Genomic DNA, 92,589 nt, shown 5'->3' on the forward strand with positions numbered 1-92,589 from the left:
TAAAGCTTCAAGTGCTTGCATATACCTTCTCACTGGTTCAGTTGTTTCATCTGAACCATGTGGGATATAAAGTCCTCAAAACACTGCATAACAGTTACCCCAATACTTTTGTTTCATCTGAACCATGTGGGATATAAAGTGAATATACTTCAATTCCACATCCACCTCCAAATCCAGTTTCATCTGAACCATGTGGGATATAAAGACCGGGAGTATGCTGCAGTATCTTTACTATTTCTTCCTGTTTCATCTGAACCATGTGGGATATAAAGTCTTGGAAAGATCTGAGGTTTAATTAAACCTCAGAGAGTTTCATCTGAACCATGTGGGATATAAAGTGAGAAAAAGATTAAAAAATCTTGATTAAAACTCTACGTTTCATCTGAACCATGTGGGATATAAAGTCTGATTTGATTATTTCTTTGTTAGGACATAACAATGTTGCATCTGAACCATGTGGGATATAAAGAAACGTTTGCTTAATTTGAGTGAATACATAATAAGAGTTTCATCTGAACCATGTGGGATATAAAGACAGCAGGTATACAATCATACCAATTAGTTCCATCTGGGTTTCATCTGAACCATGTGGGATATAAAGCTGTGTTAACTTTTTTGAATTCCACGTTCTTTAAATGTTTCATCTGAACCATGTGGGATATAAAGGGGGTGAGCAATTTTACAGTATTTGTAAACTCATTATAATTTCTTATCTGAGACATGTTAGAGCCTTCTTTGACTGCGATTTAGACGAAGAATCTCCTCCTCTGTTAGGGGACTCTTGCAAGTCAGTTTCATCAAGGAAAGCCCTCGGGGTGACCCTTGCAATTAAGATTCCTTGATATTATAAGCCTCCTTCGGAACAACAACTATCAATTGCGAACCATTTTGTTTTATTTAAAAATTTTCTTGAAAGTGTCTTTAAGTTCATTTACTGCCTTTTCAAAGACGTTTCCCTCTGTGTTTTCAGAACCCTGACCCTGAGTTTTCTGCTCATCTATTTTTTTCAAATTTTCGTTGTTAAAATTCGCCTCTATGGGTTTATTTTTCGGCTGTTTTTCTTCCATTTTCTGTAATGCTTCTTCTGCTTCTTTGAAATCTATCAGAGCAGGTGCAATTAATTCACGATTGTACTCAAGTTTTTTAGCATCATGGTCTGGATTTAATGATTGTGCTGACCTTCTTGCAGGATCTTTAACTTCCCATTCATCATATTCTCTCTTTGTTTTTATTTTCTGGGTTGCATCAAAGGCTGCCTTTGCCCATTTCGCTGCCTTTTGCTGTCTTGGTGTAAGTTTTAGGAAAACTTCTTTACTTGTGAGATGGTCTAACCACTTACCACCAAGATAGTTGTTTAAATCATAAAACAGTCCTTCGTAGTCTTCTTTCCCTAATTTACAAAGAATTCCCGTTATGTTTAAAAACTCATCGGCATACTTTCCATAAACAGGAAATCTCTTTATATAATCAAGCATTACAAACTGATCAGCATTTTGTGCCTCTAAGGCACAAACAAGGCTCACCATAAAATGCTCAGGCGTATCCTTTGAGACAACTGCAAGGGCATCTGATTGGACTAAACTTTCATCAATTCCTCCTAAATCTCTACCTTCTTCATCTGTTAAAACCAACTCACCCACTATTCTGTAATTGTGAATGCCATCACTCATCATTTTTACTGCAGGATAGGCATATTTGGTTATGTTGTAAACTGTCTCCTCACCTGAACTGTAAGACAACACTGTAAGAACATTGTTTCCACCTGAAGATGCCATTACAGGTGTTATTTTTGTTATTCCATTAAAGACCATATCTGCTGGTAAATCAGGCGTTTTATTTACCCATTGAGGTTTAAGTCTTACTCCAACGATTTGTCCATTCCAAACTTTACGTGAGGCACTGCTAAAGTAAAGCCCAAGATTTAACTTAGGAAAATACTTGCTTACCAAAGAAAGTGTAAAGGGGTGTCTGTCTCCGTATGCACCCTGCACTGCTTTAATTTTATCAAAGGCAAGACCTAAACCAACATTGACTGTTGCAATGTCTCTTTCCTCCCCTGTGCTTACTTTTATTTCATACTTCTTCGGTTGTGTAACTTTACCACCATTGTAATAAAAAAGTGCCTCTGCAATGCCTTTACTGTCTGATTTAGTCTCTATAGTAACCCCTTTTTTATCGCCTATAACTAAATAAGCGTCTTTAGGACTCTTAACTATGTGAAATGTTACAGGTGTATTTGGCTTTGTCTCTGCTATTATTTTTGCAGGAAGTTTGTTAGTTGCAGGTAGATAGGCAATGCTCCACAGGTCATCACCTGCAGCAGAAGGCATTGCGATTACTCTAACCTTTGGAGATTCCTGTTTTGGTTGTTCTTTTTGAGCTTCTTTTGGTTTTTCAACAGGCTGTTCAATAGGAACACTTTTGCCCATTAATTTGGCAACTGCTGATTCACCAAGTTTTTTTAGTGTATCAATATCATATGCAGTAATCTCTATAAAAACATTAGCATAACTCCAAAGACCTACATAAATATTGTAAAACTTTTGTCCACCAGCCATAGCACATTGTTTATATATGTAATAATTTGACTTAAAAGGAATGGGAGATATTTTATCTGGATTTGCATAAAAATCACATTTATTGTGTTCGTCTGGCAGATTAGATTCTACAAACAAATGAGGACAGTTACCACCTGAGCAAACATTTCTTATTTTTTTGTCAATAATTTTTAAATATGTATAGGTATTGGGATGAACTTTTTTCCCACCAAAATATTTCTGAGCATTCTCCCACGAAACTATATAATAATCAAGCGTTACTAATTTTCCTTTTATTTGCCATTCAAAGTGAAGTTTTTTGCCATACTCTTGTTCATCGCTCTTTCTTGATAGCCCCCCTTTAGTTGTAGCCTTTAATTCTGTGATAGCCCCTCCATAAAATTTAAAGGATACAGGTTTAAAATTAAGAAGTTCTCTTGGCACCATATCAGAAACAAGAGGAGGATTGTACTCATCAAGAGACTTTTCAAAATAAGGAGTTTGCGACTGAGCAGTAAGTAATTGAGGAATTAAAATTAAAAAGATTGAAAGAAAATAAAAATACGTTCGCATTTTTTCTCCTTCTTCGTCAATTTAAAACCATATTTTGTATTCAAATTCATAGCCATTCTGTTGCGATATCTGCTTTATCTTTTCCCTAATTACCTTAAAATCAAACTTGTAATTGTATTTCTGCCCAAAAAGATTTGACTGTTCCTCAATGGTCTCCTCTATTGGTGTGCCAAAGCCCTGTTTGGTTTTGTATTTCTTGAAAGTAAACCCTGAGCTCATCTCATCATCACCTGCGGAAGAGGAAACCCCAAACCCTGTTTCTTTAAGCATCTCGGAAAAAATAAACTTTCTATAGATATCATCAATTTTGAATTTGATTATATACATGAGTTTTTTCCTTGAAAGAAAAGATTTTCTTTCTGCTATAACTGTCTCAAATTTATATGTATCCTTCTTTTCTTCCAAACTGCCATCATAATTCTGTAATAATTTTTTTATTTCATCAATAAGCATTTTTCCTCCCCCTGAAGTTAAAGTATTTGGCTGTTTGATTTTGTAAAAAATAAGGAGACTCTTCGGCTAAAGCCTCATAATGAAAGAAAAGGGAAATGTCATTCTGAGCTATAGGCGAAGGGTTTGCGAAGAATCTCCTCCATGTTCATTATTTTTTTCCGCCCAGATCACATGAAGCAAAGGGTTTTTTAGGGTCTTTAACACAATTTTGCTGAATGGTTTTATTCTGATTCTGATTTTGTGTGTGTGTCATCTGTCTATTCTGGTTTTGCTGTGCTGGATTTCCTCCCATATCCTGAATCACCAGATTAGGAGCGATTTTTTCTGTCTGTTTTTGTTGCTGAGGCTGCTGTTGATTGCTGCTCTGAGGTACAGGTTTTTTCCCTGTGAGAATGTCTCTCATTTATTCTGGAGATACCATTTTAGGTTGATTTTGACTATTTGCCTTTTCTTCCTCAGAGCGAGGTTTTGAAACAAATATAGAATTCATCTTCTTTGGGTCTGTTTTTGTTTTGATAACATCTGGTTTGGTGGGAGTGTTTTGAATTGTAACGGATTTGTTTTCTGGAGTAGTTTGAGCTTGTGGATTAGTTTTTTGTTGAGGTAAATTCGGATTTTGACTGGAAGTAGTGTTCTTTTTGAGATTTGCAGGGCATTTGTCATATATACACTTAATCATATCACTTACGCTTGTAGAAGGTTTCTGAGAGGGAGATTTTGAAAAATCCTTCATCTGGAATGCCTGAGACTGTTGTTGATTCCCTTGAGCATGTGCATCAAACACGGCAACCCATAGAAAAATAAAAACCGTCAATGTGAGTGTTAATACTGAGAGTTGTTTTGTCATGGTTTTTCTCCTTTCTTTAAATTGATAATATATCAGCATTTTCTCAATAAAATTTTACAATATTTTACAATCTCTGTCACGATTATCACATACCCACCATAACCTATGCTCGAAGTTTACAGCCAAAGTATTACACATACTTTACTTTCTTTCCAGTAATGAAAATTTCCTCAATTACATCTGTTATCACAAACTTTTCCCAACTCTCTCCAGCAAACTCTGTAACTTCAGCACAGTAAGGGCAGATATATCTCTTTCCTTCCTTAACTGGCTCTGCTGCACAGAGTTTTTTAATAGCCTCTCCTTTGAAGTTAACTGCGTAAGCCTCAAAGGAGACTGAGATGAAGATAAAAATAAACATAATTATAATCAATCGTGTCTTCATATTCAAAGTATATAAAAACTTTTTTTATTCATCAAGGTAAAAATACCCTTCTTGTTCAGAAAAATCTATTTTCTATAATTCCGAGTCAGAGTACTCCCTGCGATTTAGGAGAAAAGCCTTCTCGTCTTTTCCTTTTTGAACAACAGGAGAGATTCCTCGCATTCCTTGCGAGTGCTTGGAACGATAAAAAGCATGTCATTCTGATGCTGAGCAACAAGGGAGAAAACTTTTCTTCCATTTATCTATTTTATTTAATTGGCGGAATATTCTATGATGCGTTGGATACCCATCTTCCTTATAATTTATACATAGTTACCTTCTATTTGCAAAGGAAAAGATAATAGGGTATAATCCAAAAACAGAGATATGAAGAACGGAAATGCCAGACCAAGTCTTAACTAATACAATTTATTTTATTCTTCTTCTCCCTTTTTCTATCATTGCCGCTGTTATGGTGTATCTTATTACCTATAACGAGTATATGCACCACTACACAACAAAAAAAGAGCCAAGAAAGATAGCCCTTGAAACGGCAATTTTTACTTTTGTTTTCTTTATTGTTGTGGGATTCTTTATCGTCTATGTATTGATAAATTGGATAGAAAAATAATGATTGCACTGCACCTCATTTTTGAGGATGCTTTTTAGCATTCCAATTTGTGCAGCCTTATGCAACATGTCTTAGCTGTTCCTTATTTTCATTCATGCCTCTCTTCTGCTTATGCAAAAAGTTTAACCTCTACTAATTGACTGTGTCCACTTTCTATGAGGTTTAGTATAGGGAGCAGATTTAAAGACAGTTCAAGAACTATAGGGGCACATAACCTTAGCAATGATTCTAAGATATTCTCACCATAAAAAAGCAGTAAAACTACTTGATAAAAAGTTTTATCACATTGGTTTATCACAGTAGATGGAGATACTCTGTAAACCCTTGAAAATATTGGCGGGGTGGACGGGACTTGAACCCGCGGCCTCTTGCGTGACAGGCAAGCGTTCTAACCGTGCTGAACTACCACCCCACTTAGTCACATGGGCGGAACAGGTTTCGAACCTGTGGCCTCAGCCTTGTAAGGGCTGCGCTCTCCCATCTGAGCTATCCGCCCGTATTCTTTAAACTACTATAATATTTAAGAATTTGTCAAGAAATTAAGGAAAATCATTGCATTATGAACTATCTGAGAGAAACTTTAAAAATTTTAACTGGAGTTTCCTTGCCTTTTACTAAAATAGTCCCCAGTTCTTCAACATATATTGAATCCAGATATTCGGAGTCAATTGTTTCTTTCATTCTTTCATAGGTAAACTCAGAAATCAATATTTCGGAATCAAACTGTTTATTTAATTTCTCAAGACGACATGCTAAGTTTACATGGTCACCAATTACTGTATAATCCATTTTTTTCCCTTCTGCTCCAATATTGCCAACAAGAACCTCCCCTGTGCTTATACCAATTCCTATTTTTAATAAAGGTTTATTTTCTGCCTTCCATTTACTGTGTAGATATCTAAGTTTGCTAATCATTTCAATAGCGCATTTTAATGCTTTCTCTGGATGATCATTCTGCGGAAGAGGAGCACCCCAGAAAACCATTATTGCATCACCCATAAATTTATCAAGAGTTCCCTCCCATTTAAAAATAATTTCTGCCATCGTACTGAAATACTCATTAAGAATTTCAACAACTTTTTCCGGAGGGAGTTTTTCAGACAGTGTTGTAAAGTCTCTAATGTCAGAGAATAATACTGTTACTTCTCTTCGTGCTCCTCCAAGTTTAGCCATTGAAGGATTTTTAATAAGTTCATTCACAATCTTTTCAGTAACATAACTTGAAAATATTTTTTTTATTTGTCTTGCCTCCTTTTCAGAGTAAGCATACTTTATTGTGATTGTTGTTAGAAATTGAGTGACTAAATTTCCTGAAATATAAACAATAGAAAGCCATATTCCGTTTTTAAAGAAAACAAATGAGATTGAAAAAACTATTACAAGCAGAGACATCAAAACAATCATGGAGTAACCTGCTTTTAATTTTTTGTAAAACAGAATGCTTATTATTCCTGATAAAAAGATTAATAGCGAAACTAAAAATGAAGAGGCTGGCAAAAGAGTTTTCCCATCAATGATTGCTGCGACAACATTAGCATGTTTTTCAACACCGGGAAGCACTGAGCTTAGTGGAGTAACCCTTAAATCATAAATTCCAACAGCAGTTGCACCAACTATTACAATTTTATTCTCAATATCTTCTTTTTTAACTTTATCTTCAAGGATATCAACAATTGAAATATGTTTAAATGTTTCATTTCCTCCATAATAGGGAATTAAAAATCTCCCCCATGGGTCAGTAGGTATATATCTTTTGCCAAGATAGACTCCTCTGTTAGCATCAATTGCCTGTTTTTCAGGAGGGATGCCAAGATACATAGAGACTGTTTTAAGTGAAAGTGAGGGAATCATATATCCATAATACTCAATGAATAAAACTTCCCATCTTATTGTTCCATCAGGATCAGGAAACATATTAATATGTCCAAATCCTGCTGCATTTTCAGCAAGAATTTTTTGACAGACAAGAACATTTTTGGAAGAAATAGGATGATACCTTTTAAAGTTTTGAGTATTTAAAACAGGAAAGGCTGAAGAAATTATTGTTAACTCTTCTGGGGCATTTTCATTAAAAAAGAAAACAACAGGCAAAATGACATTTCCTGCTTTTGATATGCTATCTGCCAAAACTCTATCATTTTGTTCATGTTCACTTAGTATGATATCAAAGGTAATAACTGCAGCTTCAAGCTCTGAGAGTTTATCAATAACTTTGGCTATTTTATCTCTGCTCCAGGGCCATCTTCCAAATTTTTCAAGAGAAGCCTCATCTATTGCGGCAATAACTACACTTTTTGGAGGAGTTTCCTGACCGCGAAGATGAAAAAATAAATCATATATTTTCATATCAACAAGTTCAAATGGATAGGGTTTTATATAAAAAAGCACCAAGAAAATAATCACAATAAAAACACTGACTATAGTTTCTTTATTTTTTTGTGCTCTGAGTAGTTGTATCAGCTTGTTAATATCCATCAAATTTTTATTGATTCTCTACCCTGAAGAATCTCTATTTTGTAATCCGAATATTTTTTCAATTCTCTTTCAATAGCTTTTTTGTAAAGAGGCTTTATATGAGTTATAAAAATTTTTTCAGGTTTCTGATTGAATAGCTTCAGGTCCTCGAAAAGAAGTCTTGGCGTTAAATGCCCAGTTTTAGTAGCAAGGTCTTTCATTTTATCAGGTAGAGAAACTTCTATAATTAAGGCATTCAATTTTTTATTTAAAAACTTTTTCCATGTATTGATTGCAGGTCCCGTATCTCCTGTATAAAAAAAACTCCTTCCTTCCTTCTCAACAAGAAAGCCAACTGCTGGAACAGTGTGATTCATTCTATAAGCAGTTATTTTATATCCATCTAATAAGATAGATTTTTCTTCATGAATGATTTTCAAATCTAAAATAGAGTTTTTAACATCTGGAATAACTGTAAAATCAGGCCATAGCCTGTAATTAAGTAAATGTTTTTTTATATCATCAATAACTTCCTTTATTGAATAGATATTTATCCTTTTAGATTTACCACTTAAAATTATATTATCAGCAAGAAAAGGAATGTCCCTTATATGGTCTAAATGAGCATGGGTTATGAATATGTGCTCTATTTTCTGTTGAGCAGTAAAACTTAGAGAACTTGTAACACCCCCTGCATCAAAAAGTATTTTATTGTTTAAAAGAAAAGAAGAAAGATGATGACCAGGGATATCAGAGCCTGAAGCTCCAAGAACTCTTATTTTCATAGCTTTTTCATTTTAGTGAATGCTTTCTGGAATGCATCAATAACATGAGGATCAAACTGTGTCCCTGCTTTATTCTGTAATTCCTTCATCGCTTCATTAACTGAAAGAGCTTTTCTGTAAGGTCTGTCGGTGGTCATTGCATCAAAGGTATCAGCTACTGCGATAATTCTTGCAATTAGAGGGATTTCATAGCCTTTTAGCTGGTCAGGATACCCTGAACCACTAAATTCTTCATGATGATGTTTCACACCGGGAATAATATCTTTAAGTTGTTTAACATAATTAAGAATTTCTGCACCATAAATTGTGTGATTTTGTATAATCTTAAACTCCTCATCAGAAAGTTCTTCTTTTTTTAGCAAAATTTCATCTCTTATCCCAATTTTGCCTATATCATGAAGGATAGCTGCGAGTCTTAATTTTTCAATTTCTTTTTTGCTGAGTTCCATCTCAATCCCTATTGCAACACTATAATCCATGACTCTTTTAGTATGACCTCCTGTATAAGGATCTCTTTTTTCAATTGTATCTGCAAGTGCAAAAACAATTGAATAAAAAGTCTCTTTAAGCTCTTCATAAAGTCTTGCATTTTCTATTGCTACAGCAACCTGACTTGCAAGTGCCCTGAGTAGCTCAAGATCATATTCATTAAAAAGTGAGTTTTTTTTATTTATAGCCTGAATTACACCAAGAACTTTATCTTTAATCATTACAGGTAAACAAATCATTGTTTTTGTTTTAAATCCTGATTTTTCATCTGCACCTTTGTAGAATCGGGGGTCCTTCTGGACATCATTTATTATGACTGCCTCTTTGTGTTTTGCAACCCATCCAGCAATACCCTGACCCTTTTTGAGTTTTATCATTTTCACTTTTTCAGCTTTTTCTCCAAGAGCAACATCAAAATAAAGCTCTTCTAATTCTTCATCAAAAAGAAGAAGACTTCCTGCCTCACAATTGACAAGTTTTACTGCTGCCAATGCTGCTTTTTTTCTTATTTCTTCAATTTCAAGGGAGGAATTAATTATTTTAGAGAATTCAAGGAGTTCTTTAAGATGTTCTAACAGAATTTCTTTTTCCATTAGTCTTTATATTTTTCTTTTATTTCAATAATTTTTTCAATATTACTAAGAAAAGTGTCAACAATTTGAGGATCAAAAGCTTTTTCTTTCATAATTTCCATATAATTTATAGCGGCATCAATGCTCCATGACTCTCTATTCCCTTTATCTGTTGTAAGTGTATCAAAGTTATCAACAACACTTACTATTCTTGCCCAGAGAGATATTTCTGTCTCTCTTTTTCCAAAAGGATATCCTTTACCATCCCATCTTTCATGATGTTCAAGAGCTATTATTGCAGCCATTTGAAGAAGTTCACTTTCTTCATCAAAAAGAAGTTCATATCCAATTATTGGATGTTTTTTCATAACTTCCCATTCATCAGGCTCAAGTCTGCCTGATTTTTGAAGAATACTGTCTGGAATTCCAATCTTGCCAATGTCATGCATTGTTGAAGCTAACATAAGCAGTTCACATTTTTCTTCATCTAATCCGAGTTTTTCTGCAAGCAGACTTGAAATAAGTCCGACTCTTAAAAAGTGATTAGGACTTTCTGGATCCTTGTATTCTGCAGCTTTTGAAAGTTTTATAAGTGCTTTTTTATGCACAGATTTGATTTTTTCATAAAGCATCTGGGTTTCAATTGCTGCTGCAGCAAATTCTGCAATAAGCTTCATTAATTTAATGTCCACACTGTTAAAATCATCCAATTTGTTTATTGCCTGATACACTCCAATTATTCTTCCTCTGGAATCAAAAATTGGTACCGCAAGAATGTTTCTTGTTGTGTAACCCGAAATTTTATCAACTTCGGGATTGAAAAATTTACTTTTATAAGCATCTGATGTGACATAGGTTTTCCCGGTTTTAACAACATATCCTGCTATCCCTGAAGTTATAGGAATTCTAATTTCCTTTACACCATGTGCAAATATTGTATATAGCTCCTTTTTTTGTTCATCTATAAGAAAAAGGCTACAACGGTCAACTTCAATTATATCCTTTGCAAGATTTGAAAGGATACTTATTAGATTATTTAAATTTTTCTCCCTTGATATCTTACCTGCGGCTTTAAGCAAAATTTCAAGCTTGTTCATCAGTCTTCCACCGTAACCCTTAAAACTTCTTCTATACTTGTTATTCCTGCCATTATTTTTCTAATTCCAGAATGTCTCAGTGTAAGCATTCCAAGTTTTATTGCTTCTTTTTTTATTTCATTTGTAGATGCACCTGTTAAAATAAGTTCTCTAATCTCATCCTTTATAGGCATAACTTCATAAAGAGCCACTCTTCCACGATATCCTGTTTGATTGCATTCAGCACATCCCTGGGCTTCATAAATTTTTAAACTATCAAACGATTCTTCAGGAAAACCGAGTTTAAGAAAGGTTTCTTTTGATATTTTTTGCTCTTTTTTACAGCTTTCACACAATTTTCTTACAAGCCTTTGGGCAACAATTAATATGACCGATGAGGCAATTAAAAAAGGTTCTATTCCCATATTTACCAGTCTTGTAATAGTACTTGGTGCATCATTTGTATGAAGCGTGCTCAGGACAAGATGTCCTGTGAGAGCTGCCTTTATTGCTATTTCTGCTGTTTCAAAATCTCTTATCTCTCCGACAAGAATTATATCTGGATCCTGTCTTAAAAATGACCTCAATACCTGAGCAAAGGTTCGTCCAATGTCTTCCTGGACCTGAACCTGTGTAATTCTTGGAAGGGTATACTCAACAGGGTCTTCAACAGTAACAATGTTTACCTCAGGTTTTCTAAGTTTCATGAGAGAAGAATACAGTGTGGTTGTTTTACCAGAGCCAGTTGGTCCTGTAACAAGTATCATTCCATAAGGTTTACTGAGAGCTTCAATAAAAAAATTCAGAGATTCTTCTTCAAAACCAAGCTTTGTAAGGTCAAGCTGGAGCGAGCCTTTTTCAAGAATTCTTAAAACAATTTTCTCACCAAATATTGATGGAAGTGTTGAAACTCTAAAATCAACCTCTTTTTTGCCTATTTTCATCTTTATTCTTCCATCCTGAGGAAGTCTTCTCTCTGAGATATCCATGTTTGCCATGATCTTAATTCTCGTGATAAGAGCACTCTTAAGTTTTGGTGGCAAAGTTAAAATATCATGCAACACTCCATCTATTCTATATCTGATATATATATTGTCTTCAAAAGGTTCTATATGAATATCACTTGCCCTTTTTGAAATTGCATTCACAATTATCTGATTGACGAGCCTTATTAAAGGAGCATCTACTTCAAGAATAGCTTGTTCTTCTTCGGGTTGTGTTATAGACGGTTCCTGAACAGCGCTTTCAACAAGTTCATGAACAGTTTCTTTGCTATAAATTTCGGCTCCTTCTTCTCCAAAAAATTTATTTATTAAATTTTTGAAATCTGAGTCCTTTCCTATGTAAAAAAGAATTTTAAAACCGCTTAAAAAAAACTTAAGTTGTTCTAAAGCTATTTCATTTGCTGGGTCTGTAATTAAAACCCTGATTATATTTCCTTCTCTTAAGAATGGCAATACTTTGTATTTTCTTATTACATCCTCTGGAAGAAGTTTAACTACCAATGGGTCAATTTTATAAGAGTCAATTTTAAATACAGGATAGCCATAAAGTTCGCTCATAGACTCTACCAATTCATCCTCTGTTATGTAGCCCAATTTTATAAGGGCGGCTCCAATTTTTATCCCTTCAATTTTTTGAACTGCTTGTGCATCAATAAGCTGTTTTTCAGAAATTTTACCTTTTTTTAAGAGAAATACTCCTATTGTTAGTCTTTCAGATGTTAATTTTGTTGACATTTTAAGTAATATAGCACAGTATAGAAGTTGTGTCAAAGCTAATTAAAGAGTCTGCTATGTTATACTATTTTTATTAACTACAATAAAGGAGGTTGTGTGGTAAGGGTTAGATTTGCACCAAGTCCTACAGGACATTTACATATTGGAGGAGCAAGAACAGCGCTTTTTAACTGGCTCTTTGCAAGGCATCACAACGGCAAATTTATTTTAAGAATTGAAGATACTGACAGGTCTCGTTCTACGGAAGAATACATTGAATCTATAATTGAGGCAATGAAATGGCTTGGGCTTGACTGGGATGAAGGTCCTTTCAGACAAACTGATAGAATGGAAACATACAAAGCCTATGCTTACAAGCTTCTTGAAGAAGGGAAAGCCTATCGTTGCTATTGCACTCCGGAAGAACTTGAGGAAAGAAGGCAACAGGCAATGAAAGAAGGGAAACCTCCAAGATATGACAGACGTTGTAGAGAGATAAAAGAAACTCTCAATAAGCCCTTTGCCATAAGATTTAAAATGCCCCTTGAGGGTGAAACAGTTGTTGATGACCTTGTAAAAGGTAAAGTTACTTTTAAAAACAGCGAAATTGAAGACCTTGTAATACTAAGAAGTGATGGCACACCAACATATAATTTCTGCGTAGTTGTTGATGACTTTGAAATGGGTATTACCCATGTAATAAGAGGTGAAGACCATCTAAATAATACTCCAAAGCAGATTCACATTTATCATGCTCTTGGCATGAATCCACCCGAGTTTGCCCATATTCCCATGATACTTGGCACTGACAGAGCTCGTTTAAGCAAGCGTCATGGTGCCACATCTGTTCTTTCTTATAGGGATGAGGGATATCTCTCAGAGGCTTTGGTAAACTTTCTTGCAAGGCTGGGCTGGTCTTACGGAGACAAAGAGATATTTACAAGGGAAGAGTTGATTAAATATTTCAATCTTGAACAGGTAGGAAAGGCAAATGCCATATTTAATGCTGAAAAGCTTCTGTGGCTTAACAGCGAATATATAAAATTAACCCCTGAAGAAAAGCTTCTTGAATTTGTGAAACCTTTTTTAATAAAAGAGGGATATTTAAAAGAAGGCGAAACACTGGATAAAGACTGGGCATGTAGAGCTATAAAATCACTCAAAGAAAGATGTAGAACCCTTAAAGAGCTTGCCCATGCCATGAGATACTATCTTCTTGATTATGTTGATATAGAGCCAAAGGCAAAGGAAAAATATATAAACGCTGAGACAATTCCTGTTCTCAGAGAGGTAACAGAAAAACTTGCAGCTCTTGAAGAATTCACTCAGGAAAGAATTGAAAAGATATTTATGGACATTGTAAATGAAAAGGGATTAAAGCTTGGACAAGTTGCACAGCCTGTAAGAGTTGTTATGACAGGTAGCACTGTGAGCCCTGGAATATATGAGGTTTTGGAGATTGTAGGCAAAGAAAAAACCTTAAAGAGATTAAGGAGGGTCATAGATGCCTCTTGATAAAGAGTTGCTTGAAATTATAGTTTGCCCAAAATGCAAGGGAGATTTGATTTACGAAGAAGAAAAAGAAAGGCTTGTTTGCAAAAACTGCTCTGTTTATTATCCAATAAGAGAGGATATACCCATTCTTCTCATTGAAGAGGCTAAATCTCTTGAAACTCAGTAATGATAACTCTTTCCATGAATAATTGTTATTGCCCTGTAGAGTTGCTCAAGAAGTAGGAGTCTTGATATTTCATGGGTAAAGGTTAGAGAGGAAAGGGAAAGTCTGAAAGAAGCAGCTTTAAAAACTGCTTCATTTACTCCATAGACGCCTCCAATTACGAACTGAGTAAGTGATTTATCTTTTATAAAATCGGCAAATTCGAGAGAGCTAAGGCTTTTACCGTCTCTGTGCAGAAGAATAAAATCACCTTTAAGTGAATTCAGAATTGTTTTTGATTCTTCCTCTATGACTTTCTCCTTATCTCCATGTCCTTCTTTAAGCTCAATCAACTCAACTTTTGCAAAGGGACTGAGAAGTTTAATGTAATGGTCTATCCCTTCTTTTATGAACTTTGCCTTTGTTTTACCGGGGTAGTATATTTTAAATCTATACAAGTTCACTCCAGCATTTTAAGAAATTCTTCGTATGAAAGGGTTTTTACTCCCAGAGCCTGAGCCTTTGCAAGCTTGCTTCCAGGGTCTTCACCAACTAAGAGATAGTCTGTGTTTTTTGAGACTGATGAAGAGACCTTGCCACCTGCCTTTTCTATGATTTCCTTGACTTCCTCTCTTGGTTTTGGAAGAGTTCCTGTTATTACAAAAGTTAATCCTTTAAGAGGAGAAGGCTTTTTTTCTTCCTCAAATTCAGGGTTTTCCACTTTAAGTCCCATCTTTTTTAATTCCTCTATTGCTTTCAAATTCTCTTCGTTATTGAAAAACTGTTCAATAGTCTTTGCTGTTTTCTCTCCAATTTGTGGGATTTGGACTAACTTTTCTGCCTTTATGTAATACAAATCTTCCAGTTTTCTAAAATGTTGCGCCAGAAGCTTTGAGGCATACTCTCCTACCTGACTTATTCCAAGGGCATAAAGAAGTCTTGAAAGGGTTGTTTTTTTGCTTTTTTCTATTGCCTCAATTAGCTTTTTTGATGAAAGCTCTGCAAAACCAGGAAGTCCTTTTATATCTTCCTGCCTTAGTTTGTAAAGGTCTACGAAATGTTTTATGATTCCTTTATTGTGCAAAAGCTCTACTGTCTTGTCTCCAAGTCCTTCAATATTCATTGCCCTGCGGGATGCAAAATGTTTAATCCTTTCTTCAACCTGAGCAGGGCAGTTAAAGTTAATGCATTTTACTGCTACCTCACCGGGCTCTCTAACGGTTTTTGAACCACAAACTGGGCAGTGTTCAGGTATTTTTACCTCTTTTTCCTCACCTGTTCTTCTGTCTTTAACCACTCCAATTATGTGGGGAATTACCTCGCCAGCCCTTTCAACAATTACATAATCACCAACTCTTATATCTTTTCTTTCCACCTCATCCCAGTTATGCAGTGTTGATCTTGAAACTGTAACTCCACCGATTTTTACAGGCTCAAGTATGGCAACAGGAGTTATAACTCCTGTTCTTCCCACACTTGCAAGAATGTCCTTTAGCTTTGTGATTCCTTGATGGGCAGGATATTTATAAGCAATTGCCCATCTTGGTTCACGAGTTTTTGTGCCAAGTTTACGCTGAAGCTCAAAGCTGTTTACTTTTACAACAGCACCGTCTGTTTCAAAGGGATAGCCTTGCCTAAGTTTTTCAATCTCTTTAATTGCCTCAATAACCTCCTCAATGCCTTTTGCAAGTTTTACATAGGCAGGCACTGGAAATCTCGCTTTTTTTAGCCACTCAATAAACTCTATCTGACTCTGAAACTCTATACCTTTAACATACCCTATTCCATAGCAGGACATATAAAGCCTTCTACTTGCTGTTATTGAAGGGTCAAGCTGTCTTACAGAGCCAGAAGCTGCATTTCTTGGATTGGCAAATACAGGCTCGCCTTTTTCGATTCTCTCTTTGTTTATTCTTTCAAACTCATCAATGTTTAAGTAAACTTCCCCACGGATATCTATCTCTTCTGGAATTTTGTCAACTCCCTCAATTCTCAAAGGGATAGCTTTTATTGTCTTTATGTTCTGAGTAATATCCTCACCAACATAGCCATCACCTCTGGTTGATGCTTTGTAAAGAAGTCCATCCTTGTAAGATAATTCCACAGCCAAGCCGTCATACTTTGGCTCAACAGTGTATTCTACTTCTTCATTGCTTCCAAGAAGTCTCTTAACTCTTGCATCAAAATCTCTTAACTCTTCTATGGAAAAGGCATTATCAAGGGAAAGCATTGGCTCACGGTGTTCAGCCTTTTCAAATTTTTCAGATGGTGCAGCACCTACTCTTTGGGTTGGTGAGTCTGGCAGTATGTATCCCCATTTTTCTTCAAGCTCCTTAAGTCTCCTTAGCATCATGTCATACTCTTCATCAGATATCACTGGGCTATCAAGCACGTAATAACGGTAGTTGTGATAGTTGAGTTCTTTGACAAGTTTTTCAATCTCTTTTTTTATATCTTCAGGTATCTGCTTCATTCAAAACCTCCAGAGAAATCTTAAATTAATCCCAGTTTTTCTAAGTATTCTAAACTCTTTATAATAAAATCTTCTATTTCCATGGGTTCTGCGGGCAAATGCAACTCCGGATTTTCAAAAGGATGTTCGTGATAAAATCCTCCTTCTTTGTCTATACCATAAACTCTGCTGTCAGAGATAACTAATGCAAGATTTGTTTTTTGTTTTCGGGTGTTTATATATATTTGGATGAAAATTTCTAATGAAAGCCCTACTCTTGCAATTAAGGAAAAATTAGAAAAATCTAAATGAAAAATTTTTAAATTGTATTTTTCTGCAAGATTGTCTATTAAACTTATATATTCTTCCATTAATCATCTATTTTTTCAATTTTTCTGAGCTTTTCGGTAAGAGTCCTTAAAGATTCTAAGGCATGCTCCCACTCCATTGCATCTTTCTCCACATCCCAAGAAAATCCTTTCTCCTTTACGATATTTTTCTTATCAAACTCTTCAAAGCTCATACCATATTTTTTTTTCATTTTTTCGTCTATTAATCTATAAAAAACTATTCTTCTTTTGTATTCATTTAATGCCATTTCTTTAAGTTCCTTTTCTGTAATCAGTTCGGTGAGTTTCATCTTTCCCCTTTTTTATTATAACAGTTCCAGAAAAAGTTTCAATGCTTCCTCAGTTGCCTCTGTTTTATTTGATTGTCTGTCTCCCTGTAATTTCAATTCTTTGATGTAAACTTTTTCAGGTGTTGCAATTGCAATATAAATTAAGCCTTTTGGCTTTCCCTCCATCACATCAGGACCAAGATTTCCCGTTGTAGCAATTGAGTAATCAGAACCAGTAAGAAGCCTTATTTTTAATGCCATTGCCTCAGCCATCTGCGAAGAGATTACGCCATAATCTAAGACTTCTCTTGTAACTCCAAGAAGTCTAAGCTTCATTTCCGTTGCATAGACTACCATTCCTCCAAGGAAAACTTTACTTGCACCAGGAATATCAGTGATTGAAGAGGCTATTAGCCCACCTGTGCAAGACTCTGCGGTTGAAAGAGTTTTACCAGTCTGGATGAGTTTTTTAATAATGCTGAATGCGATAGAATTTAAAAAATGCATTGTTAATTATAGCAAAGCTTTAAAATAAAAAAGGAGGGATTAATCCCTCCTCTAAAAAAATTATTCAATGATTGACTAAGCGCCCTTCCGTTTTTCTCCTAATTCTATGTAACTTCCACCAAAATATGTATAAATCAAATCGCCTGCATCAATAAGTTCTCTTATTGCTGCTTTGGTGTCAGCATCTGAAATGCCTTGCTGCCTAAAATGCTTTATCAAATCTGCTTGTTTAAATTTTTTCTTGCCTGCTGACTGCTCAATAAGCTGATAAATTGCCTTTTTGAGTTCCTCTTTCTCCATTAAAAATCACACTCCTTTCATAAAAATTGAGAAGGAGGGTTACCCCCTCCTTCTTACTTATTTAGTCCACTTAATTTGTGCTGTTGTTCTAAAGGTCTTGAATGCATATGTCCAGTCGTCAATGTGCTGGAATGTGAATGGTAAACCTGTAACTGCAAAGAATTTTTCCCAGCCAATTCTTTCAATCCATTCACCTACTCTTTCATGCTTCTTTGCTCCAGCAATATAGGCATCAAATATTTTCTTTGTTGCTTTTATAACTTCAGGCCATCTTGGTGGAGTATTTGGTAAATAAGCAACAGCAAGTTTTGAAAACATTGGTGGTTTTCTCAAGTTACCAACTTTTCCACCAACAACTATTGCAACACCGTCATTTTCAGGGTCTGCAATAGGAAGTGCAGGACAAACTGAGAAACAGTTACCGCAGTACATACATTTTTCTGCATTGATCTTTATGGATTTCTTTGCTGGATCAGGAGTAATTGCTGCTGTTGGGCATGAAGCCATTGTTGTTGGAAGCTCACAGAGGTTTTTGAAGTTGTCATGGTCAATTCTTGGAAGCTTTCTGTGAATTCCAACGAAAGCAATATCAGAGCAATGAACTGCACCGCACATATTTGTGCAACAAGCAACAGCGAATCTCACTTTATTTGGGGTCTCTTTTGTTGTAAAGTAATCAGCAAACTCATCCATTAAAGCCTTGACAAGAGCTGATGCATCAACAGCTGCTGAATGGCAGTGAATCCATCCCTGTGTATGAACTATATTACTTACTCTTGAGCCAATACCACCAATCATATATTTCTTTGCCTTAAGTTCATCCAAGAGAGGATTTACCTTGCTTTCATCGGATACAAGAAATTCTATATTGTTTCTTGTTGTAAATCTGAAATATCCACCGCAATATTTTTCAGCAATGTCTGCAATATCTCTTAAAGTATCTGTTGATAAAAGTCTTGGAGATGCTACTCTTACTGTCCAGATTTTATCACCAGAATTAGCTATATGAACCATTAATCCTGGGCTTAATATTTCATGAGTTTTCCAGTCTCCATAATTTTTCTGGATTACTGGTGGTAAAAAGTTTTTGTAATGAGGTGGTCCTATATCAGTCTTCCTTTGTTTTACATCTACTACATCAGGAATTACATAAGGCATAATTCTTACCTCCTTTTATTTTGTTAGTTAGTATTTATTTTAAATATTCTTCCCAAGGTTTCTTTTCAAGGTCTTCTTCTGTCCAGAACCAGAATGGGTCATTTCTTGGCTCTTTAACCATCTCAGGTGTTGGTTCAAGTCCACATACTTCAAGGAATTCTCTCATTCCACGACGAATTATAAGCTCACCAATTCTCTCTCTGTTCTTTCCGTATTCATTCCACCAGTCCCACATATTTCTAATAAGGTCTTTAATTTCCTGATATGGTGGCTTCATTTCCATAAATGGAACTATTACCCAAGAAAGGGTAGCGCCGATAACAAATGGTGCCTTTGAACCGATAAGAATTGTTGCACCAAATGGTGGTGTTGGCTTTAAAGCTCCTTTTAGTTTAGCAATACAATTCATACAATGGAAGCAATCGCTATTGTTTATAGTAAGATTATTTCCATCCCATGTTATGCACTTACCTGGGCAGAAATTAACTATCTCTTCTTGAATGTTCATCCCCTTCTTTGCGTAATCTCTAACCATGTCCTGATCAATTGCTATAGGTCCTTTCCAAGTTCCTATTATGGAAAGGTCTGCACGGGCAATTGATGCATTACAGTCAACTGGACAGCCGACTGTTTTGATTTTAAACTTATATGGGAACTGTGGTCTATGAAGTTCATCTTGGAATTCCTGTGTTAAATCATAGGTAATATCAAGGGTATCAATCATTGCCCATTCACATCTTGCCGGTCCTACGCAACAACTTGGTGTTCTCATTGCAGAACCAGAACCACCAAGGTCAAAACCATTAAGGCTAAGAATTGTAGCAAGAGGCTCTAAATTATCTGTTACTGTTCCTAATAGAATTATATCTCCAGTTGAGCCATGAAAGTTCGTTAAACCACTTCCATATTTGTCCCACAAATCACAGAAAAATTTCATCGTTTCAGAAGTATAGAAAAGTCCTGAAGGTTGATTAACACGGACTGTATGGAAGTGTGCAACTCCAGGGAATTGATCTGCTAATTGGGAATATCTTCCTATAACTCCGCCTCCGTATCCTCTGACACCAACAATACCACCATGCTTCCAGTAAGTTACTTTGTCTCTGAAACTTTTTTCTAACTGACCAAGTTCATCTGCAGCCATCTCGCTTTTAGCAGCTGCTTTTTTCATTTCCGTAACAAAACTTGGGAATGGACCCTTTTCAAGCTCATCCAATAAAGGTGTGTCATACTTCTTCGTCATAATTTCCTCCTGCTGTTAAAATTTTTTGAAATTATACCATAAAATTTTGTGTCTATCAACAGTAAAATAGTTATGCCCATTTGGTCAAATAAAAAAAATTTATGTTCACATTAAAGCTTTTAAATTAAAAATAAGCTAAAATATTTTAATGCGGATTAAGTGGATAGAATTAAACGGATTTAAATCTTTTCCTGAAAGGACAAAAATAGAACTTAATGAAGGAATAACCTGCTTTGTTGGTCCCAATGGAGCAGGAAAGAGCAATATTATAGATGCATTCAGATGGGTACTTGGTGAGCATAATCCCCGTATTTTAAGGGGAGAAAAAATGGAGGAAGTTATATTTCAGGGAACTTTCTCAAAAAAAGAAAAAGGGCTTGCAGAAGTAACACTTCTTTTAAATATTAAAAAAGAGTCAACAAACGGAAATGATCCAGAAACACAAGAGATAGAAGTTAAAAGAAGGCTTTATAGAACAGGAGAATCCTATTTTAGCATCAATGGGAAACAGTCACGGCTAAAAGATATTAAAGAAATTTTCATATCTGAAGGAGTTGATATTAGAACTTATTCAATAATTGATCAGATAAAAATAAATGAAATTTTATTCAAACCTTCTCAAAGAAAGAGTCTTCTTGAAGAATGTGCTGGAATTTCTTTATATAAGCTGAAAAAAACAGAATCTGAGACAAAGCTTCAGTCAGCAAAAGAAAATCTCCAGAGAATAGAAGATATATTAAATGAGCTAAAAAAGCAGTATTCATTACTTGAAAGACAGGCAAAAAAAGCTGATAAATATAGAAAAGTAATGGAAGAACTAAAAGATGCCGAACTAAAAGTTTCAAAAACCGAAATTCTAAATCTTCTTGGTGAACTGCAAAAATTAAAAAATGAAATAGAAAATCTTGAAAATAAACAATCAAAGCTTAAAGAAGAAAATGGAAAAATTATAGAAAAGATTAACCATCAAAAAAAATATATAGCTGAAATTGAAATCACTATTCAGGAACGAGATAATCAGATAAAACAAGGAGAACTTGAAAAGGCAAAAATAGAAAAGGAATTAGCGCTCCTTGCACAGGAGGAATTAAATAAAAAAGAACAGATAAAAAAACTTGATGAAGAAAACACTTCAATACATGACGAAATTGAAAAGGCTCAACAGGAACTTAAAAACTGTCATATTCAATCTCAAGAAATTGAAGAATTTATTGATCTTATTCAAAAAGAAATAATTAGTGAAGAAGAAAACCTTTTGACTCTTCAAAAAGAGATTGTTGAGATTGAAAAACTTATTGAAAAAGAAAGGAAAACTCTTTTTAGTCTTACAACAGAACTTGCTAATAAGAGAAATAATTATCAATCAATAAAAAAATCTCTTGAACAAGTTCAAAATAGGATAAGTAATATTGAAGTCAGGAAAAAGGAAATATACCAGAAAATAAGGCAGATGGAAACAGAAGTTAAAAATAGAGAGATAAAAATAAAAAGCCTCAAAGAGGACTACCAAGAAGAGATTTATAAAATTAATATTCTAAAACAGCAACTTTCAGAAGCAGAAGGTTTATTTGAAAGCCAAAGTCAGATATTGTTAGAAAAGAAAAAAATAGAGGCTATTATTAACGGAAAAATTGAAGCTCTATCGTCTGAAATCTGGGAGGAAAATAGTAATCACAAATTATTTTTTGAATGTATAGATGTAAGTCCTGAAGTTGAAGAGTTGGTAGAAATCTTTTTAGATGATAAACTTAAAGCATCAATTATAGACAAAATTGAAGAAATTGAAAGAGTTCAACATAAAAAATTTTTCTTTCTGAAGAATAATGACCAAACTACAGCAGAATCTCCAAATCTTCCAGGCATAAAAAAAATAAAAGATTTTTTACAAATAAAAGATTCTGAAATTAGTGGTGAAATTTTTGAAAATTTATTCATCGTAAATAGCTTAAAAGAAGCATTGGAAAAAAGAAGAGCCTATCCACAATGTTCATTCATAACAACTAAAGGAGAAGTAATATTTTCAGATGGATTCATAAAAGTGGGTAGACCTACAGATTTACTCAAGAAAAAAAGAATGTTGGAAGACTTAAAAGCTGAAAAAAATAAATTAACAGATGATATCAAATCTATTGAGGAGGAAATTAATAGAATAAGAGCTAAAAGGGAAGAACTAAAAAAAGAGATTGAAGAAAAAAGAGCATATATTACTCAGCTTAACAAAGAAATTTTTCAGACAGAAGAAAGATATAAAACTTTTCTTAAGGATATTGAACAAACAAAACAAAGATTAAAATACATGGAAAATGAAGAAAAAACAATACGGGATGAAATAAATCAAAACACTAAACTAAAAGAAGAAGTCTATGTAGAAATTCAAAATTTATCACTTTGTATTGAAGAGTTAGAGGCAAAAATTGAAGAGCTTAAAAATGAACAGAAAGAGATTTTGAATAAAAATGATATTCACAAAGAAGCTGTATCAAACAAAAAAATTGAATTGTCTACTCTTAAAGAGAAATTAAACAGTAAAAAAATAGAGATAAAAAGATTGAATGAACACCTTAAAACCATTTCCATTAAAAAACTGAAAAATGAGGAAGAAATTGAACAAAATAAAAAAAGGATAAATCAAATTGAATATGAAAAAGCTGAAAGAATAAAAAATCTGGAAAATCTTAACTTAGAAATAAATTCCTTAAAAGAACAAAGGGAATCTCTTTTAGAAAAACTTCAAAATGAAAAATCAGTCCTTACTGAACTTGAAAAAAGCTATCAAAGACTAAATGAAGAACTGCAAAGCATCACAGCATTGCTCGGAGAGAAAAAAACAATAGAAGGAGAAGGTAAAATTAAGCTTGAAAATATATGGAATGAAATCTATAATCTTTATGGAGTAGATATAATCAAGGAAGAATTTGAGACTGTACAAGAGATAGAACAACTAAAAATAAGAATTACTCAACTTAAAAATCAACTTAGAGATATCGGACCTGTTGATGTGGATATTTTGAGAGAATATGAAGAAGTAAGGGAAAGATATGAGTTTTTACTTAATCAACAGGAAGATATTAAAACTTCCATAAAAGAGCTTGAAGAAGCGATAAGAAAGATTAACTCTCTTACAAGAAGAAAATTAAAGGAAACTTTTGATTTACTTAAAGATAAATTTAATAACACGTTTCAAGAGCTTTTTGGAGGTGGCAAGGCAGAAATAATTTTAACTGATGAAATAAATATTCTTGATTCAGAAATAGACATTTTTGTTCAGCCACCTGGTAAAAAATCCAACAGTATCAATCTTCTTTCTGGAGGGGAAAAAACGCTTGCAGCAATAGCCTTTGTATTTGCTTGTCTTTCAATTCGTCCATCTCCTATATGTATTTTTGATGAAATAGATGCTCCACTTGATGACCCCAATATATTAAGATTCAGAAAATTAATAAAAGATTTAAGCTCTAAAACGCAATTTCTTATAATCACCCATAACAAGCTCATGATGGAGTGTGCAGATTACATATACGGTATTACAATGCAGGAAGAGGGTGTTTCAACAGTTATCTCATTAGGACTAAAAGAAGCTGAGGTTTATGCATGAAGGATTTAAATTTAATTCATGGTGTAGATATATCTGATGTAAAAGAAGACCTTATATGTTACAGCTATGATGCATCCTATGCTCAGGGAGCGATTCCAGAGTTGGTTGCGTGGCCTAAAAATAGCGATGAGATTTCAAGAATTGTAAAATGGGCTACAAATAAAGGTTTGAAAATAGTTCCAAGAGGAGCTGGAACAGGCATGGCAGGTGGAGCTATTCCTATTAATTCAAGAAGTATAGTAATAAGCCTTGAAAGAATGATAGAAGTGATTGAGATAAATCCCAAAAATTTCACAGCTACTGTTCAACCAGGTGTGATAAATGGAGATTTTCAAAAAGAACTTTTAATTCAGAGCCTTTTCTATCCTCCAGACCCTGCATCTTTAGATTACTGCACAATTGGTGGCAATGTAGCAACAAATGCAGGAGGTCCAAGAGCTATAAAATACGGTGTTACACGAAATTATGTCATGGAACTTGAAGTTGTTCTCCCAAATGGCTCTATTGTGAATTTAGGTGGTAAGACTGTTAAAAGAGTTGTAGGATATGAATTAAAGGAACTTTTTATTGGTTCGGAGGGAACTCTTGGAATAATCTCAAAAATAACCTTAAGAGTTTTACCAGAGCCTGAGGAAGTCATCACTCTTCTTATAAGCTTTAAAGAGCTTGAGAATGCAGGAGATTGTATCCCAAAAATTATAGGTTCTGGAATAATTCCAAGAACCCTTGAGTTTCTTGATAATACCTGTCTTCAAATAATAGAGGAAAATAAAGACATGGGATTATCCTTAGACAGTGATGCCTTACTTCTTGTTGAGCTTGATGGAGAACTCACCTCAATAAAAAGACAGGCAGAAAAGATTGTTGATATTGCAAGAAAATTTAAAGGTGAAACTCAGATCGCTACAGATTACTACTCAAGAGAAAATCTATGGCAGGCAAGAAGAAGTATATCACCATGTATTTTAAAAATGAAGGATAAAGAAAAAATAAACATTGATATAGCTGTTCCTATAGATAATCTTTCAACAGCATTAACTAAATTGAAAGAACTCTCATTAAACTCAGATATTCCAATAGTATCCTTTGGACATGCTGGAGATGGTAACATACATGTAAATATTCTTGTTAAAAAGGGCGATGAACAGCACAGACAAAAAGGATTTGATTTAGTAAAAAAAATTTTTGAGATTATAGTTTCTCTTGGAGGAGCTATATCAGGAGAACATGGAATTGGAGTTACAAAAAAGTCTTATATTGATCTTCAGCTTTCAAAAAAGAATATAGATTTAATGAGAGCTGTAAAAAGAGTTTTTGACCCTAAAGAAATTATGAATCCGGGAAAGATTTTTTAAATATCCTCTGAAGAATTCCATCAAGCTCATCAAGGGAGTTATAAAAGATTTCAAGTCTGCCACCTTTGCCCTTATGTGAGATTTTAACCTTTGCACCAAGCTCACTTGTGAGTCTGTCTTCAAGTTGTGCTATTTCAGGAAATTTTTCCTTCTGTTTTTTTAAAAGAGGTTTCGCTAATCTTTTTACGAGTTCTTCGGTTTGCCTTACAGAAAGGGATTTTTTTATAACAATTTGAGCAACTTCTTTTTGTTTTTGAGAATCATCAATTGAAACTATTGCCTTTGCATGTCCTATTGTTAGTGAGCCATCTTTAAGATAAGTTTTAATCTCCTCAGGAAGTTTAAGGATTCTTAAATAGTTTGCTATTGTTGCTCTGTCTTTCCCAACTCTCTGAGATAGTTCTTCCTGTGTAATATTAAACTCTTTAAGAAGTCTTTCAAATGCAGAAGCTGTTTCAACAGGGTCAAGGTCTTCTCTCTGAATGTTTTCAATGAGTGCTATCTCAACAGCTTCAGCAGGAGAAACGTCCTTAATAATAGCTGGAATCTTCTCAAGTCCTGCAAGCTTCGCAGCTCTCCATCGCCTTTCACCAGCAATTATTCTGAAGGTACCATCTCCTGCTCTTGATAGCACAACTGGCTGAATAATTCCTTTTTCTTTAATGGATTGGGCAAGTTCTTTAAGAGCTTTCTCATCAAAGCCTGTTCTTGGTTGAGCTATACCAGGAAGTATTCTTTCTATTGGCACTTCAATTAATGAAGCTTCTTTTTCTGCCTTTTCAACTTTTGGTATTAAAGCATCTAATCCTTTACCGAGTGCTTTCTTCACTTAAAAACTCCATTGCAAAACTTAGATAACTCTGCGATCCCTTTGATCTCATGTCATAAAAAACAGCTGGCTTTCCATGACTTGGAGCCTCTGCCAGAGTGACATTTCTTGGTATTACTGTATTATAAACTTTTTTGCCAAAAAATTTTCTAACCTCTTCAGCAACTTGTTTTGAGAGTGTGTTTCTTCCATCAAACATAGTAAGAAGAATTCCCTCAATTTTAAGAGCAGGATTTAATTTGGCTCTTACAAGTTCAACTGTTTTCATAAGCAATCCTAATCCTTCAAGCGCATAATACTCGCATTGAACAGGAATTATAAGAGAGTCTGCACAAACAAGACAGTTAAGAGTAAGAAGACCAAGTGAAGGAGGTGCATCAATTATTATAAAATCAAAATCTGAACCAAATTGAGAGAGCATTTTTTTTAAAACAAATTCCCTGTTTTCTCTGTGGACGAGCTCTACTTCAACTCCGACAAGGTCTATTGTAGATGGAATAATCCATAAATTTTCATACGCTGTTTGAACTTTTGCTGTTTCGAGTGAGGAAGAATTCATGTAAAGGTCATAAAGACTTAGACTAAGTTCATCTCTTAATATACCAACTCCTGTTGTAAGATTTCCCTGCGGATCTGAATCTACTAAAAGAACCTTTTTCCCTTCTATACTGAGACAGGCACCTAAATTTAAAGCTGTGGTAGTTTTTCCAACTCCACCTTTCTGATTTGCTATTGTGATTATTTTACCCATTTTCTATTTTAACATTTGACCTGTTTGTTTCATAAAATCAATCCATATTGGAAGGGCTGCCCTTGCTCCTGCTTCTTTTGCCCCAATTGGTTTATGATTATCCCTTCCAACCCATACGCCCACAAGAAGGTTATCATCAAATCCAACAAACCACGCATCAGAAAAATCATTGGTTGTTCCTGTTTTGCCATATACTTCCCTGCCAAGTTCTTTTGCTTTTTGAGCTGTCCCAGAGAGCACTACTTCCTGAAGAAGTTCTCGCATTTGTTCAACAATCTCCTCAGGTAATATCTGTTGAATTTCAGATTTATTTTCTTCAATTGTAATACCGTTATGGTCAGTAATTTTTTCATAAAAGACTGGTTTTATTTTCTTGCCTGTAGCAAAAACTGAATAGGCTGCAGTAAGTTCAATTGGCTTAACATCAGATGCTCCAAGAGCAGTTGATAGATAGGGATGAATCTTTGTAGTAAGTCCACATTGCTCAGCAAACTCAACAACATTTTTAATACCCACTTGGGAAGCAAGTCTTACGGTTGCTGCATTTAAAGAGAGAGCTATTGCCTTACGAAGAGGAACTTCTCCATGATATTCGTTATTATAGTTTTTTGGACTCCAGCTTTTTCCTTGAACTGAACCTGGGAAGCTTACAGGTGAATCAAGAATAGTATCGTCAGGGCTCCAGCCATCCATAAGAGCTACTGCATAAACAAAGGGCTTAAAAGCACTTCCTGGTTGGCGTAAAGAAAAAACCCTGTTGTATTGTGTTTCCCAGAAATCATTTCCTCCTACTAAAGCTTTAACATAACCTGTTTTAAGGTCTATGGCAATTAATGAAGCCTGAACCTGAGGTTTAACTCTTTTATGAATTTCTATAAGACCGTTTCTTACTGCTTCCTCTGCCTTTTTCTGAAGATTATAATCAATTGTTGAATAAATCCTTAATCCATCTTTATAAAGTCTTTCTCCGTATTTTGACTCAAGCTCTTGTCTTAATGTCTCAACAAAATAGGGTGCTTCAAACTTTCTCCAGTAGGGGTGCTCTGGAAGAGCCTCCTTTAATGCTTCATTGTATTGTTCTCTTGTTATAAATCCTTCTTCCAGCATTTTTTGTAAAACTATATTTCTTCTTTTAATGGCAATATCAGGTTTTTTAAAAGGATTATAAGCTGAAGGCGCTTTTGGAAGTGATGCAAGCAATGCAATCTGAGCATGAGTTAGCTCTTTAAAAGATTTGCCAAAATAAGCTTCCGATGCAGCAGCTATTCCATATGCTCTATTCCCAAAATATGCCTGATTGAGATATAATCCTAATATTTCATCTTTTGTATACTTTCTTTCAATCTGAATTGATAAAATAGCTTCCTTTATTTTTCTTGTTATACTTTTTTCTGGTTTTAAAAATAACATTTTAGCAAGCTGTTGAGTAATTGTGCTTCCACCTTCAACAATTCCTCCTGCTTTAATATCTCTGTAAAGGGCTCGCAGAATGCCAATAACATCAACCCCGGGGTGTTTATAAAATCTTACATCTTCTGCTGCTACAAAAGCTTTTTTGATTATTTCAGGTATTTCATAATGAGGGACAAACTTTCTCCTTTCGTAAAAGAACTCTGTCAGAACCTGACCATCTGATGAATATACAACTGATGCCTCAAAAGGTCTATAACCCTCTAATGCCTTTACATCTGGCAGGTCTGAAAAAATCCAGTAAATATAACCTCCGATTACACCTATGAAAAAAAGTAAAACAAAGAAAAAGATATAAACTATTTTAGTTTTCATTTTTACTCAATAAATAATTCTTGTTCATCAAACTTTCTATTTTCTATCTTAAAACATTTCACCTCAAACTTTGGTTCAATAGCGACTATTATATGATACACATCATAAAAAGCAAGTTCTATATCTTTCTGAGAAGGCTCAGCACTACCAAGGGGATGACTATGAAATATGGCAAGCATATCCATACCATAAGTTTTCATGTCTTTCATAGCAAGAAGTTGTTCTTTCGGATTCATAAAGTAACTTACTGAAGACTGTTCAATGTTTTTTATTTTGTAAATTTTAGAGATAAAATTATCCTTTCCTGCAAGAATACCGCATGCTTCATAAGGTAAACACTCTCTACAGTGCTGTATCATTTCATTGAATATTTCTCTTTTAATTTTTAACATCGTTTGCAAATTTGACATGATGGATTTTTTAAAAATTTTACTTCTCTGAAAATATCCTTCAAAGCATCATAAATGAGCATTCTGCCATGTAAGGACTCGCCAATAGAAAGTAAAATCTTTAGTGTTTCAACAGCCTGAATAGAACCAATTATACCTGCAACTGGAGCTAAAATACCCTGAACAAAATTCTCATCCTTTGCATCTTCAAAAAGGCAGTTATAGCATGGTCCTTCTGGAGGAATCACATTTAAAACATGCCCTTCAAACTCTGAGACAGCACCTACTACAAGAGGTTTTTGTAATTTAAAACAGGCATCATTAAGGATAAATCTTGTTTTAAAATTATCTGGACATGCAACAACAATATCATAGGAATTAATTAACTCAAAGACATTTCTTTTGTTGATTTCTTCAGGATAAGGAAGTATATTTATTTCACTGTTGAGTTTTTTGAGATTTATCATTGCTGAAATAGCTTTTGGCATGCCAATATGTTCTTCATTGTGGAGAATCTGTCTTTGAAGATTACTTAGTTCCACTATATCGGGGTCAACTATTCCTATATATCCAATGCCAGATGAAGCAAGATAATATGCAACAACGCTACCAAGCCCACCTGCGCCTACAATTAATACTTTTGATTTATTAAGTTTTTCTTGCCCTTCTTTGCCTATATAAGAAAGTATAATTTGTCTATGATATCTCAAAAGACTATGTTTCCTGTCCTTCAACCCTTATAAATACACTCTTTGCTGCGACAACAGGTAGTTTATCAATCTTCTCAAGAGCCTCAAGCACATCTTTTTCCTTTGCCTTATGCGTTAATATTACAAGAGGAACTGCACCAGCCTTTGACCTGCCTTTTTGAATTACTGATGCGATGCTTATATTGTGTTGTCCAAATACTCCTGAAATCTTTGAAAGAACTCCAGGACGATCTAAGGCAGTAAATCTGAAATAGTACATGCTTTCTATCTCTTCAATTGGCTTGATACTGTATTTTTCTGAAAAATCAAGTGGTAGAGAATTTGTGCCCTTTGCAATATCTACAATATCAGCTACCACAGCACTACCTGTAGGCATGCTTCCAGCTCCTCTACCATAATAAAGAGTTGCGCCTACACTGTCTCCTTCCACATATATGGCATTAAAAACTCCGTCAACTTTAGCTATCAAATAATCCTCTGGAATCATTGTAGGATGAACTCTTAGTTCAATTTCTCCATTAAGAATTTTTGTTATTGCAAGAAGCTTAATTTTATAACCAAACTCTCTTGCAAAGGCTATATCCTGAGCAGTTATTTTTGTAATTCCTTCACAATATGTCTTTTTAAAGCTTAATGGAATCCCGTAAGCCAAAGATGCAAGAATCGTTATCTTATGTGATGAGTCTATTCCTTCTATGTCAAGCGTTGGATCTGCTTCTGCATAACCAAGTTCCTGAGCCTGCCTGAGAGCATCCTGAAAATCAATCCCTTCATTTGTCATTTTTGTAAGAATAAAATTTGTTGTTCCATTAATGATTCCATAAATTGCAAGCATTTTATTTGCAACAAGTCCTTCTCTCATTACTTTAATTATCGGAATTCCGCCTCCTACGCTTGCCTCAAATCCTACCTGAAGTCCTTTTTCTTTAGCTATGCTAAAAATTTCATTTCCTTCTTCTGCTAAAAGAGCCTTATTTGCTGTAACAACATGTTTACCCTTTTTTAATGCTTCAATGATGAACTCCTTTGCCGGATGAATTCCACCAACCAGTTCTACTACAACATCTATTTCAGGATCATTTATAATCTTCCAGGCATCAGGGATGAGAACACCTTCTGGAAGGCTTATCTCCCTTGGTCTTTTTATATCCTTATCAGCAACTTTTTTAAGAATAAGCTCTATTCCCGTTCTTTTTTTTATAAGTTCTCTTTGGCTAAGAATAATTTTTGCTGTTCCTGTGCCTACTGTTCCAAAACCTATAATGCCAACTTTAAACTGTTTCATTCAGCCTCCTTAACCAACTTTTCTTATTTTCTTTACTGCTGGAACAAGATTTAGAGCCTTTTTAATTCCTTTTGTTGCCTGTCTTATTCTGTGTTCATTCTCAACAAGAGCAAATCTGACAAATCCTTCTCCACCTTCACCAAATCCAATACCTGGAGAAACTGCTACTTTTGCTTCATTTATTAAAAATTTGCAGAATTCAAGAGAACCCATTTTTTTGAATTGTTCTGGAATCTCCGCCCATACAAACATTGTTGCTTTTGGTGGAGGAACTTTCCATCCTGCCTGATTCAATCCTTTTATGAGAACATCTCTTCTTCTTTCGTAAGTCTTTCTTATCTCTTCAACACAATCCTGAGGACCCCGCAGTGCCACTATTGAGGCAATTTGAATAGGTTGAAACATTCCGTAGTCAAGGTAACTTTTTATTTTTGTAAGTGCGCCAACAATCTCTTTATTACCAACACAAAATCCTACTCTCCACCCAGCCATTGAATAGCTTTTAGTCATTGAAAAAAACTCTACACCTACATCTTTTGCTCCTGGGACCTGAAGAAAACTCGGTGCTTTATAATCATCAAAAACAAGGTCAGCATAGGCAAAATCATGGATAACCATGATATTGTTTTCTTTCGCGAAATCAACAACTTTTCTAAAGAAATCAAGATTTTCCACGACTGCTGTTGTAGGATTATGTGGAAAGTTAATTATCAAAATTTTTGGTCTGGGCCAGGAGTTTTTAAAAGCTCTTTCAAGCTCTTCAAAAAAGTCCATACACGGGCAAACATTAAATGTCCTTACATCTCCTCCTGCAATAATTGCTCCATAGGGATGAATAGGATAGGCAGGTGAGGGGGTAAGAACTACATCCCCTGGTTGGACAGATGCTAAAAGAAGATGACTTAGTCCCTCTTTTGAACCAATAGTAACTACTGCCTCTGTTTCAGGGTCTATGTCCACATCAAATCTTCTTTTATACCACTCTGAAATAGCACATCTAAGCTGAGTAATGCCTCTACTTGCTGAATATCGGTGGTTTTTTGAAAGTTTTGCAGCTTCACAAAGTTTGTCAACAATGTGTTTAGGTGTTGGTAAATCAGGATTACCCATGCCAAGGTCTATAATATCCTCACCTTTTCTTCTAAGTTCTGTTTTGAGCTGATTAACCACTGCGAATACATAAGGAGGCAATCTTTTAATTCTCGGAAAATCAAACATTTTTATCCTCCGTTTTTTATTTAATCATTTGCATTTTTTATTATTTCTGTCAATACCTCTTTTGTGTAATCCTTTTCCATCTGCCAAACTTTTGCTATATTGTAAGCATTATCAACAATTCTATCAATTTCTCCAATGGATATTCCTGCTTCTTTTAAGCTCACTGGTGCACCTATTTTCCTAAACCATTCCTTCAGTTGAAAAACTCCTTCGGTTGCTGTATTGACACCAAATATTTCTTTTGCAAATCTTTCAAACTGTATAAGATTTTTTTCTTGATACCATTTCATCCATGCTGGTATTACAATACTAAGACAGGCACCGTGAGGTAAGTCGTAAATTGCTCCAAGAGAATGAGCAATCATGTGATTTGGGAAACTCCCTCCTTTTATCCCTAACTTTGCAAGTCCGTTTAAAGCAAGTGTAGCAGCCCACATAAACTCTGCTCTTGCGTTGTAGTTTTTTTGTTCTTTAAGAATTATTTCTGTTGTCTCCATTACTGTTTTAATTAAACCCTCAACAAACCTGTTCTGAAGATTGGGGCAATAACTTCCACTAAAATAATGCTCAATCACATGGGCAATAGCATCAACTGCTGCGTATGCCTGATACTTAGCTGATACTGTAAAAGTAAGCTCAGGATTCAAAATAGACACTCTTGGGAAGATATGCTCTGAGGAAATGGAAAGTTTTTCCTGTGTTTCCTCATTTGTAATCACAGCAAAACCGTTCATCTCACTTCCAGTTGCTGCAAGGGTAAGTATTACATAAATCGGTAAAGCCTTTTTTATTTCTTTGTTCCTTTTAAAGAAATCCCATACATCTTTATCAGTTTTTGTACCTACTGCAATGGTTTTCCCCTCATCAATAACAGAGCCACCACCTACTGCTAAAATTGCGTCAACCTTATGTTTCTTTGCCTTTTCAATTCCTTCCCTTGTATGAGAAAGTACAGGATTTGGTTTTACTCCTCCATGTTCTATAAACTCAATTCCTTCTTTTTTTAGTGCCTTTACAATTCTATCATAGAGTCCAGTTTCCTTTATGGATGATTTACCATAAACAAAAAGAACTCTTTCCACATCATCTTTTTCTAAAATTTTGCCAATTTTTTTCTCAGCTTCCTTGCCAAATATAATTCTTGTAGGATTATAAAATTCAAAGTTTTCCATATCTTTCCTCCTTTACTGCTAAATATGATTCATAAGCTTTTGTTGAACTCCTGATAAGAGGCCCGCTTACCACAGCCTTAAATCCTATTTGCACAGCTTTCTCCGCAATTTTTTCAAAAACTGCTGGTTTTATATATTCTACTACAGGCAGAGCTTTTTTTGAAGGCTGAAGATACTGCCCTATTGTAACTATGTCACATTCTACATTTTTTAAATCTTTCAAAATGTTGTATACTTCTTCTATATTTTCACCAAGTCCTAACATAAATCCTGATTTTGTTATTATTTCTGAGTTAATCTCTTTAGCAGTTTTAAGAATATTTAGAGAACGGATATAAACAGCCTTTCTAACAGAACCATAAAATTTTTTAACTGTCTCTATGTTATGTGCAAAAACAGCAACACCTGAATTCAAAATAGTTTCAATAGAAGTTTTGTTTCCCTGAAAATCTGGCACTAAAACTTCTACCAGTATATCTGGATTTAACTTTTTTATTGTTTCAACTGTTTTTGCAAAATGTTTCGCTCCTCCATCAATCAGGTCATCTCTTGTAGGAGATGTTATAACAACATATTTTAATGACATCTCTTTTACTGCAATAGCAATTTTTTCTGGCTCTGAATTATCTAATGGTTCTGGATAACCTTTTTCTGCATTACAAAATTTACATCCCCTTGTGCATACTTCACCCATAATCATAAATGTTGCGGTTGGTTGCTTATAACATATAGTTCTATTTGGACATCTCAATGTCTCACACACAGTATTAAGTTTGTGTTTTTTAAAAAAATTTTGTGTTTTTTTAATTTCTTTAAGTTGGGTTTTAACCCATTCTGGAAGAGGCATTTTGAGAGATTTATTAAAGGGGGCAGAAAGCCCCCTCAGGTTGTCAGACTTTTTCTACATTAACTGCTTTAGGTCCACGGTCTCCTTCAACAACGTCAAATTTAACTCTGTCACCCTGTTTCAGGGTCTTGAATCCATCACCTTTAATTGAAGTGTAATGGACAAAGACATCCTGTCCGCCATCCTGCTGAATGAATCCGAATCCCTTAGACTCATTAAACCACTTAACACGTCCTTCAAAAGCCATACTTCTTAAAACCTCCTTTTAATCTCCCCACCTATGGCAGGTACTAAAACTTCGCAAAATGCAAAGCTAATCTTTTATAACATGGGGATATTAAAAAAGTAAAGGAATTTTTTTAAGGTTTCTGGAATAGTATTTAAAAAGACTGATTGGAGATTTTATTTTGTATAAAATAAAAAAGCCTGGCAGCGACCTACTTTCCCATGACCTCACGGTCATAGTATCATCGGCCCTGGAGGGCTTAACTTCCGTGTTCGGAATGGGAACGGGTGTTTCCCCTCCGGTATAGCCACCAGACAATTTTTAGCATAACATAAGTTTTAGAAAAAATGCAAGCTAAAATTTACCTATAAATTTTCTTGGTTTGCCCGCACCCTGTGGTGGACCTACAAGCCCATCTTCTTCAAGTAAATCCATGATCCTTGCTGCACGATTATAACCTATTTTAAATCTTCTCTGTATAAGAGAGATTGATATTTCACCAGCCTGGGTGGCATATTCAATCACTGCTTCATAAAGTTCATCTTTTTCGCCACCATTTACCTTTCCATTTTCTTTGTTTTCAGTAGGTATTTGTATTGATTCAAAAAGACTATAATCAGGACTACCTTGACTGCGTAAATATTCAGTTACTGCTTTAACTTCCTCTTCGCCTACATAGGCACCATGAACTCTTATTATTTTTACACCTGAAACCATAAAAAGCATATCACCCATTCCAAGAAGCTTTTCAGCGCCCTGTGTATCAAGTATTGTTCTTGAATCCACACGGGATGTAACCTGAAAGGCAATTCTTGCAGGAAAGTTTGCCTTAATTATTCCTGTTATTACATCAACACTTGGACGCTGTGTTGCAACAACAAGATGAATTCCTGATGCTCTTGCCATCTGAGCAATTCTGGTAACAGCCTGTTCAACTTCTGTTGGTGCTGTGAACATCAAGTCTGCAAACTCATCAATAAAAACAACAATATATGGAACTTTTTCTTCAAAAGAAACTGTCTGATTGTAACTATCAATGTTTCTAAATCCTTTTGATGCAAAAAGTTTGTATCTTCGTTCCATTTCAACAATTACTTTTTTCAAAGCTTCGGATGCTTCCTTAGGGTCTGTTATAACAGGGGACATTAGATGAGGAATATTTTCATATGTTGAAAGCTCAAGAAGCTTTGGGTCAATAAGAAGAAGTCTTACATCATGCGGAGTTGCTTTATAAAGGAGACTTAAAATCATTGTATTTAAACATACACTTTTACCAGAGCCGGTTGCACCTGCCACAAGTAAGTGGGGCATTTTTGAAAGGTCAGTTATTACAGGATTTCCGTATATATCTTTACCAAGTGCAAGAGCTAAGTAAGAGGCACTGCTTTGAAACTTTTCTGATGCAATAATCTCACCGAGTCTTACAATCTGTCTTTTTTTATTTGGGACTTCTATGCCAATTGCAGACCTTCCTGGAATTGGATATATTCTTATGCTCTGAGCTTTAAGTGAAAGGGCAAGTTCATCACTGAGAGTTATGATTTTACTGAGTTTTATCCCGCTTGCAGGTTCAAATTCATACATTGTAACCACAGGACCTGGATGGACCTCTTTTATTGTCCCATGAATACCAAATTCAGCAAATCTTGCTTCAATGCTACTGGCAGAGGCTATAATTTCTTCCTTTGATATATTGTCATCATGCTTTTCAATTTTTAAAAGAGAAAGAGGTGGAATTATAAAACCCTTTTGCTCTGCTTCAATTTTTTGTTTTTCATCAATGTCCTTAGGCTTTAATCTGGTTTCGCTTTTGAGATTTAAATTATCAGCCTTTTTTACAGGTTCTTCAGGTTTTGAAACTTTCACAACCTTTATTCCCTCACCAGCTTCAGGAGAGGTTTCTTTAATAGAACTAATTTCTTTTCTTTTTATCAATTCTGGCTTAATAAGAATAACTGAAGCAATGAAGACAGAAGCCCACAAAATATAAGTTCCTGCAATTGAAAGAAACTTTTCAGTCAGATGAAAGGCTATCCATGAAATACCTTCTGGAAGTTTTTTATAGGTCTCAATATTTTTCCTTAATGGTTCAAGCATGATGGATAAAGAAAACAGCAGGGTTAGAAACCATATAAGTTTTCCTATATTTAGCTTTTTACCAGTAAACTTTCTGATTCCGTAGAAAACTAAAAGTAGCGGAATTAAAAATGTAGCAATTCCAAAGGTACTTAGTAAAAGGTCTGAAAGATATGAACCAACTATCCCTCCATAGTTTAATGGTTTTGATTTTGTAAAAGTTAAAGGTGAGGGGTCTAAAAAATTGTAACTTATAAGGGTTATAGCAAGATAAACTGAAAAGGCGATTAATAAAATAGCTTTAAAAATATTTAAAGCTGAAAAATCTTTGATTTCTTCAGTTTTTTTGTTCAAAGAACTTTTTTTTATCGGCTTTTTATATATTACCCTTTGTCGCATCAGTTTCTAAAAAAATATAACAGAAAAATAACAACCGCTAAAAACCATCTGTAGTATATGAAAAGATTGAGAGGATACTTTTGGAGAAAGCTAAGTAAAAATTTAATTGCTATTATTCCCGTAATTGCAGCTGAAATTACTCCAATAATGAAAAGAGAGTAATCATGGGACTGTCCAATTTTTATAGATTTATAAAAATCCAGCATTGCAGCACCTGCAATTGCAGGTGTTGAAAGCAGAAACGAAAACTTTGCTGCATAGGCTCTATCAAGTCCTTTAAATAATCCTGCTGTAATTGTTATACCAGAACGTGAAACCCCTGGAATAAGAGCTATTGCTTGAGCTGTACCAATTACTACAGCATCTGAAAGAGTTACAGCTCTTATTAATTTTTTACCTACTTTTTCTGCATAAAGCATTAGAAATCCAACTAATATAAGTGTAACCACAATAATTAAAGGATGTCTCAGTGCACTTTCTATCAAATCATGAAAAGCTATACCTGCAATACCTGCAGGAATTGTTCCGATTATGATAAATAGTAGCATTTTTCTTTCTCTGAAAAATATATTTATCCAGTCTTTCCAGAAGCAATAAAGAAGGGATATAAGAGTTCCCACATGAACAGCAATATCAAAACTCAGTGAATTAACAATTCCACTCCAACCAAAAATCCATGGCGTTATCACAAGATGGGCAGTACTGCTTATTGGTAAAAACTCAGTAATTCCCTGAATAATTCCAAGAATAATAGCTTTAAAAAGTTCATCCATTAATTTTTCCCTCTTTTAATTTCTTAAACCTGTTCAAGACTTGTAATTTATTGAAAATCAATAAACCACAACTCCTGCTATTTTTCAATTACCTCCAACTGTCATTCCGACTTTTAGGAGACCCTTCGCTTACGCTCAGGGTGACAGTAAAAGGGTCAGATTCCTCGGGCAATGCCAGAGGAATGAAAGTTAGTAATTGCACAGTTCCGAAATTTATTAACTCATCTATTTTAACAGGTCTTTTAGGTTTCAATCCTAATTTTTTATAGCACAAACAAATTTTGTTAAATTTTCTTCATCAAGCCTCAATCCCATTGTCTCATCCGAGGATTTTCTTCAAAAATCCTTCTTTTTGCCCAATAAAATGAAGGAATCTATTTTTATGAAGAATCAAAGGAGTTCCAGAAGACTTTACAACACTTGGAGGAAGTTTGTTTTTAAGTGCCTCTGCATCCTTTGGCTCATAAATGCTTTTGAGGTCTACTACAAAAAATTTCTCACCTCCGTCTTTCATCTCTTTGAAATCTTTCTTTCTTGTAAGATAAAAAGCTTGCCATTCCTGACTTCCTATCTTGTAGTAATCTCCACAAGGGCTTTCACTTATAAAATCTGGAACTTCCAGTTCTGTTTGTTTAAACATCTCAATAAATATTTGTCTTGAAAGAAATAGAGGGTCTTCAATCTTGAAAAACTCTTCATCAGTCATTTTTTTTGCAAACTCTTTAAGGAAATATCTAAATAAGCTGTCGTCAATACCATCAACTTTTTCCTCAAAATATTTTTCTGCCTTTTCTTTTGCTTTTTTATCCTCTGAGAAAGGTGAGCCAAAATGTAAGTAATAAATTCTTCTTATTACCTGACTTTCTGCGCTAAATCCCACATTTGATGTGCCAATAAGACAGGGATGAGGGTCAGTAATTGTGTTTGTGAGAGTCTTTATCAGTCTTTCTCCTTCTCCTCTAAAGAAGTTATCGTATATTTCATCAACTAAAATGGGAAAGACATTGTTTGAAGAAAATATGTCATAGAGAATTCTCTGTGTTTTTGTATAGATGTCTTTGTAATTGAATACTTCAAAGTTGTTGCCAAGTAGTTTGTTTATAAATAAAAGAAGTTTTGTCTTTCCAGTGTTTGCAAGCCCTCCAAGTATTAAAACAATCGGTATTTCTGCAAGTTTTTCATCTCCTTTATGTTTCTTTACATGCTTTCTTATGAGATATATAAACGGTGAGGTAAAGGCAAAAAGTATTGCCTCAAATACTCTTTTAAGCACTTCTCTGTCTTTGTAAATTGCAAATTCCCAATAAGAATTGACAAAGTTAACAAGTTTTGCAAGATTGCTTTGTAGTTCTTCTTTTGTAAGGCTTACTGTATAGGAAACAGCCTGCTCATTTTCTTTTACATAAAACTCCCAGTTAGCGGGATTTAGATAAAGAAAGTTTCTTTTATCAATGAACTCCTGAGTTCTTTTGTGAGAGAAGGATACAATTTCCCTGAGCTTGTCCTTAAGTGTTACTAATTTTTGCTTTGGTTCAAAAGAATAGCCATTTTTTGTTTTCTTAGTCACATGCTCAATGATTTTTTCAATTCTTTCAATCTCCATTATTTTTTTATCTATCCTTTCCCTTTCATCCATAACCTCAACTACCAAACTTTCTGCATCTCCTCCACTCTGTATCTGTCTTTGCACCCTTTCAACAATGCTTTCAGTTCTATCATCTGGTGTAAATATTAGAATATTCTCTGTTTTTAATATCAGACTTTGAAGCTTTTTTCTTGTTTTTTCGCTTAAGAAATCCACAGAGTTTTGATATATCTCTTCAAATCTATTGAGATATGTTTTGCAGAACAAAGGATTATAGGAACTGTCATAGACAATGAGCTCTTCATACTGTCTGCTATTACTAAAAGCAGAGTTAGTGAAATTTGCAGAACCTACCATTACTCTTAAACTCCCCTCATCATCAGAAAGTATATAAATCTTTGAGTGTATTCGCTCACCTGCTTTCATATATCTTAGCTCAATTTTCCCGGTTGTAAGAGCTTCAAGAACTTCAGGGTCTGCCTCAGCAGAATGGATAAATCTCTCTTCAGAAGTTGGGTCAAGCACATAGAATTCTCTTGCTGATTCTTCCTCTCCCAATATGGTTATGACCTTTTTAAATGTTTTCACCTTATCAAAGAAAAAATCAGGAGAAGAAACATAGGTAACAACCCTTAAGTCGGTAAAGTTATGATAAAAAAGTGAAAGAGGATCTTCTTTAAATGGCTTGTCATTGTAAAGAATGTGCAGATAAGAAACTTTTTTTGTGAATAAATCCATAAATTATTATATCATTCAGATAAGATTATCTGTCTTTTAAATCTTTCTTTTTTTCAATCTCAGGGAATTGCTTACCACTGAGACAGAACTTAGAGACATTGCTAAGGAAGCAAGCATTGGATTAAGAAGTGGACCACCAAAAATGTAAAGAACTCCAGCAGCAACTGGAATGCCGATTACATTATAGATGAATGCCCAGAAAAGGTTTTCTTTTATCGTTCTGAGAGTGAGCTTACTTAACCTGATAAGCACCGGAACTCCTTTAAGCCCTCCTTTCATAAGTGTTACATCAGCTGTATGGATTGCAATGTCTGTTCCGCTTCCCATTGCAATACCTATATTTGCCTCTGCCAATGCAGGTGCGTCATTTATTCCATCACCTATCATGGCAACATTTTTTCTCTCAACAACTCTGAATTTTCTTACAATCTTTGCCTTTTCATTGGGAAGCACTCCTGCAAAATATATCTTAATTTCCAGTTTTTCTGCTACTGCCTTTGCAGTAAGTTCATTATCTCCTGTTATTATAGCTACTTCAATTCCCATTTTCTGTAATTCTTTTATGGTTTCTACGGATTCTTCTCTTATTGGGTCTGCAATGAAAAATATTGCTTTTATGTTTCCATCAATAGCAGCATAAACTGTTGTCGTAGACTCTGAATAAGAGAGTTCTGGTAAATTTATATTTTTTTTCTGCATTAGTTTACTGCTTCCTATTAAAACTTCCCTTTTGTCTCCCTTTGCATCAAAAACTTTTGCCAAAACTCCTCCACCAGCAACTACTTCAAAGGACTCTGGCTCATCGGGATTTATTCCCTCTCTCATGCAATGCCTTATTATCGCCTTTGCAAGAGGATGCTCAGAGTATTTTTCAGCAGTAGCACAAAGACTTAAAATTTCGCTCTTATCCACATCAAGGTATTGCACATCTTTTACTTCAGGTTTTCCTTGTGTGAGTGTGCCTGTTTTATCTGAAAAAAGAATTTCAATTTTGCCAACTTCCTCAAGTTTTTCCACATTTCTTATGAGTATCCCTTCTTTTGCAGACCTTCCTGTGGCAACCATAATTGCTGTTGGAGTAGCAAGTCCTAATGCACAGGGGCAGGCAATTATAAGGACTGCGATACTATTACTTAAAGCCTGCGAAACTTCTCCCTGTAAGAACATCCATAGGGCAAAGGTTAACACTGCTACTGCCAAAACCGTAGGAACAAATATGGCTGAGATTTTATCTGCAAGCCTCTGAACAGGTGGTTTTCCTGTCTGTGCTTCCTGTATTAGTTTGATTATCTGGTTTAAAAGGGCATTTTTACCAACAGCCTTTGCTTCAACTTTAATAACTCCACTTAGTAAGATTGTTCCTCCGATTACTTTCTCTCCAGCAGATTTGTCAACAGGAATTGGTTCTCCTGTTATCATAGATTCATCAACGGTTGCTTCACCTTCTACAATAATTCCATCTACAGGTATTTTTTCAGACTGTCTTATCAGCACAATATCTTCGGGCAAAACTTCATCAATGTTTATTTCCTGCTCTTTTCCATCTCTTATTACAACTGCTCGTTTGGGCTGAAGTTGAATAAGCCTTTGTATTGCCTCTGATGTTTTTGCCTTTGCCTTTTCTTCAAGGGTTCTACCAAAAAGTATGAGGGTAATTATTACTGCTGAAGTTTCAAAATAAAGATGAAATCCTCCATGACCCAAAATTAGCATAGCAACGCTGTAAAAATAGGCAGCATTTGTTCCCAGACTTACAAGGCTATTCATGTTTGCTGTGCCGTGTTTCAGAGCAAGAAATGCAAGCCTGTGAAATCTCCATCCTGTAATAAACTGGACAGGTGTTGTAAGCACAAGCTGTATAATTCCCTCATGTAAAAAAGGAATGTGAAACATGCTACCTAAAAACACAGGCAATGTAAAAATAAAACTTATGATGAGGTCTTTTTTTAGTTTTTTAAACTCTTTCTTTTTTTCTTCAAAGGCTGATATTGTATCCGCATATTTTTTTGCTTTTATACCAAGAGTTTTAATGGCAGATAAAATTTTATCTTCATCAATAATTGTTGGTATATAAGATAAAACAATATTTTTATTCACAATATCTATTTTTACCTCAACCACTCCTTCAAGCTGAGCAATTTTTTCTTCAATAGGTCTTGCACTGTCAGGGGCAAGTTCACTTATCTGTAGATAAAGATTTGTTTTACCTATGTCGTATCCGGTTGCTCTTACTATGCTGATTAATCTGTGAATGTCAACTTTATCAGTTACTTCAATCTTTGCTTTTTCAGTAAGAAGATTTACTTCCGCACTGATAACTTCTTCTAATCTGTTTAATGCTCTTTGAACTGCTTGAGCACAGGCAGCACATGTCATTCCTTTGATAGGTATTTCAACTATTTTTGTCATTGCTTTATTTTATAATTATTGGATTTTTCTCTGCCTTAATACTTCAAAAGTAATTAAAGCGGATGCAACTGAAACATTTAAAGAGTTTATTGTGCCTCTCATAGGAATTTTTATAACTTTATCACATAAGGCAATTACTGTTTGTCTGATTCCCTTTCCTTCAGAACCAACAATTAAACCTAAAGGCTGAGTAAAATCGCTTTCCCAGAATACATCCTTAGCCTGTGCTTCTGCTCCATATATTGTGATATTATGTTCTTTGAGAGTTTTTATCGCATACTTAATATTATTGATTTCTACAAGATTAACATGCCATACTGCTCCTGCTGATGCTTTCCATACAGATGGGACAATTCCTACTGAGCGTTTTTTCTGATAAATTATTGCATGGACTCCTGCTGCATCAGCAATTCTACAGATGCTTCCAAAATTTTGAGGGTCTTCAACTAAATCAAGAATTAGGAAAAAAGCAGGCTCATTTTTTTTAAATGAAATTTTTAAAGCTTCATCAAGAGTTATTGTTTTCTTGGGTTTTATTTTGGCAACTACTCCTTGATGAACTCCTTGTGTGATTTTTTCAATGAATGTTTCTTCAACTATTTTTACTGAAATTGATTTTTCCTCTGCCAGCCTCAGAATTTCTTTAAGCTTTGAAATTCTATTTTTTGATATATAAATTTCCTTTAATGCATCAGATATTTTGAAAGATTCAAGAACAGGATTTACACCATATATATACATTAATTTATCTTTACTTTCCATATAGTTCTGTCTGGTTTATCTTCAAGAATAATTCCCTTTGATAAAAGTTGTTCACGAATACTGTCAGCTTTTTTCCAATCTTTATTTTTTCTTGCCTCAGTTCTTTCTTTAATGAGTCTATTTATTTCTTCTTCTTTAATGGCAATTTTTTTAACTTTAAGTAAATCTCTATACCAATCAACAGGTTGTCTCTGAAATAGATTTAATACACTACCAATTTCTTTGATTGCTCTTTTTGCAGTTACAAGAAAATCAATTTCTTTATTCTGTGATGGTTTTTTATCCATAAATCGGTTTATTTCTTTAATAAACTCAAATAGTATTCCTAAGGCTTTTGCTGTATTGAAATCATCATCCATTGCTTTTTCAAATTCTGGTTTCAGATTTTCAAGCATGGCTTTAACTTTGTCAAACTCTATGGAGCTTTTATCATTTATTTCAATTTTTTCAAAATCTTCAATTCTCATTATGGTGCTGTATACTCTGTCAACTGTTGCTTCAGCTTCTTTAATATATTCATGAGCAAACTCAATTGGGCTTCTGTAATGGCTTGAAAGAAGAAATAGTCTCAATGCTTCAGCATCATAAATATCAAGTAAATCCCTTATGTTAAGAACATTACCTAAGGATTTTGACATTTTTTCTTTATTTATTGTTACAAATCCATTATGAATCCAATATTTTGCAAAGGGTTTCCCAGTAAATGCTTCAGACTGGGCAATCTCATTTTCATGATGAGGGAATATTAAATCCGCGCCTCCGCCATGAATATCAAAGGTTTCACCAAGATATTTTATTGACATAGCAGAACACTCAATATGCCATCCAGGACGTCCTTTGCCCCATGGAGAATCCCACCATGGCTCTCCGGGTTTTGATGCTTTCCATAGTGCGAAATCAAGAGGGCTTTTTTTCCTTTCATCAACTTCAACACGAGCTCCACTTATAAGTTCATCAATTTTTTTCTTGGAAAGTTTTCCATACTGTGGAAATTTTTCAACTGAAAAATAAACGCTTTTTGCCTGTCCTTCCTCAATTTCATAGGCATATCCTTTATTAATCAGTGTCTGAATTATTTCAATCATTTCATTTATATGCTCTGTTGCTTTTGGCTCAATATCTGCTCTTGTTATTCCAAGACGGTCCATATCTTTATAGTATTCTCCAGTATATTTTTCAGCAATTTCTTTCCATGAAACTCCTTCTTTATTTGCCCTGTTTATAATTTTGTCATCAATATCCGTGAAGTTTTTGACAAATTTTACTTCATAGCCTTTATAGCGAAGATATTTTACAATTACATCAAAAACAACAGCGCTTCTTGCATGTCCGATATGACATAGGTCATAGACAGTAACTCCACATGCATAGATGCCTACTTTTTTGTCATTTATTGGCTTAAACTCTTCCAGCTTGTCTGTAAGTGTGTTGAAAACCCTCATTTTCTCCTCCGCCTCTGAATTTATGCCTATTTTAACTTAATTCTTTAAATCTTTCCCAATCTGTATGAGGTAAAAATAGTGCAGATATATATTCATCCATAAATTTTTTTGAACGTGAAAGGTCAATATACGTCATTTTATCAGCGATTTCTTCAGCTGTTTCTCTCAGTTGATAACTAAGAGTGCATAAAATCGCACCGGCTAAAGAAGTATTCCCAAGAAACTGAAATCTATTTTCGGGTAAATTGGGTAACATGCCAATTTTTAATGCTTTTTTAATATTTATAAACTCGCCAAATCCTCCTGCAATGTAAACCTTTGATATATCCTTTTCACTAATTCCAACTTCTTCAAGCAGTGTTGATATTCCTGCATAAATTGCAGCTTTTGCCCTGATTATATTGTCAATGTCTGCCTGAGTAATATAACAGTTTTCGGAAATAATGAATCTTTGTTCATCATTAACTTCTTTTATCCATTGAGAAAATCCTTTAATGAGTTTTCCCTTTTGATCAATAATTCCTTCTGAAAAAAGCTCAGAAACAATATCTATCATTCCTGAGCCGCATATGCCTGATGGTGGCATATCTCCAATTACCTTTATTTTAAAACTATCTGAATTTTTATTATAGGAGAAAGATTCTATAGCTCCTGAAGTAGCTCTCATCCCACAACTTATTCCACTTCCTTCAAAACAAGGACCTGCGGAGGTAGATGCTGTTACAAGCCATTGTTTATTACCTATAACAACTTCTCCATTAGTTCCAATGTCTATGAATAAAGAGATTTCTTCTTGAAGATACATTTGTGATGCCAATATACCTGCAACAATATCTCCTCCAACATAACCTGCAATAGATGAAACTGTGTAAACAGGTGCATTTGGTTCTATAAGAAGTTTTGCCTGAGCCGCATTCCATACAGGATAATGATTTAAAACTGGTGTATAGGGTTCTTCTCTTATATATTTTGGATTAATTCCCCAGAAAATATGAGCCATTGTTGTATTTGCAGAGATTGTTACATATAAAATTTTCCCATCCCTGTGTTTCATGAAGACTGTATTAATGAGGGCATTTATATCATCAACAATGCATTTTCTTAAGATATCAAGTCCATTTTTATTTTCAACTGCGTAAATAATTCGTGTAATAACATCGTCTCCATAGGAAATCTGAGAGTTATAGCATGAGGCTATATCAATGACTCTTCCTTCTTCAAGATCAATTAGAGCGATAGCAACAGTTGTTGTGCCTATATCAACAGCAACTCCATAAAGTTTTGTATCTGGTTCTATAAAATCAATAATTTCCTTTTCTGTAAGAACAACAGTAATCTGCCATTTATTTTTTCTTAAAAATTCAGGCAGCAGTGAAACAAGTTTTCTGGATATTGAAATTTTTTTATTTAAAGTCTGTCTTATATTTTCAAAGTCTGCTTTTGAATTTTCAATTGTAGGAGGCTCAATCTTTAATGAAACTTTTTTAACTAAGGGTTCAAATAAAGACGGATTGTCTTTAAAAGGTTTCTCAACCAACCACAATTTTGCTGCGGAGATTCTTTCTGTAACAGTAATTAGTTTTTCCGGAACTTCAATTATAATATCACTTTCTGGATAAGTTTGACATGCAAGAACATAGCCAAGTTTTTTTTCATCTTCTGATATTCCAAAAAAAGAAGATGTTTTTGATTTGCCTTCAACAATTCTTAATTTGCATCTTCCACAAATTCCTTTGCCTCCACAAGATGCTGGAAGATAGATAGCATGACTCTGTAAAACTTGGAGAAGAGTCTCTCCATGAGTTTCAAAAATTTCACCACGATTTGTCCTAATTTTATACATGATTTAAAATTATATCATGAAAGCTCTTGTTTATCGGATGGGAGGATTAGGTGACAGTCTTCTCATTTATCCGATTCTTGAAATACTTAATAAAAAAGGCTATGATGTTACTGTATGGGGAAATCCAGAATACTTCAGGCTTGCTGAAATATCAGGATTTTGCATAAAAACAGTTTTTTATGAGCCAAAGGAACAATATGATTTAAAAATAATTTTTTCAAAAAATAGAGAGATTTTAAAAAACTCCCAGAATAACTCCATTTATATTAATCCAATTCCGACACAGCAAACTTGGATTGTTGATTATTACTTAGAAAAAGTTGGCTTTAATAATGAAAGGTATTCAAAGATTCTTCCAGTATCTTTTTCAGAAAGTAAACATAATAATCTTTGCATTGTTCATCCAGGAAGTGGTTCAAAAAAGAAAAATCCTGATTTAATTTTTTTCTTTGAGTTAGAAAAATTTTTAAAAGAATTAGGCTTTGATATTCTCTATTTACTTGGTCCAGCTGAAACAGAGTTTGCAGAAGTATTTAAAAACTCAGTTTATATAGAAAATCCTGTAGAAATCGCTAAACTGCTAAGCAAAGCGAATCTTTATATTGGACTTGATAGCGGAATAAGTCACTTAAGCAGTTATCTTGGAATCCCTTCAATCATTATTTTTGGTCCAACAGAGCCTCAAGTATGGCATCCTATTGGTGAAAATTTTATGATTATTTGTTATGAAAGCTGTTCAGCCTGTTTTCCTGATGTGTGCAAAGAAAGAAAATGTCTGGAACCTGAATTTTTACTCAATAAAATCAAATCTCTGCAAATATATCAAAAAGCTTGAAATTTCTTAGGCTTAAATAATGAGCATGAAGAATTAAAAGATAACCTTTTGAGTTGAGGTTGTAAAGTTTTTCAGGCTGAAGTCTTGACATATGTTCAATATTGGCTATTAACATATTGCGAAACTGCATTTTACCAAGTTTTGTTTCAATATCAAGATTTAATGTTCTTAAGTATCCTCCTTCAAATAACTCCTTTGAACATTCCTCTGCATCATGAAAATCTCTTGCAAGCTCTGTGAGCCCTGCCTTTATTTTTGAAAAAAATTCTGTTTCATTGCCATCATCGTCAAAAATTCTTTCTCCATCTGATGAGGCAAAGGTTTCATCAAAAATAATTGTATAATCATCTTCCTCCTTAAATACTCCAAAAGGATAATGTTTGCAGATATTTGGCACGGTGTCAAGCTTCCATTGTCCATTCTTTTTTAGAAATATATTCTTATTATTAATTCCTATAACAGCGAATGGAAAAACAATTTCATCCTGAATACCAAACATAACAGGATAATACATGGTAGCAGATAAAATTTCAGAATAAGTAAGAGGAACAACTTCAACATTTTCCATATATAAATAATCTTCAGGCATTTTTACTTTTAAATATCTATGAACTGTGCTATCTAAGGCAACAGCTTTTTTAAATGCTTTCATTATTGCCTTCATTTTAGCCTCCTCCTGATAAAAAAGTTTTTAAATTATAGCATAAAACTTTTCTTGACAGCACATTCTTTAAACAATTATAAATAATATATTGTTAAAAAATTTGGAAGGAGCTAATATGAATAAAGTTCTAATGAAGGGCAACGAAGCTGTTGCAGAGGCTGCTATTCAGGCAGGGCTAAAATTTTATGCAGGATACCCTATAACGCCACAGAATGAAATTCCTGAGTATTTATCAAAAAGATTACCAGAAGCAGGCGGGGTATTTATTCAGGCAGAAAGTGAAATTGCTGCGATAAATATGATTTATGGTGCTTCAGCATGTGGCGTAAGAGTCATGACATCTTCAAGTTCACCAGGAATCAGCCTCAAACAGGAAGCTATCTCCTATCTTGCAGGAGCTGAGCTTCCTGCAGTTATTGTAAATATGATGCGTGGTGGACCTGGGCTTGGAAACATCTCAGGCAGTCAGGCAGACTATTTTCAAGCAGTAAAGGGTGGTGGGCATGGAGATTACAGGCTTCTTGTATATGCGCCATTCAGTGTGCAGGAACTCTGGGATTATACAATTTTAGCCTTTGAAAAAGCTGATGAATGGAGAAATCCTGTGATGATTCTTGGAGATGGAGTAATTGCGCAGATGATGGAACCTCTTATTCAGAGAGTTCCGGAATTAAAAGTCTATGATAAGTCTTCATGGGCACTCACAGGAGCAAAGGGAAGACCGTCACGATTTATAAGAACTCTGTTGATGACTGAAGGAGAACTTGAGAAACACAATTGGAAGCTACAGGGAAAATATAAACAATGGAAAGAAAAAGAAGTTAGATATGAAACTTATTTTGTAGATGATGCAGATGTGGTGGTTGTAGCCTTTGGCTCTGCTGCGAGGATTTCTCTTTCAGCAGTAAGAAAATTAAGACAAGAAGGCTTAAAAATCGGACTTTTAAGACCTATCACATTGTTCCCCTTTCCTGAAGAGCCAATAAGGCGGCTTGCACAGGAAATTGAAAGATTCATTGTTGTAGAGTTTAATGCAGGACAGATGGTTGAAGATGTAAAACTTGCAGTAAATGGTATGGCTGAAGTTTATTTGTATGGTAGACCCGGAGGGAATATAGTAACAGCAGAAGATGTATATGAGGCTCTTGCAAGATATGCATCTTCTGAAAGAACCATGGTTTCTGTAAAATAATATATTGTTATGCATATTGAAAAAGTAGCGGTTTCTATTGCTGTAATAATACTTGTATTGGCAGTTTTATTAATTGTAAGAAGTTTTTTATTCAGAATTCTTCATAAATGGGCTGAAAAAACAAAAACAGGTTTTGACAATCTAATAATAAATACAATTAAAAGTCCTTCAATTTTTTGGTGTATAGGAATAGCTCTTTATATTGGACTTGAAAGTTCAGAAATTCCCTTAAAGTACACTTTCTATATAATTAAGGCTATTCATATCTTGATAATCTTATCAATTACCGTAGTTGCTGCAAATCTTGTTACCAGAGTTTTTATCAGATATATTGATCGCTCATCAGTTTCTGTTCAATCAACAGGACTTTTAAACACAATAATCAAAACTGCTGTCTATTTAATCGGTTTTATAATTATCCTTAACATTCTCGGAATTTCTATAGCGCCTTTGATAACAGCCTTAGGAATAGGCGGCTTAGCTGTTGCTCTTGCTCTTAAAGATACTCTTGAAAATCTCTTTGCAGGTATTCACATTATGGCAGAAAAAACAGTAAGAGTTGGAGACTTTATAAGGCTTGAGACAGGTCAGGAAGGATACGTTGAAGATATATCATGGAGGACAACAAGAATCAGAATGCTTCCCAATAATATGATAGTAATTCCTAACAGTAAGCTTGCTCAAAGTATTGTTGTAAATTATTTTCTTCCCGAAAAAACAATGTCATTCCAAATTCCCATAAGTGTTAGTTATGACTCAGACCCTGAATTAGTAGAAAAAATATTGATTGAAGAGGTAAAAAAAGCAATAAAGGAAGTTCCTGGGCTACTCAGCGAACCTTCTCCTGTCGTAAGATTTATCCCGGGTTTTGGTGAAAGTTCTCTTGATTTTACTCTTGTGTGTCATGTAAAAGAATTTGTTGACCAGTATCCAGTCCAACATGAACTAAGAAAGAGAATTTTTAAACGTTTCCAACAGGAAGGCATTGAAATTCCATTTCCTCAAAGAGTTGTATGGCTTAAAAATGAGAAATAACACTATTTTGAGTGGCATTTAAAATGTTCTTTATAAACTCTGCCCATGCATATTTTCTCTCAGTTTATTAAAGTATTAAGCTTGATAAAATTTAGACAAGTGCTAAATTTTTAAATTAGAATAAACTGATGGAATTGCGGACACTTTTATTCGGTGAAGGGCTTTTTGAGACAATACTTTGGCAAGGTAAAACACCTAAACTTTTAAGACACTACAAAAGGCTTAAAAATTCCGCAGAGTTTTTCCAGATTCCCTGCCCAGATTTTGAGACTTTCTGTCAAGAAATAGAGAAAAATACAAAAAGTGAAAAAAATCTTTATGTAAAATTCTGCCTGCTTTCAAAGGGGGAGGCTCTTTATTACTCCCTGCCTAAGGAGTCAGAAATTTTAGTGATTGCGAAGGAGCTTGTCCCTGATAGAACACCAAAAAAACTCTGCCTTTCAAACATAAAGAGACACAGTGCGAACCCTGTTATCTATCACAAAACTATGAACTATCTTCCAAATATTCTTGCAAAAAGAGAAGCTCTATCAAAGGGCTTTGATGATGCAATTATGTTGAACGAGAGAGATGAAATAACAGAGTGCTCAGCCTCAAATATTTTGATAGTTAAGGATAACAAACTTCTCACTCCTACCCGTGAATGTGGACTATTGATGGGCACAACAATGGAGATTTTGATTGAAAAAATGAATGTAAAAGAGGAAAGGCTTACTATAGATGACCTTTACAATGCTTCATCAGTATTTATAACAAACAGCCTTATCGGAGCATTACCGGTAGTTCAGTTTGAAAATAAAAATTACTCTATAACTCCCGAACTCCTTAACTCTATAAACTCAATAATTGAAGAGGAAAACTCCCTGTAAATGCTTATACTTTGTGGTAGCTGGCTTAATAAAAAGGGATTTTATGAGGCAGAGATTGAAGATGTTAGATTTTATCAAAGTCTTTCTCAGATAAGAGAAGTTGAACCAATTAGTTTTGTCATATTTTCCTATGACCTTTCAGGTGAAATCCTTGATTTTAAGCTACAGAGCACGGACTTGCCCTCAGTGATAGTTATCAAGATAAGAAAATTCAAAAAAATCAATAAAAAAAAGGGTCACTATAATCTTCTGCCATACAGCATGAGCTTAAAAGACAGTGAATTTATTGCAGGCATTCAAAAAATTCGCAATCTTATTGAAGAAGGCACTGTCTATCAGATAAATCTTACAAATCGTTTTGATTTTGAGTTTAAGGGCAATCCTGTGAATTTGTTTTTCAGATTTTACAAAAATCAGCCTGTACCATATGGATTTTTTCTCAATTTTGGTGATTTTTTCGTAGTTTCTGGCTCTATGGAACTCTTTCTGGAAAAGTTAGGTGAAAGAATCGTCAGCAAGCCAATAAAGGGAACTTCTAAATCATTGAGATTTCTTCAAAACAGCCACAAAGACAAAGCAGAAAACCTCATGATTACAGACATGATGCGTAATGACATAGGAAGAATTGCTCAGATTGGAAGCGTAAAAGTTACAGAACTTTTTAAAATAACAAAATACAGAACTCTTTATCAAATGCACTCTACTGTTGAAGGCATCACAAACCAATCCATTATTGACATAATAAAGGAAACCTTTCCACCCGCCTCTGTAACAGGTGCACCAAAGAGAAAGGCTGTTGAAATGATAGATATCCTTGAACCTCATGCCCGTAGTTATTATTGCGGATGCGGAGGACTTGTAAGAAATGAAACTGACTTTACATTGTCAGTGCTTATAAGAACTGCCGTAGGTAAAGGTAACAGGCTTTCCTACTACGCAGGCTGTGGCATTGTCTGGAACTCAGTGCCTGAGAGGGAGTTAGAGGAGCTCTACTTGAAAGTGAAAGCTTTTTATAAAAGATAATTAACTTTTTTCTGAGAGAGTTATTCTTGAAATATCCTTGAATTTATCAAAATCCCTATCAAAGCTATAAATCTCTCTTATGCCGTGCTCAATCATGAAGTGATAATTAAAAATGTCTGCAAAAGAAATCTGTTTTTCAGGAAAATCAATCAAAGCCCTTTCAAAAATTTTTTTAAAAGGCAACTTCAATCCTCTTAGAGAAATTAATGGTAAAACTAAATCTCTTATTTCCTCTCTTGTACAATTGTAAAAACTCTGAAGGGTAAATACTAATTCAAACATTACCAAAGGACTCGTTATAACTTTTTCCTCGTTTCTCTCAATTCTTTTTAATAGCTCTAAAACTGCCTGAGCTTTCTCTTCATCATCTCTTGTTAAATATCTGAGAAAAAAGTTTGGATCAATAAATCTCATTTGATTTCCTCTGAAACTTCCTGGGCAATTTGAGCCTCAATAAAATTTCTAATTTTGTTAAAATCTTCTGGTTTATTTTTAGGTTTGACCTTCCCGAAATTCTCCTCTATTTTTGACCTCACAGGTTTGAGCTTAACTTCATTGTTCTCAATTATAAAATTAACCGTATCACCTTTATTTATCTTCAAAAACTCTCTGATTTTTTTGGGAATTGTAATCTGATATTTCTTTGTAAGAGCTGATTTTTCTGTAATATTTTTCATTAAGTAATACCTCCTTTATAGTATTACTTCAATATAGCAAATTTTTATCCCTTAAATCAAGAATAAACCTTTACTAAAGAATAGTCTCTCCTAAATGATTGCATGGCACTGTTTTCTGCGATTACGATTTAAGAATCTGAGTTTAATTCCAGACCAATATTCCAGATGTTAGAAGCTGAGAGAAATTTGCAGGAAAATTTATAAAGTTGACATAATTAACAAAAATGTAAACAAGATATCTTTAATGAAATACCTATAAATATAAATCAAAGCAAATTCTCAAACATTCAGGTTCTGGTAAGAACTCTGTTCCTTGAGGAAGTAATGAAAACAAAGATAGAGGCTTTCTTAAACAGAAAAGAAATCAGAGATGTCTTTGATATAGAGTTTTTGCTTAAAAAAGGTGTTCCTCTTAACGCAAAAAAAGAGGAACTTCAGCAATTACTTGAAGGTATAAAGGATTTTTCAAAAAATGACTACTCAGTAAAACTTGGCTCAATAGTTGATGCAGAATGGCGAAATTATTACATTAAGGAAAACTTTAAGATTCTTGTAATGAAATTAAAGGAGATTTTAGGTGGAGGTTTATAATATTTCCAAAATATTTTCACTTTAAAAGCTAAACTATGTACGCATTTTGCCCTATAAACAACATAGTAAAGACTTAGAGAATTGCAAACATTCCATCTGATAGTCAAAGCTTTTCACATACTCTTATAAATTTTAAGTCTATAATATTTTTTTGAGTTTTGGATATAATGTCTCTGAATTAATCAAAAATTATATTACCCGGAGGTAAGATACCATGATTCCGGATGATAAGACAATAATGTTACCTTTACTGATGTTACTCTCTGATGAAAAGGAAATACACATAAAAGATATTGTAAATGAACTTGCCGAAAAGTTTAAATTAACAAGAGAAGAAAAGGAAAAATTATTACCAAGAGGCAATGAACCAATATTTAATAATCGAGTACGCTGGGCAAAAACCTACTTACAAAAAGCTGGACTTTTAGAAATACCACGAAGAGGATTTTTAAAAATCACTCAAAGAGGTTTAGAGGTTTTAAAAGAAAAGCCAGATAAAATAAATTTTGAATTTCTTATGAGATTTGAAGAATTCAAAATTTGGAGGAACTTATCTTATAAACAAAAGAAAGAAGAAAAACTAAACATAGAAAATAAATCAACAGAGGAAGGAACCCCAGAAGAAGTAATCTCCTCAAAAATTGAAGAAATTAATAACTTAGTAAAATATGATTTAAAAAGTAAAATCAAATCTTTAACTCCAGAACAATTCGAGAGATTTGTGATTGATATCTTATTAAAAATGGGATATGGAGGTTCTTTTGAAGAAGCGAGTCAGCATATAGGTAAAAGCCACGATGGTGGTATAGATGGAATTATAAAACAAGATATTCTCGGCTTAGATAATGTTTACATCCAAGCTAAACAATGGACAGGTAATGTTGGTGCAACAGAACTACAAACATTTGTAGGAGCATTACAAGGTAAAGGGAAAAAGGGGGTCTTCATTACTACTTCACAATTTACAAAAAATGCAACAAAATATGCAAAATCACTATCTGATATTAAAGTTATTCTCATTGATGGAGATAAAATAGTTGATTATATGATGAAATTTAAAATCGGAGTGCAAACTCTAAGAAGCTATGAACTACTTAAAATAGACGAAGATTATTTTGAATTATTCTAAAAAATTTTTATTTTTTTCTTCAAAAAGCATCTTATGATTCAAACTTTTTTCTAAGTATGAGATATTCAAGCGAACATCGGAAATGTCCTCGGGTTACTTGATTCTATATTATGTTCTTATAATGTGCAACCTTTTTTGGTATTTTGTAATTCCTATTTTTGGGGAGACTGGTAAGGAATCATACTATAATTAATCAATATCTTAGGCATAGGAAAAAATTTCTTCCTTAACCATGTGAAGTCTTATAATCTTTGGATAATCCTCTTCTTTTTCAAAATGACACTTAATCGCATCTTTAATATTCATTTTCAATTCCTCTAAAGTATCAGCCTGAGTAAATATAGAATACCCAAGAGCTGAGGCATTATATCCACCTTCTGGGTCTTCCTCTACAATAAAAATTATTTCAAGCATAAAGCCCTCCAACTATTTGATATATATTCATGATTAAACATAAACTCTCTAACTCTAACAACTCTCCACTCCATAAACTCTCTCTATCACTCTCCCAATCAAATCCGTTCCCTCTGAAGTATCAAGCTTTATAAGTTTTTGAGGGTCCACTTCATCGGGAGCTTCAAATTTTTCTTTCTGAGCAAGGTATATTTCCCAGCGGGCATCGGAGATGTCTTCGGATTCTTTACGCTTCATAAATCTTTCTCTTACAACGTTGTCATCAGCGACACACCAAATCCAGTAAATATCAGCAAAACTTAGCTTACGGGCTACTGTTTCCCGATAGGCTCTGTCTCTAAATGTAGCATCAAGTATCACATCTCTGCCTTTTAATAGTACCTCCTCTGCAAGGGCTATCATTTTTTCATAGGTTTTCTCTGTGTATTCTCTGCTATAAATTCCTCTCTCAAAGGGTTCATAATGATGCTCTGTTGGTGCAATTCCTACAAGGCTTTTTCTTACAATGTCTGAAGGAATCCATTCTGCAAGGGTCTCTTTGGCAAGGGCTCTGGCAAGGGTTGATTTGCCTGTTCCTGAAAGTCCAAAAACGACAAAAACTCTGGGCTTGCCCTCTGCATAGAGATAGGCAAGGTCAAAATATTTGCAGGCTGTTTCAAGTGCCTCTTTTCTCTTTTCCTCTGACAAAACAGGGTCATCAGAGGTAAAACAGCCTATTTTCCCCCTTACATAGGCACGGTAGCATTTGTAAAAGTTGAGAACTTTCAATAAATCCCTATCCCCAGATTTTTCCACATAGGAGCTGACAAAATACTCTGAAAACTCCCCAAGCCCGTGAAAATCCAAATCCATGCTTAAAAAGGCTATATCACTTGCCACATCACCACATCTAAATCTTTCATTGAACTCAATGCAGTCAAAGATATAGACTTTCCGTAGGTCATCAAAGCATATATTGGCAGAGTAAAGGTCTCCGTGTCCTTCACGGATATAGCCTCCGTTTATGCGGGATTCAAAAAGGTCTTTTTTATACCTCAAAAAAGTCCTTGTCCAATTCACAATCTCTTCATATCTCCATCTGTTTATTGCCCGTCCCACATATCCCTTTGTCTGAGCAAAGTTTTCCTCTGTGTTAAAGGAGACTGTTTCAATTGAGCCGTGTTCGTTAACTCCTTCTCCTGTGCGAGCGTTTTTGAAGAAGGGAACAAGAATGTCCACAATAAGGTCTATGTGTTTCTGAGTAAGTGAACCTTCCCTTATTAGTTTTTCCATCATTCCATCTATGGGTAACTTTTTCATCTTTACAGCGTATTCAACTATATTCTCCACACTCTCCAACTTGTAACTCCCTTCTATCTCTGAAATAGGGATAACACCAAGATAAATATCAGGGCAGAGCCTTCTATTAAGTTCCACCTCCTTTTCGCAATAAAGTTTTCTCAGATCAAGGGTTGTAAAATCAAGAAAGCCAAAGTTTACGGGTTTTTTTATTTTGTAAACTAATTCATCGGCGATAAATACGTATGAGATGTGGGTCTGAATAATCTCTAAATTCTCAGGCTTATTCGGAAAAGATTCCTTTTTTAGCTCTGTAGCCCATTTTCTCATTTTCTTGCTCCCAAAATGTAGTCTTTAACTACATACTCTGCAAAAGCAAAGGCAGAGGTAAAAGCAGGGGAAATGGCATTAAGGATATGAAGCGTGTTTGAATCTTTGATTACCAAAAAATCCATGACAAGCTCCTTTCTGTCAATATCAATTAACTGAGGTCTGATGCCGACCTTCTTGGAAGGTAAAAGGTCCGCTGGTTCAACTCCTTCAACCATGTCTTTTATGTCTCTATAGATGTTTGCTTTTCTGTATTTTTTTATCTCTGTCAAAGCTGTATTTCTGAACTTTTTATTGCCTAAAAGAAGGGAAAAATCTCTCCAGAGAATCTTTAGAGTCTCAATCCCTAAATCATCAAGCAAACCATAGTTTTCCCTTCCCAAAGCAGGGGTAGCAGTTGGTCCCATATAGACAGTGCCGTCATGCACTTTTGTAAAATGGACACCAAGAAAGGGATTTTTTATGTTAGGTACAGGATAGATATTGCCCTTAACTAAGTATGATTTTTCCTTTTTCAATTTTTTATAAAGTCCCTTAAATGGAACAATTCTGTATTGTTTTGCCAAGCCAAAAAGATGGGCAATTTTGTCTGCATGAGAACCTGCTGCATTAATAAAGAGTTCATAGGATAGTTCACCTTTGTTTGTGAAAAGTCTGCTCTCCCGGAACCCTTTCAAAATAACTTCTTTTTCTACTTTAACTCCTGCAGTCTCTAACTCTCTCTCTAAACTCTCCAAAATCTCCTTAGGATTTATTACCGCTGTAAGGGGTGAATATAAAGCCTGCTTGCAGGTTTTGGCATAGGGCTCAATCTCTTTTAAGGTCTTTTCATCTATAAGCTCAACCTCTGCTTCATTTGCCTTTGCTCTTTTGTAAAGCTCATGAAGCAAAGGTATTTCGCTTTCTTTCTTTGTCACTATTACCTTGCCACTTTCAATAAGTGTAAGCCCTCTTTCCTTACAATATTGCTTCATGAGCAGATTACCCAGTAGGCAGAGTTTTGCCTTAAGGGAGTCGGGAGTGTAATAGATTCCTGCATGGAGCACTCCGCTGTTTCTTCCCGAGGCGTGTCTGCCAAGAGAGATTTCTTTTTCAATTATTGTTATGTCGCTAATCCCTTGACTTACAAGCTCTCTTGCAAGAGATAGCCCAGTGATTCCTGCACCACAGATGATTATCATGCCTTAACCGTTACTTCTTTGTTTTTTGCGTATTCAATGAATTTCCTCACTGCTATACCAAAAACAAACCATGCAAGAAGAAAAAGTATTATTGTAATTCCAATTAAGGGAAAGTTTCCTGAGGGAATAAATTTCTTTGTCAAAAGAAATCCTAATGAATAAATAGTCGTAGCAAGCATGAAAAGGGCAGGAAGAATTGTAAAAAGTCTTTTTTTCTGCATCATTGTAAGCCAAAGGGATAGGGCTATTAAAGCAAGTGCTGCCATAAGTTGATTTGCTGAACCAAAAACGGGCCAGACAATCGCAAACCCATTTTTATAAGCAAGTAGAAACATTGATACAATCATTATTGTGGAGTTAAAAAAACGGGAAAAAATAACACGTGGTGGTTTCTTAAAAAGCGTTCTCCAGAATTCCTGTAAAATCAGTCTTCCAAGCCTTACTGCTGTATCCAGAGTTGTTATAACGAAGCCTTCTATCATAAGAATTCCAAAAATAATTCCTACATAAGAAGGAATACCCAAAGCCTTCTCCATAAACAATCCTGAACCAAGGGCAAAGGCAAGCACAGGATTAGATTTCCCCGCCTGAGGGAAAACAATATCTTTGTAAGAAGCATAGGCAAGCCCTGCTCCGAGGGCAACAATCACTCCCACTGAAAGAATACTTTCCACAAGCATTGCGCCATAGCCGATTTTTCTTGCGTCAGACTCCTTTGATATCTGCTTAACAGTTGTGCCTGTTCCCACAAGTGTATGAAATCCACTTATTGCACCACAGGCAACAGTAATAAAGAGAATGGGCCATATTGGACCAAGCTTTGCTGCGCCTTCTGCAATATTTAATGGTGGTGTAGTAACTTCTATTCCCTTTAATCCACCAACAATAGCTGAAATAATCAAAGCAATAATGCCTCCGTAAAGGAAGAAAGAGTTAATAAAATCTCTTGGCTGAAGCACTATCCAAATAGGGATTGCAGAAGCAATAAAACAGTATATGGAGACAAGCATCATCCATGTTTCACGAGAGAATCTTACAGGTAAAGCAAAACCAATGATGACTGATAAGGCAATTATAATTAGGGAAAGCATTACAGCATAAAAAACTCTCATATTCCTTCTATAAAGAAGATAACCTATCAGAGGAGCAAAAGCAGTGATGATAATCACAGAGGTTGAAGCAATTCCGCCAACTACTGCCATGCTCTCACCAGTTTTTGGCTCAATGACTGTACGGAAAAGTGTTTGTGTTTCTGGAAGATTAAGGAGTTTAAGCTTAACCATGGAAGTCAAAGCTACACACGTAAGGTCTAAAAAAGCAGCACAGACAAGCAAGAGCATGAAAAATACAAAAATAATAAAAAGAGTAAAGCCAGCTTTGCCCATTGTTTTTTTTGCTATCTCAACAATAGAGTTGCCTTTTTCCCTGATACTTACAAAGATTGATGCCATATCGTGAACAGCACCAATAAAAATAGCTCCAAGAATTATCCATAACCATGTGGGATAAAAGCCATAAAGCAGTGCAACAGTAGGACCCACTATGGGACCAGCTCCTGCAATAGAGGAAAAGTGATGAGAAAAGACAACTAATGATTTTGAAGGAACATAATCAATCCCATCATTTATTGTTTTTGCTGGAGTAGGGTGACTATCATCTTCGTTGAAAAATTTTGAAATATAGCGAGCATAAAACCTGAAAGCAAATCCAAAAATGAATATAGAAATAACAACTACTAAAAGCGTATTCATAGGCAATATTTTATATCAAAGCATGAAAAATTATGAAATCTTTCTTTAAATTTGCTGACAAAAAGTTTGTAGGAGCAAAAGACAGTTTAATTTGCCATCAGTAAAATTAAATCGCTAATAGAAAATGAGAAACTTGAAAAAGAATTAACGCAACTTATATTCTTACAGGAATTCCTTTTTGCCTTAGAAACTCCTTTGCCTCTCTTACTGAATACTCTCTGAAATGAAATATAGATGCTGCAAGTGCTGCATCTGCTTTTGCATAGGCAAAGGCTTCATAGAGATGCTCAAGTGTACCAGCACCGCCTGAGGCAATAACAGGAATGCTCACCGCCTCTGAAATCGCCCTTGTTAGTTCTATGTCATATCCTTCTTTTGTCCCATCTCTATCCATGCTTGTTAGCAGAATCTCGCCTGCTCCGAATTCTTCCATCTTCTTAGCCCAGGCGATTGCATCAATGGGTCTCATTAATCTTCCACCATGGGTGGAAAGAACAAAGCGAGAATCTTCTCTATAGAGCACGTCACTAAGTTTTCTATCATCAAACCATGACTCTGGGGGATAGGATTTTGGATTGAAGGCTTTATCAACTCTCTTTGCATCTATTGCAATCACTATACACTGAGAACCGAAGCGTGTTGAAGCTTTTTGAATAAAATAAGGGTCTTTTACGGCAGTTGTGTTTATGGATACTTTATCTGCTCCTGCATTAAGCAGATCCCTTATATCATCAAGGGTTTTTATGCCACCACCTACAGTAAGGGGCATAAATACCACAGAGGCCGTTCTTTCAACAACATCAATGATTATTTTTCTTTTTTCATGAGAGGCTGTTACATCAAGAAAAACAAGCTCATCAGCCTCTTCTTCATTATAGTAAAGGGCATTTTCAACAGGGTCTCCTGCATCCCTGAGATTTAGAAAATTAACACCTTTTACAACTCTTCCGTCCTTTACATCAAGACAGGGTATAATGCGTTTTGCAAGCATAGCTTACTCCAAAATTTGTCTTTTGTTAATATATCTTTGTTTGTTCATATTTTTATTCCTGTTGTTCTTGCAGTTTCATATATAGAGTTTTTCTCAGGATTATCAATATGTTCCACAAGAAGGTCTATTTTTTGATCACCGATTTTCATTTTTAGCTCAGCAAGAAAACTTGCTTTCCTTTCAAGAATATCCTCTTTTAAATCTGTTTTTATGTAAATATCAATGTCTCCACCTTTTTGGGTATCATCAACTCTTGAACCAAATATACGAACTTCGCAATATTTACCAAAATATTTCTCTGCTAATACTTTTATTGTTTTTAGGGTTTTTTCATCTAATCTCATTGATCAATCTCTCTTTAAGTTTTCTGATTTCTTCCATAGACATCTCTCTTCCTTTCCCGTTTGGATAATTGCAATCCTCTTGTCCCCATATCCATTTGTATGCTTTTAGTAAAAGTTCTACTTTTTCGCCAGGAAGAGAGTGAAAAATCTCTGTTAAATTAATGACCTCGTCAGGTTCTTCTCCCACAAAAACTTTCTCAAGTGCCTCTATAATTTTAATTGTTAATTGTGGAGATGTCTTACCTTTTTCTTCCAGATCTTTCCATATATCTTTATGAGAGATAAGCCAAAGAGAATTATCCTCGGGATTATAAATCCAAACCATAAAATCTTCTCTTCTGATAGTTCCAAAGGTAAACTTGCCTCCGGGCTTTGTAATTACTACCTTTCTGCCATCAGAAATGCTTTCAACCTCATAGCCTCTGTATTTAATTTTTTCCAATGTCTGCCTGAATTGTTCGCGAGGCATATTTTTAATTTCAATTTTTTTAAGATCAATTTCGTGACTATAGATATTTTTCTTTTTTTTCATTTTACTTTTTCATAAACCAATAAATATTCATGATTAATTTTTAAATCTTTTTCTTGATTATCTTTGTGAAAATCTTTTATTTCTTCATCTTTTGTAATAATGATAATTTCTTTCAGTTTTAAAAAATCATTACTAATAGAATCAACAAACAACTTGGCTACAGGTATAATGTAACTATCAATTCTAATATCCTTTAGTTTTATTACAACATGCCCAGTTTTATTTAAAAAAGGAGTAAGCATATCAATTAGTTCGACTCCTTTGGAAAGATAATTTTTAATATCATTTTTTGAAATATCAAAGTTTTCAAATATTGAGGAATAAATCAATAAAAGGGACAAATCCTCTTTTTCTACTTTCTCCCATTTAAAATTCTTATAAGAAGAAAAACTTAAATTTACAATCTTATATTTTTTACCAGTTGCATATCTTTCAATTATATTTTTGTTCAAAAAATTTATATATCCTTTCTTAGGCAAAATCCATACAGTTGTTGTTTCCATTTCTTTTAATGTTTTTCTATAGTTACAGGTTTCTATGCTTAAGGAAATATTTTTATCATAGCTTGTATAATCTTCTTTTGAAGATAAAAGTTCCTTAGGTTTTTCAAATATGGGCAAGTATTCGTGAGCAAGGAGCAAAAAATTGTATTTTATGCTATTTTTATACCAGAATCCTGTAGTTTTACAGTTATGCTGACGTTTAATTACAAGTTCTTTAAGCCTGAAACCAGCATTAAGGTAAATATTTATCAACTTAAATCCAAGAGGCACAATGTGTTTATGTCTTCTTAGATCTCCAATTAAAATTGCACATTGCCTTCCCGGCTTTAAAACCCTATAACTTTCCTTTGCTACTTTTGCCATTTCATGCAAAAATCCATTAATATCATAAAAAGAAAGATCTCCTTCTTTATGGTCTGTATAGTGAATAATGTTTGCATAAGGTGGATGAGCACATATTAAATCAACAGAATTATCTTTAATAAAACTTAAATCACGGGCATCACCAATTAATAATTCAGGTTCATAAATTTGGTCAAATAAACCGTTTAAACTAAAATCTACATTATTTTTCGCCAATTCAATTGCTTTATCATTAATATCAAGAGCAATACACTTTCTACCAAGTAATTTTGCCTCTACAGCTGTTGTGCCGGCTCCGCAAAAATAGTCAAGGACAAGCTCACCAGGCTTACTATATTTGAGTATCACATTTCTTGGAATATAAGGAGACCAGTTTCCTCTGTATTCACCTGAATGGGTTGCCCAGTCGCCTCTTTGCTTGAAACTCCATACAGTAGAGGTTTCTTCTTTGAAATCCTTTGGAGCAAAGGATTTAGTTTTTTTATCTTTTTTAAAATTGCTAATGCTTATTCCTGTTGCTTTAGTTATGATTTTTTCTAATTGTTTATAGCTAATTTTATATTTTGCTCCTATTTCTACGTCAGAAAGTCCTCTTTTTTTGTCTTCAATAATTGCACTAATTATGTTCTTCTGTTCTTTCTGCGAGATAATTCCCATGCTATTTCTTTACCATCTCAATTGCTTCTTTTAAATTTATTGCTCCTGAATAGATTGCCTTGCCTGTTATTACTCCCCAGAGGTTTTCTATCTGGGCAAGCCTCTTTATATCCTCAAGAGAAGAAACGCCACCTGAGGCTATTACAGGAACTTTGACTGCTTCAACAAGAGCTTTTGTTGCTTCAATGTTTGGTCCTGTAAGCATTCCGTCTCTGGATATGTCTGTGTAAATTATTCCCCAGATACCATAATCCTGCATCTTTAAGGCAAGCTCTATCGCTTTTATTTCTGTAACTTCTACCCATCCTTTTACTGCCACAAGCCCATCTTTTGCATCAATGCCTACAATTATTCTTTCGGGGAACTTTTTACATACCTTTTTTACAAACTCAGGAGACTGAGCAGCAACTGTGCCAAGAATAACTCTATCAATTCCTGAAGAAATTAATAATTCAATGTCCTCAATTCTTCTTATGCCTCCTCCAACTTCTATGTTACCCCTGAAAGCTTCCCTGATTTTTTTTATTGACGGAAGATTGCTGATTTTCCCCTCTTTTGCTCCATCAAGGTCAACTACATGAAGGACTTCTGCACCTTCATTCTGCCATCTCAATGCTGCCTCTTCAGGATTATCATAATAAACTGTAACTTCGTTAAACTTACCCTGACGAAGTCTTACACATTTGCCATCTTTAAGGTCAATTGCTGGAATTATCTGCATTTTTTAGTATAACATAACAGCATGGATGAGCTTACAAAGGAATATGTAATTGATTTTTTTACCAAAAGACTAATTCATTTTAAAAACTCTCCAGAGTCTGTAGGTTGGACACAAACAGGGCAACTACTTCGTTATGAGGCAGTTTTAAAACTCATAAACCCTGAAGGCAAAAGTCTTCTTGACTTTGGCTGCGGTAAAGGTGATTTTTATGGTTTTTTGAAACAAAGGGGAATAAAATGCGACTATACTGGTATAGATATAAATCCTTCACTGATTGAGGTTGCAATAAAAAACTATCCTGAAGCAGTTTTTTATGTTAAAGACATTGAAAAAGAGCCTCTAAACAGAAAATTCAATTATACACTGGCAATTGGAGTATTTAATCTCGCAGTTCAGGATATAAAAGAGCTTATGGAAAGATGCCTGGAAATTCTTTTTCAACATACTAATGAAAAACTTATTCTTACTTGCCTTAATAAGAAAACTAAACTTAAAGATATCAGCGTAACTTATTTTACTGTAGAAGAACTGGAAAAAATTTCAAAGAAATTAACAAATAGCTATCAAATTGTAGATAATCTTATAGAAGGCGATTTGTTTTTAATTTTGAATAAATAGAGATTATTTGAATTTAACCAATCAACTCCCTTAAAATAAAACTTATGGAAAACCTTATAGAGATAGCTCAGAAGGTTCTTGCTGTTGAAGCAGAATCTTTACAAACATTAACAGAAAGAATCAATGAAGATTTTCTTAAAGCTGTTGAAATAATTCATAATTCAAAGGGTAGGGTTGTTGTAACAGGTATCGGGAAATCAGGACTCATTGGCAGGAAAATTGCTGCTACCTTAGCTTCAACAGGTACGCCTTCATTTTTTATGCATCCAGCAGAAGCAAGTCACGGTGATCTTGGTATGGTTACAGAAGAAGATGTTGTTATAGCAATCTCTAATAGCGGTGAGACGGAGGAACTAATAAGACTTATTCCATTCTTAAAGTATTTCAATGTTAAAATAGTTGCTATTACTGGAAATACTCAATCCACATTGGCTAAGCAGGCTGATGCTGTTCTTGATGTTTCAGTAAAGGAAGAAGCCTGCCCTTTTGGTTTTATTCCAACAGCCTCTACCACAGCCACACTGGCAATGGGAGATGCATTAGCTGTTGCTTTAATTATGCGTAATGGATTTAAAAAAGAAGATTTTGCTTTCTTTCATCCAGGTGGCTCTCTTGGGAGAAGGATGCTTACAAAGGTTAAAGATTTAATGCATACAGGAGATGAACTTCCTGTGTGTTTTCCGCAGACTGTCATGCTTGATGCAGTTTTAGAAATTTCATCAAAAAGGCTTGGAGTTGTTGTTGTTGTTGATGAAAACAAAAGAATTTTAGGGATTATCACTGATGGTGATGTAAGAAGGGGTGTGCAGAGATATGGGAAAGACCTTTTTGATTTAAAAGCTCGTCAAATTATGACTGTAAATCCTAAAACCATAAATGAAGACGAACTCGCAGCAGTTGCGCTTTCAGTAATGCAAAAATATTCAATAACAAGCCTTGTTGTTCCTAATAGTGATGGAACACTTGAAGGCTTAATTCACATTCATGATATCCTCAAAAAGGGCATTCTTTAATGAAAGTTATTTACAAGGCTTTAACCCGTGAACTACTTCAAAACATCGGACTTTCAATTGCTTTTTTAAATGCGGTTTTAATAATTGAAAAGCTATTCAAACTGAGTAAGATATTTGCTTCTGTTGGAATAGATTTGCCCAATCTTGTATTACTTATACTTCTTTTACAACCTCAATTGCTTATTTTTACAATTCCAATGGCTTTACTTCTCAGTATTTTACTTACATACGGAAGAACTCAGGCAGATAACGAGATGACAATCTTTATGGTAAGCGGAATGCCTTATAAAAAAACATTTAAACCTGCTATATATATCGGATTAATAGCATTTTTTTTCACTGTTTTGATGAGTTTTTATCTTGCACCAACAGGAGTAAGCCTTGTAAGAGAAAAAATTTTGACTATTCTTGCAGAGCGAGCACCTCTTGGATTAGAGGAAGGAGTTTTTAATCAGGGATTTAAAGATGTAACAATTTTTGTTAAGGAAAAACCTGATAGTTTACATTTAAAAGAAGTGGTAATTTTTGATGAAAGAAAAAACGATACAAAAATAGTAATTGCTAAAGGAGGTCTAATAAAAAAAGAAAGAGATAATATAAATTTGAGTTTATTAAATGGAAAAGCCTATTTTAATAAGGGCTTGACTTTAAATGAAGTAAGTTTTAAGGAGTATATCTTCAGGCTTTCTCCAAATATAGATCCTATAGCAAAGAAAGTTAGTGAACTTTCTTTATTTGAGCTTGTTTCAAAAATTCAGACAGAAGAGGTAAAAGCTATTGATTATAAACTGGAACTTTATAAAAGATTCGCTTTACCACTTTTATGCATAGTAAGTGTTTTTTTAGCTCCCTCATTATGCCTTATTGTTGGAAAAACTGGTAGAATCGGTGGTATTACAGTAGGACTTGCCATTTTTGCCTTTTATTATATTTTAATGATATATGGAGCTAATCTTGCAAAAGCTGGGAAAGTTTCGGCAGAGATAGGTTCTCTTTTACCCGTTATAGTTATGGCAATTTTAGCCTTTACTATGTATACACGAATTAGAAAGTAGCGAAATGAATATAAACATTGTATGTAAAAGCTATATAAAAGATTTTGTGAGAACATTTTTAGTCTTGCTTTTCTCTATGTCTTGTCTTCTTTCAATTGTTGGACTTATTGAAAAAATAGATGATTTTATGCCATATAAACCTTCAACCACTTTTTTCATTGAATATGGTTTATATAGTATTCCTCGCTACATTTTTTACTTAATACCCTTTGTCACACTTGTAACCTCACTATTTATATTTTCAATTGGCGTAAGAAGCAGGGAATTTTTGATTCTTTCTGTTTCTGGTGGAAGATTAAGAGGACTTTTAAAGCCTTTTTTAATTTTAGGCATTGTTATTTCTATTGTAGGCTTTATATTCGGAGAATTCCTTCAACCAGAATTTACAAAAAAGTTAAATTTTATGATTGAAGAACTAACCCAGAAAGGAAAGAGTTCTATACAGAAAGAGCTTTTTGTTAGAGCCAAAGACGGAACAGTTATCAAAATTGGGAAGTTTTCCCAGCAGCAGAAAAAGGCAGATGAGGTAAAAATATTTATCATAAAAAATGATGCATTGATTAAAAGAATAGATTCTCGTGAAGCAGAAATAGAACAAGATCAGTGGAAGCTTAAAAACTCCATAGTTTATGACTTTGTAGCTGGAAAAGTTGAAAAATATGATTTGATGGACTATCCACTTAATCTAAAAATTTCTATTGCAGCATTTAAAGATATTAAAAAAATTGAGGAATTTGGTATTGCTGAACTTATTCAGAAAAGAAAGGAATTAAAAAAAGTAGGACTAAGCAATCCTAAGATTGATACTGATATAAGTAGCAGGCTTTCATATAATTTTGTGACATTTTTTATGATGATACTTGGAATGTCTTTGCCTCTTGGGGCATATGAAAAATTCAACTTCCTGTTTTCAAAAGGAAAAGGCGGAAGCGCAGCAGGTGGTATAATAACTGTTGGTATAGGGCTTGTAATAACAATAATTTATTGGCTTGTATACTCGCTTTTTATGTTTATGGGATACTCAAAGATTCTTCCACCATTTATTTCACCATGGATTACGCCATTGATTTTTGGTTTTGTTTCAATCAAGCTTTATTATTCAATAAAGGAATAATTTAGAAGAAAGCATTTTCAATGTGTTCAATTTTTTTATCATTGATTGCTATAACATCAAATCTCACAGGATATTCTTTTTTAAGCATTGAGATATAATAAAGGGCTAATTTTTTAAGTTTTTGCTGCTTTGTGTAATTTACTGAAAGTTCTGGTTTGCCGAATTTGTCTGATAATCTTCTTTTTACTTCTATAATTACGATAAAATTTCCATCTTTTGCTATTATATCAATCTCTCCAAAAGGTGTGCGAAAATTTTTCTCAAGGATTTTATAGCCTTTTGTTAAAAGATAATCTATTGCTAATTTTTCACCTTCTTTGCCTAACTCTATTCTTGCCATTGTTTTACATCAAGACTTTGCCCAGCTATTCTTTGAAAAAGTGAAGGAATTTCTTCTATTTCTAATATCTCCTTTTGGCAAAGAATTTTTAGCAATTCCCTTATTGATGCAAAATCTTCCCACATTCCTTGCAGATTTTCTCCTATTTTTGAATATAGTTCCTCTCCTTTTTCATCCCAGTCAATGAGCAGAACAACTTTTTCAAAACGGTTGGCTATTGTTTCTGAAAACTCATATATTGATTTTCCGCTATGAAGTATAATAATTTCTCCATCAAAGCCTATTTCACGTAAAGCTTTTTTGTCTCTTCTGCCTTCTACTATGATAGGAACAAATTTATTTATTTCATAAAGATAGTGTAAAACTTCCCGAATTTTTTCTGCTCTCTCCCAGTCTATTGGAACAAACTCTTTCTTATTTCTTCTTTGCCTGTCATGTGGTGACATAGAAAAATTTTTCCCTAAATTCTTTCTCGCTCATTTTTACAACTGAAGCAAGTCCCTTAAGACGCTCACCTTCAAAGTCTTCAGCTTCAAGTCTTATCATATATTTTCTTCCTACTTCATAGTTTTCCGATGTTATATCAACCTTTCTTATTTTTACTTTACCTGTTCTGTAATCAATAAGTTCAACAAAAGGAATAGGTCTGAGATGTCCTTCTTCAAAGGTTATCATTGCACCCGTACCGCCTCTTAATAGGTAACGGACTGCTCCATAGCCAAGGTTTCTTGTATATTCAATATCATAGGGAATCGGGTCCGCAGACCTCAGTTCATAGCCGATGTTTTTATCAACTATCGTTAATTTAATTCCCATATCTTCAAGAGATTTTTTAACAAAGTTTTTCATTATTCTGCCAAGTTGAATCTCACTCAGCCTTACTCTTCCTGTCTCATCTTTTTCAAGTTGTTCATAATGACTCAGTTCTTCAGGATCAAACTTTTCTGAAAGTCCTTCTGCCATAATTACAACTCCGTGGTCTCTTCCCATGCTGAGTCTTTTGATAATAGCACCTGTGAGAATATCTGCTACTTTTTTAAATGAAATTTTTTCTTCAGGAAATTCCTCTGGGATTATTGTTAATGTTGCGCCAGCAGCTTTTCCAACTCCCAGTGCAAGATGTCCTGTATATCTTCCCATTATGGTTAAGAAATACCATCTTGCAGAAACTCTTGCATCTTCCATAATATTTTTTACAATTTCCACGCCCCAGTGTCTTGCTGTTTCATATCCAAAAGTAGATGCACCCCCAGGAAGAGGGAGGTCATTATCTATTGTTTTTGGGACATGAACAACATTTATCTCACCTCTTGCTTCTCTTTCTATCCAGTTTGCCATAAAAAGAGTTCCATCTCCGCCTATTGTTATGAGATACTTTATGCCTAATTTTTTAAGTGTTTCCATTAAAACAGGGAATTTCTCTTTAACTCTTTCTGCATGCTCGCGGGATGTTCTTAAAATTGAGCCACCTTTTGTATGTATTCTTGAAACGTCATCTACACTAAGAGGCATTGCACAGGAAAGATTGCCGTCAAAGAGAGGTTTAAAACCACCTTTTATTCCAATTACTTTTTTGCCCTGATTTATTGCCTCAATTGTTGCTGCACTTATTGTTCCATTTATTCCCGGAGCAGGTCCTCCACCAACAATTATTCCAACTGTTTCCATAAATGCCTCCTTATGAGATTTCTTGAAGCAACTTACGAATAGCCTTTTCTAATTCAGGAATTTTTTCTTTAATGACATTCCAGGTAATACTCACATCTCCGCCAAAATATTCATGAATCAGAATATCTCTTAAACCAGCTATTTTTCTCCATTCAATAGCTTCTTTCTGCTTTATTTCTTCAGGTATTTTTTTAACTGCTTCGCCTATATTCTCAAGTGCTTTCATTGTAGCATACTGTATAAGTTCATTATCTCTGAACTCTTCTACTGAATGAATGTTTTTATTGAATTTTTTTATCCTTTCTACTTCATCAACGATGTCTTCTAAAATAATCTTTGTAATTCTTCGTTTAGACATAAATTGTTTCCTCTAAAATATAAGGCTTTAAGCGAGGTTTTATCGCATCCTTGATTATTAAATCGACATTAATACATAAAAGAGTTGTCAAAAAATTTTTTAAATCTACATAATTATCAAAAGTTTTAAATCTTTCATCAAGAACAACTAATATATCAATATCACTTTCCTTTGTTTCCTCACCCCTTGCATAGGAACCAAAAATTCCTATTTCTAAGACACCAAATCTGTTCTTTAATTCTTCCTTTTGTTTATGTAATATATCTTTTATTTTCTCTATTTTTTCCATAAAATTAAAAATCAATCTCCACTGAAACCTTAGCAGGTTTCACAGTTTTATTTACTATTTCAACAGTATCAAACACTCTTAATTTCCCAAATAAAAGCTCAAACTTCTGTTCGAGTTCTGCCATGATTGGCTCTTTTACTTCTTTTGGAAGACTCCACCACTCTTTTTTAAATGGTCCAAAACCCTTTTTGCGGGTGCTATAAATGAACTGCTCCTCTGTTTGTCCCTCCTTCCATTCAGAGGCAAACTGTTTTTTAAGAAATTCATAAATCATTTTACGGAACTCATCTGGCAAGTATTTGCTGTCATAAATTATATTTTGAAAGCCTGTGGCAAGATGTATCTCAGAAGTGCCTGTCTCGGGGAATTTATCAAAAGCTTCCTCTGGTAAAGTGCTTGCTCCATGCTGAACACATCCGCTTAATCCATATTCTTTACGCACAAGCTCTGAAAGAATCCGTAGAGTTTCAAAATCAATCTTAACCTGTGCAATGCTTCCATCTGGTAGCACTACTCCACCATGTTTTGTGCCAGTCTGCACACTTAGTTTGCTTAAACCTTTATCTCCCTTGTATACATCTCTGAAGCCGTCAAGATATGCCCTTGCTTCTTCAGGGGTGGAGTTTTTCCCTCCAATCTCACCAATTTCACCACCTATAGATATGGTAACACCTTCAGGTTCAAGGTTTCTTACATGTTCGGCTAAAAGAGCTGTATTTTCAAAATTTGGTCTTTGTTGTTCATAGATTGTTTCTTTGCTTAAATCAACAAGAGTAGATGTATCTATATCAATGTTATAAAACTCTGCTTCAATTGCTTCTTTTATTAAGCCTTTCACATAATTTATTTCTTTATCAGGTTCTTTTTCAAAATATCTTCTTACAATCTGGAAATGATCTCCCTGAAGGAAAACAGGTCCTGTAAAACCTTCCTTGACAGCAGCTGCTAAAACGCAGGCTGAATACTCCAGCGGTCTTTGCTTTGTATAACCAATCTCAGAGCGAGCAATTTCAAAGATAAGGGCACCAACATTTTTCTCCTTTGCTTTTCTAAAAATTGCTCTTGCCACATCATAGGTTAAACCTCTAATATTAATTGCAGGAACTGTAAAGCCCAAAAAATGTTTCCCCATTTCCTCATATAATCCATGAATTGATGAAGGAATAGCATCCATTCCCTTTGCGATTTCTTTAATAATTAGTAATTTTTTAATTCTTGCTTCTTCCACTTCTTCAAAAATTGCATCAAATATAAGTCCATCCATAGCTTTTTTGACTTTTTCTTTATCTTTTACTACAACTTTACCATCTCTAATTTCTACAATCTCTGTAATTTTCTCAAAACCCATATTACACCTCCAGAAAATTTTTTATATTATACTCAATTTAGTTAAGAGAAAATCTATAGTCATTAGTTATGACATAGTATCCATGTTTTATTTCTACCCCTGGATACTATCTCCTAACCCTGAAAGAAGGAATGATTTGACAAACTTCGTATTACCTGATACAATTCAATCAAATAAAAAATAGGGGGTTTTAAAATGATTAGAGCATTATTCATTATTTTATTTTCTATTTCTTTATTAATGATAGCCTGTTCCAAGAAGGAAGAAGGACCCAACATGAAGGAAGGAAAATGGGAAATAACATTTCAAATGGAAGCAACTGGTAAATTGCCCTTTCAGATGCCTCCTCAGACTTTTACTCAATGCATAACCAAAAAAAATGTAATTCCTCAAAATATTGAAACAAATAAGGACTGTAAAGTTATTAAAGAGGAGTTAAAAGGAGATACAGTAGCATGGTCAATGGAATGCCAAACTCCTGATGGACCTTTTTTCAGTGAAGGGACAGTGACATACAAAGGAACCTCCTTTAACGGAGTTGGCAAAATGAAACATAGCGGAGTAGAGATTACTCAAAAAATGAGCGGTAAGTGGATTGGTGAATGCAAATAATACTATACTGAAACCCAGCTAATTTAACTATCTCTCTGAGGGCAGCTAAATACCTCTTATTTCAAGGATTGTTCTTACCCTATATACTATGTTTTAACCTGAAAGAGAAATCTCTTGACAAATTATATAAAAAAATATAAACTTACTACACGAAAAAAAATCTTTTCAGGGGGCATGTATGGAAAAAGGAACAATCTATGAAGGATTGGTTCGTCGTGGGGTTTCAAGAAGAGACTTCCTTAAATTCTGTGCAACAACAGCAGCTGTTTTAGGACTTTCCTCCTCTTATGTTCCAAAGATTGCTGAAGCAATGGAAAAAAAGGAAAAGCCAGTTGTTGTCTGGTTACACTTTCAGGACTGCACAGGATGCAGTGAAAGTGTATTAAGGGCAACAAAACCAACAATTGGCCAGATTGTTCTTGATGTGGTATCTCTTGAATACCACGAGACAATCATGGCAGCAGCAGGACATCAGGCTGAAAAGTCCCTTCACGATGCCATTAAGAAGTACAAGGGTAAATATCTTGTAGTGGTTGAAGGTGCAATTCCTACAAAAGATGGTGGACTTTATTGTTGTATAGGTGGTAGAGCAGCAGTTGATATTCTCAAAGAAGTTGCAAAAGATGCCGCTGCTATAATTGCCATCGGAACCTGTGCAACATACGGTGGAATTCCAGCAGCAAAACCAAATCCAACAGGAGCTGTCGGTGTAAGAGATATTATTAAAGACAAGCCTGTAATTAATCTGCCAGGCTGTCCACTGAATGTTGAAAACTTCACTGCTACAGTGGTTTATTTCCTTACCTTTGGAAAACTTCCAAAAACTGACAATCTCGGAAGACCTCTATTCGCACACGGAATTCTCATTCATGATAATTGCGAAAGAAGAGGTCATTTTGACACAGGCGAATTTGCAAAGTCATGGGGAGATAAGGGACACAGACTTGGCTGGTGCTTATATGAACTTGGCTGCAAAGGACCTTTTGCCTATCACAACTGTCCAACAATTAGATGGAATAATGGGACAAGCTGGCCAGTTATGGCAGGACATCCTTGTGTTGCCTGTTCAGAGCCAAAATTCTGGGATGCTAATGCTCCATTTTATGCAGGGCTTCAAAATAAAGATAGCTTCTTTGCAAAGGCATCCAAGATTGGACTTGGTGCTATGGCAGTAGCCGGTTTAACAAAGAAAGAAAACAAGGAATAAATAAAGGGGGCATGTATGGCAAGATTAGTAATTGATCCAGTAACAAGAATTGAGGGGCACTTAAGATGTGAAGCAGTAGTTGCCGATGGCAAGGTGAAAGATGCCTATTCATCCTGTACCATGTGGCGTGGAATAGAAGTAATAATGAAAGGTAGAGACCCGAGAGAAGCATGGGTTTTTGTTCAGAGACTTTGCGGTGTCTGCACAACTGTTCATGCAATTGCATCAATAAGAGCAGTAGAAGATGCATTGAAGATAAAAGTTCCAAGAAATGCTGACCTTATCAGAAATCTCATAATGGCAAATCAGTGTGTTCAAGACCATGTAATTCATTTTTATCATCTTCATGCTCTTGACTGGGTTGATGTGGTGTCAGCTCTCAAAGCAGACCCAGCAAAAACTTCAGAACTTGCAAAAAGCATTTCTCCTTGGCCTAATAATTCAACAACATACTTCAAGGCTGTTCAGGACAAACTGAAAGCTTTTGTAGAAAGAGGACAGCTTGGAATATTCAGCAATGGCTACTGGGGTCATCCTGCATACAAGCTTCCACCAGAGGCAAACTTAATGGCAGTAGCACATTATCTTGAAGCACTTGACTGGCAGAAAGAAGTTATCAAGATGATGGCAATGCTTGGTGCAAAAAATCCTCATCCTCAGACATTCCTTGTTGGTGGAATGGCAATTCCAATAGACCCAGAAAGTCAGAATGCAATTAATGCAGGAACTATAGCTGCTCTAAATAAATATGCTGACATGGCAATTGAGTTTGTTGAAAAAGTATACATTCCAGACCTTCTTGCAGTCGCATCTTTCTACAAAGATTGGGCAAAATATGGTGGAAATGTGAATTTCCTTGCCTGCGGTGAGTATCCAGAGGCAAATGGAAAGCTCTGGCTACCAGCAGGAATTATAAAGAACAAAAATCTAAAGGAAATATATCCAGTTGACCACAAAAAGATTCAGGAATACATCACTCGCTCATACTATAAGTATTCCAAAGGAGAAAATGCTGGTCTTCATCCTTGGGACGGAGAGACAACACCTAACTATACAGGACCGAAACCACCCTATGAGTATCTCAATGTAGATGGTAAATATAGCTGGGGTAAAGCACCAAGATATGAAGACCTTCCAATGGAAGTAGGTCCTCTTGCAAGAGTGCTTGTAGCCTATGCTTCAGGACATAAGGAAGTTAAGGAAGCAGTAGATATGGTAATGAAAAAACTCGGTGTCGGACCCGAAGCACTGTTTTCAACTCTTGGAAGGACAGCGGCAAGAGGAATTATAGCTCTTGTTACTGCTTACAAAACAAAAGATTTCATCAATGAGCTTGCTGCAAATATCAAAAAAGGTGATTACACAATCGCTAACACTGAAAAATGGGATCCCAAGACCTGGCCCGCAGAGGCAAAAGGTATGGGTTGGCATGATGCTCCTCGTGGTGCTCTTTCACACTATATCGTAATAAAGAACAAGAAGATTGAAAACTACCAGATGGTTGTTCCTTCTACATGGAATCTCTCACCAAGAGACCACAAGGGTGTAAGAGGTCCTGTTGAGGAGGCTCTTGTTAATACACCTGTAGCAGATTCAAAACAGCCTCTTGAGCTTCTCAGAACCATTCACTCCTTTGACCCATGCATGGCATGTGGTATGCACATTGTTGAAGTAAAGGAAGAATAATTAGAAAGAATAAAAAAACTAAGCCCTCCTTATCATAGGAGGGCTTTTTAATTGGAGAGAAGTATGGATATTTGCATCATTGGCGTAGGAAATATTCTTATGCAAGATGAAGGTATTGGGCCGAAGGTTGCGGAGATTTTAAGAAAAAATTATACCTTTGAGCCAAATATTGAAATTATTGATGGAGGGACATTAGGACTTGATCTTCTCCCCTACATTGAAAAGTATAAAAAAATCATCATAATTGATGTTGTAGATTTTGGTAAAGAACCAGGATTTATAAAAATTTTAAGGGGAGAAGAAATCCCACCCTATCTTAAAACAAAGCTTTCTGTGCATCATGTAGGGGTACAGGATTTACTTGAAGTAGCAAGGCTGATGGGTTATATGCCAGAAGAATTAGTTCTTGCAGGAATTCAACCAGAGTCTATTGACCTTGGACTTGACCTTTCACCTATTGTGGTTGGTAAACTAAATGAATTAATTGAAGAAATTTTAAAAATTCTAAATAATTGGGGGATAAAATGTGTCTTGCAGTCCCATCAAAAATAATAGAAATTGAAGACACTATGGCAACAGTAGATGTTATGGGATTAAGAAAACAAATCAGCCTTATGCTTCTTCCAGAAGAGCCCAAAATTGGAGATTATGTACTTGTTCATGCTGGTTTTGCCATAAATAAAATGGAACCTCAAGAAGCACAGGAAGCATTAAAGATTTTTGAAAAAATTTTTAAAGATATGGAGGAACAGGAAAAAAGTTGGCAGACAGAGTTATAGATTACAGTGGTTTAAAATGTCCTTATCCTATACTAAAATTAAGTGCCCAATATCCCCAGTTTAAAGAAGGTGAAATCATTGAAGTAATCGGAGATTGTCCCACCTTTGAAAAAGATATAAAAGCCTGGTGTAGCAAGCTCGGTAAAACCATCCTAAATATAGAAAAACAAGGAAATAAAATTAAGGTGACAATAAGGATTTAATGATGGAACAGCATTCTTGTCCACATGGTGGTTTTCTTGCATGCAAAAATACATTCTGCGAATATGGACAGAGATTGAGCGAGATTTTACATCTCTGCTCAGACATAATTGAAAGCATAAGCAAAGGAGATACATCAAAAAAAATAGATATAAAAGTTCAAAGGTATGCTGTTCAGAGACTCATAGATAGTATAAATAAACTGGCTAAAGAGGTTGACGATTTAATAAATCTTAATCATGAGCTTGCAGTGGGAATATGTGAACACTTTGATGTTTTAAGAAGACTTCAAGAAGGCGATTTTTCAGCAGAAGCTTCAGAGGAATCCAAAATTGAAATTGTAAAGATGCTCGGACAGTTAATAAATAAACAAAAAGAGAGATTTTTAGACTATATAAGTAAAATAAAAGAACAACAGGAACAAATATTTCATTTTTATGAACAACAAAATGCTATTCTTTCCTCTGTTGGAGTTGCCATTATTGTTGTTGAAGCGGATATGACAATAGAGTTTGCTAACAGTGAGTTTGAAGATTTAACAGGCTATTCTAAAAAAGAAATAGAAGGCAAGATGAAGTGGACAGAGTTTTTTTCAGAAGAGATGCTTGATAAAATGATAGAGTATCATAATCTTAGAAGAATTTCTCCTTCCTTAGCTCCAAGACAGTATGAATCAAAACTGAAAGACAGAAATGGAAGAATTAGGGAAGTTCTTATGAATGTTGCCATGATTCCTTACACAAAAAAATCAGTAGCATCTATAATTGATATCTCCGAGAGGAAGAAGATACAGGAACAACTTATTCATTCACAGAAGATGGAGTCCCTTGGAATGCTTTCAGGAAGAGTTGCTCATGAATTCAACAACATTCTTACAGGGATTTTAGGATTTGCTGGTCTTCTTCATACGAAGATAGAAGAGCCAATACTTAAGAATTTTGTTGAAAAAATTATTGATGCTGGCGAAAAAGCAAGAGATTTAGCAAAGAAGTTACTTGTATTCAGCAGAAAAGAGGAAATTGGCGTAATTCAGGAAATCAATATAAACAAATATCTTAAAAATTTTTCTGAATTTGTAAAAACCATTATAGGAAAAGATATAGAGTTAAAACTGCATCTTCCAGAGGAAGAAGTTTTTTATAGAATAGACCCTCTTCATCTTGAGGTTATTCTGATGAATCTTATTACAAATGCAAGGGATGCAATGCCTGAAGGAGGAGAGCTTATAATTGGTCTTAAAGAGATTTCCATTGACCTTGAATATCATTATACTCATCCGCTTGTCGCCCCGGGTGATTATGTTGTTTTATGCATAGCTGATACAGGAGCAGGCATGGATGAAGAGACAAAACAAAGAATATTTGAACCATTTTTTACCACAAAACCAAAAGGCAAAGGAACAGGGCTTGGGCTTTCCACAGTTTTTGGATTAGTAAAACAATATAATGGACATATTCATGTTTATAGCGAAGTGGGTAAGGGAACAACATTTAAAATATACATGCCTGCAAAAGACAAGAAAATAAAGCCTTCAATATCCCCAGAAACTTTAAAGGGCGCAGAAACAATACTTGTTGTTGATGATGATGAACAGACAAGAGATTTTATTTCGTCATTTCTTAAAGATTATGGATATAATGTCTATGAAGCTAAAAATGGTAAAGAAGCTCTGGAAATATTTAAAAAACTCAACCATGAGATAGCACTTTCTCTGATAGACCTTGTTATGCCAGGAATTTCTGGTATTGAAGTTATGAGACAGATTAAGACAATCAATCCAGAGGCAAAAATTGTTATAATGAGCGGACATCCTATTGACCTTAAAGATGTCATCTCTGTGGAAAAAACTTTTGCGCCTGAGGAAATTTTACTTAAAATTAGAAATATACTTGATGAAAAGGAGTGAAGCATATGGTGAGAAATGATCGCTGGATTAAAGAAATGGCTCGTAATGGAATGATTGAACCCTTTGAAGAGGGACTTATCAGGGAAGGTGTCATATCCTATGGAGTAAGTTCTTATGGCTATGACATGAGAATTGCCGATGAATTCAAAATTTTCACCAACATAAACAACACAGTAGTAGACCCAAAAAACTTTGATCCGAAAAGCTTTGTTGAGTTTAAGGGAGAAGTATGTATAATTCCGCCAAACTCTTTTGCTCTTGCTCGCTCTGTGGAATATTTCCGTATTCCAAGAGATGTTCTTGTGATATGCATAGGAAAGTCAACCTATGCAAGATGTGGAATTATTGTAAATGTAACCCCTCTTGAACCGATGTGGGAAGGTTTTTTAACTATAGAGATATCAAATACAACGCCTTTGCCCGCAAAAATCTATGCCAACGAAGGTATTGCTCAGTTGATCTTTTTAAAAGCAGAGGAAGAATGCGAGGTCTCCTATGCAGATAGAAAAGGTAAGTATCAGGCTCAGCAGGGAATAGTGCTTCCTAAAATATGACCTTAGACAGGGTAATAATTGCTCTTGATTTTCCAAGTAAAAAAGAGGCTCTGAAAATTGTTGATGAGCTTGATGAACTGATAAGTTTTTACAAAGTAGGGCTTGAGCTTTTTCTCAACGAAGGTAAAGAGATTTTAAAAACTCTAAAAAAAAGAGAGAAAAAAATCTTCCTTGATCTTAAATTTCACGATATTCCGAACACTGTTCAGAGAGCTGTCAAGACAAGTTTAAACTATGGCGTGGATATGCTGACTTTACATACAACAGGTGGCTTTGAGATGATGAAAAGGGCAAGGGAGACTGTAGAGGAAGCAAAAATTAGAGAGAATGTTTCTTTAAAGCTTTTAGGAGTAACTGTGCTTACAAGTCTTGATAGTAAAAGTCTTGAAGAAATTTATGGATTAACCTTTGATATCCCATCTCTTGTAAAAAAACTTGCAATGCTTGCTAAAAAGACAGGAGTTGATGGAGTTGTAGCCTCTGCCCATGAGATATCTACAATTAAAGAACACTGTGGCAGGGATTTTACAGTAGTAACTCCAGGAATTAGGCTGGGAAAACTGTCTCATGACGATCAGAAAAGAACAGTGACTCCGCAAGAGGCTTTCCTCAGAGGTGCGGACTATATAGTAATTGGAAGAGCAGTCATATCTTCTCAAAATCCCAGAGAAGTTCTCTTAAACCTGTTCAGATGAAGGATATTTTTATGTTAAATTATTTATCAAAATGAAAATAGTTCTCTGTACCAATAGAGAATCTCTTTCCGATTTGATATCTTCTTTTTTAAAAGATGAAGTTGAATTTTTTCAGCCTCTCTGGATAAACAATGAACTTTTTGACCATATTTATAAAATAAATCCTGATTTGATATTTTTTGATCTCTATCAAAAAGGCAATAAAAAGTGGAAATTTATTGAAAATTTCACCTCTGCTCCATCATTAAGAGATATACCTTTAATTGTGATTATGGACAAAAAAGTTAGATCTCAACTGCGGGAAATGTGTGAATATGAAATTTTTGATTATCTAATCGGGAAATTATCTAAATGTGAGTTTATCATAAAAATAAACAAAGCAAGAGAAATTATTGAAATGAGGAAAGAGTTTAATAAATTGCTTACAAAAGATCCCCTCACAGGTGCTTACAATAGAAGTTTTCTCATGGCAAGAATTCAAGAGGAACTAAGTTGGTGTTCTTTCTATAAAGAACCCCTTAGTATTGCTTTGTTTGATATAGACTACTTTAAAAAAATAAATGATACCTATGGTCACTTATCAGGAGATAAAATTCTGATGGAAATTGTTTCATTAGCAATAGAATTTTTGCCAAACCGATTAACTATCGGAAGATATGGTGGTGAGGAGTTCTGTATAATAATGCCTGGTATTGAGGAAAATGAGTCTTTTAAAATATGCGAGGCTTTTCGGAAAAAAGTTGCAGAAACCGAATTTCATACTTTTTCTGGTGAAACAATAAATCTTTCAATAAGCATTGGACTGACAACTTTTTATGGAAACAAATTAATAACAATAGATGAATTAATACAAAAAGTTGATACAGCTCTTTATAAAGCAAAGCAGACAGGAAGAAATAGAGTAATTTTAGAGACTTTTATAGTAAAATAAAAAACAAGAGGCTGTTCAATTAGTAACAGTCATTCCAAGGGGTTTTAATGACTCTGAGGAATTTTATCCGAAAAGGTTTCTTTTTCTTTTGTCATTCCGAGCACCCTCAATGGGTGTGAGGAATTTGACCCTTAGGGTCACCCTGAGGCAAAGCCGAAGGGTCTCCTCCTTAAATCGGAAAGAGGGGATTCCTCGTCGCTCATGCTCCTCGGAATGACAGATGAAGCTATAAGTTTTTGAACAGTCTTAATAGAAACTAAGGAGGAGGTTTAAAATGAAAACAATGGCTTTGGTAGTGGCTATTTTATTACTCTTTACAGTAGCATGTGGACAGTTTCAGCAACAACACTATGAAGGCGCAGGCGCAGGTGCTGTTGTTGGTGGAGTAGCAGGTGCTCTTCTTGACAAAAAAAATCCATGGCGTGGAGGTGTTATTGGCGCAGCTCTTGGTGCTGTTTTTGGAGCTACAATTGCTGATATTTCTACAAGAGGTTCAAGAGAGGCATATCAAACTGGAAAGCCTGTTGAATACAGAACAGAAGATGGAAGAGGCTATTACAAAGCAGAACCTTCAAGTGATTACTACTATAAAGACCCTTATACCAAGTGTAGAAAGGTTTCAGAAAAAGTATGGGAAGATGGTAAGCTTGTTAAGGATACAGTAAAAGAAATATGCGAATCTGAAAAGCAGGAGAGAAGCTATTGATAGCGGTAATATCCAATGCGGGATAGACTAATAAGACTTATTTATGAAAGAGCCTTTAAATACAGTGAAGAGCCTATTTTCCGACTTGTCTCAGGTGGTTTAAGTCAGTATTACTTTAACTGTAAAACAGTAACTCTATCACCTGAAGGCATGTATTTAATAGGTAATATAATTTTTGACATGATTGCTAACCTTGATGTTAAAGGTATAGGAGGACTTACACTTGGTGCAGACCCTATTTCAAATGCAGTAGCCTATACTTCCTATTTAAAACGTAAACCCATTGAGTCATTTGTTGTTAGAAAAAAAGCAAAAGAACATGGCACTATGCAGTGGATTGAGGGGAACATAAAACAAGGTGACAGTGTTGTTGTTGTAGATGATGTCATTACTACAGGAAGCTCAACAATTAAGGCAATAACCCGTCTTAAAGAAGCAGGAATTTTCGTGAAAAAAGTTATTGTTCTTGTTGATAGACAAGAAGGTGGAAGGGAAAATATATTAAAATTTCTTGCAGAATGCGGATTTCCTGCTGAATTAGAAGCAGTGGTTTTAAGGGATGATGTAATGCAGCTTAAAAGGTGAATAAACAGATAAAATTTCAATGCATAATTAATTGCTCCTATATATGTTGCGGTGGAGCAACTATTGTTACAATAAAAGAACTTGGAAAACTTTACAGATTTTTCCCTATTACTGCAGGATTTAGGAAGATATATCCTTTTAATTCTTTTCATAAAGAGTATCTTGAAGCTTTTGCAATTAAATATAAAAGCTTTTACATTATTGGAGATTTTGTAGCAGGCAATAGATTAAAGAAAAGATGTAGACTGCTTAAAGACTCTTTATGTTCAATACATGGAAGCCTTAAACCCCTTCAATGCAATATTATTCCATTTTCCGTGACTTTCCCTGAAACAATGCAAAATCTTGTAATAGCAGAAAAAAGAAGAGGAGTTTTTAAAGTTTGTAAAGGTTTTCATGATGATGCTCCTGTGGTATGGAATGGTGAATTCACTGACCCAAAGCTTAAAGAAAATTTCTATAACCTTAGAGAAAATCTTGTTTTCCAAAGACATATAATTGAGAAAATTTTTTTGAGATTTGAAAATAATGTATTTTTTCAAAAATTTATACAAACAGAAAGTGGTTTCTTTGAAGTGCCTATTCTTACTGATTTTATTGATGAAATATGCAATATTGCTTTAATTCAAAATAAGACCGATTTCTTAAAAGCCCAGAAAAATTTATTTATCAATGAGTTAACGGTTGGAGGAATTAAGAACTCCTTATTTATTGATGCATTGAATGCAATAGAAGCAAGCAATATCAATATTTCTGAGTAACTAATTTCTCCTTAAATCAATTAGGGTTTCAAGACTTGATATAAATCAACTCAATATGTTATTGTTTAACTATGGAACGTAAAGATTACTACAAAATCTTAGGAATTAGTAAAGATGCCTCGCAGGAAGAGATTAAAAAGGCTTATCGTAAGCTTGCGAGGAAATACCATCCTGATTTAAATCCGGGGAATAAAGAAGCTGAGGAAAAGTTTAAGGAGATAAATGAAGCATATGCAGTATTGAGTGATCCTCAAAAAAGAGAGGAGTATGACAGAGGAGGAAGCTTTGATTTTAAGGGTTTTGATTTCGGTGGTTTTGACTTTACAAAAGGCTTTGATTTGGGAGATATCTTTGGCGACATCTTCGGTGAGACTTTTACCACTGCTCAACCTTTCTATTTAAAGGGTGAAGATATTGTTATTCCGATAACACTTAGTTTTGAAGAAGCTTATAATGGTGTAGTCAAGCCAATTCATTATCAGAGATATATAGAATGCTCAGTCTGTCACGGAAGCGGTGCTGATAAGATAGATATATGTAAAAAATGTAATGGTACAGGAAGAATTCAGGCATCTCGTGGATTTTTAAGAGTAAACCAAACATGCCCTCAATGTGGAGGAACAGGTAGAACCGCTTCATCCAAATGTAGAAACTGTGGTGGAATTGGAAGAATTTTGACTGTTGAAACACTTAAAGCAAAAATTCCTGCTGGTGTTGATAATGGTTCAACTGTAAAGGTTAAAGGATACGGAAATGCTGGCAAGGGCGGTGCACCTTATGGTGATTTAATACTTGATGTTACGGTTACTCCGCATCCTTTCTTTACAAGAAAGGGCGATGATATATACATTGAGCTTCCTGTTACCTTTGTTGAAGCAGCACTGGGTGCGAAGATTGATGTTCCTATTGCTGATGGAGGTTTTGTAAAAATGAAAATCCCTGAAGGTACTCAAAGTGGACAGAAGTTTAGAATTTCTGGCAAGGGATTTCCTTCGCCAAAGAATGGTAATAGAGGAGATTTGTATGTTGTGATCAAGATTGCGGTGCCTAAGGGATTAACCCAGTCCGAAAAGGAGGAAGTAAAAAAGATTGAGAGACTCTATAAAGAAAATCCAAGACAGTTCATGTTGGGGAGGTAAAAATGGGAAAAGACGAGAGATTCTATTTGATTAGCATGGTATGTAAACTTCTTAATGTACATCCTCAAACTCTGAGACTTTATGAGAGAGAAGGTTTTATAAAGCCCAAAAGAATAAAAAAACAGAGGATTTATACAGATGAGGATTTAGAAAGACTTAACTTTGTAATAAAGCTTACAAAGGAATTTGGTGTTAACAGAGCAGGAGTTGACATTATTTTAAGGATGAGAGAAAGAATGCAGATTATGGAAGAGGTAATGCAGGAAATGCTTCGTTATGTTGATGAAGAAATAAGACAACAGGTGGAAAAAAGAATTAAAAAATTTTTTGAACAATTTTAAGGAGGGAAAAACCATGAGATTTGATAAACTTACTTATAAAACTCAGGAAGCCATAAGAGAGGCTCAGAAGATTGCTTCACAGTATGGTAACCAGCAGATAGATGTAGAACATCTAATTTATGCCCTGGTTGAAGATAGTGAAGGGCTTGTGACTCGGATTCTTAAGGAATGCGGAGCAGACTTAAACTCAATCAAAACAGATTTAAAGAAAGCTATAGATAAAATTCCAAAGGTCTATGGTGCTCAGCCACTTGAGCAGGTCTATATTACTCCAAGACTTAATCAGCTTTTTGAAAAAGCTGACAAGGAAGCAGAACATCTTAAAGATGAATATATAAGTGTGGAGCATCTTCTTATAGCTCTTTTTGATGTAGGAGGTCCTGCGCTTGATGCAATAAAAAAGCAGGCAGTTACCCGTCAAAAAGTGCTTGATGCAATGAGGGCAATAAGAGGAGTTCATCAGGTAACTGATCCAAATCCAGAAGAAAAGTATCAGGCATTGGTTAGATATGGCAAAAATCTTACAGAACTTGCAAAAAAGGGTAAACTTGATCCTGTTATTGGAAGAGATGAAGAAATTAGAAGAGTTATTCAAGTTTTAAGCAGAAGAACAAAGAACAATCCTGTTTTGATTGGTGACCCTGGTGTTGGTAAAACAGCTATAGTGGAAGGTCTTGCACAGAGGATAGTAGCAGGCGATGTTCCTGAATCTTTGAGGAATAAAGAACTTATAGCTCTTGATATAGGCTCACTTCTTGCAGGTGCAAAGTATCGTGGAGAGTTTGAGGAGAGACTCAAAGCAGTGCTTAAAGAGATTACACAGTCTGAAGGAAGAATTATTACATTTATTGATGAACTTCACACACTTGTAGGTGCAGGTGCTGCTGAAGGTGCAGTGGATGCAGCAAATATGCTCAAGCCAGCTTTAGCAAGGGGAGAGCTTAGATGCATTGGAGCAACTACTGTTAATGAATACAGAAAATACATTGAAAAAGACCCTGCACTTGAAAGAAGATTTCAGCCTATTTTAGTTAAAGAGCCTTCTGTTGAAGACACAATTTCTATTTTAAGAGGACTTAAAGAGAGATATGAGGTTCATCATGGTGTAAAGATAAAGGATTCAGCATTAGTTGCTGCTGCTGTGCTTTCAGCAAGGTATATAACAGACAGATACTTGCCTGATAAAGCAATTGATTTAATTGATGAAGCTGCGGCAAAGCTCAGAATGGAGATTGATAGCATGCCAATTGAACTTGATGAGATAGAAAGAAAACTTAGACAACTTGAGATAGAGCGTCAGGCATTGAGCAAAGAACCAACTGAAGATGCAAAGGAAAAAATAAAAAAGATTTCTCAGGAGATAGAGCAACTACTCACTAAAAAAGAGGAACTGAACACACAATGGCAGGCTGAAAAAGAGTTTATTTTAAAAATCAGAGAGATTAAGGCAGAGATTGAACAGGCAAAAATAGCAAGTGAACAGGCAGAACGTCAGGGAGATTTAACAAGGGCAGCAGAATTGAGATATGGCAAACTTATTGAACTTCAGAAAGCACTTGATGAGGCAAATGCCCGACTTAAAGAGATTCAGAGAGGAAGGCAAATGCTCAAAGAAGAGGTTGATGAAGAGGATATTGCTGAGGTAGTGGCTAAATGGACAGGAATTCCAGTTAAAAGACTTCTTGAAAGCGAAACTCAGAAACTTATAAAAATGGAAGAGCGACTCAAAGAAAGAGTTGTTGGACAAGATGAAGCAATTATAGCAGTATCAAATGCAATAAGGAGAGCAAGAGCAGGATTACAGGATCCTAATCGTCCTATTGGGTCATTCATGTTTCTTGGACCTACAGGTGTTGGTAAAACAGAACTTGCAAAGGCGCTGGCAGAATTTCTATTTGATGATGAAAATGCCATGATTCGTATTGATATGTCTGAATATCAAGAGCGTCATACTGTATCTCGTCTTATTGGTGCTCCTCCTGGTTATGTGGGCTATGAAGAAGGAGGTCAACTTACAGAGGCTGTAAGAAGGCGGCCATACAGTGTTGTTCTTTTTGATGAAATTGAAAAGGCTCATCAGGAAGTATTCAATATACTCTTACAGATACTTGATGATGGTCGTCTTACAGATGGACACGGAAGAACTGTTGACTTCAGAAACACAATTATCATAATGACATCAAACATAGGAAGCGCCCATATTCAAGAATTTCTTGAAAATAAAGGTTCTGAGCACTGGCAGGATTTAAAGAAAGATTTAAAAACAAGGATAATAGATGATTTAAGAGCATTTTTCAGACCTGAGTTTCTTAATAGGATTGATGAGATAATAATCTTTAATCCATTGAGTAAAGAGATAATGAAGGATATCATAGAAATTCAGATTAAACGGATAAAACAGTATCTTAAACAGAGGAAGATTGATATAATCCTTACAGAAGAAGCAAAGGACTATATTGTAAGAATTGGATATGATCCTGTATATGGTGCAAGACCTTTGAGAAGAGTGTTACAGAAAGAAATTCTTGATGCTCTGGCAATAAAACTAATTGAAGGAACATTTAAAGAAGGGGAGACTGTAGAAGTTGATTTTAAAGATGGTAAAATTGTATTTAATAAGGTTGTTTTGGTAGAAGCAGCCTAAGATAAATTGAGGAGGTGTATCATGTCCATTGTAAAATGGAGTCCTTTAAAGGAAATTGAGGAAATAAGAAAGGAGATGGACAGACTTTTTGAAGAGTTTCTATCACCTGTTCGTAGGAGAAGAGCTGTTACCACAGAAGGGGTTATCTCTCCTAATGTGGATATTTTTGAAAGAGGTAGAGAGGTAGTTATTCAGGTTGAACTACCAGGTGTTAATAAGGATGAGGTGGATTTAACTATTACAGATGACCGATTGATAATTAAGGGAGAAATTAAGAAGCCTGAAGGTATTTCTGAAGATGATTATATTTTGAATGAAAGAAGTTATGGACCATTTTCAAGAACTGTCAATCTCCCTACGGATGTAGATAAATCTTCAGTTAAAGCAAATATTAAAAACGGACTACTTGAGATAGTTGTTTTAAGAAAAGAAGAATCCAAACCAAGAGAGATAAAAATTCCTTTAGAATAATTATATTCCTCGGGGCATCATGCTCCGAGGAATTTGATAATAATTGACAAAATATTAGAGAAAGATTTATTTTAGAGAAGTTGTTTACAAAATCTCCCGGAGGTAACAATGGCTGAAGGCATTGTAGAGCTCACAAGCTCTAAATGGGAAACAGAAGTTTTAAATTCAAAAGGTGTAATAATGGTAGATTTTTGGGCACCATGGTGTGGTCCATGCAGAATAATTGCTCCTACAATAGAAGAACTTGCAAAGGAATACGAAGGTAAAATAAAAGTAGGGAAACTAAATACTGATGAAAATCCAGAAATAGCAACACGTTATGGAATTATGGGAATTCCAACAATAATGTTTTTTAAAGATGGTCAAAGAGTTGACCAGATTGTAGGAGTTGTTCCAAAATCTATTCTAAAGAGCAAATTGGATAGTCTCCTCAGTAGCTAATTCGTGAAAAAATTTTTAATTATAGTTTTTATCCTACTAATTCCACAAATGGGGCAAAGTGCACTTAAAAAAGGTGATTTTGCCCCTAATTTTTCCCTTACTGCTTGGAATGGAGAAAATATTGAAGTTTATCAGCTTAAAGGCAATGGAATACTTATAGAGTTTCTTTCAACAAAATGTTTTGCCTGTGATTACGTAATTCCTGATATAAACAAACTTTACGGAAAATTTAAAAAAGAAAATATTCAAATAATCGGAATCTTGTTTAATGACGAAATAAAAGAACCTCAAAAACTTTTTGAATTTGCAAAAGACAGGGGGATTCAATATCCTCTATTTCTATGTGATGTAAAAATAAAAAAATTATACAATATCTATGGTTTCCCAAACTTTTTTATTTTAAATAGAGAAAAAAAGATTGTCCAAATATACAGAGGCATAACAGAAGATACTTTTGGTTTACTGAGCAAAGATTTAGAAATTCTTCTTAGGAGGCAATAAATGTTTGAAGCATTAACAGATAAACTTGAAGCAATATTTAAAAAACTTAAAGGTAAAGGAATTCTAAAAGAAGAAGATGTTGATGCAGCTTTAAAAGAAATAAGAATTGCTTTGCTTGAAGCAGATGTTAACTTTAAGGTTGTAAAAGCTTTTATTGAAAGAGTCCGTCAAAAAGCAGTTGGTAAAGAGATTCTTGAAAGCCTCTCTCCTGCACAACAAGTAATAAAGATAGTTTATGAAGAACTCTGTGAACTCCTTGGAGGAAGTACTTCAAAAATTAAGCTCAGTCCTAATCCTCCAACAATCATTATGATGGTAGGACTTCATGGTTCTGGTAAAACCACCACATCTGCAAAGCTTGCAAGACTTTTTAAAAAACAGGGACGGAGGCCTATGCTCGTAGCAGCTGATCTTCAAAGACCTGCGGCAATAGAACAGCTTGTTACCTTAGGTAAACAGATAGATGTTCCTGTTTTTCATTCATATGAAATTAAAGATCCAAGAGAACTCTGTAAAGATGCTTTAAAAAAGGCTGTTATTGACAGAGCAGATCCTGTAATTGTTGATACCGCAGGAAGAATGCATGTTGATGAAGAACTCATGAGAGAATTGCAGGATGTAAAAAATGTTCTTAATCCTCATGAAATTCTTTTTGTAGCAGATGCAATGACAGGACAGGATGCTGTGAACATCGCAAAAAGTTTCCATGAAAAAATAGGTATTGACGGTGTTATTCTTACAAAGATGGATGGAGATGCCAGAGGTGGAGCAGCACTGTCCATAAAAGAAGTCACTGGAAAGCCAATAAAGCTTATTGGAACAGGTGAAAAAATTGATGCAATTGATGAATTCCATCCAGACAGAGTTGCAAATAGAATTCTTGGAATGGGAGATGTCCTTTCACTAATTGAACAGGCACAGAAAGCCTATGATATGAAAGAAGCTGAAAAGCTTAAAGCAAAAATTGAAAAAGAGGAGTTTACATTTGATGACTTGAAGGACCAGATCAGAAAAATGAGGAAAATGGGACCTATTGAAAATATCCTTTCCATGCTTCCTGGGGCAAATAAATTTTTGAAAAACATTAAAATAGATGAAAAAGAGTTTGTTAAAGTGGAAGCAATAATTAATTCAATGACTTTTGAAGAAAGAAAAAATCCTAAAATTATAAATGCAAGCAGAAGGATAAGAATTGCAAAAGGAAGTGGAACAACTGTAACAGATGTTAACAGACTTATCAAACAATTTCATGAAATGAAAAAAATGATGAAACAGCTAAAACATGGGAAAGGATTTAAACTGCCAAAGATTTTTCCATTTTAAATCTTAAAATAAAATTTTTCCGCTATCCAATGTATAGACTTTATCTGTTGCTTTTGTTATAAAATCTCTGTCATGAGAAACAATTAGATAAGTTTTTGTATTATGCTTTAAATAGCTCAAAAGTTTTTCTGTTGTATTTTCATCAAGCCCTGAAGAAGGTTCGTCCAATAGATAGCATATTGGTTTCATCGCAATAATTGTTGCTAAGGCAACAAGTTTTTTCTCCCCTCCTGAAAGTTTAAAAGTAACTCTGTCTTCAAAATCTTTTAAGCCCAAGATATTGCATGTGTCCCTTACTATTTCCATTGCTTCTTTTTTTGTCTTTCCAAGATTTAAGGGACCAAAGGCTATATCTTCCTTAACTGTAGGACAAAAGAGCTGACTATCTGAATCCTGAAAAAGAAAACCTATTTTCTGTCTTACTTCAATGAAATCTTTTTCTTTATTTCGTATTTTTCCGAATATCTCTATAGTTCCTGATTGAGGCTTAAGAAGCCCCATTATAATATGAAGGAGTGTTGTTTTCCCAGAGCCATTAGGTCCAATTAAGCCTATTTTATCTCCCTCATATACATCAAGATTTAGGGAATTTAAGACTATCCTTCTGTCATAGCTGAAGGAGATATTTCTTAGTTTTATAATTGGTGTTTTCAACTCTTAACCCAGAATAAAATAAAAATTGCTGTAGAAATAACACCAAATATTATATCACTTTTTCTAATTTGAAAATGCTCAAATAATGGGAAAAAACCCTGAAAACCTCTGCAAAGCATTGCCCTGTATATCTCCTCTGCTCTTTCATAGCTTTTTATAAGCATTCCACCAACAATGTATGCATAGGTTTTATAAGTATGAAGATTTGTTTTTGGAATAAATCCTCTTAAAGCAACTGCTCTCTTTATTTTTAAATATTCTTCATGAATTACAGTAATATAGCGATAAAAAAGAAAAAAGACTGTAACAAGTTTTTTTGGCATTTTTAAATGAAGCATTGCATGAGCAAGAGAAAACACTGAGGATGTTGAAAGAAGAGTTATTGTAGCAATAATTATGGCATTGCATTTAATAGTGATTGAAAGAGCATAGTTAATTCCCTCATGGCTGATTTTTATGAAGCCTAAAGTAATATAAGGATTTCCAGGGTAGCTTAGAGGAATAAAAAGCCATATAAAAGCAATGAAAAAATTCGCTGCGAGAAGTCTTGAAATTAAGGGTTTTGCTTTAATTCGGGTAATTAAAAGAAGAGTTAATGAGTAGAAAAGATAAAGCATTGGTGTTTTTATACCTGATGATATCGCGCAGAGTATACTGAATAAAGCAAAAACCAAAATTTTTACTCTTGGGTCTGCTTTGTGAAGAAAGCTATTTCCCTCTGAGAACTCTTCAAGATGCATTTTTTTTTCTTTTAAGAAGCATTATTATCCCCCAGATTCCGAAAATATATCCAATGCCTCCAATTATATCTCTAAGACTAACTTTATCCATCTGTTTCCGTAAATCCATTATTTCAGCCCTTAATCCCTGTAATTTAGCATCCATAACTTCGTCAATTATCTGTTTGATTTCATCTTTGTTCACTGTAGCCTCAGACTGCACAGGTTTATTTGGAGTCTTTGCCGTCATGGTTTCCTTATTTTCTTTTTTTTCGGGTTTTTCCGCTATCCCTTCAAGTTTATACTCTGCTCGATGTCCTTCTCCTGCAGGAATTATTATCCTTAATGTCCCCTTTTCTTTTGTTGTAAAACTGTATTTACCCTTTTCATCTGTTACAGCTTCAAGAATCTTCTGCCCTTTTAAATCGTAAATTTCTACCTTGCTGTTTTTGCAGGGTGAGCCATCTACAAAGTAACATTCTCCAAAAATTTTATCTCCTTCTCTGTATGCATAAGTACTTACTTTATGGGCATAGGCAGAGGTAGAGATGAAAATTAAAAGTTGTATGACCAAAATAAATATAATCCCTTTTTTTATTTTCAAATTCTTTTTATCTAATTCCGAATTCTTTTTCTTTAATTCCGAACCTTTGCCTGTCATTCCGAACGAAGTGAGGAATCTCCTCTGGTTTATTTTATGCTGTGCAAACCAGTAATTTTGTTGTCTATAGTTTAGCATATCAATGCCTCCGGTTTTACTTTTTTAAGATATACTACAACAAATCCTGTAATAATTCCCTCAATTAAAGCAATTGGAAGATGCATTACAAGAAGAGTTCCTGCAATGCCTACAAAACTTTTTTCAGTTTCCATCAGAGCAATACTTATAAAAAATGCTGCTACAAGCAGAGCTAAAAATCCGCCTAAAAAGCCACCTAAAAAAGCTAAGTTTTTGCCTTTTTGTAGCATTTTTCTGAAAACATAATATAATAAAACTCCTGGCATTGCCATTGCAAAAGTATTCACACCCAAGGTAGTAAGTCCACCAAATTGAAATAAAAGAGCTTGAAGCACCAATGCTACAAATATGGAAGGAAAGGCTGCCCACCCAAGAAGCATTCCCACAAGTCCGTTTAATACAAGATGTGCAGATGTTGGTCCTATGGGAATGTGAATAAGAGATGCGACAAAAAAGGCTGATGAAAGAACCGCAACCTTAGGGATGTCTTCATTTTTTATTTTCCTTAATCCTAAGGTAAGTCCTATTAAGGATAAAACAGCGCCGGTAAGAAGAACCGGCGCAGAAAGCACTCCTTCTGAGATATGCATTATTTTATCTCCCTTGCCTTAATCCAAATAATCCCTCCTATTTCAACTGGGTATTCTTTTCCGTCTTTTTTAAGCTTATATGGTGCTTCAGTCAATGCAGCAAATCCCCACCAGCCAGCTTTTGGTATACCAAAGGTAAAAACTCCATTTGCATCTGCCTTTATAACCTGCGTTATATAAGACTCCTTTGGTGCTTTTACTTTTACCCCCTCATTAAAATATTCAACTTCTACCTCTGCGAAAGGAAGCGGCTTTCCATTAACCTTTACAACTCCCTGAAAAACGTTTCCAGCCCAAAGACCATAAGGTCTTGTAAGTGGAACAATCTCAATTGGAAGTCCTACTTCTTTGTCCCATCCTTCTTCTTTGCCTAATGCCTGCACCACGACTTTTGGATAGTGGACAATAAATTTTTCCTCTGCAGGTTCCCAGTAAGGCTCTGGTTCAAGATAAAAGATGTAGTCCCCAGGACGTTTAATTGTAAATTGAGTTTCCCAAATATTTCTGCCCTTTATTTTTTTGTTTATAAGCGTATTAAGCAGGTCTGTTTTCTCATCTCCAAGCATGACTCCAAATGCCTTTGGCTTTTCCATATTTAGCCATTCTTGTTCAAAAGGATGCATGAAGTAAACCTTAAGAGTAATTTTCTTTGGGTCTTTCTCACCAATGATGTCATCAGAAGGCAGAATTATTCCAAAATGAGCAAAAGCTATTCCTGTGAAAAATAAAACAGCAATGATGCTGATTAAAAAAGTTGAAAATCTCTTCATTTTTTTTACCTCCTCCATTAAAAGTTAAAGTTTAATCTAACACCGTATACATTGCCTGCTTTTGTGTTTTCGGAGTCTCTATCTTTGTCACGGATATATTGATAATCAAAGGTTATGTCTGAACTAA

The 92,589-nt window shown here is 34.7% G+C and carries 94 protein-coding genes, 2 tRNA genes, 1 rRNA gene and 1 CRISPR repeat array; of the genes, 36 read left to right on the forward strand and 61 right to left on the reverse strand.

The genetic code is table 11. From position 1 onward, the window contains the following. The first annotated feature begins 43 nt into the window (after positions 1 to 43). Positions 44 to 666: direct repeats of the CRISPR family, unit length 29 nt; unit sequence GTTTCATCTGAACCATGTGGGATATAAAG. 227 nt (positions 667 to 893) lie between these two features. The 5 genes from FLY87_RS08995 to FLY87_RS09010 all read right to left on the reverse strand — a co-directional run bounded on the left by FLY87_RS08995 (position 894) and on the right by FLY87_RS09010 (position 4,771). Further along, complete coding sequence (locus FLY87_RS08995) at positions 894 to 3,110, reverse strand: hypothetical protein (RefSeq protein ID WP_141266993.1); 2,217 nt, start codon at positions 3,108 to 3,110, stop codon at positions 894 to 896. Positions 3,111 to 3,131: 21 nt separating this feature from the next. Then, on the reverse strand, positions 3,132 to 3,563 hold the full coding sequence (locus tag FLY87_RS09000) for a hypothetical protein (RefSeq protein ID WP_141266995.1): 432 nt from the start codon (positions 3,561 to 3,563) through the stop codon (positions 3,132 to 3,134). A gap of 148 nt (positions 3,564 to 3,711) precedes the next feature. Next, positions 3,712 to 3,966, reverse strand: coding sequence for a hypothetical protein (locus tag FLY87_RS10190; protein ID WP_181406029.1), 255 nt, complete (start codon positions 3,964 to 3,966; stop codon positions 3,712 to 3,714). Then, positions 3,967 to 4,410, reverse strand: a complete 444-nt coding sequence (locus FLY87_RS10195) for a hypothetical protein (protein ID WP_181406030.1) — start codon at positions 4,408 to 4,410, stop codon at positions 3,967 to 3,969. A gap of 130 nt (positions 4,411 to 4,540) precedes the next feature. Continuing rightward, positions 4,541 to 4,771 carry a hypothetical protein gene (locus tag FLY87_RS09010; RefSeq protein WP_164924876.1) on the reverse strand — a complete coding sequence of 77 codons (231 nt, stop codon included), beginning with the start codon at positions 4,769 to 4,771 and terminating at the stop codon, positions 4,541 to 4,543. Between the two features lie 403 nt (positions 4,772 to 5,174). Between FLY87_RS09010 and FLY87_RS09015 the strand changes: the two genes are divergently transcribed. Then, the gene (locus tag FLY87_RS09015; protein ID WP_028842903.1) at positions 5,175 to 5,405 is read left to right on the forward strand and encodes a hypothetical protein; all 231 of its coding nucleotides are present in this window, start codon (positions 5,175 to 5,177) and stop codon (positions 5,403 to 5,405) included. Between the two features lie 334 nt (positions 5,406 to 5,739). On the opposite strand, the gene FLY87_RS09020 is transcribed toward FLY87_RS09015, so the two are convergent. From FLY87_RS09020 to pilB, 7 genes are all read right to left on the reverse strand, one after another. Further along, positions 5,740 to 5,817 (reverse strand) — tRNA-Asp (locus tag FLY87_RS09020). An 11-nt stretch (positions 5,818 to 5,828) separates the two neighbouring features. Further along, a tRNA-Val gene (locus FLY87_RS09025) sits at positions 5,829 to 5,901 on the reverse strand. A 68-nt stretch (positions 5,902 to 5,969) separates the two neighbouring features. Beyond that, positions 5,970 to 7,880: a CHASE2 domain-containing protein gene (locus FLY87_RS09030; RefSeq protein WP_141266997.1), complete on the reverse strand. Its 1,911-nt coding sequence runs from the start codon at positions 7,878 to 7,880 to the stop codon at positions 5,970 to 5,972. Continuing rightward, positions 7,880 to 8,644, reverse strand: coding sequence for a 3',5'-cyclic-nucleotide phosphodiesterase (locus FLY87_RS09035; protein ID WP_012546308.1), 765 nt, complete (start codon positions 8,642 to 8,644; stop codon positions 7,880 to 7,882). Before FLY87_RS09035 ends, FLY87_RS09030 begins: the two co-directional genes overlap by 1 nt. After that, complete coding sequence (locus FLY87_RS09040) at positions 8,641 to 9,726, reverse strand: HD domain-containing phosphohydrolase (protein WP_012545054.1); 1,086 nt, start codon at positions 9,724 to 9,726, stop codon at positions 8,641 to 8,643. Before FLY87_RS09040 ends, FLY87_RS09035 begins: the two co-directional genes overlap by 4 nt. Continuing rightward, the gene (locus FLY87_RS09045; RefSeq protein WP_012545957.1) at positions 9,726 to 10,802 is read right to left on the reverse strand and encodes an HD domain-containing phosphohydrolase; all 1,077 of its coding nucleotides are present in this window, start codon (positions 10,800 to 10,802) and stop codon (positions 9,726 to 9,728) included. The genes FLY87_RS09040 and FLY87_RS09045 overlap by 1 nt, the downstream gene beginning before the upstream one ends. After that, positions 10,802 to 12,520 carry a type IV-A pilus assembly ATPase PilB gene (gene pilB / locus FLY87_RS09050; RefSeq protein ID WP_012546881.1) on the reverse strand — a complete coding sequence of 573 codons (1,719 nt, stop codon included), beginning with the start codon at positions 12,518 to 12,520 and terminating at the stop codon, positions 10,802 to 10,804. The genes FLY87_RS09045 and pilB overlap by 1 nt, the downstream gene beginning before the upstream one ends. 96 nt (positions 12,521 to 12,616) lie before the next feature. Here pilB and gltX point away from each other — a divergent pair, with 96 nt between their 5' ends. After that, positions 12,617 to 14,014 carry a glutamate--tRNA ligase gene (gene gltX, locus FLY87_RS09055; RefSeq protein WP_028842900.1) on the forward strand — a complete coding sequence of 466 codons (1,398 nt, stop codon included), beginning with the start codon at positions 12,617 to 12,619 and terminating at the stop codon, positions 14,012 to 14,014. Beyond that, on the forward strand, positions 14,004 to 14,180 hold the full coding sequence (locus tag FLY87_RS09060; protein ID WP_038059442.1) for a Trm112 family protein: 177 nt from the start codon (positions 14,004 to 14,006) through the stop codon (positions 14,178 to 14,180). The genes gltX and FLY87_RS09060 overlap by 11 nt, the downstream gene beginning before the upstream one ends. On the opposite strand, the gene FLY87_RS09065 is transcribed toward FLY87_RS09060, so the two are convergent. From FLY87_RS09065 to dsrA, 8 genes are all read right to left on the reverse strand, one after another. Further along, entirely contained in the window at positions 14,174 to 14,614 is a 441-nt protein-coding gene (locus tag FLY87_RS09065) for a 23S rRNA (pseudouridine(1915)-N(3))-methyltransferase RlmH (RefSeq protein WP_051345906.1), read from the reverse strand. The two genes, FLY87_RS09060 and FLY87_RS09065, sit on opposite strands and share 7 nt — an antisense overlap. Positions 14,615 to 14,616: 2 nt before the next feature. Then, positions 14,617 to 16,629 (reverse strand): NAD-dependent DNA ligase LigA, encoded by a 2,013-nt coding sequence (ligA, locus tag FLY87_RS09070; protein WP_141266999.1) that lies wholly within the window; start codon positions 16,627 to 16,629, stop codon positions 14,617 to 14,619. A 20-nt stretch (positions 16,630 to 16,649) separates the two neighbouring features. Beyond that, positions 16,650 to 16,979 carry a hypothetical protein gene (locus FLY87_RS09075; RefSeq protein WP_141267001.1) on the reverse strand — a complete coding sequence of 110 codons (330 nt, stop codon included), beginning with the start codon at positions 16,977 to 16,979 and terminating at the stop codon, positions 16,650 to 16,652. After that, the gene (locus tag FLY87_RS09080; RefSeq protein WP_141267003.1) at positions 16,979 to 17,248 is read right to left on the reverse strand and encodes a hypothetical protein; all 270 of its coding nucleotides are present in this window, start codon (positions 17,246 to 17,248) and stop codon (positions 16,979 to 16,981) included. Before FLY87_RS09080 ends, FLY87_RS09075 begins: the two co-directional genes overlap by 1 nt. 15 nt (positions 17,249 to 17,263) lie before the next feature. Further along, positions 17,264 to 17,734 (reverse strand): CinA family protein, encoded by a 471-nt coding sequence (locus tag FLY87_RS09085; protein WP_141267005.1) that lies wholly within the window; start codon positions 17,732 to 17,734, stop codon positions 17,264 to 17,266. Positions 17,735 to 17,809: 75 nt separating this feature from the next. Further along, complete coding sequence (locus tag FLY87_RS09090) at positions 17,810 to 18,034, reverse strand: hypothetical protein (RefSeq protein WP_012545371.1); 225 nt, start codon at positions 18,032 to 18,034, stop codon at positions 17,810 to 17,812. A gap of 57 nt (positions 18,035 to 18,091) precedes the next feature. Continuing rightward, on the reverse strand, positions 18,092 to 19,192 hold the full coding sequence (gene dsrB / locus FLY87_RS09095; RefSeq protein WP_141267007.1) for a dissimilatory-type sulfite reductase subunit beta: 1,101 nt from the start codon (positions 19,190 to 19,192) through the stop codon (positions 18,092 to 18,094). A gap of 34 nt (positions 19,193 to 19,226) precedes the next feature. Continuing rightward, positions 19,227 to 20,435, reverse strand: a complete 1,209-nt coding sequence (dsrA, locus tag FLY87_RS09100; RefSeq protein ID WP_141267009.1) for a dissimilatory-type sulfite reductase subunit alpha — start codon at positions 20,433 to 20,435, stop codon at positions 19,227 to 19,229. Positions 20,436 to 20,583: 148 nt separating this feature from the next. Between dsrA and smc the strand changes: the two genes are divergently transcribed. Together smc and FLY87_RS09110 are read left to right on the forward strand one after the other, a co-directional pair. Continuing rightward, positions 20,584 to 24,030, forward strand: coding sequence for a chromosome segregation protein SMC (gene smc / locus FLY87_RS09105; RefSeq protein WP_141267011.1), 3,447 nt, complete (start codon positions 20,584 to 20,586; stop codon positions 24,028 to 24,030). Further along, positions 24,027 to 25,385, forward strand: coding sequence for an FAD-binding oxidoreductase (locus FLY87_RS09110; RefSeq protein ID WP_141267014.1), 1,359 nt, complete (start codon positions 24,027 to 24,029; stop codon positions 25,383 to 25,385). The genes smc and FLY87_RS09110 overlap by 4 nt, the downstream gene beginning before the upstream one ends. Here the strand turns inward: FLY87_RS09110 and FLY87_RS09115 are convergent. The 18 genes from FLY87_RS09115 to FLY87_RS09200 form a co-directional block, all read right to left on the reverse strand. After that, positions 25,360 to 26,214, reverse strand: a complete 855-nt coding sequence (locus FLY87_RS09115) for a ParB/RepB/Spo0J family partition protein (RefSeq protein WP_012546849.1) — start codon at positions 26,212 to 26,214, stop codon at positions 25,360 to 25,362. The two genes, FLY87_RS09110 and FLY87_RS09115, sit on opposite strands and share 26 nt — an antisense overlap. Continuing rightward, a complete protein-coding gene (locus FLY87_RS09120) occupies positions 26,195 to 26,965 on the reverse strand; it encodes a ParA family protein (protein ID WP_012546810.1) in 771 nt (256 codons plus the stop codon). Before FLY87_RS09120 ends, FLY87_RS09115 begins: the two co-directional genes overlap by 20 nt. A 3-nt stretch (positions 26,966 to 26,968) precedes the next feature. After that, on the reverse strand, positions 26,969 to 28,750 hold the full coding sequence (locus tag FLY87_RS09125) for a penicillin-binding protein 1A (RefSeq protein ID WP_012545662.1): 1,782 nt from the start codon (positions 28,748 to 28,750) through the stop codon (positions 26,969 to 26,971). 2 nt (positions 28,751 to 28,752) lie between these two features. Continuing rightward, positions 28,753 to 29,142, reverse strand: coding sequence for a M67 family metallopeptidase (locus FLY87_RS09130; RefSeq protein ID WP_028842896.1), 390 nt, complete (start codon positions 29,140 to 29,142; stop codon positions 28,753 to 28,755). Next, complete coding sequence (locus FLY87_RS09135) at positions 29,136 to 29,873, reverse strand: HesA/MoeB/ThiF family protein (RefSeq protein WP_012546398.1); 738 nt, start codon at positions 29,871 to 29,873, stop codon at positions 29,136 to 29,138. The genes FLY87_RS09130 and FLY87_RS09135 overlap by 7 nt, the downstream gene beginning before the upstream one ends. Then, on the reverse strand, positions 29,854 to 31,134 hold the full coding sequence (locus tag FLY87_RS09140; protein WP_141267016.1) for a homoserine dehydrogenase: 1,281 nt from the start codon (positions 31,132 to 31,134) through the stop codon (positions 29,854 to 29,856). Before FLY87_RS09140 ends, FLY87_RS09135 begins: the two co-directional genes overlap by 20 nt. 9 nt (positions 31,135 to 31,143) lie before the next feature. Next, a complete protein-coding gene (gene alaC, locus FLY87_RS09145) occupies positions 31,144 to 32,352 on the reverse strand; it encodes an alanine transaminase (protein ID WP_012546347.1) in 1,209 nt (402 codons plus the stop codon). A 20-nt stretch (positions 32,353 to 32,372) separates the two neighbouring features. Next, positions 32,373 to 33,524, reverse strand: coding sequence for an iron-containing alcohol dehydrogenase (locus FLY87_RS09150; RefSeq protein ID WP_012545883.1), 1,152 nt, complete (start codon positions 33,522 to 33,524; stop codon positions 32,373 to 32,375). After that, positions 33,511 to 34,410: a lipoyl synthase gene (gene lipA, locus FLY87_RS09155; protein ID WP_255446996.1), complete on the reverse strand. Its 900-nt coding sequence runs from the start codon at positions 34,408 to 34,410 to the stop codon at positions 33,511 to 33,513. The genes FLY87_RS09150 and lipA overlap by 14 nt, the downstream gene beginning before the upstream one ends. A gap of 4 nt (positions 34,411 to 34,414) precedes the next feature. Further along, positions 34,415 to 34,618 carry a cold-shock protein gene (locus FLY87_RS09160; protein WP_012546429.1) on the reverse strand — a complete coding sequence of 68 codons (204 nt, stop codon included), beginning with the start codon at positions 34,616 to 34,618 and terminating at the stop codon, positions 34,415 to 34,417. 177 nt (positions 34,619 to 34,795) lie between these two features. Further along, positions 34,796 to 34,912 (reverse strand): 5S ribosomal RNA (rrf, locus tag FLY87_RS09165). A 39-nt stretch (positions 34,913 to 34,951) separates the two neighbouring features. Beyond that, on the reverse strand, positions 34,952 to 37,072 hold the full coding sequence (locus FLY87_RS09170) for a DNA translocase FtsK (RefSeq protein WP_012546688.1): 2,121 nt from the start codon (positions 37,070 to 37,072) through the stop codon (positions 34,952 to 34,954). Further along, positions 37,072 to 37,845 carry an undecaprenyl-diphosphate phosphatase gene (locus tag FLY87_RS09175; RefSeq protein WP_028842894.1) on the reverse strand — a complete coding sequence of 258 codons (774 nt, stop codon included), beginning with the start codon at positions 37,843 to 37,845 and terminating at the stop codon, positions 37,072 to 37,074. Before FLY87_RS09175 ends, FLY87_RS09170 begins: the two co-directional genes overlap by 1 nt. 319 nt (positions 37,846 to 38,164) lie before the next feature. Then, a complete protein-coding gene (locus FLY87_RS09180) occupies positions 38,165 to 40,168 on the reverse strand; it encodes a phospholipase D family protein (RefSeq protein WP_012545793.1) in 2,004 nt (667 codons plus the stop codon). A gap of 36 nt (positions 40,169 to 40,204) precedes the next feature. Next, on the reverse strand, positions 40,205 to 42,577 hold the full coding sequence (locus FLY87_RS09185) for a heavy metal translocating P-type ATPase (RefSeq protein WP_012546628.1): 2,373 nt from the start codon (positions 42,575 to 42,577) through the stop codon (positions 40,205 to 40,207). Between the two features lie 15 nt (positions 42,578 to 42,592). Continuing rightward, positions 42,593 to 43,339: a 23S rRNA (guanosine(2251)-2'-O)-methyltransferase RlmB gene (gene rlmB, locus FLY87_RS09190; RefSeq protein WP_012546281.1), complete on the reverse strand. Its 747-nt coding sequence runs from the start codon at positions 43,337 to 43,339 to the stop codon at positions 42,593 to 42,595. Beyond that, on the reverse strand, positions 43,318 to 44,781 hold the full coding sequence (gene cysS, locus FLY87_RS09195; RefSeq protein ID WP_012546384.1) for a cysteine--tRNA ligase: 1,464 nt from the start codon (positions 44,779 to 44,781) through the stop codon (positions 43,318 to 43,320). The genes rlmB and cysS overlap by 22 nt, the downstream gene beginning before the upstream one ends. A gap of 31 nt (positions 44,782 to 44,812) precedes the next feature. Then, positions 44,813 to 46,624, reverse strand: coding sequence for an ASKHA domain-containing protein (locus FLY87_RS09200; protein WP_012544976.1), 1,812 nt, complete (start codon positions 46,622 to 46,624; stop codon positions 44,813 to 44,815). Positions 46,625 to 46,640: 16 nt separating this feature from the next. On the opposite strand from FLY87_RS09200, the gene FLY87_RS09205 reads away from it, so the two are divergent. Further along, positions 46,641 to 47,459: a glycosyltransferase family 9 protein gene (locus tag FLY87_RS09205; protein ID WP_141267018.1), complete on the forward strand. Its 819-nt coding sequence runs from the start codon at positions 46,641 to 46,643 to the stop codon at positions 47,457 to 47,459. On the opposite strand, the gene FLY87_RS09210 is transcribed toward FLY87_RS09205, so the two are convergent. Next, on the reverse strand, positions 47,428 to 48,123 hold the full coding sequence (locus tag FLY87_RS09210; RefSeq protein ID WP_012546675.1) for a SapC family protein: 696 nt from the start codon (positions 48,121 to 48,123) through the stop codon (positions 47,428 to 47,430). The genes FLY87_RS09205 and FLY87_RS09210 overlap by 32 nt on opposite strands. A 115-nt stretch (positions 48,124 to 48,238) precedes the next feature. Here FLY87_RS09210 and FLY87_RS09215 point away from each other — a divergent pair, with 115 nt between their 5' ends. The 4 genes from FLY87_RS09215 to FLY87_RS09230 all read left to right on the forward strand — a co-directional run bounded on the left by FLY87_RS09215 (position 48,239) and on the right by FLY87_RS09230 (position 52,242). Next, positions 48,239 to 49,315, forward strand: coding sequence for a 3-methyl-2-oxobutanoate dehydrogenase subunit VorB (locus FLY87_RS09215; protein WP_012545833.1), 1,077 nt, complete (start codon positions 48,239 to 48,241; stop codon positions 49,313 to 49,315). 9 nt (positions 49,316 to 49,324) lie between these two features. Further along, the gene (locus FLY87_RS09220) at positions 49,325 to 50,350 is read left to right on the forward strand and encodes a mechanosensitive ion channel family protein (protein ID WP_012545596.1); all 1,026 of its coding nucleotides are present in this window, start codon (positions 49,325 to 49,327) and stop codon (positions 50,348 to 50,350) included. A 128-nt stretch (positions 50,351 to 50,478) separates the two neighbouring features. Next, positions 50,479 to 51,219, forward strand: a complete 741-nt coding sequence (locus FLY87_RS09225; RefSeq protein WP_141267020.1) for an aminotransferase class IV — start codon at positions 50,479 to 50,481, stop codon at positions 51,217 to 51,219. Next, the gene (locus tag FLY87_RS09230) at positions 51,220 to 52,242 is read left to right on the forward strand and encodes an anthranilate synthase component I family protein (protein WP_141267022.1); all 1,023 of its coding nucleotides are present in this window, start codon (positions 51,220 to 51,222) and stop codon (positions 52,240 to 52,242) included. Here FLY87_RS09230 and FLY87_RS09235 read toward each other — a convergent pair whose 3' ends face one another. After that, a complete protein-coding gene (locus FLY87_RS09235; protein WP_141267024.1) occupies positions 52,243 to 52,656 on the reverse strand; it encodes a PIN domain-containing protein in 414 nt (137 codons plus the stop codon). After that, positions 52,653 to 52,919, reverse strand: coding sequence for an AbrB/MazE/SpoVT family DNA-binding domain-containing protein (locus FLY87_RS09240; protein ID WP_141267026.1), 267 nt, complete (start codon positions 52,917 to 52,919; stop codon positions 52,653 to 52,655). Before FLY87_RS09240 ends, FLY87_RS09235 begins: the two co-directional genes overlap by 4 nt. A 294-nt stretch (positions 52,920 to 53,213) precedes the next feature. Here FLY87_RS09240 and FLY87_RS09245 point away from each other — a divergent pair, with 294 nt between their 5' ends. Both FLY87_RS09245 and FLY87_RS09250 read left to right on the forward strand, forming a co-directional pair. Further along, a complete protein-coding gene (locus FLY87_RS09245; protein WP_255446997.1) occupies positions 53,214 to 53,510 on the forward strand; it encodes a nucleotidyl transferase AbiEii/AbiGii toxin family protein in 297 nt (98 codons plus the stop codon). Positions 53,511 to 53,724: 214 nt separating this feature from the next. Then, the gene (locus FLY87_RS09250) at positions 53,725 to 54,639 is read left to right on the forward strand and encodes a restriction endonuclease (protein WP_012546249.1); all 915 of its coding nucleotides are present in this window, start codon (positions 53,725 to 53,727) and stop codon (positions 54,637 to 54,639) included. A 201-nt stretch (positions 54,640 to 54,840) separates the two neighbouring features. Here the strand turns inward: FLY87_RS09250 and FLY87_RS09255 are convergent, their stop codons facing one another. The 9 genes from FLY87_RS09255 to hisA all read right to left on the reverse strand — a co-directional run bounded on the left by FLY87_RS09255 (position 54,841) and on the right by hisA (position 63,704). Further along, on the reverse strand, positions 54,841 to 55,053 hold the full coding sequence (locus FLY87_RS09255) for a type II toxin-antitoxin system HicB family antitoxin (protein WP_012545302.1): 213 nt from the start codon (positions 55,051 to 55,053) through the stop codon (positions 54,841 to 54,843). 54 nt (positions 55,054 to 55,107) lie between these two features. Next, entirely contained in the window at positions 55,108 to 56,661 is a 1,554-nt protein-coding gene (locus FLY87_RS09260) for a bifunctional aminoglycoside phosphotransferase/ATP-binding protein (protein WP_141267028.1), read from the reverse strand. Further along, complete coding sequence (gene lhgO, locus FLY87_RS09265; protein ID WP_141267030.1) at positions 56,658 to 57,842, reverse strand: L-2-hydroxyglutarate oxidase; 1,185 nt, start codon at positions 57,840 to 57,842, stop codon at positions 56,658 to 56,660. The genes FLY87_RS09260 and lhgO overlap by 4 nt, the downstream gene beginning before the upstream one ends. Then, the gene (locus FLY87_RS09270) at positions 57,839 to 59,593 is read right to left on the reverse strand and encodes a carbon starvation protein A (RefSeq protein ID WP_141267032.1); all 1,755 of its coding nucleotides are present in this window, start codon (positions 59,591 to 59,593) and stop codon (positions 57,839 to 57,841) included. Before FLY87_RS09270 ends, lhgO begins: the two co-directional genes overlap by 4 nt. Positions 59,594 to 59,747: 154 nt before the next feature. Further along, the gene (hisF, locus tag FLY87_RS09280; RefSeq protein WP_141267034.1) at positions 59,748 to 60,584 is read right to left on the reverse strand and encodes an imidazole glycerol phosphate synthase subunit HisF; all 837 of its coding nucleotides are present in this window, start codon (positions 60,582 to 60,584) and stop codon (positions 59,748 to 59,750) included. A gap of 44 nt (positions 60,585 to 60,628) precedes the next feature. Continuing rightward, on the reverse strand, positions 60,629 to 60,928 hold the full coding sequence (locus tag FLY87_RS09285; protein WP_141267036.1) for a nucleotidyltransferase domain-containing protein: 300 nt from the start codon (positions 60,926 to 60,928) through the stop codon (positions 60,629 to 60,631). Then, entirely contained in the window at positions 60,915 to 61,460 is a 546-nt protein-coding gene (locus FLY87_RS09290; RefSeq protein ID WP_219995009.1) for a hypothetical protein, read from the reverse strand. The genes FLY87_RS09285 and FLY87_RS09290 overlap by 14 nt, the downstream gene beginning before the upstream one ends. Continuing rightward, positions 61,457 to 62,836: a TRM11 family methyltransferase gene (locus tag FLY87_RS09295; RefSeq protein WP_373920420.1), complete on the reverse strand. Its 1,380-nt coding sequence runs from the start codon at positions 62,834 to 62,836 to the stop codon at positions 61,457 to 61,459. The genes FLY87_RS09290 and FLY87_RS09295 overlap by 4 nt, the downstream gene beginning before the upstream one ends. A 148-nt stretch (positions 62,837 to 62,984) precedes the next feature. Continuing rightward, complete coding sequence (gene hisA, locus FLY87_RS09300) at positions 62,985 to 63,704, reverse strand: 1-(5-phosphoribosyl)-5-[(5-phosphoribosylamino)methylideneamino]imidazole-4-carboxamide isomerase (protein ID WP_141267040.1); 720 nt, start codon at positions 63,702 to 63,704, stop codon at positions 62,985 to 62,987. Positions 63,705 to 63,725: 21 nt separating this feature from the next. On the opposite strand from hisA, the gene FLY87_RS09305 reads away from it, so the two are divergent. The 4 genes from FLY87_RS09305 to FLY87_RS09320 are packed head-to-tail and all read left to right on the forward strand — an operon-like array spanning position 63,726 to position 67,504. Then, the gene (locus FLY87_RS09305) at positions 63,726 to 64,322 is read left to right on the forward strand and encodes a bifunctional 2-polyprenyl-6-hydroxyphenol methylase/3-demethylubiquinol 3-O-methyltransferase UbiG (protein WP_141267042.1); all 597 of its coding nucleotides are present in this window, start codon (positions 63,726 to 63,728) and stop codon (positions 64,320 to 64,322) included. Between the two features lie 44 nt (positions 64,323 to 64,366). Continuing rightward, complete coding sequence (locus FLY87_RS09310; RefSeq protein WP_141267044.1) at positions 64,367 to 65,335, forward strand: SIS domain-containing protein; 969 nt, start codon at positions 64,367 to 64,369, stop codon at positions 65,333 to 65,335. Next, a complete protein-coding gene (locus FLY87_RS09315) occupies positions 65,335 to 66,390 on the forward strand; it encodes an LptF/LptG family permease (RefSeq protein ID WP_012546094.1) in 1,056 nt (351 codons plus the stop codon). The genes FLY87_RS09310 and FLY87_RS09315 overlap by 1 nt, the downstream gene beginning before the upstream one ends. 4 nt (positions 66,391 to 66,394) lie before the next feature. Continuing rightward, entirely contained in the window at positions 66,395 to 67,504 is a 1,110-nt protein-coding gene (locus FLY87_RS09320; protein WP_141267046.1) for an LptF/LptG family permease, read from the forward strand. Position 67,505: 1 nt separating this feature from the next. Here the strand turns inward: FLY87_RS09320 and FLY87_RS09325 are convergent, their stop codons facing one another. Genes FLY87_RS09325 through FLY87_RS09350 form a run of 6 tightly spaced genes read right to left on the reverse strand, consistent with a single transcriptional unit; the run spans position 67,506 to position 71,507 of the window. Beyond that, positions 67,506 to 67,844: a YraN family protein gene (locus FLY87_RS09325; protein WP_012546712.1), complete on the reverse strand. Its 339-nt coding sequence runs from the start codon at positions 67,842 to 67,844 to the stop codon at positions 67,506 to 67,508. Further along, the gene (locus FLY87_RS09330; protein ID WP_012545605.1) at positions 67,832 to 68,290 is read right to left on the reverse strand and encodes a toprim domain-containing protein; all 459 of its coding nucleotides are present in this window, start codon (positions 68,288 to 68,290) and stop codon (positions 67,832 to 67,834) included. Before FLY87_RS09330 ends, FLY87_RS09325 begins: the two co-directional genes overlap by 13 nt. After that, complete coding sequence (pfp, locus tag FLY87_RS09335) at positions 68,277 to 69,512, reverse strand: diphosphate--fructose-6-phosphate 1-phosphotransferase (protein WP_012546508.1); 1,236 nt, start codon at positions 69,510 to 69,512, stop codon at positions 68,277 to 68,279. Before pfp ends, FLY87_RS09330 begins: the two co-directional genes overlap by 14 nt. A gap of 10 nt (positions 69,513 to 69,522) precedes the next feature. Continuing rightward, positions 69,523 to 69,870, reverse strand: a complete 348-nt coding sequence (locus tag FLY87_RS09340; RefSeq protein WP_012546264.1) for a DUF86 domain-containing protein — start codon at positions 69,868 to 69,870, stop codon at positions 69,523 to 69,525. Continuing rightward, complete coding sequence (locus FLY87_RS09345) at positions 69,863 to 70,159, reverse strand: nucleotidyltransferase family protein (protein ID WP_028842878.1); 297 nt, start codon at positions 70,157 to 70,159, stop codon at positions 69,863 to 69,865. Before FLY87_RS09345 ends, FLY87_RS09340 begins: the two co-directional genes overlap by 8 nt. A gap of 4 nt (positions 70,160 to 70,163) precedes the next feature. Next, complete coding sequence (locus FLY87_RS09350; protein WP_028842877.1) at positions 70,164 to 71,507, reverse strand: class II fructose-bisphosphate aldolase; 1,344 nt, start codon at positions 71,505 to 71,507, stop codon at positions 70,164 to 70,166. Between the two features lie 195 nt (positions 71,508 to 71,702). On the opposite strand from FLY87_RS09350, the gene FLY87_RS09355 reads away from it, so the two are divergent. The 20 genes from FLY87_RS09355 to ffh all read left to right on the forward strand — a co-directional run bounded on the left by FLY87_RS09355 (position 71,703) and on the right by ffh (position 88,990). Next, on the forward strand, positions 71,703 to 72,119 hold the full coding sequence (locus FLY87_RS09355) for a DUF3617 family protein (RefSeq protein ID WP_012545104.1): 417 nt from the start codon (positions 71,703 to 71,705) through the stop codon (positions 72,117 to 72,119). 178 nt (positions 72,120 to 72,297) lie between these two features. Beyond that, positions 72,298 to 73,326, forward strand: coding sequence for a hydrogenase small subunit (locus FLY87_RS09360; RefSeq protein WP_028842876.1), 1,029 nt, complete (start codon positions 72,298 to 72,300; stop codon positions 73,324 to 73,326). A gap of 15 nt (positions 73,327 to 73,341) precedes the next feature. Next, on the forward strand, positions 73,342 to 75,012 hold the full coding sequence (locus tag FLY87_RS09365; protein ID WP_141267048.1) for a nickel-dependent hydrogenase large subunit: 1,671 nt from the start codon (positions 73,342 to 73,344) through the stop codon (positions 75,010 to 75,012). Positions 75,013 to 75,075: 63 nt separating this feature from the next. Further along, a complete protein-coding gene (locus FLY87_RS09370; RefSeq protein WP_038059439.1) occupies positions 75,076 to 75,564 on the forward strand; it encodes a HyaD/HybD family hydrogenase maturation endopeptidase in 489 nt (162 codons plus the stop codon). Further along, the gene (locus tag FLY87_RS09375) at positions 75,537 to 75,791 is read left to right on the forward strand and encodes a HypC/HybG/HupF family hydrogenase formation chaperone (RefSeq protein ID WP_028842873.1); all 255 of its coding nucleotides are present in this window, start codon (positions 75,537 to 75,539) and stop codon (positions 75,789 to 75,791) included. The genes FLY87_RS09370 and FLY87_RS09375 overlap by 28 nt, the downstream gene beginning before the upstream one ends. Then, complete coding sequence (locus FLY87_RS09380) at positions 75,773 to 75,994, forward strand: sulfurtransferase TusA family protein (protein WP_012544963.1); 222 nt, start codon at positions 75,773 to 75,775, stop codon at positions 75,992 to 75,994. The genes FLY87_RS09375 and FLY87_RS09380 overlap by 19 nt, the downstream gene beginning before the upstream one ends. 2 nt (positions 75,995 to 75,996) lie before the next feature. Continuing rightward, positions 75,997 to 77,898: an ATP-binding protein gene (locus FLY87_RS09385; RefSeq protein WP_141267050.1), complete on the forward strand. Its 1,902-nt coding sequence runs from the start codon at positions 75,997 to 75,999 to the stop codon at positions 77,896 to 77,898. A 5-nt stretch (positions 77,899 to 77,903) separates the two neighbouring features. Next, positions 77,904 to 78,452, forward strand: a complete 549-nt coding sequence (gene dcd, locus FLY87_RS09390; protein WP_012546770.1) for a dCTP deaminase — start codon at positions 77,904 to 77,906, stop codon at positions 78,450 to 78,452. Further along, on the forward strand, positions 78,449 to 79,147 hold the full coding sequence (gene pyrF, locus FLY87_RS09395) for an orotidine-5'-phosphate decarboxylase (protein ID WP_012545803.1): 699 nt from the start codon (positions 78,449 to 78,451) through the stop codon (positions 79,145 to 79,147). The genes dcd and pyrF overlap by 4 nt, the downstream gene beginning before the upstream one ends. 31 nt (positions 79,148 to 79,178) lie before the next feature. Then, positions 79,179 to 80,078, forward strand: coding sequence for a GGDEF domain-containing protein (locus FLY87_RS10200; RefSeq protein WP_028842871.1), 900 nt, complete (start codon positions 79,179 to 79,181; stop codon positions 80,076 to 80,078). 274 nt (positions 80,079 to 80,352) lie between these two features. Beyond that, complete coding sequence (locus tag FLY87_RS09405; RefSeq protein WP_012545573.1) at positions 80,353 to 80,784, forward strand: glycine zipper 2TM domain-containing protein; 432 nt, start codon at positions 80,353 to 80,355, stop codon at positions 80,782 to 80,784. Positions 80,785 to 80,799: 15 nt separating this feature from the next. Further along, complete coding sequence (gene pyrE, locus FLY87_RS09410; protein WP_028842058.1) at positions 80,800 to 81,369, forward strand: orotate phosphoribosyltransferase; 570 nt, start codon at positions 80,800 to 80,802, stop codon at positions 81,367 to 81,369. Next, entirely contained in the window at positions 81,366 to 82,130 is a 765-nt protein-coding gene (locus FLY87_RS09415) for a hypothetical protein (RefSeq protein WP_141267052.1), read from the forward strand. Before pyrE ends, FLY87_RS09415 begins: the two co-directional genes overlap by 4 nt. Positions 82,131 to 82,201: 71 nt before the next feature. Further along, a complete protein-coding gene (gene dnaJ / locus FLY87_RS09420; protein WP_012546226.1) occupies positions 82,202 to 83,269 on the forward strand; it encodes a molecular chaperone DnaJ in 1,068 nt (355 codons plus the stop codon). 2 nt (positions 83,270 to 83,271) lie between these two features. Then, positions 83,272 to 83,610, forward strand: a complete 339-nt coding sequence (locus FLY87_RS09425) for a MerR family transcriptional regulator (RefSeq protein ID WP_012545092.1) — start codon at positions 83,272 to 83,274, stop codon at positions 83,608 to 83,610. A gap of 13 nt (positions 83,611 to 83,623) precedes the next feature. Next, positions 83,624 to 86,254, forward strand: a complete 2,631-nt coding sequence (gene clpB, locus FLY87_RS09430) for an ATP-dependent chaperone ClpB (RefSeq protein ID WP_012546043.1) — start codon at positions 83,624 to 83,626, stop codon at positions 86,252 to 86,254. A gap of 21 nt (positions 86,255 to 86,275) precedes the next feature. Further along, complete coding sequence (locus FLY87_RS09435) at positions 86,276 to 86,725, forward strand: Hsp20/alpha crystallin family protein (protein WP_012546164.1); 450 nt, start codon at positions 86,276 to 86,278, stop codon at positions 86,723 to 86,725. Between the two features lie 108 nt (positions 86,726 to 86,833). Beyond that, on the forward strand, positions 86,834 to 87,166 hold the full coding sequence (gene trxA / locus FLY87_RS09440) for a thioredoxin (protein WP_012545412.1): 333 nt from the start codon (positions 86,834 to 86,836) through the stop codon (positions 87,164 to 87,166). A 3-nt stretch (positions 87,167 to 87,169) separates the two neighbouring features. Next, complete coding sequence (locus FLY87_RS09445) at positions 87,170 to 87,667, forward strand: peroxiredoxin (RefSeq protein ID WP_181406031.1); 498 nt, start codon at positions 87,170 to 87,172, stop codon at positions 87,665 to 87,667. Next, positions 87,668 to 88,990 (forward strand): signal recognition particle protein, encoded by a 1,323-nt coding sequence (gene ffh, locus FLY87_RS09450; RefSeq protein ID WP_012546620.1) that lies wholly within the window; start codon positions 87,668 to 87,670, stop codon positions 88,988 to 88,990. 3 nt (positions 88,991 to 88,993) lie between these two features. On the opposite strand, the gene FLY87_RS09455 is transcribed toward ffh, so the two are convergent. The 5 genes from FLY87_RS09455 to FLY87_RS09475 are packed head-to-tail and all read right to left on the reverse strand — an operon-like array spanning position 88,994 to position 92,462. Further along, complete coding sequence (locus FLY87_RS09455; protein ID WP_012546570.1) at positions 88,994 to 89,644, reverse strand: energy-coupling factor ABC transporter ATP-binding protein; 651 nt, start codon at positions 89,642 to 89,644, stop codon at positions 88,994 to 88,996. After that, entirely contained in the window at positions 89,641 to 90,384 is a 744-nt protein-coding gene (cbiQ, locus tag FLY87_RS09460) for a cobalt ECF transporter T component CbiQ (RefSeq protein ID WP_012545677.1), read from the reverse strand. Before cbiQ ends, FLY87_RS09455 begins: the two co-directional genes overlap by 4 nt. Continuing rightward, positions 90,374 to 91,102 carry a hypothetical protein gene (locus FLY87_RS09465; protein ID WP_012545984.1) on the reverse strand — a complete coding sequence of 243 codons (729 nt, stop codon included), beginning with the start codon at positions 91,100 to 91,102 and terminating at the stop codon, positions 90,374 to 90,376. Before FLY87_RS09465 ends, cbiQ begins: the two co-directional genes overlap by 11 nt. Beyond that, positions 91,096 to 91,692, reverse strand: a complete 597-nt coding sequence (gene cbiM, locus FLY87_RS09470; RefSeq protein WP_012546305.1) for a cobalt transporter CbiM — start codon at positions 91,690 to 91,692, stop codon at positions 91,096 to 91,098. The genes FLY87_RS09465 and cbiM overlap by 7 nt, the downstream gene beginning before the upstream one ends. Beyond that, on the reverse strand, positions 91,692 to 92,462 hold the full coding sequence (locus FLY87_RS09475; RefSeq protein WP_012546093.1) for a DUF4198 domain-containing protein: 771 nt from the start codon (positions 92,460 to 92,462) through the stop codon (positions 91,692 to 91,694). The genes cbiM and FLY87_RS09475 overlap by 1 nt, the downstream gene beginning before the upstream one ends. Positions 92,463 to 92,589 lie beyond the last annotated feature (127 nt).

Origin of the sequence: Thermodesulfovibrio sp. Kuro-1, assembly GCF_006538445.1 — a bacterium.
GTDB lineage: Bacteria > Nitrospirota > Thermodesulfovibrionia > Thermodesulfovibrionales > Thermodesulfovibrionaceae > Thermodesulfovibrio > Thermodesulfovibrio yellowstonii.

What these genes read in the sequence shown, in the direction of transcription:
- FLY87_RS09310 (WP_141267044.1), top strand. Translation starts at nt 64,367, where the DNA reads ATGGAAAACCTTATAGAGATAGCTCAGAAGGTTCTTGCTGTTGAAGCA.
- FLY87_RS09325 (WP_012546712.1), bottom strand. Translation starts at nt 67,844, where the DNA reads ATGGCAAGAATAGAGTTAGGCAAAGAAGGTGAAAAATTAGCAATAGAT.
- cbiM (WP_012546305.1), bottom strand. Translation starts at nt 91,692, where the DNA reads ATGCATATCTCAGAAGGAGTGCTTTCTGCGCCGGTTCTTCTTACCGGC.
- FLY87_RS09425 (WP_012545092.1), top strand. Translation starts at nt 83,272, where the DNA reads ATGGGAAAAGACGAGAGATTCTATTTGATTAGCATGGTATGTAAACTT.
- FLY87_RS09030 (WP_141266997.1), bottom strand. Translation starts at nt 7,880, where the DNA reads ATGGATATTAACAAGCTGATACAACTACTCAGAGCACAAAAAAATAAA.
- FLY87_RS09285 (WP_141267036.1), bottom strand. Translation starts at nt 60,928, where the DNA reads ATGAGATTAGATGAAAAAACCCTAAAAACAATAAAAGTATTAGCAGAG.
- FLY87_RS09230 (WP_141267022.1), top strand. Translation starts at nt 51,220, where the DNA reads ATGCTTATACTTTGTGGTAGCTGGCTTAATAAAAAGGGATTTTATGAG.
- cbiQ (WP_012545677.1), bottom strand. Translation starts at nt 90,384, where the DNA reads ATGCATCTTGAAGAGTTCTCAGAGGGAAATAGCTTTCTTCACAAAGCA.
- FLY87_RS09355 (WP_012545104.1), top strand. Translation starts at nt 71,703, where the DNA reads ATGATTAGAGCATTATTCATTATTTTATTTTCTATTTCTTTATTAATG.
- FLY87_RS09365 (WP_141267048.1), top strand. Translation starts at nt 73,342, where the DNA reads ATGGCAAGATTAGTAATTGATCCAGTAACAAGAATTGAGGGGCACTTA.
- FLY87_RS09215 (WP_012545833.1), top strand. Translation starts at nt 48,239, where the DNA reads ATGAATAAAGTTCTAATGAAGGGCAACGAAGCTGTTGCAGAGGCTGCT.
- FLY87_RS09340 (WP_012546264.1), bottom strand. Translation starts at nt 69,870, where the DNA reads ATGTCTAAACGAAGAATTACAAAGATTATTTTAGAAGACATCGTTGAT.
- FLY87_RS09200 (WP_012544976.1), bottom strand. Translation starts at nt 46,624, where the DNA reads ATGTATAAAATTAGGACAAATCGTGGTGAAATTTTTGAAACTCATGGA.
- FLY87_RS09110 (WP_141267014.1), top strand. Translation starts at nt 24,027, where the DNA reads ATGAAGGATTTAAATTTAATTCATGGTGTAGATATATCTGATGTAAAA.
- FLY87_RS09320 (WP_141267046.1), top strand. Translation starts at nt 66,395, where the DNA reads ATGAATATAAACATTGTATGTAAAAGCTATATAAAAGATTTTGTGAGA.
- FLY87_RS09175 (WP_028842894.1), bottom strand. Translation starts at nt 37,845, where the DNA reads ATGGATGAACTTTTTAAAGCTATTATTCTTGGAATTATTCAGGGAATT.
- ligA (WP_141266999.1), bottom strand. Translation starts at nt 16,629, where the DNA reads ATGAAGCAGATACCTGAAGATATAAAAAAAGAGATTGAAAAACTTGTC.
- FLY87_RS09060 (WP_038059442.1), top strand. Translation starts at nt 14,004, where the DNA reads ATGCCTCTTGATAAAGAGTTGCTTGAAATTATAGTTTGCCCAAAATGC.
- FLY87_RS09130 (WP_028842896.1), bottom strand. Translation starts at nt 29,142, where the DNA reads ATGTTAAAAATTAAAAGAGAAATATTCAATGAAATGATACAGCACTGT.
- FLY87_RS08995 (WP_141266993.1), bottom strand. Translation starts at nt 3,110, where the DNA reads ATGCGAACGTATTTTTATTTTCTTTCAATCTTTTTAATTTTAATTCCT.
- FLY87_RS09315 (WP_012546094.1), top strand. Translation starts at nt 65,335, where the DNA reads ATGAAAGTTATTTACAAGGCTTTAACCCGTGAACTACTTCAAAACATC.
- FLY87_RS09405 (WP_012545573.1), top strand. Translation starts at nt 80,353, where the DNA reads ATGAAAACAATGGCTTTGGTAGTGGCTATTTTATTACTCTTTACAGTA.
- FLY87_RS09360 (WP_028842876.1), top strand. Translation starts at nt 72,298, where the DNA reads ATGGAAAAAGGAACAATCTATGAAGGATTGGTTCGTCGTGGGGTTTCA.
- FLY87_RS09345 (WP_028842878.1), bottom strand. Translation starts at nt 70,159, where the DNA reads ATGGAAAAAATAGAGAAAATAAAAGATATATTACATAAACAAAAGGAA.
- pyrE (WP_028842058.1), top strand. Translation starts at nt 80,800, where the DNA reads ATGCGGGATAGACTAATAAGACTTATTTATGAAAGAGCCTTTAAATAC.
- ffh (WP_012546620.1), top strand. Translation starts at nt 87,668, where the DNA reads ATGTTTGAAGCATTAACAGATAAACTTGAAGCAATATTTAAAAAACTT.
- FLY87_RS09385 (WP_141267050.1), top strand. Translation starts at nt 75,997, where the DNA reads ATGGAACAGCATTCTTGTCCACATGGTGGTTTTCTTGCATGCAAAAAT.
- FLY87_RS09465 (WP_012545984.1), bottom strand. Translation starts at nt 91,102, where the DNA reads ATGCTAAACTATAGACAACAAAATTACTGGTTTGCACAGCATAAAATA.
- FLY87_RS09185 (WP_012546628.1), bottom strand. Translation starts at nt 42,577, where the DNA reads ATGACAAAAATAGTTGAAATACCTATCAAAGGAATGACATGTGCTGCC.
- FLY87_RS09000 (WP_141266995.1), bottom strand. Translation starts at nt 3,563, where the DNA reads ATGCTTATTGATGAAATAAAAAAATTATTACAGAATTATGATGGCAGT.
- FLY87_RS09205 (WP_141267018.1), top strand. Translation starts at nt 46,641, where the DNA reads ATGAAAGCTCTTGTTTATCGGATGGGAGGATTAGGTGACAGTCTTCTC.
- FLY87_RS09220 (WP_012545596.1), top strand. Translation starts at nt 49,325, where the DNA reads ATGCATATTGAAAAAGTAGCGGTTTCTATTGCTGTAATAATACTTGTA.
- dnaJ (WP_012546226.1), top strand. Translation starts at nt 82,202, where the DNA reads ATGGAACGTAAAGATTACTACAAAATCTTAGGAATTAGTAAAGATGCC.
- FLY87_RS09290 (WP_219995009.1), bottom strand. Translation starts at nt 61,460, where the DNA reads ATGAAAAAAAAGAAAAATATCTATAGTCACGAAATTGATCTTAAAAAA.
- FLY87_RS09035 (WP_012546308.1), bottom strand. Translation starts at nt 8,644, where the DNA reads ATGAAAATAAGAGTTCTTGGAGCTTCAGGCTCTGATATCCCTGGTCAT.
- hisF (WP_141267034.1), bottom strand. Translation starts at nt 60,584, where the DNA reads ATGCTTGCAAAACGCATTATACCCTGTCTTGATGTAAAGGACGGAAGA.
- FLY87_RS09250 (WP_012546249.1), top strand. Translation starts at nt 53,725, where the DNA reads ATGATTCCGGATGATAAGACAATAATGTTACCTTTACTGATGTTACTC.
- smc (WP_141267011.1), top strand. Translation starts at nt 20,584, where the DNA reads ATGCGGATTAAGTGGATAGAATTAAACGGATTTAAATCTTTTCCTGAA.
- dsrA (WP_141267009.1), bottom strand. Translation starts at nt 20,435, where the DNA reads ATGACGAAGAAGTATGACACACCTTTATTGGATGAGCTTGAAAAGGGT.
- FLY87_RS09270 (WP_141267032.1), bottom strand. Translation starts at nt 59,593, where the DNA reads ATGAATACGCTTTTAGTAGTTGTTATTTCTATATTCATTTTTGGATTT.
- FLY87_RS09255 (WP_012545302.1), bottom strand. Translation starts at nt 55,053, where the DNA reads ATGCTTGAAATAATTTTTATTGTAGAGGAAGACCCAGAAGGTGGATAT.
- FLY87_RS09015 (WP_028842903.1), top strand. Translation starts at nt 5,175, where the DNA reads ATGCCAGACCAAGTCTTAACTAATACAATTTATTTTATTCTTCTTCTC.
- FLY87_RS09235 (WP_141267024.1), bottom strand. Translation starts at nt 52,656, where the DNA reads ATGAGATTTATTGATCCAAACTTTTTTCTCAGATATTTAACAAGAGAT.
- FLY87_RS09120 (WP_012546810.1), bottom strand. Translation starts at nt 26,965, where the DNA reads ATGGGTAAAATAATCACAATAGCAAATCAGAAAGGTGGAGTTGGAAAA.
- FLY87_RS09180 (WP_012545793.1), bottom strand. Translation starts at nt 40,168, where the DNA reads ATGGATTTATTCACAAAAAAAGTTTCTTATCTGCACATTCTTTACAAT.
- FLY87_RS09240 (WP_141267026.1), bottom strand. Translation starts at nt 52,919, where the DNA reads ATGAAAAATATTACAGAAAAATCAGCTCTTACAAAGAAATATCAGATT.
- FLY87_RS09160 (WP_012546429.1), bottom strand. Translation starts at nt 34,618, where the DNA reads ATGGCTTTTGAAGGACGTGTTAAGTGGTTTAATGAGTCTAAGGGATTC.
- dcd (WP_012546770.1), top strand. Translation starts at nt 77,904, where the DNA reads ATGGTGAGAAATGATCGCTGGATTAAAGAAATGGCTCGTAATGGAATG.
- FLY87_RS09140 (WP_141267016.1), bottom strand. Translation starts at nt 31,134, where the DNA reads ATGAAACAGTTTAAAGTTGGCATTATAGGTTTTGGAACAGTAGGCACA.
- rlmB (WP_012546281.1), bottom strand. Translation starts at nt 43,339, where the DNA reads ATGGAAAGTAAAGATAAATTAATGTATATATATGGTGTAAATCCTGTT.
- FLY87_RS09260 (WP_141267028.1), bottom strand. Translation starts at nt 56,661, where the DNA reads ATGAGAAAATGGGCTACAGAGCTAAAAAAGGAATCTTTTCCGAATAAG.
- FLY87_RS09080 (WP_141267003.1), bottom strand. Translation starts at nt 17,248, where the DNA reads ATGAAACTCACCGAACTGATTACAGAAAAGGAACTTAAAGAAATGGCA.
- FLY87_RS09305 (WP_141267042.1), top strand. Translation starts at nt 63,726, where the DNA reads ATGGATGAGCTTACAAAGGAATATGTAATTGATTTTTTTACCAAAAGA.
- FLY87_RS10190 (WP_181406029.1), bottom strand. Translation starts at nt 3,966, where the DNA reads ATGAGAGACATTCTCACAGGGAAAAAACCTGTACCTCAGAGCAGCAAT.
- FLY87_RS09375 (WP_028842873.1), top strand. Translation starts at nt 75,537, where the DNA reads ATGTGTCTTGCAGTCCCATCAAAAATAATAGAAATTGAAGACACTATG.
- FLY87_RS09435 (WP_012546164.1), top strand. Translation starts at nt 86,276, where the DNA reads ATGTCCATTGTAAAATGGAGTCCTTTAAAGGAAATTGAGGAAATAAGA.
- pyrF (WP_012545803.1), top strand. Translation starts at nt 78,449, where the DNA reads ATGACCTTAGACAGGGTAATAATTGCTCTTGATTTTCCAAGTAAAAAA.
- FLY87_RS09150 (WP_012545883.1), bottom strand. Translation starts at nt 33,524, where the DNA reads ATGGAAAACTTTGAATTTTATAATCCTACAAGAATTATATTTGGCAAG.
- FLY87_RS09045 (WP_012545957.1), bottom strand. Translation starts at nt 10,802, where the DNA reads ATGAACAAGCTTGAAATTTTGCTTAAAGCCGCAGGTAAGATATCAAGG.
- FLY87_RS10200 (WP_028842871.1), top strand. Translation starts at nt 79,179, where the DNA reads ATGAAAATAGTTCTCTGTACCAATAGAGAATCTCTTTCCGATTTGATA.
- pilB (WP_012546881.1), bottom strand. Translation starts at nt 12,520, where the DNA reads ATGTCAACAAAATTAACATCTGAAAGACTAACAATAGGAGTATTTCTC.
- FLY87_RS09350 (WP_028842877.1), bottom strand. Translation starts at nt 71,507, where the DNA reads ATGGGTTTTGAGAAAATTACAGAGATTGTAGAAATTAGAGATGGTAAA.
- FLY87_RS10195 (WP_181406030.1), bottom strand. Translation starts at nt 4,410, where the DNA reads ATGACAAAACAACTCTCAGTATTAACACTCACATTGACGGTTTTTATT.
- FLY87_RS09040 (WP_012545054.1), bottom strand. Translation starts at nt 9,726, where the DNA reads ATGGAAAAAGAAATTCTGTTAGAACATCTTAAAGAACTCCTTGAATTC.
- FLY87_RS09330 (WP_012545605.1), bottom strand. Translation starts at nt 68,290, where the DNA reads ATGTCACCACATGACAGGCAAAGAAGAAATAAGAAAGAGTTTGTTCCA.
- FLY87_RS09475 (WP_012546093.1), bottom strand. Translation starts at nt 92,462, where the DNA reads ATGAAGAGATTTTCAACTTTTTTAATCAGCATCATTGCTGTTTTATTT.
- dsrB (WP_141267007.1), bottom strand. Translation starts at nt 19,192, where the DNA reads ATGCCTTATGTAATTCCTGATGTAGTAGATGTAAAACAAAGGAAGACT.
- FLY87_RS09370 (WP_038059439.1), top strand. Translation starts at nt 75,076, where the DNA reads ATGGATATTTGCATCATTGGCGTAGGAAATATTCTTATGCAAGATGAA.
- FLY87_RS09010 (WP_164924876.1), bottom strand. Translation starts at nt 4,771, where the DNA reads ATGTTTATTTTTATCTTCATCTCAGTCTCCTTTGAGGCTTACGCAGTT.
- trxA (WP_012545412.1), top strand. Translation starts at nt 86,834, where the DNA reads ATGGCTGAAGGCATTGTAGAGCTCACAAGCTCTAAATGGGAAACAGAA.
- FLY87_RS09125 (WP_012545662.1), bottom strand. Translation starts at nt 28,750, where the DNA reads ATGAAAACTAAAATAGTTTATATCTTTTTCTTTGTTTTACTTTTTTTC.
- FLY87_RS09085 (WP_141267005.1), bottom strand. Translation starts at nt 17,734, where the DNA reads ATGCATTTTTTAAATTCTATCGCATTCAGCATTATTAAAAAACTCATC.
- cysS (WP_012546384.1), bottom strand. Translation starts at nt 44,781, where the DNA reads ATGAGGGTTTTCAACACACTTACAGACAAGCTGGAAGAGTTTAAGCCA.
- hisA (WP_141267040.1), bottom strand. Translation starts at nt 63,704, where the DNA reads ATGCAGATAATTCCAGCAATTGACCTTAAAGATGGCAAATGTGTAAGA.
- FLY87_RS09210 (WP_012546675.1), bottom strand. Translation starts at nt 48,123, where the DNA reads ATGAAGGCAATAATGAAAGCATTTAAAAAAGCTGTTGCCTTAGATAGC.
- FLY87_RS09170 (WP_012546688.1), bottom strand. Translation starts at nt 37,072, where the DNA reads ATGCGACAAAGGGTAATATATAAAAAGCCGATAAAAAAAAGTTCTTTG.
- pfp (WP_012546508.1), bottom strand. Translation starts at nt 69,512, where the DNA reads ATGGAAACAGTTGGAATAATTGTTGGTGGAGGACCTGCTCCGGGAATA.
- FLY87_RS09075 (WP_141267001.1), bottom strand. Translation starts at nt 16,979, where the DNA reads ATGGAAGAATATATAAGTTTAATAGACAATCTTGCAGAAAAATACAAT.
- FLY87_RS09225 (WP_141267020.1), top strand. Translation starts at nt 50,479, where the DNA reads ATGGAATTGCGGACACTTTTATTCGGTGAAGGGCTTTTTGAGACAATA.
- FLY87_RS09090 (WP_012545371.1), bottom strand. Translation starts at nt 18,034, where the DNA reads ATGGAGAAAGAGGAACTCAAAAAGGCAATTTATCAGCTTATTGAGCAG.
- clpB (WP_012546043.1), top strand. Translation starts at nt 83,624, where the DNA reads ATGAGATTTGATAAACTTACTTATAAAACTCAGGAAGCCATAAGAGAG.
- lhgO (WP_141267030.1), bottom strand. Translation starts at nt 57,842, where the DNA reads ATGATAATCATCTGTGGTGCAGGAATCACTGGGCTATCTCTTGCAAGA.
- alaC (WP_012546347.1), bottom strand. Translation starts at nt 32,352, where the DNA reads ATGTTTGATTTTCCGAGAATTAAAAGATTGCCTCCTTATGTATTCGCA.